The sequence below is a fragment of the Paraburkholderia sp. BL25I1N1 genome, assembly GCF_003002025.1.
In the GTDB taxonomy this organism is placed as follows: Bacteria; Pseudomonadota; Gammaproteobacteria; order Burkholderiales; family Burkholderiaceae; genus Paraburkholderia.
Window position 1 is genome coordinate 1 of sequence record NZ_PVZB01000007.1, and the last position, 114455, is coordinate 114455.

General features: G+C 61.0%; 102 protein-coding genes, 1 tRNA gene and 1 pseudogene (1 of these 104 running past the window's edge). 41 read left to right on the forward strand and 63 right to left on the reverse strand.

Annotation, left to right across the window (positions count from 1 at the left end):
• Window positions 1-238 precede the first annotated feature (238 nt).
• The 10 genes from B0G73_RS12000 to B0G73_RS12045 form a co-directional block, all read right to left on the reverse strand.
• Window positions 239-589, reverse strand: coding sequence for a DUF3085 domain-containing protein (locus tag B0G73_RS12000; protein ID WP_106280942.1), 351 nt, complete (start codon window positions 587-589; stop codon window positions 239-241).
• A gap of 45 nt (window positions 590-634) precedes the next feature.
• Entirely contained in the window at window positions 635-2932 is a 2298-nt protein-coding gene (locus B0G73_RS12005; protein ID WP_106280943.1) for an SNF2-related protein, read from the reverse strand.
• Between the two features lie 118 nt (window positions 2933-3050).
• Complete coding sequence (locus tag B0G73_RS12010) at window positions 3051-3662, reverse strand: hypothetical protein (protein WP_106280945.1); 612 nt, start codon at window positions 3660-3662, stop codon at window positions 3051-3053.
• A gap of 290 nt (window positions 3663-3952) precedes the next feature.
• Entirely contained in the window at window positions 3953-4405 is a 453-nt protein-coding gene (locus B0G73_RS12015; protein WP_106280946.1) for a hypothetical protein, read from the reverse strand.
• Between the two features lie 75 nt (window positions 4406-4480).
• A complete protein-coding gene (locus B0G73_RS12020) occupies window positions 4481-5587 on the reverse strand; it encodes a DUF6094 domain-containing protein (RefSeq protein WP_106280948.1) in 1107 nt (368 codons plus the stop codon).
• Window positions 5588-5653: 66 nt separating this feature from the next.
• The gene (locus B0G73_RS12025; protein ID WP_106280950.1) at window positions 5654-6214 is read right to left on the reverse strand and encodes a DUF3275 family protein; all 561 of its coding nucleotides are present in this window, start codon (window positions 6212-6214) and stop codon (window positions 5654-5656) included.
• 282 nt (window positions 6215-6496) lie between these two features.
• A complete protein-coding gene (locus B0G73_RS12030) occupies window positions 6497-7084 on the reverse strand; it encodes a hypothetical protein (protein ID WP_106280951.1) in 588 nt (195 codons plus the stop codon).
• Window positions 7085-7174: 90 nt separating this feature from the next.
• The gene (locus B0G73_RS12035) at window positions 7175-7594 is read right to left on the reverse strand and encodes an antirestriction protein (RefSeq protein WP_106280953.1); all 420 of its coding nucleotides are present in this window, start codon (window positions 7592-7594) and stop codon (window positions 7175-7177) included.
• A gap of 505 nt (window positions 7595-8099) precedes the next feature.
• Entirely contained in the window at window positions 8100-8786 is a 687-nt protein-coding gene (locus tag B0G73_RS12040) for a DUF3577 domain-containing protein (RefSeq protein ID WP_106280954.1), read from the reverse strand.
• A gap of 408 nt (window positions 8787-9194) precedes the next feature.
• Window positions 9195-9419 carry a helix-turn-helix domain-containing protein gene (locus tag B0G73_RS12045; RefSeq protein ID WP_106281397.1) on the reverse strand — a complete coding sequence of 75 codons (225 nt, stop codon included), beginning with the start codon at window positions 9417-9419 and terminating at the stop codon, window positions 9195-9197.
• A gap of 192 nt (window positions 9420-9611) precedes the next feature.
• On the opposite strand from B0G73_RS12045, the gene B0G73_RS12050 reads away from it, so the two are divergent.
• On the forward strand, window positions 9612-10031 hold the full coding sequence (locus tag B0G73_RS12050; RefSeq protein ID WP_018423051.1) for an ACT domain-containing protein: 420 nt from the start codon (window positions 9612-9614) through the stop codon (window positions 10029-10031).
• Between the two features lie 54 nt (window positions 10032-10085).
• Here the strand turns inward: B0G73_RS12050 and B0G73_RS12055 are convergent, their stop codons facing one another.
• From B0G73_RS12055 to B0G73_RS12090, 8 genes are all read right to left on the reverse strand, one after another.
• Window positions 10086-10916 (reverse strand): nucleotidyl transferase AbiEii/AbiGii toxin family protein, encoded by an 831-nt coding sequence (locus B0G73_RS12055; protein WP_106280956.1) that lies wholly within the window; start codon window positions 10914-10916, stop codon window positions 10086-10088.
• Window positions 10917-10947: 31 nt separating this feature from the next.
• The gene (locus B0G73_RS12060) at window positions 10948-11973 is read right to left on the reverse strand and encodes a type IV toxin-antitoxin system AbiEi family antitoxin (RefSeq protein ID WP_106280958.1); all 1026 of its coding nucleotides are present in this window, start codon (window positions 11971-11973) and stop codon (window positions 10948-10950) included.
• A 384-nt stretch (window positions 11974-12357) separates the two neighbouring features.
• Window positions 12358-12645 carry a PAAR domain-containing protein gene (locus tag B0G73_RS12065; RefSeq protein ID WP_106280960.1) on the reverse strand — a complete coding sequence of 96 codons (288 nt, stop codon included), beginning with the start codon at window positions 12643-12645 and terminating at the stop codon, window positions 12358-12360.
• 13 nt (window positions 12646-12658) lie between these two features.
• Window positions 12659-13534, reverse strand: coding sequence for a T6SS immunity protein Tli4 family protein (locus B0G73_RS12070; RefSeq protein WP_106280962.1), 876 nt, complete (start codon window positions 13532-13534; stop codon window positions 12659-12661).
• 379 nt (window positions 13535-13913) lie between these two features.
• Window positions 13914-14780 (reverse strand): hypothetical protein, encoded by an 867-nt coding sequence (locus B0G73_RS12075; RefSeq protein WP_181196534.1) that lies wholly within the window; start codon window positions 14778-14780, stop codon window positions 13914-13916.
• The gene (locus B0G73_RS12080; protein WP_106280967.1) at window positions 14693-15187 is read right to left on the reverse strand and encodes a hypothetical protein; all 495 of its coding nucleotides are present in this window, start codon (window positions 15185-15187) and stop codon (window positions 14693-14695) included. Before B0G73_RS12080 ends, B0G73_RS12075 begins: the two co-directional genes overlap by 88 nt.
• 5 nt (window positions 15188-15192) lie before the next feature.
• Window positions 15193-17913 carry a hypothetical protein gene (locus B0G73_RS12085; protein ID WP_106280969.1) on the reverse strand — a complete coding sequence of 907 codons (2721 nt, stop codon included), beginning with the start codon at window positions 17911-17913 and terminating at the stop codon, window positions 15193-15195.
• Between the two features lie 53 nt (window positions 17914-17966).
• On the reverse strand, window positions 17967-20489 hold the full coding sequence (locus tag B0G73_RS12090; RefSeq protein ID WP_106280971.1) for a type VI secretion system Vgr family protein: 2523 nt from the start codon (window positions 20487-20489) through the stop codon (window positions 17967-17969).
• A 237-nt stretch (window positions 20490-20726) separates the two neighbouring features.
• Here B0G73_RS12090 and B0G73_RS12095 point away from each other — a divergent pair, with 237 nt between their 5' ends.
• Both B0G73_RS12095 and B0G73_RS40460 read left to right on the forward strand, forming a co-directional pair.
• On the forward strand, window positions 20727-21176 hold the full coding sequence (locus B0G73_RS12095; protein WP_106280973.1) for a hypothetical protein: 450 nt from the start codon (window positions 20727-20729) through the stop codon (window positions 21174-21176).
• A gap of 147 nt (window positions 21177-21323) precedes the next feature.
• Window positions 21324-21584 carry a hypothetical protein gene (locus B0G73_RS40460; RefSeq protein WP_181196535.1) on the forward strand — a complete coding sequence of 87 codons (261 nt, stop codon included), beginning with the start codon at window positions 21324-21326 and terminating at the stop codon, window positions 21582-21584.
• 209 nt (window positions 21585-21793) lie between these two features.
• On the opposite strand, the gene B0G73_RS12105 is transcribed toward B0G73_RS40460, so the two are convergent.
• The 4 genes from B0G73_RS12105 to B0G73_RS12120 are packed head-to-tail and all read right to left on the reverse strand — an operon-like array spanning window position 21794 to window position 25369.
• Window positions 21794-22267 (reverse strand): TrbG/VirB9 family P-type conjugative transfer protein, encoded by a 474-nt coding sequence (locus tag B0G73_RS12105; protein ID WP_106281399.1) that lies wholly within the window; start codon window positions 22265-22267, stop codon window positions 21794-21796.
• The gene (locus tag B0G73_RS12110; RefSeq protein ID WP_106280975.1) at window positions 22264-23598 is read right to left on the reverse strand and encodes a TrbI/VirB10 family protein; all 1335 of its coding nucleotides are present in this window, start codon (window positions 23596-23598) and stop codon (window positions 22264-22266) included. The genes B0G73_RS12105 and B0G73_RS12110 overlap by 4 nt, the downstream gene beginning before the upstream one ends.
• A 2-nt stretch (window positions 23599-23600) precedes the next feature.
• Window positions 23601-24626 (reverse strand): TrbG/VirB9 family P-type conjugative transfer protein, encoded by a 1026-nt coding sequence (locus tag B0G73_RS12115; RefSeq protein ID WP_106280977.1) that lies wholly within the window; start codon window positions 24624-24626, stop codon window positions 23601-23603.
• A complete protein-coding gene (locus B0G73_RS12120) occupies window positions 24623-25369 on the reverse strand; it encodes a VirB8/TrbF family protein (protein ID WP_106280979.1) in 747 nt (248 codons plus the stop codon). The genes B0G73_RS12115 and B0G73_RS12120 overlap by 4 nt, the downstream gene beginning before the upstream one ends.
• Window positions 25370-25444: 75 nt before the next feature.
• On the opposite strand from B0G73_RS12120, the gene B0G73_RS12125 reads away from it, so the two are divergent.
• Complete coding sequence (locus B0G73_RS12125; RefSeq protein WP_106280981.1) at window positions 25445-25717, forward strand: hypothetical protein; 273 nt, start codon at window positions 25445-25447, stop codon at window positions 25715-25717.
• A gap of 2 nt (window positions 25718-25719) precedes the next feature.
• On the opposite strand, the gene B0G73_RS12130 is transcribed toward B0G73_RS12125, so the two are convergent.
• From B0G73_RS12130 to B0G73_RS12165, 8 genes are read right to left on the reverse strand one after another with little or no spacing between them, the layout of a single operon-like run.
• Window positions 25720-26748, reverse strand: coding sequence for a type IV secretion system protein (locus B0G73_RS12130; RefSeq protein WP_106280983.1), 1029 nt, complete (start codon window positions 26746-26748; stop codon window positions 25720-25722).
• A 29-nt stretch (window positions 26749-26777) separates the two neighbouring features.
• Complete coding sequence (locus B0G73_RS12135; protein ID WP_106280985.1) at window positions 26778-27062, reverse strand: hypothetical protein; 285 nt, start codon at window positions 27060-27062, stop codon at window positions 26778-26780.
• A gap of 11 nt (window positions 27063-27073) precedes the next feature.
• Entirely contained in the window at window positions 27074-27877 is an 804-nt protein-coding gene (locus tag B0G73_RS12140; protein ID WP_258193285.1) for a conjugal transfer protein TrbJ, read from the reverse strand.
• Window positions 27870-30548: a VirB4 family type IV secretion system protein gene (locus tag B0G73_RS12145; RefSeq protein ID WP_106280987.1), complete on the reverse strand. Its 2679-nt coding sequence runs from the start codon at window positions 30546-30548 to the stop codon at window positions 27870-27872. Before B0G73_RS12145 ends, B0G73_RS12140 begins: the two co-directional genes overlap by 8 nt.
• A complete protein-coding gene (locus B0G73_RS12150; protein ID WP_258193286.1) occupies window positions 30542-30934 on the reverse strand; it encodes a VirB3 family type IV secretion system protein in 393 nt (130 codons plus the stop codon). Before B0G73_RS12150 ends, B0G73_RS12145 begins: the two co-directional genes overlap by 7 nt.
• Window positions 30935-30945: 11 nt before the next feature.
• Window positions 30946-31368 (reverse strand): hypothetical protein, encoded by a 423-nt coding sequence (locus tag B0G73_RS12155; RefSeq protein WP_106280992.1) that lies wholly within the window; start codon window positions 31366-31368, stop codon window positions 30946-30948.
• Window positions 31361-32410, reverse strand: a complete 1050-nt coding sequence (locus B0G73_RS12160) for a CpaF family protein (protein ID WP_106281403.1) — start codon at window positions 32408-32410, stop codon at window positions 31361-31363. Before B0G73_RS12160 ends, B0G73_RS12155 begins: the two co-directional genes overlap by 8 nt.
• Entirely contained in the window at window positions 32407-32937 is a 531-nt protein-coding gene (locus B0G73_RS12165) for a lytic transglycosylase domain-containing protein (protein ID WP_106280993.1), read from the reverse strand. Before B0G73_RS12165 ends, B0G73_RS12160 begins: the two co-directional genes overlap by 4 nt.
• A 649-nt stretch (window positions 32938-33586) precedes the next feature.
• Between B0G73_RS12165 and mobH the strand changes: the two genes are divergently transcribed.
• From mobH to B0G73_RS12185, 4 genes and pseudogenes are all read left to right on the forward strand, one after another.
• A complete protein-coding gene (gene mobH / locus B0G73_RS12170; protein ID WP_106280995.1) occupies window positions 33587-35743 on the forward strand; it encodes a MobH family relaxase in 2157 nt (718 codons plus the stop codon).
• 22 nt (window positions 35744-35765) lie between these two features.
• Window positions 35766-37913, forward strand: coding sequence for a type IV conjugative transfer system coupling protein TraD (gene traD / locus B0G73_RS12175; RefSeq protein ID WP_106280997.1), 2148 nt, complete (start codon window positions 35766-35768; stop codon window positions 37911-37913).
• Between the two features lie 16 nt (window positions 37914-37929).
• Window positions 37930-38628, forward strand: coding sequence for a DUF4400 domain-containing protein (locus B0G73_RS12180; RefSeq protein WP_106280999.1), 699 nt, complete (start codon window positions 37930-37932; stop codon window positions 38626-38628).
• A gap of 54 nt (window positions 38629-38682) precedes the next feature.
• Window positions 38683-39128 (forward strand): annotated as a pseudogene (locus B0G73_RS12185) (SET domain-containing protein).
• 17 nt (window positions 39129-39145) lie between these two features.
• On the opposite strand, the gene B0G73_RS12190 reads toward B0G73_RS12185, so the two are convergent.
• Window positions 39146-39358, reverse strand: coding sequence for an AlpA family transcriptional regulator (locus tag B0G73_RS12190; protein ID WP_106281001.1), 213 nt, complete (start codon window positions 39356-39358; stop codon window positions 39146-39148).
• A gap of 915 nt (window positions 39359-40273) precedes the next feature.
• On the opposite strand from B0G73_RS12190, the gene B0G73_RS12195 reads away from it, so the two are divergent.
• A complete protein-coding gene (locus B0G73_RS12195; protein WP_106281002.1) occupies window positions 40274-41227 on the forward strand; it encodes a LysR family transcriptional regulator in 954 nt (317 codons plus the stop codon).
• Here B0G73_RS12195 and B0G73_RS12200 read toward each other — a convergent pair.
• From B0G73_RS12200 to B0G73_RS12230, 7 genes are all read right to left on the reverse strand, one after another.
• On the reverse strand, window positions 41224-42168 hold the full coding sequence (locus B0G73_RS12200) for a cupin domain-containing protein (RefSeq protein ID WP_106281004.1): 945 nt from the start codon (window positions 42166-42168) through the stop codon (window positions 41224-41226). The two genes, B0G73_RS12195 and B0G73_RS12200, sit on opposite strands and share 4 nt — an antisense overlap.
• Window positions 42169-42827: 659 nt before the next feature.
• A complete protein-coding gene (locus tag B0G73_RS12205) occupies window positions 42828-44315 on the reverse strand; it encodes an ATPase domain-containing protein (protein ID WP_106281006.1) in 1488 nt (495 codons plus the stop codon).
• 312 nt (window positions 44316-44627) lie between these two features.
• The gene (locus B0G73_RS12210; protein WP_106281008.1) at window positions 44628-44954 is read right to left on the reverse strand and encodes an H-NS histone family protein; all 327 of its coding nucleotides are present in this window, start codon (window positions 44952-44954) and stop codon (window positions 44628-44630) included.
• 176 nt (window positions 44955-45130) lie between these two features.
• A complete protein-coding gene (locus tag B0G73_RS12215) occupies window positions 45131-45706 on the reverse strand; it encodes a hypothetical protein (protein ID WP_106281010.1) in 576 nt (191 codons plus the stop codon).
• A 116-nt stretch (window positions 45707-45822) separates the two neighbouring features.
• The gene (locus tag B0G73_RS12220; RefSeq protein WP_106281012.1) at window positions 45823-46053 is read right to left on the reverse strand and encodes a hypothetical protein; all 231 of its coding nucleotides are present in this window, start codon (window positions 46051-46053) and stop codon (window positions 45823-45825) included.
• A 200-nt stretch (window positions 46054-46253) separates the two neighbouring features.
• Window positions 46254-46457, reverse strand: coding sequence for a cold-shock protein (locus B0G73_RS12225; protein WP_025527573.1), 204 nt, complete (start codon window positions 46455-46457; stop codon window positions 46254-46256).
• A 451-nt stretch (window positions 46458-46908) separates the two neighbouring features.
• The gene (locus B0G73_RS12230; protein WP_106281405.1) at window positions 46909-48066 is read right to left on the reverse strand and encodes a sensor histidine kinase; all 1158 of its coding nucleotides are present in this window, start codon (window positions 48064-48066) and stop codon (window positions 46909-46911) included.
• Window positions 48067-48636: 570 nt separating this feature from the next.
• On the opposite strand from B0G73_RS12230, the gene B0G73_RS12240 reads away from it, so the two are divergent.
• A complete protein-coding gene (locus B0G73_RS12240; protein ID WP_106281407.1) occupies window positions 48637-50220 on the forward strand; it encodes an EAL domain-containing protein in 1584 nt (527 codons plus the stop codon).
• A gap of 428 nt (window positions 50221-50648) precedes the next feature.
• On the opposite strand, the gene B0G73_RS12245 is transcribed toward B0G73_RS12240, so the two are convergent.
• Together B0G73_RS12245 and B0G73_RS12250 are read right to left on the reverse strand one after the other, a co-directional pair.
• A complete protein-coding gene (locus tag B0G73_RS12245; RefSeq protein WP_106281015.1) occupies window positions 50649-51524 on the reverse strand; it encodes a lipid A biosynthesis lauroyl acyltransferase in 876 nt (291 codons plus the stop codon).
• 831 nt (window positions 51525-52355) lie between these two features.
• Entirely contained in the window at window positions 52356-52628 is a 273-nt protein-coding gene (locus tag B0G73_RS12250) for a hypothetical protein (protein ID WP_106281017.1), read from the reverse strand.
• Window positions 52629-53010: 382 nt separating this feature from the next.
• Between B0G73_RS12250 and B0G73_RS12255 the strand changes: the two genes are divergently transcribed.
• Window positions 53011-53232, forward strand: a complete 222-nt coding sequence (locus B0G73_RS12255; protein WP_106281018.1) for a hypothetical protein — start codon at window positions 53011-53013, stop codon at window positions 53230-53232.
• A gap of 367 nt (window positions 53233-53599) precedes the next feature.
• On the opposite strand, the gene B0G73_RS12260 is transcribed toward B0G73_RS12255, so the two are convergent.
• The 5 genes from B0G73_RS12260 to B0G73_RS12280 all read right to left on the reverse strand — a co-directional run bounded on the left by B0G73_RS12260 (window position 53600) and on the right by B0G73_RS12280 (window position 58260).
• On the reverse strand, window positions 53600-53977 hold the full coding sequence (locus B0G73_RS12260) for a response regulator transcription factor (RefSeq protein ID WP_106281020.1): 378 nt from the start codon (window positions 53975-53977) through the stop codon (window positions 53600-53602).
• A gap of 97 nt (window positions 53978-54074) precedes the next feature.
• Window positions 54075-54698 carry a response regulator transcription factor gene (locus tag B0G73_RS12265; protein ID WP_106281021.1) on the reverse strand — a complete coding sequence of 208 codons (624 nt, stop codon included), beginning with the start codon at window positions 54696-54698 and terminating at the stop codon, window positions 54075-54077.
• Window positions 54695-56671: an ATP-binding protein gene (locus tag B0G73_RS12270; RefSeq protein WP_181196536.1), complete on the reverse strand. Its 1977-nt coding sequence runs from the start codon at window positions 56669-56671 to the stop codon at window positions 54695-54697. Before B0G73_RS12270 ends, B0G73_RS12265 begins: the two co-directional genes overlap by 4 nt.
• Before the next feature lie 218 nt (window positions 56672-56889).
• Window positions 56890-57657, reverse strand: coding sequence for a hypothetical protein (locus B0G73_RS12275; protein WP_106281025.1), 768 nt, complete (start codon window positions 57655-57657; stop codon window positions 56890-56892).
• A 90-nt stretch (window positions 57658-57747) separates the two neighbouring features.
• The gene (locus B0G73_RS12280; RefSeq protein ID WP_106281026.1) at window positions 57748-58260 is read right to left on the reverse strand and encodes a hypothetical protein; all 513 of its coding nucleotides are present in this window, start codon (window positions 58258-58260) and stop codon (window positions 57748-57750) included.
• A 322-nt stretch (window positions 58261-58582) separates the two neighbouring features.
• On the opposite strand from B0G73_RS12280, the gene B0G73_RS12285 reads away from it, so the two are divergent.
• From B0G73_RS12285 to B0G73_RS12310, 6 genes are all read left to right on the forward strand, one after another.
• A complete protein-coding gene (locus tag B0G73_RS12285; protein WP_106281028.1) occupies window positions 58583-60268 on the forward strand; it encodes an arylsulfatase in 1686 nt (561 codons plus the stop codon).
• Window positions 60269-60359: 91 nt separating this feature from the next.
• Complete coding sequence (locus B0G73_RS12290; RefSeq protein WP_106281030.1) at window positions 60360-61463, forward strand: HAD family phosphatase; 1104 nt, start codon at window positions 60360-60362, stop codon at window positions 61461-61463.
• Window positions 61429-62838, forward strand: coding sequence for an anaerobic sulfatase maturase (locus tag B0G73_RS12295; protein WP_258193288.1), 1410 nt, complete (start codon window positions 61429-61431; stop codon window positions 62836-62838). The genes B0G73_RS12290 and B0G73_RS12295 overlap by 35 nt, the downstream gene beginning before the upstream one ends.
• 645 nt (window positions 62839-63483) lie before the next feature.
• Complete coding sequence (locus tag B0G73_RS12300; protein WP_106281034.1) at window positions 63484-64443, forward strand: GlxA family transcriptional regulator; 960 nt, start codon at window positions 63484-63486, stop codon at window positions 64441-64443.
• A 123-nt stretch (window positions 64444-64566) separates the two neighbouring features.
• Window positions 64567-65211 carry a response regulator transcription factor gene (locus tag B0G73_RS12305; protein WP_106281036.1) on the forward strand — a complete coding sequence of 215 codons (645 nt, stop codon included), beginning with the start codon at window positions 64567-64569 and terminating at the stop codon, window positions 65209-65211.
• A 25-nt stretch (window positions 65212-65236) separates the two neighbouring features.
• Window positions 65237-66583 carry an MFS transporter gene (locus tag B0G73_RS12310; RefSeq protein ID WP_106281037.1) on the forward strand — a complete coding sequence of 449 codons (1347 nt, stop codon included), beginning with the start codon at window positions 65237-65239 and terminating at the stop codon, window positions 66581-66583.
• On the opposite strand, the gene B0G73_RS12315 is transcribed toward B0G73_RS12310, so the two are convergent.
• Window positions 66572-67831, reverse strand: a complete 1260-nt coding sequence (locus tag B0G73_RS12315) for a sensor histidine kinase (protein WP_106281039.1) — start codon at window positions 67829-67831, stop codon at window positions 66572-66574. The genes B0G73_RS12310 and B0G73_RS12315 overlap by 12 nt on opposite strands.
• Window positions 67832-68160: 329 nt before the next feature.
• Between B0G73_RS12315 and B0G73_RS12320 the strand changes: the two genes are divergently transcribed.
• The 8 genes from B0G73_RS12320 to B0G73_RS12355 all read left to right on the forward strand — a co-directional run bounded on the left by B0G73_RS12320 (window position 68161) and on the right by B0G73_RS12355 (window position 74955).
• Window positions 68161-69135 carry a LysR family transcriptional regulator gene (locus B0G73_RS12320; protein ID WP_106281041.1) on the forward strand — a complete coding sequence of 325 codons (975 nt, stop codon included), beginning with the start codon at window positions 68161-68163 and terminating at the stop codon, window positions 69133-69135.
• Window positions 69136-69198: 63 nt separating this feature from the next.
• Complete coding sequence (locus B0G73_RS12325; protein ID WP_106281043.1) at window positions 69199-69645, forward strand: DUF3331 domain-containing protein; 447 nt, start codon at window positions 69199-69201, stop codon at window positions 69643-69645.
• Between the two features lie 179 nt (window positions 69646-69824).
• Window positions 69825-70193 carry a response regulator transcription factor gene (locus B0G73_RS12330; RefSeq protein ID WP_106281045.1) on the forward strand — a complete coding sequence of 123 codons (369 nt, stop codon included), beginning with the start codon at window positions 69825-69827 and terminating at the stop codon, window positions 70191-70193.
• An 86-nt stretch (window positions 70194-70279) separates the two neighbouring features.
• Entirely contained in the window at window positions 70280-71218 is a 939-nt protein-coding gene (locus B0G73_RS12335) for an alpha/beta fold hydrolase (protein WP_258193289.1), read from the forward strand.
• Between the two features lie 29 nt (window positions 71219-71247).
• Window positions 71248-72294, forward strand: a complete 1047-nt coding sequence (locus B0G73_RS12340; protein WP_106281049.1) for an alcohol dehydrogenase — start codon at window positions 71248-71250, stop codon at window positions 72292-72294.
• Entirely contained in the window at window positions 72291-73010 is a 720-nt protein-coding gene (locus B0G73_RS12345; RefSeq protein ID WP_106281051.1) for a hypothetical protein, read from the forward strand. Before B0G73_RS12340 ends, B0G73_RS12345 begins: the two co-directional genes overlap by 4 nt.
• A 46-nt stretch (window positions 73011-73056) precedes the next feature.
• Complete coding sequence (locus tag B0G73_RS12350) at window positions 73057-73911, forward strand: alpha/beta fold hydrolase (protein WP_106281053.1); 855 nt, start codon at window positions 73057-73059, stop codon at window positions 73909-73911.
• Window positions 73912-73947: 36 nt separating this feature from the next.
• Window positions 73948-74955, forward strand: coding sequence for a zinc-binding alcohol dehydrogenase family protein (locus tag B0G73_RS12355; RefSeq protein ID WP_106281055.1), 1008 nt, complete (start codon window positions 73948-73950; stop codon window positions 74953-74955).
• 122 nt (window positions 74956-75077) lie between these two features.
• Here B0G73_RS12355 and B0G73_RS12360 read toward each other — a convergent pair whose 3' ends face one another.
• The 3 genes from B0G73_RS12360 to B0G73_RS12370 form a co-directional block, all read right to left on the reverse strand.
• Complete coding sequence (locus tag B0G73_RS12360) at window positions 75078-76772, reverse strand: FAD-dependent oxidoreductase (RefSeq protein WP_106281057.1); 1695 nt, start codon at window positions 76770-76772, stop codon at window positions 75078-75080.
• A gap of 4 nt (window positions 76773-76776) precedes the next feature.
• Window positions 76777-78141, reverse strand: coding sequence for an FAD-dependent oxidoreductase (locus B0G73_RS12365; RefSeq protein ID WP_106281059.1), 1365 nt, complete (start codon window positions 78139-78141; stop codon window positions 76777-76779).
• A gap of 90 nt (window positions 78142-78231) precedes the next feature.
• Window positions 78232-79671: a catalase gene (locus B0G73_RS12370; protein ID WP_106281061.1), complete on the reverse strand. Its 1440-nt coding sequence runs from the start codon at window positions 79669-79671 to the stop codon at window positions 78232-78234.
• 334 nt (window positions 79672-80005) lie between these two features.
• Between B0G73_RS12370 and B0G73_RS12375 the strand changes: the two genes are divergently transcribed.
• The 6 genes from B0G73_RS12375 to B0G73_RS12400 all read left to right on the forward strand — a co-directional run bounded on the left by B0G73_RS12375 (window position 80006) and on the right by B0G73_RS12400 (window position 84242).
• Window positions 80006-80374 carry a BON domain-containing protein gene (locus tag B0G73_RS12375; RefSeq protein WP_106281063.1) on the forward strand — a complete coding sequence of 123 codons (369 nt, stop codon included), beginning with the start codon at window positions 80006-80008 and terminating at the stop codon, window positions 80372-80374.
• A 118-nt stretch (window positions 80375-80492) separates the two neighbouring features.
• Window positions 80493-81512 carry an alpha/beta hydrolase gene (locus tag B0G73_RS12380; RefSeq protein WP_106281065.1) on the forward strand — a complete coding sequence of 340 codons (1020 nt, stop codon included), beginning with the start codon at window positions 80493-80495 and terminating at the stop codon, window positions 81510-81512.
• Window positions 81513-81588: 76 nt separating this feature from the next.
• On the forward strand, window positions 81589-82128 hold the full coding sequence (locus tag B0G73_RS12385; protein WP_106281067.1) for a carboxymuconolactone decarboxylase family protein: 540 nt from the start codon (window positions 81589-81591) through the stop codon (window positions 82126-82128).
• A 394-nt stretch (window positions 82129-82522) separates the two neighbouring features.
• Window positions 82523-83242: a hypothetical protein gene (locus B0G73_RS12390; RefSeq protein ID WP_106281069.1), complete on the forward strand. Its 720-nt coding sequence runs from the start codon at window positions 82523-82525 to the stop codon at window positions 83240-83242.
• 342 nt (window positions 83243-83584) lie between these two features.
• The gene (locus tag B0G73_RS12395; protein ID WP_106281071.1) at window positions 83585-83821 is read left to right on the forward strand and encodes a hypothetical protein; all 237 of its coding nucleotides are present in this window, start codon (window positions 83585-83587) and stop codon (window positions 83819-83821) included.
• 163 nt (window positions 83822-83984) lie between these two features.
• Entirely contained in the window at window positions 83985-84242 is a 258-nt protein-coding gene (locus B0G73_RS12400; RefSeq protein ID WP_106281073.1) for a hypothetical protein, read from the forward strand.
• Between the two features lie 231 nt (window positions 84243-84473).
• Here the strand turns inward: B0G73_RS12400 and B0G73_RS12405 are convergent, their stop codons facing one another.
• From B0G73_RS12405 to B0G73_RS12420, 4 genes are all read right to left on the reverse strand, one after another.
• Window positions 84474-85238, reverse strand: a complete 765-nt coding sequence (locus B0G73_RS12405; protein ID WP_106281075.1) for a hypothetical protein — start codon at window positions 85236-85238, stop codon at window positions 84474-84476.
• A gap of 3 nt (window positions 85239-85241) precedes the next feature.
• The gene (locus B0G73_RS12410; RefSeq protein ID WP_106281077.1) at window positions 85242-86105 is read right to left on the reverse strand and encodes a nucleotidyltransferase; all 864 of its coding nucleotides are present in this window, start codon (window positions 86103-86105) and stop codon (window positions 85242-85244) included.
• A 168-nt stretch (window positions 86106-86273) separates the two neighbouring features.
• A complete protein-coding gene (locus B0G73_RS41195; protein WP_258193290.1) occupies window positions 86274-86426 on the reverse strand; it encodes a hypothetical protein in 153 nt (50 codons plus the stop codon).
• A 323-nt stretch (window positions 86427-86749) separates the two neighbouring features.
• Window positions 86750-88021, reverse strand: coding sequence for a nucleotidyltransferase (locus B0G73_RS12420; RefSeq protein WP_181196537.1), 1272 nt, complete (start codon window positions 88019-88021; stop codon window positions 86750-86752).
• 290 nt (window positions 88022-88311) lie between these two features.
• Between B0G73_RS12420 and B0G73_RS12425 the strand changes: the two genes are divergently transcribed.
• The 3 genes from B0G73_RS12425 to B0G73_RS12435 all read left to right on the forward strand — a co-directional run bounded on the left by B0G73_RS12425 (window position 88312) and on the right by B0G73_RS12435 (window position 92428).
• The gene (locus tag B0G73_RS12425; RefSeq protein ID WP_106281081.1) at window positions 88312-89922 is read left to right on the forward strand and encodes a hypothetical protein; all 1611 of its coding nucleotides are present in this window, start codon (window positions 88312-88314) and stop codon (window positions 89920-89922) included.
• A 405-nt stretch (window positions 89923-90327) separates the two neighbouring features.
• Window positions 90328-90404, forward strand: a tRNA-Asp gene (locus B0G73_RS12430).
• A gap of 86 nt (window positions 90405-90490) precedes the next feature.
• Window positions 90491-92428, forward strand: a complete 1938-nt coding sequence (locus B0G73_RS12435; RefSeq protein ID WP_106281083.1) for a SurA N-terminal domain-containing protein — start codon at window positions 90491-90493, stop codon at window positions 92426-92428.
• 95 nt (window positions 92429-92523) lie between these two features.
• Here B0G73_RS12435 and B0G73_RS12440 read toward each other — a convergent pair whose 3' ends face one another.
• Entirely contained in the window at window positions 92524-92865 is a 342-nt protein-coding gene (locus B0G73_RS12440) for a hypothetical protein (protein WP_106281085.1), read from the reverse strand.
• 117 nt (window positions 92866-92982) lie between these two features.
• Complete coding sequence (locus B0G73_RS12445; RefSeq protein WP_258193291.1) at window positions 92983-93660, reverse strand: arylesterase; 678 nt, start codon at window positions 93658-93660, stop codon at window positions 92983-92985.
• A gap of 28 nt (window positions 93661-93688) precedes the next feature.
• On the opposite strand from B0G73_RS12445, the gene B0G73_RS12450 reads away from it, so the two are divergent.
• Window positions 93689-94375: an ABC transporter ATP-binding protein gene (locus B0G73_RS12450; protein WP_106281089.1), complete on the forward strand. Its 687-nt coding sequence runs from the start codon at window positions 93689-93691 to the stop codon at window positions 94373-94375.
• Between the two features lie 125 nt (window positions 94376-94500).
• Here B0G73_RS12450 and pgi read toward each other — a convergent pair whose 3' ends face one another.
• The 3 genes from pgi to B0G73_RS12465 form a co-directional block, all read right to left on the reverse strand.
• The gene (gene pgi, locus B0G73_RS12455; protein WP_106281091.1) at window positions 94501-96123 is read right to left on the reverse strand and encodes a glucose-6-phosphate isomerase; all 1623 of its coding nucleotides are present in this window, start codon (window positions 96121-96123) and stop codon (window positions 94501-94503) included.
• A gap of 234 nt (window positions 96124-96357) precedes the next feature.
• On the reverse strand, window positions 96358-97947 hold the full coding sequence (locus tag B0G73_RS12460) for an NAD(P)H-hydrate dehydratase (RefSeq protein WP_106281093.1): 1590 nt from the start codon (window positions 97945-97947) through the stop codon (window positions 96358-96360).
• Between the two features lie 117 nt (window positions 97948-98064).
• Entirely contained in the window at window positions 98065-99363 is a 1299-nt protein-coding gene (locus tag B0G73_RS12465) for an FAD-dependent oxidoreductase (RefSeq protein WP_106281095.1), read from the reverse strand.
• A gap of 393 nt (window positions 99364-99756) precedes the next feature.
• Here B0G73_RS12465 and purL point away from each other — a divergent pair, with 393 nt between their 5' ends.
• The 3 genes from purL (at window position 99757) to B0G73_RS12480 (ending at window position 105742) form a co-directional block, all read left to right on the forward strand.
• Window positions 99757-103842, forward strand: a complete 4086-nt coding sequence (gene purL, locus B0G73_RS12470) for a phosphoribosylformylglycinamidine synthase (protein ID WP_106281097.1) — start codon at window positions 99757-99759, stop codon at window positions 103840-103842.
• Between the two features lie 333 nt (window positions 103843-104175).
• Window positions 104176-104460 carry a helix-turn-helix domain-containing protein gene (locus B0G73_RS12475; RefSeq protein WP_106281099.1) on the forward strand — a complete coding sequence of 95 codons (285 nt, stop codon included), beginning with the start codon at window positions 104176-104178 and terminating at the stop codon, window positions 104458-104460.
• Window positions 104450-105742 carry a HipA domain-containing protein gene (locus B0G73_RS12480; protein WP_106281101.1) on the forward strand — a complete coding sequence of 431 codons (1293 nt, stop codon included), beginning with the start codon at window positions 104450-104452 and terminating at the stop codon, window positions 105740-105742. The genes B0G73_RS12475 and B0G73_RS12480 overlap by 11 nt, the downstream gene beginning before the upstream one ends.
• 99 nt (window positions 105743-105841) lie before the next feature.
• Here B0G73_RS12480 and B0G73_RS12485 read toward each other — a convergent pair whose 3' ends face one another.
• The 5 genes from B0G73_RS12485 to B0G73_RS12505 all read right to left on the reverse strand — a co-directional run bounded on the left by B0G73_RS12485 (window position 105842) and on the right by B0G73_RS12505 (window position 109730).
• The gene (locus B0G73_RS12485) at window positions 105842-106621 is read right to left on the reverse strand and encodes a peptidylprolyl isomerase (protein ID WP_106281103.1); all 780 of its coding nucleotides are present in this window, start codon (window positions 106619-106621) and stop codon (window positions 105842-105844) included.
• Window positions 106622-106632: 11 nt separating this feature from the next.
• A complete protein-coding gene (locus B0G73_RS12490; protein ID WP_106281105.1) occupies window positions 106633-106953 on the reverse strand; it encodes a BolA family transcriptional regulator in 321 nt (106 codons plus the stop codon).
• Between the two features lies 1 nt (window position 106954).
• Window positions 106955-107485 carry a septation protein A gene (locus B0G73_RS12495; protein ID WP_012432930.1) on the reverse strand — a complete coding sequence of 177 codons (531 nt, stop codon included), beginning with the start codon at window positions 107483-107485 and terminating at the stop codon, window positions 106955-106957.
• Window positions 107486-107652: 167 nt separating this feature from the next.
• A complete protein-coding gene (gene msrB, locus B0G73_RS12500; RefSeq protein WP_012432931.1) occupies window positions 107653-108075 on the reverse strand; it encodes a peptide-methionine (R)-S-oxide reductase MsrB in 423 nt (140 codons plus the stop codon).
• Window positions 108076-108173: 98 nt separating this feature from the next.
• Entirely contained in the window at window positions 108174-109730 is a 1557-nt protein-coding gene (locus B0G73_RS12505) for a YdiU family protein (protein ID WP_106281106.1), read from the reverse strand.
• A gap of 191 nt (window positions 109731-109921) precedes the next feature.
• On the opposite strand from B0G73_RS12505, the gene B0G73_RS12510 reads away from it, so the two are divergent.
• The 3 genes from B0G73_RS12510 to B0G73_RS12520 all read left to right on the forward strand — a co-directional run.
• On the forward strand, window positions 109922-111607 hold the full coding sequence (locus B0G73_RS12510) for a 3-(methylthio)propionyl-CoA ligase (RefSeq protein WP_106281108.1): 1686 nt from the start codon (window positions 109922-109924) through the stop codon (window positions 111605-111607).
• A gap of 160 nt (window positions 111608-111767) precedes the next feature.
• Complete coding sequence (locus B0G73_RS12515) at window positions 111768-113852, forward strand: 3-hydroxyacyl-CoA dehydrogenase NAD-binding domain-containing protein (RefSeq protein WP_106281110.1); 2085 nt, start codon at window positions 111768-111770, stop codon at window positions 113850-113852.
• An 87-nt stretch (window positions 113853-113939) separates the two neighbouring features.
• Window positions 113940-114455, forward strand: the 5' end (the start) of a protein-coding gene (locus B0G73_RS12520) for an acetyl-CoA C-acyltransferase (RefSeq protein WP_106281112.1). Its footprint extends 663 nt past the window's final position; the window shows 516 of its 1179 coding nt (coding positions 1-516); the start codon lies at window positions 113940-113942; the stop codon falls past the right edge of the window.

Sequence of the window (114455 nt, forward strand, 5' to 3'; positions counted from 1 at the left end):
CGATTTCTTTCCCATCAACATTCTCCAAAGTGTATTTACTCTCGGCGGGCAGCGGCGAAGAGAAAGCGCAAAGTTGCGAATCGGATGCCTAAGAGAAGCCGCCCTATATGTCGCGCTGGGTCGACGGGCCCCACTGAGTAGACCAGCGGCATCCACGGAAATTCGGATGAACCGAAAAAAAGCGCCGGTCCCGAAAGGGATCAGGCGCTTTGAATGGGAGCGAAAAGGAGGCAGACCTTTAGGACCGAGGGGCGACAGCGTTGATGTAGAGGTAACCGGTATCGGCTTCGATCTGGAGATCGAAGCCTTCGTCGATTACGCGGTCAAAGACCGCATCGTTGTGGTCAAGATGCTCGACGAAATCATCGCCGCCGAATTCTGCCCGGGCGCGCTCCCACCAGTCGTCGAATGGCACCGTATCGGGATTGCATTCCACGGCCCACGCGATGATGCTGCGTCGGCCGTTTTCCAATTCGCCTCTCTCCGAGAGCATGTAGACGCCGTGATCCTTGACCAGCACGATTCGACATTGCTGTGTGCGGGCTTCGCGGATGACGGGGCGCAGATCCGCTGCAACGAAGTGGATCATGATGAATTCCTCGATGAGGGGATGGGTTAGGAGATGAGGTTCCGGCTATTCCTGACTCACCAGTTGCCGCGCGAGCGCAACTTCGATGCTCTCTCCGCCCTGATTGAGGATGTCGAGACCGGACTCGGGCATGTCGCCGGAGGTGGACTGCGAGACGGCAATCTTCTGTCCCATCAGCTTCAGACACCGCATCTGCGTTGTGGCCTCGTAAGCGAGAAATCGCACGGTGACGTCATGCGTCTGACCGATACGCCAGCTCCGGCGTGCAGCCTGTTGAAGCGTGTAGGTATTAAAGCCGGACTGAAGAAATGCAATCGTCGGGAATTCAAGAAGATCGAGGCCGGTTTTGACCAGTTCGGGGTTCGTGATGATGACTTCGGCGCCACGCTCCAGCTGGTCGGCGACCCAGTCCTCACGCTTTTCCGCAGGCACACTCGCACGAAGCACGGATGCCCTGACACCGACCGCATCGAGAAGATTCTTCAGTCGCACCGACGTGTCGCGCGTGCCGGTATAGGTCGTATAGAGCAGCGTGCGCCGGCGGTTCAGCAGTTCGCCGCGCACGAGTCGCAGCAGCGCTTCTTCCTTGGGACCGGGTTGATCGTCGCGCAGCAATGCAGGCACGCTGGCCAGGATCCGCTTCGTGCGAGGGTGACGCACGATTTCAGGACGGAAACAACATTCCGGCCACGCGAGCAGCGCATTGAGCACCACGCCAAGCAGACTCTTGTCGCCGCAGCGTAATGCGGCGCGCAATTCTGATGTCAGTGTCGATTCGAGCGTGCGATAGGCGGCCGCCATTTCCTCAGTCAACGCGACCGGCAGCAGGGATTCGTCATAGGGCGGCAGGACGTTCTGACCGATCTGCGAGAGCTTCAGGAAGGCCGTATATGGCACGACATACCGCATGATGCCCTTGGGACCGAAACCCGGACCCTTCACCGTCGAGACGCTTTTTCGGTCGCCTTTCGCAGTGCGGTGCGAGCCTTCGTCGACCTGCTTGTGGATGTCGATGAGCACGCCATGCTCGCGCATGAACGCCATCGTTGCGGCCGCCATCGAGCCGTTGCTGTTGTAGTTAAACCCGTCGTCGATCAGCATGGTCGGGTTCAGACGATAGAGCAGGTGATAGAGGTCGTCGGCGTAGCCGCCCATCAACGTCCCCGTGAGCAGCAACGTTTTCGACGCCTTCCGGGCGAGTACGCCCATTGCCTGGCCCTGGGCGGAGTTTTCGTTCTTGTATTCGTGGCCTTCGTCGGCGATCAGCAGACCGAAGTAGCCCTGTGGCAGATACCGTTTAACGAATTCTGAGGCTTGATAACCGCCCTGTCCGAATGAGATTTCGGTATGGGCGAGCGCGCGCTCCATGCGCTTCGCTTGCCGGTCCGAGAACACGAGTTCGCCGCTGTCGTCCATCAGGTTGATGAACTCGAACACGTTGTCCTGCAGCATGTCCGCGAGCATCGATTCGCCGAAGCGGGAGAGCAGGCGTTCGGCGGTTTTCTCGCCGACGGTCGGCATCTGTAGCAGCGCTCCCTTCACGAGCTCGCGCATCGACCGCGTGCCTTGGCCTTTCGGCGCCAGGGTCCACAGGCGTTCGCCGCAACCGCACGCGCGACGCTTCTCGTTGAGCGCCGGCCGAGCCTGGGCAGGTGTCAGCGGATTGCCGTCTTCGTCGCACACGAACTCACCGCAGGCAGGGCAGCAGGCAAACACGCGGGTGATTGCGTCAGTCTCCATATCGAGTGTTGCGACACGGCGCGCGAAGGCAGGCTTCCAGTCGAATCCCATCCGCATGCGCACGCGGCCGAGAATGAAAAACTCGGGTACCGTTGGCCTCGAACGCATGATACGGAGCTGCAGGAGCTTGCGCAGTGTGTCCGGGCCATTGAGGATCCAGACGCGTGCACCCGGCACCGTCGTTCTGATTTCGCGGCGCCACTTGTAGACGAGATGGGGCGGCGCGATGACGAGCGTGCGCGGATAGCCGCAATGGTGGAGAAGGACGGCAACGCCGATGCCCATCAGCGTCTTACCGGTACCCATTTCGGCATTGATGACACCGCCCGGTGCGTGTTGCGTCAACAGTGTCGTGATCGCGTGAATGACTTCCCGTTGCGCCGGGAACGGTTGTCGCGACAGTTCGTCGAGCAGTGCGTCCCATCGTGAGGGGCGTTGCCCATTGTAGATCGACGGATTTTGCTGGCGGACGGCATCGAGCAGTCCGGCGCCAAAGTTCGAGATGAAGTCCGGCAGGGCGATCACGTCGCCGGCGTTGTCGTCGGCTGTGATGTCGTCATGTTCGGCATCGCCGTCGACGACGGCGGATTGCAGATCTTCCATGATGCGTCTCCAGAAGATGCGGGCCAAGTGCCCCCGGGACGGGGCGCAGGTCCCGCAGATTAGGAAAATAAAGAGAGGGCCGCCAGCGCATCCAGGGGCGGCAAGACCGGCGGAGGGGTTAGTCGATTGCAAGCGCGCCGCTGCGGACCAGGCTGGAAATCGCCTCGGTGAACGAGTCAGGAAGTGCGATCCGGAAAGCGTGGATGCGTCCGACGGGCGAATAAGGTGTCTGGTCGAGCCTGCTGACCAGCTGGCCACTGAGTTCGGCGAGAACTAGCGAGCGCCAGTGCGGCAGCAGCGGTATCGGACTGAGCTGTTCAATCAGCGACCACACGCGTGCTTCCAGCGACGCCTCGTCGTGCGCCTGCGTCTCACGGTCAACCAGCAGCCATGCCGAGCCGGTGGCTTTTGACGGTGTCAGCAGCGACTCGTCGTAGATCCACGTATGCACGAGGTTGCCGAAGAGGTTGTCCTTCGGCAGACGACCGCTGTATTTGTCCAGCCGCCGCGGATCGCCGATAGGTACGGCGGCGATCGTCTGGCTGCTGCCGGGATTGATGAGCGTGATCTGACGGATGCCGCCCTCCTGGACGCCCAGATGTAGTGAGGCGTAAAGCTGCTGAACGGCACCGTCGCGACCGAAAACGGACACGAAGGCGAGCTCGCCATCGGGTGCACGCACGCAGGCATCGATGAAGATGTCCTGCAGTTCCTTGATGGGATATAGCATGGGGTGCTCCAGCGTGAATGCCCGGCGCACCCACCGGGCGCTGACCCGGGTGGGTTAAGGAAAATTCCGGGGCGTCCGCAAGGGAGCCGCCGCCGCGCAGACGAAGGCGCCGGAAAGAAGCGGCTGGGGTACATCTGAAGGTGTCGCGTCACGGGCGACAACGGGTCTGCTACCGGCAGACCAGCGGGAAAACGTGCAGCGCGAAGCGCTTTCCTTGAGCGTCCCGGTGAACGGTCAGGGAAAGCGCCCTGGAGACAGGGCGCACAGAGGTATAGAAGGAACGGCCGCGGTCAGCAGCCAGTCAGCGTTCCGAGCAAGGCGCGAAGTTCGCGGACCTGTCCGGCCGTGAGGGTCATCGACACCAGGGCTTCGGGGTGCCAGGTCTCGATCGCTGCTGCCTGAGGCAATCGTTCGTCGACGAGTCGTGCGAACGCGAGGAGTTGGTGTGCGGCTGCGTGCAGTCGCACCGCACGGACCGAGACGTCGGCGGGCGGCCATGCCGTGACGCCCGTCGCATCGAAACTGAGGACCTGTCCGTCGAGTTCCTCATAGTCGTCGTAGAGCAGCGGCATGTTCGGCGCGTCATCCCACAACGTACCGGCGTCGAATGCCGCACGCGCGATGACGCACGCCGCCTCGGCGCTGGCGGCCCGGATGCCGACGACGACCCGGTGCGTGTGGTCGAGGCTATAGCCGACCAGGTAAGGAGGCAGTGGCTGGTTCGTGGGGCTTGTATCAGTCATGATTCGGGTGTCCTTGCAGGGCGGAGCCTGCCCCCTGCGGGGTAAGGCCCCGTAGGGTTGAAGACGTGACCCGCGCTAGCGGATCGTGACAACGCGGCCGAGATTCGGGCCGGGCGTGAAGTCAATGCCCGCGATCGTGGGAACGAACCGGTCGCGCATCAGGATCGTCGTCCGGATATCGCCTTTGTCCGTTTCCTCGATCTGGACTTCCTGCTCTTTCTGCTTGATGGTGTCGCCGCGGATGAGCAGACGTGTGCCATCAACGCCGGTAACCACACCGGTAATCTGGCCGGCCGCAAGCGCGAGGGCGAGGTGCCAGTCGGACAGGTCGCGCAGGGGACGGCGAGGCGTGACCGCCTTTGCTGCGAACATCGCAGCGAACTGCGGCCAGAGCGTGGCGTGCTGCAGGCGTTGCAGTTCGTGCTCGAGCTGCGGCGCATCGATCCGTGTGGACATGAAGACCTGTTCACCGGCGGCCGATGGAATGCAGTACGGATGTGCCGTCCAGGTCTCAGGCTGTTCAGGTGGCAGTTCGCCGTCGCTGAGGCGGGTGAGACGTGCGGCGAGTGCAGTGTCGACACCATCCGCCCGACGCTTGACGCCTAAGAGAACGAGCTGTTTGAACGTCTGGTCGGGGGCGAGAAACACTTCGACGCGTGTGAAATTACGGGCGATCATCGTGGCGAACTCGCGGTCCATCACGTAGTACGGCACGATCAGCACGAGCACGCCGCCGAACGCGAGCCAGGGAACCGCCTTCAGATAGAAGAGCTTCTCCAGACGGCCCGGCTGACGCTCGCCAGTCTGGGCCTTGTCCGATACGACGTCGCCATACGGCGGGTTGAGGAACAGGAGTCCCATGCTGCGGGCGGTGATGAACATGTCCTGGATGTCGGTGTGTGTCACGGTCTCCAAGACATCCTTCGCGTGCCATGCACGCTCGCGGTCATACTCGACGCCAAATGCGCGGATCGCGTTAGGTGTTGCGGACTGCCTTCCCAATGCGTCCTTTAGCTCGTGCAGCGCGGCGCCTTCGCCGCAACATGGATCGAGCAACCGTACGGGGCGGTCTGGATCGGCCAGCGAGAGCGCCGGGATGATCCGTCCGAGCGTGACGGCATCGGTCGGGAAGTAGCCGTTTTTCACGAAATTCCGGGCGAGGCGGGGAAAGATCAAAGCCATGTCGATCTCCAGCGAATCGCGGCGTGCCGTTCGCCGGAAGGCCCGGCACGCCGCAAGTGGAAGGAATCAGGCTTTCAGCCACGTCTGGCTGGAGGCCTGGAAGGCGTAACCGAATGCGCGAAGCTGGTCGCGTTGCTGACGGAACACGCCGCGGTCAACGGTTGGATCGAGCTTCACTGGCTGGCCGGCGACAATCGCATCGGCCAGGTCGGTTCCGAACAGGTCGGGCAGATACGGCTCGTCAGAATCGCCTTCGGTTGGCGCGGGGGATGGCCCCTGGTCAGCATGGGCGGGGGCTGCTGCACTGGGTATGCGTTCCTCGTCGGCCGGATCCGGCTCGGTCGAGGACGGTGCCTGACCGGTCTCGCTGAACGGCTCATCGTTGTCGAGCTGCACATCGGCGAGCCTCGCGCGGATCTCGACGGTGACCTTGCCGTACCACACGTAGCTGTGCGGATAGATCCTGTCGATCAGGAAGGTACCGGTATAGGCGCCGGGCTCGAACTGCTCGAGCACCTTGTCCTTGACCTTGAATTCGCCGACAGACGTGGTCAGTTCGCCGACCTGGAACGGGCCGTTGCTGCCCTTGATGGTGCGCACGTCGAGCGTGCCGGAAAGAGAGATCATGATGCCTCCACGTGGTGAGGCGGAACCATCCCTCGCGGGCATGTAGTCCCGCCGGTTTGGAAAGTCGTATGCAAAATTGATTCCGTCTGGCTGTACGCCGGGCAGGCAGGGGCGCAGACAGGAAGGCGCCGGAAAAACTGCAGCTATCGCCTCACGTGGCGAGGTACGGTTCCGCAGGTGGCGCGGTGCATCTATCCCGAAGCGGGTGCGATGCCCCGCGGGGAATGCGCCGTTGATCCGGCGCAGGCGAAGGAATGACGTGATGCGGCATCAGGGCTCCGGTCACACGCGCCGTTGTGAGCGAAGGTCGCGACCGATGACGGTACGCACCGAGCTGATAATGAAGACTGTCCAGTCGGCGAAATACCGTCCGTCGAAAACGATCGCGCCTGCGTTCAGCATGAGCTGGATCGGCATCGTGATCCTGCCGGTAGGCGTCTGCCCGTCGCGTCCGGCCACGTGCTCCATGTCGGGGAAGAACCGATAACCCTCGAACGGATCGAGGAATTCGAGCTTGAGGTCGCGGGCCTCGACGGTGTGGCAATAACGCAGCCGGCCGATCAGCGGTCCATCAAACCCTGTAACGAGCGGGGACCCAAGCGGATCGTCGCGTCCATTGAAGAGCCCGAGATAGAGGCCGTCGGGAAGATCGACGCTCTGCACCGTATAGCGCGGCAATGTGCGTCCGTCGCGGCACTGAAAAACCTGCTGCGACGGATCGCCGTCATCATCGGGCTGATCGGCGGCATGAAGCTGTGATGCTGGTCTGTGCTGGAAGCAGTACGCGCGTGCCAGTGACCCGTGGCGCGTACTCGTATTGAAGCCGCTGATAGCGGGGCGGGAAGGGGGGATGGAAGTGCAGATTGACATCGTTGTCTCCGGGAATGTTGCGGAGACGCGCCCTGCGGGCTGCGTTCCGCAAGACGGGAAAGGTAGGCTGGGCGTCAGTCCATCAGCCCATCAATCGAGTGCCGCGAAGATCTCGCGCGCCTCAGGGTGAGATGGGACGAAGGCGAGCAGCCTGTGATAGAGCTCCGTGAAATGCGCGTCTTCTGTCGACCACGCCATGGCGTTCAGGGCGAAGAGGCTGGCAACAATACCGGCGGCGTCACTGCTCATTTCGCCATCGTATCCGTTGCCGTCGCAGGTAATGGGCAGCGGGCCATCCAGACGAGGCGTCATGTAGAACGCGCCGTTGGACAGCTCGACGTAGTCCCAGAATCCGCCGTGGTAGGTCGGGCACAACGACGACATCGCGGTGTAAACAGCGAATTCGGCGCGGATCATATGCTTGCCGAAGTATCGCGGCAGGATTTCCATACGACGGTCCTCGGGCACGATGGTGGCCACGATGCCGTGCGTTTCAGTGGTCTGGTTCATGACATCCTCCGGAAAAGGAGCGGAGGATGGCTGCCCGGGCGGGGAGCGCATTCCCCGCGAGGGTTGAACAAACGAACTACCTGAGAGCGGGGAAGCGAGCTATTCCGGACCCGGCATCATGGCGACGCGGGTACAGCCGTGCAGACAATGGCACCGGAAGAGGGCTGTGAAGGTGTCGCCTGACGCGGCGACAGACGGACCTGCAACTGGCAGGTCGGCAGTGAACACGTCATGCGTCATTGGCCCTCATTGGCACTGGTGGGCAGTGAGGGTCAATGACGCATGACGCCTGGCAGATAACCCCTGCCAGGCGTGTGTCTGGGCCGGAACGATCGGTCCGGCGCAAACGGCACGGCGTAGTGGGGCCACCGTGGACCCGGTCGACGATCTGCGGGACGTTACCGGCTTTCCGGAGCGGGCTCGAGGAGTGCCGCTCTGGAAAACCGGTAGTCCGGTTATGCGCGAGAGGAAGCCCCCGCACGAGGCGGGGACCGAGGGGCGCCGGTCATTCGGCGCTGGCGGACGGACGACGGGCGCTCCCGTTCGCATGACGGCGCAGCGGCGGATAGCGGTTGCTGCGCGCGTTGGTGCGTTCGGCCGTGCGGTCGGTCGCTGCCGCATCGTTGCTTGAGGCTCCGATGTCGCGGCTGTTTGTCGGTCCCTCAGCAGAAGGCGTATCGCGGTGATCGCGATCGTCCGTCGACGGTTCATGCCCGTTGACGGTGTCCGAGGAAGTGTCGGCGCCTGCTTCAGCGTCGTCGTCTTCGCGGTCGCTTTCGTCACGGTAGACTTCCTGGCCGTCGACCTTGATCCAGAAAAGCTTGAGCAGACGCCCCTTGAGGACAGCGCCGGTCTCGCCCGCGCGGTTGCCGGTACGCTCGAAGGTACGGATGTAATGGTCACCAGCGCGGAAGGAGACGAGGACTTTTACGTCCGGATCGTTGGCGTCGTTCATCACGGCGCGCACAGTTTCCTTCGCTTTCTCGCCCGAGACGATCAGGTCCAGCGGAAGATACACGACACCATTCTCGACGTTCGGATCGCCGTGAAACGCGGAGATGGCGCAGGCAAGGAAGGGCCTGGCCTTGCTGCGGCCATTGCCTCTGGCCGTAACATCGCGGACACGGGACAGATACCCGAGGCCACGCAGATGAAGGTCGAAATACTTGCGGGGTTCAACAGACTGATTCATGACGATTCTCCAGAACGAAAAAAGGGGAATCGCCACGGCCCGTGTCGGGGAATGACAATTCCCCAGACGGGCAAGAAAGGAAAGCTTCCGGTCAAAAGACCTGCGGTGGTCCAGACACTGGGACGAAGCGAACCGCGAAAGGTGTCGCACGAGCGACGGTACTGCAAAAGATGCTGGACGCGCTCCAGCGGGCAACTTCAATCGCGAATCATAGTCGGCGTTACCGAAAAATCAAGGCGGTTTGCCCGATCATTTCTGTTCGCTATTCAAATGAATTTGACGGGATTGAACTTGATCTCCCGATGCGTCACGATCTCTCACAAGCGAAGATCTGGCAGGTCGACGGATGTGCCGACGCTCTGATTGCAGAAAGTGGGTGGGATTGCATAGCAGGCCAATCACGCAATGTCACGTGAGCTCATCAAAATCCAGCATGGAAGCGGGAGAAATGCCGAGTGTGTCGGCAAGCACGCAGATGTTATAGAGGGCGATATTGCGCTGGCCCCGTTCGATCCCGCCAACATACGACCGGGCGAGGCCACTTTCGAGCGCAAGGCGCTCCTGTGACCAGCCGCGCGCCTTGCGAAGCTCGACCAGGCGTTTCCCAAACAGGGTAAGGGGGTCGTACTGCATCGACATCTCGATCGGAAAGATATCGAAGCGTACGTATTTGACCTGTTTGAGGCCACGCTCTATCATGACACGCACTATGAGTGACAATTTTGCATGTCGGTCGCAGTGGTTTTGATATTCGACGTGGGTACGGCTCGCGATGCAGCGGCCGGTGAACCTGCCCGATTGACCCTCTTCTCAACAGGGAGCGCAGTGAGCCAACCCGTCTCGGATCTCGCACAGCTGCTGGCGTCCATGCAGCCAGAGCTGAATGAAGGCGCCTATGTTTTTTCGTCCGTGCTGGCAGACAGGGACGTGTCGCAGCTCGCTCCCCTGGCGACGTTTCGTGAGCGCGAGGGGCTGACCGTCATCATCGATGAACCGACGGCGCTGCGCGAAGGGTTACCGGTGCTTTTCCGGGCGGCCTGGATCACGCTGAACGTCCATTCCGACCTGGAGGCTGTGGGACTCACGGCTGCAGTGGCTGACGCGCTGACCAGGGCCTGCATCAGTTGCAACGTCGTTGCTGCCGCATTTCACGATCACATTTTTGTGCCCGTGGAGCGCGCGAGGGATGCGCTTGCTCAGTTGACGGACCTCCAGGCGCGGGCAGGGCAAGGCGTGCCGGGTTAGCCGGCACCGGTCGGGAATGTTTCCTGCCCGGGTCGGTCAAGTCCCGCTTCCTCGCTAAACTGCCGCGACAAATTCCTGGCGGAACGCGTCAAAGAGCTGACTGATCCGTTCAGCCGTATCGCCGCCGGGAATCCGTGCGCGGCTTGCCATCATGTGCGTCAGTATCAGGGGCGACGGATCGTCCGGCGCAATGACCGCGAGGATCTGATCGCGCACTTGCGGCGTGACGATACCCGCCATGTCGCGGCCGAGGAGGGCCGCGCCGCCGATATCGGGATCGTGCTCGTGCCGTTCGATCAGGTCGAAGGCGTCGTCGGCATACAGCCTCTCGAGATTTCCTGCCTCGCCGTACCATGCCAGCAGGAAAAGCAGATCGGTTGCGTCCTTGCGATCGATCGCGTGACGATCTTTCCAGGCGATGATCTTGAGCATGGCCTGCGCCGGAAGGGAAGCGACGGGCACCACGAGATCGGCGTCCATGCGTACCGGCACAGTGGCCTGCAGCGCCTGTTCGAAGCCGGCGACGTTCATGCGGATAACCTGATCGGGCGGCCAGGCGATTTCGCCGCCATCGTCTGCGATGCCCCCGAACGGTACGATATCGAGCCAGGTTCTGGCGCCAGTCTCAGGCGCCTGGTAGTGCAGCCGGTGGGCTGCGTTACCTCGCTGCTCGAAGTGGCCGGACGTGAGCAGCGCCGTTCTCAGTGTGTCATGGCCGGCCCAGCTTTCGATGGAAATGCCGATGTCAACGTCTGCAGTGGCCCGTGTCGGTTCGATATCGTGGACGTGGGTCAGCACGACGTCGCGTGCGCTCGCCCCACCGACAAACCACTGGATGCTCTTTTCGGAAGCGGCGGCAGCTACTTCACGCAAAAGGGCTACCATTTCGGCTGGAAAAGGGCGATGGGGGCGAGGCTCAAGCGGGGAGATATTGTTCACGCACTAACCGGGCCGTTTCGAGATTGCGCGAGTCGCCACTCGCCACGAGATCAGCGTAGACGAGCAGGGGCGGCGCGATGTTTTGCGGAAGCCCAGCCGTAGGCTGGAGCTGGATCGGGGACCTCAGGAATTCGATGTTGCCGTCGCGATCAGGCCGCAGGCGAGCCTTCGCGATCCACTCCCTCGGGACCTCGCTGGCACAGTATACGGTGAATGTGGCTGGTTTCAGGTATTGCGTAAGGATGGCTGCTGCCGGCTCTCCACCAAACTGGCACCGGTCGGGAAGCTCGGGAACGGTTCTCCACCAGTCGGGGACGTCGGTGCGGAAGCGGCCGAGCTGGAGTGATCCACGCAACAATGTCGGGTACAACGTGGTCCATTCATCGATGAGCCGGCCTGCGTCGGCGAACTGCATGCCGTGTCCGCCGGGCTGTTCGATGAGGTCGCGCCGGTCCAGCATGCCATGAATGGCATTCTGGACCGTGCCATGGCTGACGCCGGCAACCTGTGCGATATCGCGATAGGTTTTTTCCAGCAGTGAAGGGACGGCGAGCAGGGCGAGCGCAACGCGCAGTGCCGACCTGGTCCAGGTGCGGCCGCGTGCCTGGGAGCTGCTGTCCGGGCGTGGGCGTCCAGACACGAGAATGACGCTATCGCCCAGAAGAAGACTGGCGTTGCCGGCCAGGTCGAGTGCATCAACCTGCATGTCGCGGCACGCACTGATCATATTAGGGGATAGATACGATGTCACGAGCAGGAGCCGGTCACCGTCGCCCGGCGCGGCCTGCGCGCGGACAGCGGCCAGCGTGCCATAGCGGTCGATCGTCCGCTTGACATGCGCGAGGCGTTTGTAGCGGCGGGTGCCGACATGGAACTCCAGAACTGCATCCGCGCCGGATCGGGGTGGCGCCTTGCGCAGGTGGACAGGAACGCCGGTCGCATCGCCGAACGCGGTGGCGGCAGCTTCCACTATGGAAGGCAGATCGTGATCAATCGGATGCATGGCAGGTATAAGGGCTGTCCAATTATTGTTATTGTACACGTAACGTGGATAGCGTTAGATTTTGGATAAACCATATGTTTCGTCCAATATTCGCTCTTGTCCACGCTGCGTGTACGAGCACATTTCTTGGACGGCAAGAATTCGGCCTTACTGGCTCATGTGATCGTGATTGGTCTACGATTGGGTACCGATGTTCCGATGTGCCCTTCAGGATTGCGCGCATATACGAGCGTCCGGCATACCTGCGCGACGCGAGTTCAGCCAATCTGCAAGGAGGGCAGCGCTCTCCATTCTGCTGCGCCAGGTCTTACAATATTAGCGCAATGGCTCATGCGACAAATGACGTTGCGAATGGACTGATTTACAAATGTGGAATCCTCAACGCTATGCTTCGGTAGACATCATGTTTTGTGATGCAACCAGCCTTGGCGGCGGATGGCACCCGCAAATACACAGATCATCACTGAGCGCGGCATGCCGTCCATCAGGTGCGGTCATCACCGGACGGGAGCTGTCGCAATGGATTTTTCCGATCGTGTTGCAGGCCGGACACGTCACGCTGTCACCTTCGTGCGCAACGTCCTTTCCGTTCAATTGAATCGTGGCCGGCGTTGCGTGGACGGTGCCGTTAGCTGTCGTTTTGTCACCGTTCAAAATGAGATGCCGTTTCATGATCTTTATTCGCTTACCGACGCTTCACAGATTTCAGTACATCATCCCAGAGTGCCATCAACGTCGGTCGTGCGCTTTCAGGTACCGCTGAGCGCGTATCCATGGAAATCTTCATCCTCGGCTCGGTCGCGTGATCGTTGCCAGTTAGCGCACTCCATTCCAGCGATACATCTCTTGACTGCTTGACCGCGTAGCCATATTCATCGCCGTCCCGTCCGGCAACGATCTTGTCGCCACGTCGCAAGATTTCTGTGTCACTGGACACCAGGTTAGCAAGCGGGACTGGCAGGTTGCTCATACGGGCAAGAAGATTGCCGCCAGTATTCTTGGCCTCAGTATTGGTGCTCATCATAAGCGACTTATCGGGACCCGATAAGTCGACCGTAATCGATGCCGTCTCGCCGCCCGCGTAACCACCCGGAATAAAACCTCGCTCGATGCAAAACCCTTGCTCAGCTGGGACAGCAAATGGATCGCGAAGCCGGATCTCCTGGATGAGCTGTGAGATCGCCACTTTCGCGCCTTGAACAGAATCGTTTGTTACCTCGATACTGAAAAGGAAACCCGTGTCCTGCTTCAGAGTCGTTCCACGCACAGTGTAAAGATCATTCCCGCTTTGCCAGACCTGAGCCGGGTCAGCCGCATTGTCACCTTGTGAGACAACCTGCTTGGGCTGGAAGTCGGTTGCTTCGGCGTCGCTTGCAATCTTATGCGCCGCTTCGTCATGAAGCTGCTGATGATTCACAGGGTAGAACACATCTATGTTGATACCCTTAAAGCTTTGTACCAGACGCACATTCGTTGCCGAATGGGGGATATCTATTGCGTACCGTCCGACACACACCGTCTTGAGCGGCGCAGCGTTGGCGGTGGTAGAGGACGAACTCATGGCGGAATCCTGACGGTTACCGCAACCCAGCAAAGGAATTAGAAATGATGCTGTCAGTATTGTGACAACGAGGCCCGTACGATTCATGCATTTCCCCATTCGACCTTCTGGGTCCAAGATATTCAACACGGCCGAGACAACGATGCGGCGACTTGCAACACTACACGGATCGAGTCGGATACAAACGAGGTGTGAAGTCCGCGGGACTATCGATCAACCCTCCAGTCATTGACTGCTCGGGTTGAGCCAGCCTGCTTCCGACGCGGGCTATGCAAGCGGAAAACGAGTCGGCAGACTACCCAATTACACGGTCGCAAAACAAGGATCAAAATTTGTTGGGGTGAATTGCCCCACTCCACGCGTGTTTATCGATTTGCCATCAAGGCAATCCATACTCCGCAGCCTGCTTTCCATCCTTGAACGCACTAACCGCTTGCGCACTCAACCGGATTGGCGCAAAACACGCTGCTTCCACATAGGCCGTATCGAAGTAAAACTGCAGACTCCCGTCTGTCCGTAAGGCCAACGTAAGCGCCTTCGACATCAGATACTCGTCATTAAACGTCGACGCATCAAGGCAATCGGGTTTCCCAGCATTGATCCGCTTGAGCTCATCCATGACGGGAACAACCGATTCCTTGGTCAGAAACAGGCTACCGCTATCGCGATGTCCTACTGCATACACCTCGTTCAGATCGAATCGCTTGCCATATTTGATGCGATATGAAATGCCATACCGGTACGCGTTAGGATGCGCGCCGTCGCACTGCGAACTCCCGGTCACTTCGAATCCAACGATGCTCGGCGTCTCAACCGTCTTCTTTATATCGGCATGATATTGCGCCGTTGCGCCCATGCCACTCGCGTTGTCTGCACATTCCTTCGCGTCCTTAAGAATGCCGGCGCGCAACGATCGTAACGAAGCGTCCAGCGGCGCAGTGTGCTGCTTCAGCGACGGTATCGCCGATACTGACGCATTCATACCGTCGGCCTGGGCAAAAGGAGCGAGCGAAGCGAGCACAACAGTCAGAGACGTGGCTATAAGGTTTCGACAATTCACGAGATGTCCGGATCTCTGGCTGGGGATCAAAAACGAATGGACATCTTCGTCGAGCGGCACCCTATGAATTGCCGCAATTGCGCCTTTGAACATCACATTCAGTGCAAATCGACCTTCGTCACGGGCGCCTCGTTGACTCCGTCGAAAATCTTGTTCGAAAAGCTCTTGTATCTTGAAGCTTGACATTCTTTGTCGAAAATTATCTTCCCATTTTTCGATACATAGAGCTCACCCGGCGAGACCGAGGACACGACATACGTGTACGGTTCCTTCGAGAACTTCAAATGCAGGCCACGAATACTTCCTTCGGAGACGTCGGTGATCTTGACCGTATTGGCAGGGGGGACTTTCTCGCGCGGAAATGCGAAGGCATCGTCTTTGACACCGTATCGGTATTGCACATAGCCCCGATTGGGGGCGGTGTTAGCCTTTGCGCAGACGGAAACGGTCTTCCCGTTCTCCAGCGGACAACTGAAATAGACCTCCTCGCCTTCGTTGCAAAGCGTCTGTTCGTCCTGCGACGACTGAGTCTGCGCATTCGCCACGTCATATTTAACGAGGGACAACAAAACAATCGTGAAAAATCCTGCCATACGTATCACTTCAATCCCTCCCAATTATGAATCGAGGCGAAATTATTCCGCCGGTCAACGATGTCGTTCATGTTCTCCTGGCTGATCGGGTGACCTGGATGATGCGCGAAAAGCCCAGGATTGATCGCTCGGGTGATGTTGTCAACGTCGTCCTCGGTCGCCCCGTGATCGGCCGTTTCGTACATCCTGTTGTTGATCCAATATGCAGCAGCAGATCTCACTGCATACTTGACCTCGCCGACAAGCGCATAATCGGCCAGGAAATCCAGATTCGCCTCGCTGGGCCAGCCACCTGAGTTGTGCTGGTGCCATTCGGAAAATTTCTGGTACTGCGTACGGCCTGTAATCTGGATCAAGCCTCTCCCACGGTATTTCCATCCATCCCCGCTCGCAATGTCTCCGTTGCCATTTCTATTCGCATACGCACGATTGGCGATGGCCTGTTCATTGGCAGGATGCTGGGAAGTACGCCCATACAATTCGGATTCGTCGGTATGTTGCTGGAAATACGAGAATTTTTGCCGCAACCGGTCAGGCGGATAGTTCAGGCTTTCGCCATCATGAACAGCCAAAGACGGGCCCGCCTCGCGTCGGATTTGCGCGAAGAAGTGTTCCCGTCTGAGTGGTTTGTCGAGCTTGAACAAATTGATATTGGCGTTCAATTCCGCGATGGCTGCTTGCAATGGCGCAACGTTTGCACTCGGGAAGATGTGCTGCATCATTGCCAGCGTGAACTGAAAACCGTAGCGGTAAAAATTGGCTACCAGCCCAACCGGATGCATATGGTAGACATTCGCGCTCGCTGGCGTTACGCCGGCCGTCCCCGACCAGAACCTGAGTTCTTCAATCCGCTTTTTCTCCGCTTGCCACACAGGCAACCCCGCATGCATATGCGAATCGAGTGCATCCCACTTGCTCATCTCACCGCCCCATTCGCTTTCATATCGCACGATCAGATGATCGATGCGATCCGCCAGCCACGGTTTGCCGAGCGCCAATTGTAGTTCGCGCGCAGTGATCCTCCCGTCCTTTTGCTCCTGGCTATCGATGGAGTCTTCCAGCTTCTTGATGGTTTCATCGGAGCGCGCGCTGTCGAACGAATCTTCGAAACGCGCGATCTCGTCGGGCGTGCCGTTATCGGCGATGTACAACGCGCGCTCGAACATGACCGAAACCGATGCGTCAAGATTCGCGACGTCGAAACCAGGCCAGTCCCAAGGGGTTTTGAGTTCAACTAGCGGATGTCCGTGATCGCACACCCAGCCATCGATCTGTCCGTCATTCTCGTCGGCAATGCTGACCGCGTACCACGTCTTGTTTTCTGCTTCAGCGCACTGTGGGGCCGAGCCGGTGGCGACCACGCGAGGCCATGCTGCGGCCTGGCCGCCTGTCGATTGCACGCGCAGGGGGAACTGACTCCACGCCTGACGATCGCCGCTGCCCTGCAAATCCGCGAGCGCAATCCAGAGCGGTGCCTGACCGCTGAGCGGATGCCCAGCAGCATCGAGTTTCACGACTTTGCACCATGGACCGCTGCCGGGCGAGCCCAACGCCGCTTTGATGTTAGTGCCAGCGGGAATCGACGTATCGGCAGAAGCTGGTTGCACCAACTTTGCGCCTTTCGAAATCAGCAGCAACGTACGCGATTTCGCATCGAGTTGTTGTGCTCGGGTTCGGCTACGCGAGATGAACGCATTCAGATCGTCTCCCGTGAACACCTCCACATGGAGCAGGGGACGTTCGCCGAGTTTGGGAGGCATCGTGTGGTGCGCGCGCGCCTCCACAAGTCGCTGATATTCACCGATCCAGGCAACAGTCTCCCCCGCCGCGATTCTGTGGGGCTTGGGCAAGATATAAATCTGGTCGACCGCCGATGGCTTGCTTTCCTTATCCATCTCGCCGACATAAACCCAACCCACGACTGCGCTCGCATTGAGCGTTTCCCCTTGCTTGTAAGGCTGCGCCGCGCCGGCGACGAAGTTGGAAATCTTGCCCCATGCGCCGTGCTTTTGCCCGATCTTGATTTTCGTGTCTTGCGGCAGCCATCCGATCACAGCGGCGTGCCCCGAATGCGAAGCGCGCACGCGCAAACCCGCAGTCGTGCTGTCGGGCTGGCCCGTCGCCTTCAATTGCGGGTCATGGGCGTTCGTCCCCACGACATACGTTTCCGTAGCGCCGTAGTAGGCAGGCAGCGTTTTTGCCGGGCCATTCGGTTGCGCGCCTGGGCCGTAGCCTTCCAGCGGCAGCGTGTGCATGTAGAGGCTGAAGAACGTCAGCACATCCTGGGCGGGCGGCGTAGTGTTCTGCGCAGCAGGGGGTGTCGTTGCCGGTGGGTTCTGCGGCTGGGCGTTGCCATTCGTCGGCTGTGGGAGGGGCGCAGGGAGAACGAGCCGATGGCGCACCAGCGTGAATCCCTTCGAGTAGCCCGCCTTGATCGCGTCCGGGTAAGCGACTTCCTGGAGCTTTTCATCCAGACGGAACGCGACGACCTCGCCGTCCGCGATGCATCTCACGCCGCCATCCTGCTGGAACTTGCCTGCGGTCTGTGCACCGAAATGAATGCCGCCGTGCCAGAGACCATTGGCACCGAGCGGATAAAAGCCGTCCTCGGCCACCGCGAGCGCCTGGAGATAATCCTCTGGCGCGAAGGTGATGTTCGTGGTCTTCAGAGGAAAGGGATATACCCAACTCTCGACCTTTGACGGCTGTTCCTGTTGTTGCGCCACGCGCTATCCTTTGTTCAAGTTGCTGTTGCAGACTGTTTCGAACGCCGACGCCGTTACCCGGAAAAATCCACCGCGCGGCGCGGCACGCTGTCGGTCCACGACGGAAACTTTTCATCGATCCGGGTCGGGCCGTTGAAGCTGTGCTGCGCACCCTTAACGTCGATTTTGCCCGGAGCGTGAATCTCGATGTTGCCGTCCTTGATGCGGATATAGGCGCCCCCAGAGATCAACAGAATTTCACCCTTGGCGATAGCCTGAATCTGCTCGGTCGCTGAAACGAGCTTGACGCTCTTCTGCGCGGTGAGCTCGATGTTGTCGTTGTGCGCCTGGATCTCCACCTTTCCTTTCGCTGCAAAGAGTTTCATTCCGGCGTTCTGGACGAACAGGCTCAGTTTCTGCGTGACGCTCGCGATCAGCGATTTGCCAGTTGCGATGTGTGTGCTCTGTCCGCTCACGAGGTTGGTCTGTGCATCGCTGGCGATGTGCACGGACTGCTGCGTGGACATGGCGATACCGGAGGGGCTACCGAACAGCATGACGGGTTCCTTGAAAGCATTTGCGTTCCCGGTTCCGCCGCCAGCTGTATTTCCGCCCGACGACGAACCCGACACGCTGTTCTGGGTCGCGTCCGTGTATGACTTCAGCGAGTCATAGCCATCCTTGAGGCTTTCTGCCTGATGCGTCGTGCTGGCGTTCGACATCGCTTCCAGCACGCTTTCCGAATTCACTAACTGCGAGGTCGCTTGCCGTGCATCCAGCGGCTGGCTGGTCGCCGGATAGGTGGTGACATACAAGCCCTGGCCCGCTCGCACTGCACCGTAGGCGTCAGACTTCAGATCGAAGCCGCTGCCCAGGTATGATCCCCGCGTGTTGCCGCTCTGGTCAATCAGGTAACCCAGATGCAATTGCGAATTGCTGCTCGTGGAATATAGATGAACGCGGTTCTGCCCCGTCGAGTCATCCATCACCATCTGGTTGTAGCCGCTACCCTGATATTCCTTGGACTTGTAGCCAGAGAGCAACCCGTTGGAATGCCAGTGCGGTTGTGTCGCGCCGTTATAGACGCGGCCGGTGACTAGCGGCCTGTCGCAATCGCCGTCAACCCAGTTAATCAGGACCTCTTCGCCGACTCTTGGAACATGCACACCGCCATATCCGCCCCCGGTATCGGACATGGCAACCCGCACCCAGCATGATGCTTTTTCATCGCTTTCATTGAGTCGGTCCCAATGAAAGCGGACCTTGATGCGATTGAGTTGATCGGTATAGACCTCTTCGTTAGCCGGACCGACGACAATTGCCGACTGCAGATGCATTGATGGCTTGTGATGGGCAAGCGGACTACGATACGGCACGATCTTGCGTTGCGCCTCAATTTCGACGAGGAAGAAGCCTTCACTGCCGTCGGCGTGCGTGACCGACAGTGGATTGGCCGGTGCTGCTTGATTTGCGCGGATCGTAGCCAGCTCGTTTTTCAGGCTGTGCGGGAAATCGGCGGCCTGACTGGAAACCGGCAGGTTGTTTTCAATGAACCATGCCGCCTCGATAATGGCGAACTGCCGGTTCTGCCCGCTATCCGTGGCGTGGTCGGGGTGATCATCCAGTTCGAACCAGCGACCGGCGTCCATCCGCCGAACACTGCCGGAACCGTAAAAGCGCTTCGCCCGCGATTCCCATTCTTCCAGGCGGATTTTTGAGAGGGCATCACCCCGGTCCTGGCTGCCGTAGGTGTAGGCACCCGTGTATTCGTATACTTCGGCTTGCTGGGGTAGATTTCCCTGTGTGGGAAGCGTCGGGATGTTGGTGCCTTTCGGATTGGCGGACGAAGCCGGTGCCTTGTAATCGAAGGTGCGGGTCGTGAGCGTCGTGCTTTGAAGTGTTCTTGTGCCCGACCACTGCACCAGGGCATCAGTTTCGCTATCCGTGCCGGCGCGATAGAACTCGACGGTCTGGGGCGAAAGCGGCTGGAATGTATCCAGGCTGTCTGTGACGACAAGGGTATGCGACTTGCCGTCGCCGGCTTGATCGAAGTGGCCGAGCAGCCCCTCGCTTTCCATCAGCCGGTGGACGAAACTCCAGTCGTCCTCGTACTGCATGCAGAATGAGCGAGGCGGGAGGGGCTTGCTCAACGCAAAGCGAAATGCCCCCTGGGCCTGCGGGTGCATGTTGAATACATCAGTCAGGATTTCGTCGGCCGGTCTGTCCTGCCAGATGCGTGCATCCTTACGAAAGCGCAGGAAGTGCATCCACGATGCAAAGCCGATCTGATAGCTCGTGAGACCGCTATCCGACCCAAGACGGCGGGCGGTATGCACGTAACCGTGGTGAGGCAGATAGGACTTGTCGGTCTGCTGGATCCACAGCGTGATGGGCTGGGCAATCAGGGTTTTGAGTTCGATCGTACCCGAGGTGGAAACAACATCCGCTGTGAAATCGTAATGGCGGCCAATCCGTGAATGACCGACAACCCGCTGCGGAAGTAGAATATTATTATCCAGCGAACTATCCAGTTTCAGCAGGCGGTCACTCTGGACGAGTCCGCCAGTTATTGCCCCGATTATGTCCTGCGCTCCCATACCGCCTCTTCTTGTTAGCCGATTGAGCCGACGCGCCCTGCGCGATTCTACAAAAGTTCAGATCAATCGGCCAGCTAGCCAATATCAGCAAATGTAAAGCGGCATTCATTTGCACAATGCCGATATGCGTTCGGCATATTGGTAAATTTTGTCATACGGGCTTTCTGATAATTTTCCGGATATCCAGACAGATTACGATTGCGGTTTTAAAACGGTAACAACCAGAAAGCACAATTCATGTCACAGAATCGCAAGAGGCGGCCCGCAGGGAATCAGTCGGGTAGAAAACCGCTCGGCAAGACCATGCTATTGCCGCACACGGCTGCCTTTGTGCGCGAACAGTCGCTGCACTGGCACCTCGCGCTCGCAGCGTTTCGGGTTGGAAAAGGCAACGGCGATCTGCTGGCAGAACTGGTCAAGGCGCTTTATCTCGCCTGGTATCTTCAGGAGGCTGGGTTCGGTGCAGCGGAGCGTGAGCTTTATCTTGATGCAGAACGCATTCTGGATGCTACGGCGAGAAAGGCGAGCAAAAACATCTGGCTCATCGAAGCAGCCGACTGCTTACCAATTACCGGAATTCTCGACTTGCACGAACAGCTGCTGCTGTCTGCCCCGGTGTATGCAGTCGGCGAAGCCCAGCAGCGTATGCTGCGTTTCGGAAAGAGCGACAAGCGGTCACCGTGGTGACCTTTCAGCTTTTCCTGAGATGCGCGTCATTGAGCGCCGAGTGCCTTGGAGGCACCAGCCGGTCAAACGCATCCGTGATGCTTTAAAAAGCTTTAAAATACCGAAGTCCCGCGTGGTTCTGATCGGTGCCGCGCGATCAGGGACTGGTTGGCTCACGCAAGCGCCGACAGCGCGCTGTCTTTGTCCGCCGAGGGCTTTCGAAGGGCGGCTCGCCCCGAAAATGCGCTTGAGAAGCTCCTTTATCGACGCGACGTCCATGTTCAGAGCCACCTCGATCACAATTGCTTCTACCTCCGTGAAGAGATCGCAGTGCCACTGGAATACGACGTGTCGACCAACAATGCCGCACTGAACAAGGAGCTGGTGTTAGGCGGCGCTGGCATTGGTGCGTTACCGCTGACGCGATGATCGGCGAGGAGCTGGACGATGGCCGGCTGGTCCGGCTGCTGCCCGGTTTCTAGCTCACGAACGGGCAGGTCGAACTGAAGCTCGCGTATCGCGACCGGAGCCTTATGACGGGCGAAGGTCCGGGCGTCGCCGACTATGCGACATCATACTTCGAAGCCCGTGCACTGCCCAAAGGTAGACGTCATTGCCTAGCTGCGCGTAGGCGTGGCCTACCGGTTATTGGACGGAGGTTCTGTGTCGTGGGTTGCGGCTCGGTCTGTATGCGAAGACCTTATGGCAGATGTCTCTGTTTTCGGGCGGGCTGTACCGTAGTGTGCAGCCCCTGGAGGCCCATCCGGTATGGCGCGTGTAGCGCGCGCAATCTGGCCCGCGGCGCGGAAAACCAGTGCAGGTTTCATCTGGTCGACGACGACATAGGGCGGGTCGGGACGCCAGCGCAGGAGCGCAAGGCCACCCGGTGTGTCGGCGAAAATGGCCGGCACATGTCTGGGATCGTCGAACTGCAGGTAGATTTTCTGCCCATCATCGAACACCTGATAAGGCCTGATATCGGTGGCACCGCCCAGATGCCAGTCGAAGTCATAGACGGGCCCTGTCAGCGGCGGCTCGGCGCAGGCCGACTGCAACATGCAACTGGCAACGAGCAGTGGGGCAGAGAGCAGGACGGAGGTGGAATGTTTCATCGATTGCAACTCCCGTCAGTGACGTTGGGTGGCAGCATCATGTCCCGCTGTGTGATGAACGTGATGCGTTGACCGGGCTCCAGCTTCAGGGTCGGCTGGATGTTCATGTTGCGCTGGAGAATGGTCTGGGTCGTTTGCGACAGGGACTGTGCTGCCGCTTCCGACAGATCGGTCGACGCGCCTCCGTTGATGTTGATCGTGGTGCCGCTCTGTTGACTCTGGTTGTGGCCGAGCCAGGCAGCGACACCGGCGATCAGGAAGGTCGACCCAAAAATTTTGAAGAAGTGGTTGTTGACCTCGGCGGTGGCGCCCGCTTCGCCGTCAGGGTCGTTGCCCGTGAGCCCGTCGAGACGCATGGTCGCGTGCCGGAAGATCATCCGGGTGGCAGCCATGAGCATCAGATCCTGTCCGATCGCGACGTCGTTGTTTGTCCGACCGAGAATCCGCGTGCCCTTCGGGATCAGCTTGCAGCTGCCATCGATACTGTCGTAGATGTCGCGATCGACCATCGCACGGAAGCTGCCTGGCATATCGCTTTTCGCGCCCTGCAGGATCACCGTGGGAATCGGTGTGCCGCCCATCACCATATACGGCGAATCGATGGGGACTGGGACCAGCGGCTTCGCATCGTCAGTCGCGTCGCCCTGTTGTCTGACCCAGTCGGCGTTGCGCCGGTCGGTGGCGCTCGATACATTAGCGGACGAGAGACCTGACGCGGTCGTCTCCGAGGAACCACCCGGTGATGGGCTGCCTGGCGCTGCCTGCAAGCCGGAAAGTTGCGCCAGGCTGCCCGCGATTCGATCGGGCGACAGCCCATTCCCCGCGGACGGGTTGCCGTCGCCTCCGCCCGTGTCCTCGTAAGCGACGAGCGACTGGCTCTGCATGGCTTCGATCTGCCGTTGCAGTGCGAGTCGACCGGCGTCGCGATCGGGGATGCCTGGGCCAGACGTCCGGTAGTTTCGGGGCAGCGGGCCGGAATCGTCTCCGGGCACGCCCTTGGGGATGCCGTCGAGCGGTGTGCCGCCGAGCGGTGCGCTGGCTGCCGACGCGGCATCGCCCGCGCGTGCCAGTGCCAGGTTCCGCTGGTCTTCTAGTCGCTTGCGGATCGCATCCGGTGAGGCCTTCGGTTGCCGCGCGTCCGCCTCAATCTGCTCGCGCTCGCGCCGCTCGGCCGCGGTCTCGTGCGGATGGGACAGCGCGTGCACCAGGACGATCGCGAGCAGTGCGGAGCACAGCGCGATGAGCAGCGTTTTCGCGAGATTCCGGCGGATGCGTGTGAGCCTGGCTGGCTCAGGCGTAAGCGGGGCGCCGCTTTTTTCCGGGGCAGCCATGTTCACGGTTTCCCGTAGATGTTCTTCATGCGGGCCGAATCACAGCCGAACAGTCCGCAGCCTTTGCCCCGACCGTTAAAAACCCGTACTTCCTCTTTGCCGCGTTTGAGCAGCAGGCCGTATGGGGCGATCTGCTGCACTTCGAACAGGTCGTTGCCGAGCGGCACGAAGCTGGCGATCTCAGCATGGCCCTTGTCGTCCATCAGCAGGATCGCGGGCAGTTCGGCGTGGTGGGGAAACTGCAGATACGTGAGCCTTCCATCGTCAAAAACGGTCACTGGCGTGAACGGTGCATCTCCCTCCAGGCGATAGTCGAAGTTCGTCTGGTCGAGTGCGATGCGCGGGCCGCCTGAGCGCCCATCGCCAGGTGACCCCGCCTGCGCGCTACCGTTCGCCTGTTCGCCCGTGCTTTGCGCAGGAGCGTTGCCCGGGTACTCGATGCCGAAGGGCGACACCTGTCCCGCTGTCATTTGCGCATCGGTATCGAGGTAGTGCCACGAGACGCGGTGATAGACCGTCCCATTGTCCGATGAGCGCAGGTCCAGTTCGTAGCGCCGGCGCGACGTGATGATCGTCGCGGCATTGTCGAGCCCGGGCAGGCGTGCCTCGATGAACACGTCGCGCCTGGTGAGCGCCGTATGCTCGAGCCAGCGCTTGCCCGTATCGGACAGGTAGACGCCGGTGACTTCCTCGTCGGGGCCGAACACCAAGTGCGTTTCCTCGTTGGTGCGCACAAGTACGGGATAGAGGTAGTCCGGGTCATAGTCGTAGACGACGAGCGACGAATCGTCGGGCGCCGGATATGGACCGTTGATGTGCGCACGGGACGCGGGCACGTGTCCGGCGCGGGGCCGCGGCGTCGGCGTGCGTACGGCATCCTCCGGGGGCTGCGTCGGGACAGTCGTTACCATACTTGCGGGCAGTGGCGCAGACGGCGCAGGCGATGGTGCTGCGCCCTGGGCCTGGGCCGTCGCGGCGCACATCGCAAGGAGCACCGTGACACACGCAGTCGGAAGAAGAAGCTTCATTGCGTGGCTCCGGGATTGACACCCAGATAGGGTGTAAGGCTGAAGTGGGTGATACGAAGCCCGATCGGGTTGTCCTTTTCCTCGCCGGGCTTCAGCGTCTCGGGTGCGAGCAGGAAGCTGACCGTGAGCAGCATCTGTTTCGGGCGGGACGGTTTGCCGTTTACGCTCTCAATCAACGTGACGATCAGGTAGGCGACCTGTCTATCGGGTGAGAACGAGGTGGAGTTCTCAATGAATTCGCGGGTGAGGCCGGGCGTCTGCACGACGCGCTGCGCGACCGGATCGGTCACGGTAACGTACGTTTCCAGCTCTTGCGTGGCGGCGCCCGACGTCCAGCCGAATGCGGCCGGGATCTGGCGCGTGAGCGTGTCCTGACTGTCCGCTTCGATCGTAAAGACGCGCGAGGCCCATTTCACGAGGAAATAGCGCTTGTTCGCCGCGGTGACCGAATAGGTTTCGGCGTACCGGTCCGAGACCCATACGGCGCCACTCTTCTCGTCGTGTTCGACAAAATACGGACGCGGGCCGCTGTGCGCGCTCTGCACGATCAGTGCAACGCATTCACCGGCAGCGATCAGCGCGAACGCGGCGGCCACCTTGATTGCGAGCCGCTTTTCCCAGAGGGGGCGCTGGAAGGCTGCAAACCAGGCTGTTACCGCTTCGGTAGTATGCGGTGGCGACGGAAGGTCGGCGGCGGGCGTCTGGGTGCCGGAAGGCGAGCGGAAGGGCAAGTGTTTGCGCATGGCTCAACCCTTCCGGCAGCAGCATGCGCTCGGTGCTACACTGAGACCCAATTCACCTGCTGCAAGGGTGCAGCTATGGCAAAGCTCAAGATCATCCTGCTGTATTTCGTGCTGCCGGTCCTGCTGTTCGGGGCGTTCGTCCTGTACCAGGTTGGCGCGCAGCATTTCGGCGTGGCGATGTTGCTCGCAGGGGCGGTCGTGTTCATCGTCTGGTCGTGGGTCAAGAGCACACCCAAGGATATGGACGAATCCTTGCGTGATGCGGCGGCCCGCAGACGGCAAGCAGACTCTGACTGGAACTCGTACTACTCGATTCGTCAGATCGAGAAACGTCGTCATCGCCATTGACCTCATTGCAGGAACCTTGGGGTTATCCGCTTTCCAATAGCTCCTTTCCCGAAGCCGCCAAGATTGCCGGCGCCACCGCCTGAAACCAGGCCTTTTGCGATGTCCGGCACCTGCCACATCATGAAAGCCCCGACGCCGCATACGAGTGCGAGCGCCAGCATCGCGAGGTAGCTTGTCGCGTAGTACGCGTCGCTATTCGTGCCGTTCTGCGTGGCGCTCTGTTGCACGAGACTCTGGATGCCCGGCAACACGCCGCTATAGACGATCGCCATCATCAGCCACGCGACGACCTTGAAGAGCCCTGCGGAAATCGTGAACCGCAGCCAGCCATCGAAGAGGAATTCGCCGGCGGGCAGGACGTACCAAGGGATGAGCACGGGCCCGAGGCAGAAGGCGATGTCGAGCAGAAACGAGCCGAACTGCACAACCACCAGGAAGATCAGCGTCATCAGCGTGATTGCGATAACCGCGAGCGCCTTCGCCAGAAACGCGAGCAGGATCAGCGGCAGGTTCCTGACCAGCGTCCAGATGGAACTCAACCCCGCCGAATTCGCCCCGGCATCGCTCGCGGTCCCGCATTCCTGATGCTCCGAGTTCGGGATCACCACACCATCGGGCGTCACGTCCGGCACCTGCTCGCAGACCTGGGCCGCTTCAGTCCGCACGCCCTGCATGATGGTCGACGCGGCGTTGACCAGCGCTCGCAGCAGGTCGCCGGGGTTGCCTTCGCCACCGGACACGCGCGAGGCCATGGTCTGCATGTTGTCGACGAAGTAGTCATGCACCGTGCCGGACCATGCCGTGAGCATCACGAGGATGACGGCGCATTTGATCAGGTGGCGGAACATGTTCGCGAAGAAGCCGGGGAAGTCCCCTTCGAGCAGCCACAGGAACACGTGCCATGTCGCCATGACGAGGCCAAGCGCGGCGAGCAGGTCAATGCCGTCGGACAGGAAGAGCGTCTGCAGGCTCGTGCCCTTCGCCTGCATCGCGGCGAAGAGGGCGTTGAGCACGGAGATGACGTCGTTCATAACCTCGTCCAGTTGAAAATGGGATGCCGCTACCGCAGACCGCCCGCAAGGCGCAACAGCCCGAGCAGCAGGGCGAGCGGCAGTGCGATCCAGGCCCCCGCAAAAACCTGCGGATTTTCAGCGCGCACCACCAGCAGCCCGACGAGGAGCGACAGCCGGACGCTACGGGTGATGCGCCTGTCGAACGTCCAGGCCGGATCCCGCTGATCGAACGGAATAACGCTGCGGAGCCGATATTCACGGATGGCGTGCAGCACCACACGCAGCTCGGCGCGTGTCGTACACAGGTGGCGGATCAGCCAGCGCAACAGCACGACCGCATCTCCTACTGGTCCTGCAACAGGTCGAAGTCGGGCGCGCCCTGTGTCGTCTGCTGCTCCTGCTGGTTGACCTGGCTGAGCGCCGCGGCGCGCGCGGCGGCGAGCCTGGCCGCGTTACCCTGAGCCTGCGATTGTGCGATGTGGTCCTGCATCTGCTGCGCGACCTGCCGCTGCATGAGCGCATGCAGATCGACCATCTCGCCAGCGAGCACGTTCGACTGCTGGTTCAGCATCTGCAGGCCCTGTACGGCGCCCGTGACGTTCGGAATCTGCGACTGGATCTGCTGCAGGTTCTGCGCGCGGTCGGCGAGCGTGTCGAGGTTCTGCATGTCCTGCGTCAGTTGCTGCTGGTAGATACCGCCGCGCGTGGACGCCAGCGACGTGTAAGCCGACAACCACTGGGCAGGCGACATGCCCGTCGTATTCATCTCGGTGAGGCTGCGGCCGAAGAGGCTGTTCGTGGCGCTCGCCGCCTGCTCAAGTTGCGTGATGGCCGTGGAGAGTGACTGGAAGTTCGTGATCTGCGTGCGGTACGGGGCGAGGGTCTGGTCGATCAGCGACGCTGGAACCTGCTTCAGGTTCTGGGCCATCGTGACGTACTGCTGCAGGCGGGTGATCTGTGCCTGAACGTTCTGCTCCACCATCTGCGCCTGCTGGGCGACCGACGAAGCGAGCTCGGCGTGGTTCAACAACTGCGTGATTTCTGTCGCGCCGCCCGTCATCCCGCCGCCGGCGCAAACAGTGCCCGTGTGAAAGACCAGGGCGAGGGCAGCGGCCATGCCGGCTCGACGAAGTACGGGCTCACGCATGATGGGCCTCCGGTCCGGCCAATGCCGTCGTGTCCATGCTGGACTGTGCCATGGCCTCCTCGATGTAGTGTGCCTTCCAGTCCGGATGACCGGAATGCAGGTGCCGGTCGAACATCAGCTGCGCGCTCAACTCCGACCGGAGGATGGCGATTGATGCCGGATCGAGCGGCACCGAAATTCGGCGCGATGCACCGCCCTGTTCGGTAATGAAGTAGTCCCGCTTCGCGATGAGCTGCTGGATCGTGCGGATCTGTCCGTCGGAAAGACCGAAATCGCGCTGATAGGCGGTTTTCGCAGACGGCGTGAAATTCTCGACCGGCACGAATACGCGTACGAGCACGTTGTCGCGGATCTGCGGCCAGATTTTCGAAGTCGAGACCTGCTCGGGTGACTGCGCATCCATCCAGACGCAGCCGAGCTTCTTGCGCATCGTGACGATCCAGTTGCCGATCTGCGCGGCGAACGCGTCATCGTCGAGCAGGTTCCAGATCTCGGGCAGCATTACGAGCGTCGGGCCGATCACGCCCCTGGCGCGTCGCTGTTCCATCGAATCCTGGATGCGGTACGTCACATACGACAGGAACGGCCGCGCGATCACAGGGTTCGCGAGAATCCGGTCGGTCGCCATCGACACCCATCGCGTGTCGTCGAAACTGTCGTTAAGGTTGTCGAAGTAATGCGCGTGTACGGCGGAGCCCACCCACAGGGCCAGCTCGTCGGCAAGCGGCCCCGCAGGTAGCGACGCGTGGACGGTGCGCAGCCGCCACAGGCGCCGGTCGCTCCGGCTGCGCGTCGCGGCGAGCGCCTTCTCCAGTTCGCGGCGGTCGCCCGCGGTCGCGCGATAGGTGCCGCGCTGGTGCGCCAGCATCACGATCCATTCGGCCAGGAACTCGATGTGGCGCGGGTCCGCGAGCAACACGAGCGGGTTCATTTGCGCCTGCTCGTCAAACGAAGCGCCGGCTGCGCCATGATCGAACTGCAGGTAGCGGCCGCCCTGAAGGATCGTCGGGATGCGCATCGATAGGTCCTTGTCGAATCCGTACAGCCAGGCGTTCGGGTACTTGCGAAAGAGCGTCGCGCACAGCAGCATGAAGATCGTCTTGCCGAATCCGGTGCGGCCACAGACCAGCATGTGGCCGACATCGGCGAGGAAGGCGGTGAACCAGTAGGGCGTGCCGAACTCGGTCGGAAACGCGGCGAGCGCCGGGCAGCGCGTGCCGGTTTCCTTCGTCAGGTGCGCGTTGATCGGGTGCCCTTCGGAGACACCGCGCAGCGGCAGCAGGCGGGCAAGCGCTGCGGTATCGATGAACGACCAGCGCGCGCATTCGCGCCACATGCCGGGGATGCTCGTCGCGAAGGCCGAGAACGCGTGAAGCGTTTCGCGCACGGGCGCGAAGTGCGCGGCTCGCAGCGCTTCCTCGACGGCGCGGTGGGTCATGACCACCTGCGCCCACGCGGCTTCGACGGCCGTGCCCTCATTGAACGGTGCCGTCTCGAAAACGGGCGAGAAGGAAAGCGCGGACAGGTTGTAGTACCCGTACATCTCCTCGGCCATCTCGACCTTGCCTACGCGCCGGTTCGCGTCGTCTGCAGCGGCGGAGCGAGACTGGTTCTGTCGCGCGCCGGACGTGTCGCCACCGCGTAGCGTAGCGGCGAGCAGTGAGCGCGTATCGAGCCGGCGGCCCTCATGATAGCGGCGCACGCTGTCGATGAAACGCATCGCGGCGGTGGGCGTGGTGAGACGGAAGCAGTGGCTGACCGTGAGTTCCCCCGGCACCTTCAGCAGGCCGTCCAGGCTTGTGGGCAACACCGTGTCTGGCCAGAAGTCGCGGCGGGTAGGAATTCCCGCCGCGATAGCGAAGCGCTGGCGGCCATGCGAATAGAAGTGCAGGTAGTCGTGACCTGGCCGGACCTCCGTATCGCACATCGCGAGGTCGAGTGCGGGGATGTCCGGTATGGGCACGGCCGATACATGATCGCTCGGCGGGGAGCAGCACGCGTGCATAAACGCACCAAGTGCAGGACCACTCAGGCGTCGGCAGGCCAGGCGCGGGTTGCTCGCGACGAAGCCGAACAGGATGTTCTCAAAGGTCTCGACGACGGCGGCCAGCTCTGACGCCGTATAGGCGAACAGGTACTGGTCGGAGAACGTGCCGCGCACGGCCTGCATCAGCGACTCTGCGATAGACAGCCCGTCATGTGTCATGCCGTGCGTGATCTTGCCGGCGAACCGGTCGATGCCGATGTCCGGGGCCAGCGTGAACGTCACGAAATGACGGTTCGTGTAATTGGCGTCGCGCTCGAACGTCTCGCGCCGGGCATCGTCGACCCGTTGCGCCACCGGGTCTGGCATCGGTACGGTGAGATAGCGCGCGCTGCGGCGGCGCTGAATCGTCCACCACATCGTGACGGGCCGGCGGGCGATGTCACGCAGTGACGTGATCAGGTTCTCCATCAGTTCGAGGAGATGGCCGGTGGACAACGCGTCGGCATCCGGTCCGGAGAACTCATAGCTCGCCATCACCGACGAGTCCTTGTTGACGATGAGCGTGTCGCTAAAGCGAAAGAGCCACGGCACCATCTCGGCGGTGGAGCGGCGATCGCCATCGGTGCGCTGCGCGACCTGTGCGAGCGACTCGGCGTCAAACGGCGAGCGGGTGGGCTTTAGCACGGCATCCCCCGGGCGAAGCCTTTCGGGCGGGCATTGATCTTCTGGCGCAGCAGCTGACGCGGCTCGTAGTAGTCGCCCTGCCGGCTGTATTTCACATAGCAGCGGATCTGGTCGGGATCGCGCCGCACGGCGAGCCACAATACGGGATGCGTGACCAGCACCGCGAGCAGTACCCAGCCGTTGCGCAGGCCTGCGGCGAACGTGATGCCGATGGCACCCTGCGCGATGCACCATTTGCGGTCGATGCCGAATAGCAGGAACTGTTCGAGCATGGTTTTTCGAACGCGCGCGGCGAGTGGGTCAAGTGGGTCAAGTGGATCCAGCGGATCGACAGAGCCGACGGAGCCGACGGATGCGTCACGTGCGTCGGGGTGATGCGTATCCATGCCGGACCTCTTCAAATGGTGCCCGTGCAGGCAGCGCCGTGGTTGAACACCTGCGCCCACAGCAGCGGCATGTTCAGGATTGCGAGCGTGCCGAGCACGCCGCGTAGCACATGCGTCTTGATGTTGCTGCGACCATCGTCGAGCAGCCACAGCACGATCGAGCCGACGAGCGCCGAGAGCGACACGACCTCGAGCAGCTCGTTATCGAGCACGTCCTGGTAGACGGTGCACAGCCCGCCGTTCCAGATGCCCGCGTGCGCGATGGTCGGAACTAATACGAGCCAGAAGGCCGCGAAGAACAGGCGCAGTGCACTGTGATGACGGGTCACAACGGTTCGCCACACGTCGCGCAGATCCGCACAACGGTTGCGAAGCGCGGTGATGAAGAGACGCGCGGCGCGGAGCCACCGGCCCCGTTGACGTGAATCATGCATGGGCCAGCTCCTCGTGGGAGGCGAAGCGGGAAAAGAGGCACCGGGTCTGATAGCGGCCGTCCCCGGCACAGAGCACCTCGCGGATTTCGACCGGGCCGCGCATCGCGCCCTGGCGTTCTGCATGCACGAAGAACCGGAATGTGGAGGCGATCTTCTGGCGTAGGTCGTCAATCGACAGGAGCCGCCCTTCGTCGCTCATGCGGATGAGCGACTCCAGCCGCGCGGGGGCGGTGTCGGATGAGTCGGCATGGAACGAGACGATCGAGCCGGGGTGCCCGGTGTTGAGTGCTTCGATCAGGTCGAAGGCTTCGGCGCCACGGACCTCGCCGACGATGATGCGGTCAGGGCGCACGCGCAGCGAAAAGCGCACAAGGTCGCGTATGGTGATGCCAAGATTGGTCTCGAACGCGACGTGATTGGGCGCGTGCACCTGCAGTTCGGCCGTGTCCTCGATCGTGATAACGCGGTCTTCCTGTGGCATCGCATCGATCATCGCGTTGAGCATCGTGGTCTTGCCGGATGAGGTGCCACCGGAGAACGCGACGTTGATCCGCTCGCGCATAACCCATTCAAAGAACTCGCGCAGCGCGGCGCCGCCCGATGCGAGACGGCCCAGTAGCGCGGCATTCCGGCGGCGCGCGGCGGGCGACTTCGTACCTGGCAGCACGTCGAATGCCCCGCTGTGCTCGTAGTCGGCGAGTCCGATGCGGCGGCGCGTGTGCTTGCGGATCGACATCATGTCGCCATGGACGGCCACAGGATGCCGGGCGGCGGCAATGCGCAGACCCGGCAATCGGGCATCCAGCAGCGGCGTCTGCTCCTTGGCATTCACGTTCGCGAGAATCGTGATGGCGCGATCCAGCGCATCCGGATCCAGGTCGCAGCCGGGGACGTAGGATACTTTCCCGTTGCGCTCAACGAAGATCGCATCGGCGCGGTTGATCATGATCTCCTGCACGTCCGGATCGGCGAGCATCGGTTGAAGCGGGCCGAGGTAGTCGTTCAGTACTTCGAGCGCGTATTCGTACGTGAGCCGGCTCATCGTCCAGCTCCCCATGTCGCGTCCCACCTGATCGGCCGGAACAGCTTCGCGATCAGCCCCGGGTCCTGCACCGCGAGCGGAGTGGCCGGCGCGGACGGCAGGGGCGGGGCCGTGTTGAGTGCGCGATAGACGCGGCGCGCGTAAGCAATGCGCTTCACGTGTGTGCCGGCGTTATAGGCGCCCACGGCATCCCACGTGAGGCCGAGATGGCGGAGGTTCTGCGACAGGACCCACGCGCCGACGTAGGCGTTGGTGCAGCGGTCATGGAGGGCCACACGCGAGATCCCGAAGCGCGAGAGCGTAGCGAGCCACCGGCTGTTGATCTGCATGAGGCCGATGTCGGTCGTGCCGTCTGCGTTCAGGTGGACGACATTCGCGCGCTGCCCGGATTCGATGGTGGCAATCGCGCGCACGAGCCGTGCGTTCACGTGATGAAACCGCGCGGCGTCGTCGATGCAGTCGGCCCGGGCCGTCGCGGCCGGGCCACAGAGCGCAGCACTAGCAAGAACGATCCCTGCACGCTTCACCTTGACCTCGTCTGTTCGTGGCCATGATCCGGTGACCACGACCTGGCCGCGCCAGCCATCAGGGAAAAAGGACCTGCCAGGCGCGGGGAGCACTCCGGCAGGCCAACAGCGCGCGTCGGCCCAGGGGGAGGACCGACGGGTTCACTGTAGGTAGCGAAGACGCGCGACTGGGCCGGATGCCTGCCCGTATTCGCAGTTGGGCGAGCAGGTTTTTCGGGGGCCGCATATCGGGCCGTTTCGCGTGGGGTCACCCGTCCGGCGCAATCCAAAGGCGTCCGCAGAAGGCTGCAATGGCAAGGGAATCAAAGGACGGCTCAAAGGGAAGGGCCCAATCCAAAGGCCGCGGGTGAAGCTGGGATGAGTCGCATCACCCGCTCAAAGGCGCAAACGGCGAAGGGCAAAAAAGGGGGAGCTGCAGCAACGGACAAAACGCCACGGCCTTTGCCGCAGAAGGCTGGGAAAGGACAGGCGGCGACGCGTAATCGGGGCCATCTGTCCAGCAGCATGACTGCGCGGCGCGGCACGTTCTCGTGCAGCCATTTGCGGCAGGCGGTCCGGGCAAGTGCGTACGGTTGAACCATGCGACGCGTTGAGTCGCGCGCCTCATGACGAGGTCAGTCCCATTCTCCCGTTCTGCTGGAAACCCCACATGGCTTTTGCCAATGCCCTTAACTGGTTGAAGTTGCCACGATCGTCGATGGAGCAGGCGGCGCGGGCGGTGCCACCGGCTGCGCCGCCCGCGCCGCCTGCCAGGCACAGCGTGCCGCCTTCGCCAAAGTATCTGCCGGTACTGGGATACCGTGAGCTGATTCAGCGAACCGGTGTGGAGGGGACAGTCCGGCGTATCGCCAGCAGTCTCGGCCTGTCGCCTGAGAGCGAGCAGCGTGACCTCGACCCATTGCTGCAGCGGCTCGCGGAATTTGTGCAGCTCCTGCCCGCGTCCGAGTCGCATCATCACGCGCAACCGGGCGGCCTGCTGATCCATCTGCTCGAGGCGGCGCGCTATGCGCTGCATTTCCATGAAGGGTACCGGCTGCCGCTCGGGGCGAGTCCCGAAGACCAGATGCAGCATGGAGCGCGGTGCAGTTATGCGGTTCTGGTCGCGGCGCTGCTGCACGACATCGGCAAGCCGCTCTCGGACCTGAAAGTCGAACTGGCCACCGGACATGACGTCCGTCCCTGGGTGCCGATGGCAGGCAGCATGAACGAGCAGGGTGGCGCGTGGTATTGCGTGGATTTCCCAGCGCCCGGAGAGCGCGACTACGGTGCCCATTCCCGTCTCGCCATCGTGCTGCTGCAGCGCCTCGTGCCACCGGCGTCGTTGAGCTGGCTGGCCCAGTATCCGCCCGTGCTGCAGGAACTGGCTGCATACCTGTCCGGAGAGGCCAGCTCGAAAGACAGCGCGCTCGCGAAGATCGTGGGTGACGCGGATCGCCGCTCGGTCGCGGAAAACTTGCTGGCCGGTCCCCGTACGCGTTTTGCCTCGGCGCGCGCGGTGCCGCTGATCGAGCGGCTGATGGAGGGGCTGCGACGGCTTCTGGCCGAGGGCGGTATGCCGCTCAACCGTGCGGGAGCCACCGGCTATTGCGACGGCGAATCGCTCTGGTGCGTGGCGAAAACGCTGGCCGAGGCCGTCCGGGCTTACCTCGCTTCGCATGAGCAGCAACAGAGCGGCGCGGCAGGGATTCCGGCGGACAATAACCGGCTCTTCGACACCTGGCAGGAATACGGTGCGCTTGTGCCTACGCCGGAAGGCGGTGCCATCTGGACGATCGCAGTCGCGATAGGCGCATGGAAGCAAACCTTCACGGTTCTGCGTTTTCCGCTTGATCGGCTCTACGCCGAATCTGCTCACTATCCGCGCGCGCTGCCTGCGGGCTCGGTTCAGACCATCGAAGTGGGCGCCGAGCGGACCCCGGCGGCTGAATGTGTCGACCGCGCTGATGACGGTGTATTGGACGCGCGCACAGAGCGTCACCGGGAAGGGCCGTCCCCGGTCGGGGACCCGGTGACGACGGCGGTAGATCAAAGCGTCGACGCGCCAGACGCCGCGGCGTCAACAGCGCGCGAAGAACCGGATCGACGGGATCGACATAAAGCGGACGATGACTCGCCTGCGTCGCAGGGGCGGGCCGCTTCTGATGCCGGTGCTTCGTCCATGAACGACGGCGAGCCGGCGTATCTGCCGGACGCAGAGAGCGCTGCCGTGCTCAATGACGAAGCGGTCGTGGCGCACGGCAAGGGCAACGACGATGCATCCATACCGGATCAGGTGAGTGCGCCGGTTCGCCCGCGCGAGAAGGGGCGGGTTCCGTCGCGATCCATTGCCGCTCGGGCGGGTGCCCGGCAGCTGCGGCCGAATGCGGAACGATTCATGGCCTGGGTGCAGGAGGGAGTTGCTACGGGCGGGTTGCCGTACAACGAATCGATGGCCCGTGTGCATTTTGTGCCGGAAGGCATGCTGCTTGTGACGCCGGCGATCTTCCGGGATTTCGCGCAGGCGCATCCCGACGCGATCGAGCAGACGCCCACCGAAGATGGACGGACCCCGGAGCCGTGGAAGCAGGTCCAGCGCGATTTCCAGAAATCCGGCTATCCGGTGACAGCCGATGCCGGCGGCGCAGGCCGGTCCTATCTGCTCCACTACACCATCAAGGGAGCCGGCGGTCGGCAGCTATCTGTGATGCTCGTTGCCGAGCCGGAGCGGTTCTTCAATCCCGTGCCACCGCCGAACGCGATGATCCAGTCGAAGCAGAAGACGGTCGCAACGGAAGAGGCGGATTTGCCTCAGTCGTCTGAGGTGTAATCGGGGCATCGGGACAACAGCGATGGCGTATCCGGTCGAGAATTTCTTTCGCAGGCCCGTCGAATTGCTGTCCTCCGTGGCTGCGCTCGCAGCGACCGGCATCCTTTGGTCACACGCGGCGCTCTTCCTTATCACGCCCGCCACGGGTGGCGTCACGACCCTTGCGCTCCTGTCACTGGCCTGCGTTCGCGGGCGACAGGCATGGCGGCTGATCCGTTTCCAGCGCAATCTCCGACGCCTACCGCAGTATGTGATCCCTGCCGGCGTTATCCCGTGCTCCAGCAAGGAGGTATTTCTCGGACGGGGTTTTCGATGGAGTGCCGTTCACACGCAGCGGTTGTATCAGGCACGTCTTCCCGAAAACCGGCGGCTACTCGCCCGCAATCAGCTATACGACGAAGCGCGAGATCACGAGCGGCGCCATCCGAACAGCCGGCTCGCGCGCACTACACGCCGGGAGGCATGGTGGAATCCCGTCGCCCCGTTGCCCCCGGTCGGCGGCGATCCTGCACTACATGGCGTCGAACCGGAAGAGAGCGATGTCTGGTTCGATCTCGGAGAGCGTGTCGGGCACATGGCGGTGCTTGGCACGACGCGCGTGGGCAAGACCCGGCTCTGTGAGGTACTGGTTGCTCAGGACATCCGTCGTGGCGACATCGTGATCGTGTTCGATCCGAAGGGCGACGTCGATCTGCTGCTGCGCATGTACGCCGAGGCAAAGCGCTGCGGGCGGGAAGCGGAATTTACGTTCTTCCACTTGGGCTATCCCGACAGGTCGGCCCGCTACAGTCCAATTGGCACCTATTCGCGGATTACCGAGGTGGCGACGCGCATTGCCGGCAACCTGCCGAAGGAGGGCCAGTCCGCTGCATTTCGCGACTTTGTCTGGCGCTTCGTGAACGTGATGGCGCGGGCGATGAGTGCGCTCGGTATCCGTCCAACCTACGAGATGATCTATCAGAACGCGGTGAACATCGATGGGCTCGCGTTACGGTACTTCCGCTTCTGGCTCGATCGCAACCATCCGGGTTGGGAGGAGGGGCTGGAGCCGCTGGATAAGGAAGAGGCGAAGCAGGCGATGCGGCTGCAACGCAACCAGGAAGTCTTGCAGGTCGCGAACCTGATCCGGCAGCAGGGCTGGACCGATCCGATCGCCAATGGGCTGCTGTCGGTGATCAGCAACGAGCGCTCGTATTTCGACAAGCTGGTATCGTCGCTCTATCCGCTCCTGGAAAAGCTCACCACAGGCCGGACATCGGAACTCCTATCGCCCGATTACGGCGACCCTCATGATCCGCGTCCTGTGTTCGACTGGAACCGAGTGATGGACCGCGGCGGCATTGTGTATGTCGGCCTCGATGCTTTGTCGGACTTCGAGGTGGCTGGTGTGGTCGGCAACGCAATGTTCGCCGATCTGACGTCGACCGCGGGCCGCATCTACAAATATGGGCACGGTTATGGGCAGAGCACTGGCGGCGGTCGACGCCGCGTCTCAATCCATGCCGACGAGTTCAACGAACTGGTCGGCGACGAATTCGTGCCGATGGTCAACAAGGCGGGGGGCGCGGGTTACCAGGTCACCGCCTACACGCAGACGAGCGCCGACCTTGAGGCAAAGATTGGTTCACGCGCGAAGGCCGAGCAGATCTTCGGGAATTTCAACACGCTCGTGATGCTGCGCGTGAAGTACGTGACGACCGCGAAGATCCTGACCGACCAGCTTCCGATGATCGATGTGAAATCGCTCACGCTCGCCTCATCGGCGACGGACGCAGTACGGCGCGGCGAGGGCGTGCATTTCACGGCCCAGACACACGACCAGATTTCGGTGCGACAGGTGCCGATGCTGCAGGCGTCCGACCTGACGCAGTTGCCCAAGGGCCAAGCGTTTGCGCTCATTGAGGGCGGCCAACTCGTGAAGGTCCGGCTGCCGCTGCTCGACGCGCACGACCCAATCATGCTGCCTGGGCTGGACGATGTGGTGGCGGACATGCGGTCCCGCTATGCGTCCTACGTTCAGGCCGTGTCGCCATTTGATGACGCCGGCGGCGTGTCACCCGACGGCATCGGTGGCGCGGTGGGCAGCTTCATGCCGGTAGAGATGGGTGCCAACGACGCGGTATCGGTGTCCGAACCGTGGGCTGTTGAAGGCAAGGGCGCCGGATTCTGACGATATAGGAGCGATCATGGCCGCCAAGACGCGCGATGGCAATGCGGACGGAGTGAAGTCATTTTTCTGGGTCGTCGATCTGGCGATCCACGCGGCACTCTGGCTGCTACTCGCGAGCATTCTCGCGGTGCTGGCCGATCTCGCAGCGGCGCACTCATTGTGGCGCGATGATCCGCTGAGCGGGATGCAGGAGCTCTTGCGTTACTACCTGAACGAAACAACCGATCCCGGACTGGCTGAGCGGGCGGCAGACTCCGCGTACTGGTGCTGGTTCGGCTGGACTGGCATTGATGCGTCAGCGCGGGCATCGGAGGCAGGCGTCCTGACATCACAAGCTCTGGGTTCATTCCTGCGGCCGGCATTTTCCGGCGCGACGCGCGAGGCGCTCGTTGTGGCGATGTACGGCGTTAAGCTCTTCGGGGTTCGCATCGCAATGCTCATGATGACGGTCCCGCAGTTCGTGCTCGCGATTGCGGTTGCCCTCGCCGACGGTCTGGTTGCGCGGCACGTGAGACGCTCGCAGGGCGGACATGAGTCGGCGACGCGTTATCACCACGCGAAGCACTTGTTGACGTTCGGCGTCGTCCCGTTGACTGCAATCGTTTGGCTTCTGGCGCCGATACGTCTACCGATCCTCCTTCTGTTCTGGCCGGTCTCGATGATGATCGTGGTCGGAATATGGAACATGGCCAAGTACTTCAAGAAATACGCATAGGTCACAATTTGCCCTCCGATACTTCGGCCACTCAGAAAGGAGGGCAGGCAGGTCATGCAGCGACGTGTGGTGGTTAGGCGCTCGTCCGTGCACGGGCGGGGGGTATTCGCATTGCGAAGGCTGGAAGTGGGCGAGAGGGTATTCGAATACAAAGGCGAGCGGATCGGCTGGAGAACGGCTCTCAGGCAGTACGAGAAGCGCGGCACCTTTGGCCATACGTTTTTCTTTGGGTTGTCCGACGGGCGCGTCATCGACGGCGGGCTCCTGGGAAACAGCGCGCGCTGGCTGAATCACTCATGCAACGCCAACTGCGAAGCAATCGAGCTTGAGTACCGCGTTTTCATCCACGCCTCGAGCGCAATTGCGCCTGGCAAAGAGCTTTTCCTCGACTACAGACTCGAGGTGGACGAACGCCGGACGAAGGGACGAGACTGTGCTACGCCTGCCGGTGTGGCTCGGCAGGCTGCCGGGGAACGATGCTGGCTGCTGGATCGTCATGATGCCACCGCGCCGCAAATCAGCGGCTCTGCGACAGGGCCCGCGTCGATCGCTCCCTGGCGGCCGAACGATTTGCGAGCCAGGCCTCCAGCTCGGACTCGCGCCACCCGGTTGCGCGTTCTCCAATGCGGATGGGGCGCGGGAATTCGCCGCGGCCGATCATCGCGTAGATGGTGGCACGGCAAAGCCCAATTTTCTTCACCACTTCCTTCATGCGCATTACCTGATCCATTTTTGCTCGACTCCGTGTTGCTTTGGTCACGTTCGATTATCCGCAGTGTCCGGCTCATCGCAATGGACACACGAAAGCGACAGCGTGATGGTTCGGGCGAAATGATGAGTTCGCCCGTCGCGTCGGCCGTCGAGAGAGATACACCCGGGTTACAGTTTGTTACCGCTTTGTCTGTCAGCGAATACGATCGTGTTCGTACCGGAAGGGCCTCGAACAGATCAGGCTCGAGGGCTGCATGACATAAAGGGTTTTTGACGACTCAGGTTCGCTCAACACAGGCCGGGCATGCATGGCCGGCGCTTCATGGCGACTTACTTCGGACATTCGTCGCGGTACGGATTGCGGTCGTGTCGGCCATGGTTCGAGATCGTGCGCACGGCATAGCCCTTATGCTGCAGGCACTGCGCGTCGCGCGCACCGCCGCGTGAAGATCTCCGAAAGCGATAGCGGGCCGCGGCACGGATGCACATCGTGTTCGAACTTGGTGTCAGGACTCGTCGACTTCGGCACGGGCGAGACAGCGACCGGACACTCGCCATTATCCCGGGTGGCATTTGGCGCCAAATGTAACCAAACGTAACTGTTACGAACAGGCGCCGAGTTAAGCGTTGAGCGCCGCCGCGTTCAGAAGGCAGGCTTCCGGTGTCGGCCAACACGCGACACTCGCGGACCTGTAACCAACGGCCGAACGTTCCCGTGAAGCGGACTTTCGCATTTCATCGCTATGGCTTTGACTCTGCGATCGGCTCCTCTTCACGTTAGCAGCTCGGTGCCAGTAGACTACCCGTCTAAGCAAAATCCGGATTGTCCGGTTCGCGCATATGCACCGAAGTCCCGCGGACAGAGCGTTTCGCGGTTTCTGGTCTTCACTTCGTGAAGCTCCTTGCAGAACGCTCGATTCGCGTCAGGAATGTCATGGATTATTTTGCCGCGGTACGGGCGTTCGTTTGCGCAGCGGAACTACAGAGCTTCAGCAAGACGGCCCATGAGATGGCAGTCAAGACCTCGACCATCTCGCGTTACGTGAGTGAGCTGGAAAAGGATCTGGGCATTGCCCTGTTTAACCGGTCGACGCGGGGGCTCGTCCTGACGGAGGGCGGCAGGCTATTTCGTGAGCACGCCATCGTCGCCCTGCAGGCACTCGATGACGCGCGCGAGGTTACGTCGTCACTGAATCGCACCCCGCAAGGCGTGCTGCGCGTCACGATGCCGTCGGCATTCGGACGCCGGCATATCGTGCCGCATCTGCCGGCGTTCATGACGCGCTATCCTTCCGTCGACCTCGATATCGTGTCGACCGATGAAACGCTCAACATGATCGAAGCAGGCATCGACGTGGCGATCCGTATCGGCGTGCTACCCGATTCGTCGTTGATGGCCAAACGCATTGCGCCGCACCGTCGCGTTGTCTGCGGCAGCCCGGCGTATTTCGAGCGGAGCGGGATGCCTCGTTTGCCTGAAGATCTGGCCGCACACGATGCGCTTCGCTTGTCCCTGCTGCCCGACGACAAATGGTTTTTCATCCGCGTCGCCGATGCACAGGTGTCGCCGGAGCAGGTGCTGGTGGAATTGCAAGGGCGCTTGCGCGCGGACGACTCCGAAGCCGTGCTGGAACTCGCTGTAGCCGGCTGCGGCCTTGCTCTCCTGCCGACCTGGCTCGCGTCTACGGCTCTGCGCGAAGGGCGCCTTCAGCACGCGCTGCCTGAATGGGAGGCGCGCACGGGGCGAGCCGAACCAGCGGTCTGGGCGGTCTACCCACCGAAGAAAATCGTATCGTCGAAGGTGCGAGCGTTTGTGGATTTCTATGCCGAGGCGATTGGCGAGCCGCCGTACTGGGACGACGGACTCGCGACGGAGCTTCGGCCTTAATGGGCGAAGCGGATGTCGAGCGTGCGCAGCCAAGTCTGCAGGCCAGCATCCTGAATCGGGATCACATAGGCGTTTTCGTTCGTTTCGTTGAAGTGCGCATGCCAGTATCCCGGCGGCGTAACAAACGTCATCCCGGTTTCCCAGTCCACGCGGGTCGGATTCGCGATGTTGCCGTTCTCATCCAGTTCGGTACCGACCAGCGTATAGACGCCTGGGTTGCCCCCGGCGATGAAGTCTAGTGCAATCGACTGGTGGCGGTGCGGCTTCTGCATAGAATTGGGCGGCACAATGCCGAACATGGCCCACAACACATGCGTGACGGTTCGCGTCTGCGGGAAATTGGCGTTGCCCATCAGCACGCTGATGCGGTTGCGGCGGCCCGCATTGGCTTCTTCCGAGACCTTGCGCAATTCCGCCTTCGCCTGGGCGGCCGGATAGAGCGTCGGCGCAAATCGCGCGCGGACGCCCGTCGTGCCGAGATAGGTGAGCAGCGGCGCGTCGTTGACGTAATAGAGCGTGGCCGTCGCGTCGGCGGACAGCACTGCAGCATCGCCGCCCGGCAGCGTGAAGAAATCGCCCTGCGCGAACGGGAAGCTCGTTTCGGCCTGCGTCACGCTGCCGGTCCCGCTAATGACATAGCAGACCTGCGAGGTCGCGTTCGGGGCAAGCGTCAATGCATCGCCTGCGTTGATGCGCAGAAAATTGGCGCTCAAGCCGGGGCCGGTCGCGGGGCTGGGGCAACCCAACTCCGCGGAGAGGTCGAGCGGCACGACTCGAGTGGCGCCTTCTGCGTACAGCGAAGGCGGGAAACTGCGGAAAGGCACGCGCGAGATGAGCTTCGCACCGATCGGATTGGCGGACGACGTGTACTCGAAGTATTGCGCGTCCAGGGTCGCGGCAGCGGGTTCGGCGAGAAGCGCCGGGGACGTCTTGGTCAACATGATCTGCTCCTTCAGGTTAGGGGAGCTTCGTGCGGGTTCCCCCATGAAGTTGGGGTTGGCGTCCGAAAGCTGATCTGACTATAGGCGCGGGTCATTAGCCTCAGAAGTGCCGGGAATCGAAATCACCTTTGCGCAAAGGGGTACACCGTGCGTCCGCTTCGGGGGCACCGCTGGTTGTTCGGGGTGGGGCCGGTGTGGCAGTTCGTCGTCGACCCGGTCCGTATGGGAAGCGAGGTCAACAAAGGCGTGTTGACGGGCCGCAATCACAGTAACAGTGGACGTTTGTCGTCCGACATCAATCGTCCGCTCGGGTCCGACCACGGTCCGATGGCGACGGGCGGGAGCCGACCTGATGCGGTCCTCCAGGCAGTTCCGGCGAATGTCACCACCACGCGCTCAAAAGCAGCCATAGCGAGCGGGCGGTCTCGCGAGATCAGATGCTATGTGAATCAGTTGCTTCGGCTGGGATGAATCACTCCGGCCGAAATTGGGTAGGACACCTTCCCATGCCTGAACGACGACAGCGGCCGTCGTTGATCCGCTGCCTCCGGCAAGTCCACCGGTTGTGGTCGGTCGAGCGGTTGCGCATCGAGGCAATCGTCAGAGCCGGTCGTCCGCGACGCGGCTCTAACAAAAGTCATCCGCCTATGCTGACTGGGCTACGCGACGGATGAATCGTCAATCAGGTTGTCCGGCGACCCGGAGTAGGTAGGCACGCCCGAGAAGATTCCGTGCAGATCGCGCAGGGGCCGCCCGATTTCGACGCCGTGCCCGGACAGCCGGAATTCGTGAATCGCGGTGTCGTGCGCACCCGTCCTGCGCTTGATGACAGTCACCGCGCGCCGCAGCTGGCCCGCCGCTTCAAAGAACCTCAGCAGCAATACGGTGTCGCTCAGAAAGCTCAGGTCAACGGGGTTCTCAACGTCACCGAGGACGCCTTGCTGCGCGAGAAGGAGGAGGGTAACGACGCCACGGCGGTTCAGGTAAGTCAGCAGTTCGTGCAGCTGGGCAATAAGCGAGCGCTCCTCGGGCATCGTGCTCAGGTAAGAGTTGATGCTGTCAATCACCACCACGCGGGCGTTTTTGTCCTCCACCTCCCGTCGCACCGCCCAGACGAATTCGCCCGGCGAGATGCGTGATGGATTCATGCGTTGCCAGGCAAGCTGGCCGCTCGCAAGCGCCGGTTGCGGATCGAGTCCAAGACTCTGCCCGCGGCGCACGAAGATTTCGTAGGCCTCGTCAAAGGAGAAATAGGCCGCATGCTCGCCATTTCTTGCGCCAGCCAGTGCGTACGACAGCGCGAGCGAGGACTTTCCGGCTCCCGACGGCCCTATCAGCATCGTTGTTGTGCCCCGGTCCAGACCGCTCCCAAGAATCTCATCAAGGCCCGGTGAGCCACTGCGCAGCGGTGCACCACGCACGTCACTGGTATGGTCGTTTGCGATCAGGCTCGGAAATACCAGCACTTCGCCGGTCACAAGCGCATAATCGTGCCAGCCGCTCATGAGATTGGTACCGCGCATTTTGGCGATGCGAAGTCTACGCCTTCCGGCCCCGTAGTCGCGTTCGGAACTGCTCAGCGAGATAACGCCGTGCACCAGGCTCTGTAGCTCGCCGTCGTCGTTAAAACGCAAATCATCGAGCAGGATGGTTGTGATGCAGCGGCCTTGCAGGAAACGCTTCAGCGACGACAACTGGCGGCGGTAGATGAACGGGTCGTGCGCGAGAAGCCGCAACTCCGACACGCTGTCGATGACGATGCGATCGGGATGCGTCGCTTCGATGCGGGCGATAATGCGTTGCACGGTTTTGTCGAGCTCGATCTCCGCCGGAAGCAGCACGGTCTGTTGCTGCGCCGCCTGCGCTTCATCCGGAACAAGTTCAAAGAAGTCGATCCCACCGACGTCCCAGCCATGCGTGCGCGCTGCGCTCACGAGTTCATCGGTGCTTTCAGAAAAGGTCACGTACAGGCAGCTCTCCTGATTGCGCACACCGTCAATCAGGAAGCGTAGGGCAATGGTCGTCTTGCCGGTTCCCGGCGCCCCTTCGATCAGGTGAAGGCGGTATTTTGGTAGCCCCCCGCGCAGGACAAAGTCCAGTTCGGGAATGCCTGTGAGAACAAGCGGAAGCGGGACGACTTCGACCATGTGGGACTCCTTCCAGATTGATTGCGCCGCCGAAGCGACAGTGTGTAGACCGCTTTGGCAAGGTCCCGATCAGGGAACGGCGCCGCCCGCCGATCGCGGGCGGATGAACCTATGTAACGGCTACGTACCGACTACGTAACGGTTTCCAGTCACGCTGATCCCCGTCGCTGTCTCGGCGCCTGACGTTGATGATATTGTAGATTCATGGCAGTGCTGGCGTGATGATTCTGAACGGCGCCCGTACCGGATCATTCGACGGCAACTGTTCGATCAGCGGCTATCCAGGCCAAACCAGAAGGCGCAGGCTACTGCCTAGCGCTGGCTCGACCGCGCGAGGGGGCTGCCGGCGAAGGGGTCGTTTTTCCAGTCCGCATCGGTCTGCGTTGCCGGTTGTGCGAGCGCCCCCCACGGAAGTTCAAAGTGCCCGATGGATTGTCCTGCGCTCATGGCCTGTTTGAGCCATTGAGGCACCTCACCTTCACCGCTCCAGGTTTCACCCCCCGCGCTACGGTAGCGCCCCCTATCCGAGCCCGCACGCTCAGTCGCCAGGAAGGCCGCGAGGTCATCCGGGCTGATGCCAAAGTCATTCATGCGGTGCCGCAGATACGCAATCATGCTGTCACGTTTCCGTTCGTCCATAAGGCCTTCCTGTGAAGTATTTTGCCAGCGCTTCTCTCACCTATTAGAGGCGGCGAGGTGCAGTGTGAAAGGGGCGGCATAAATGTCGCCAGACAGAAGCCATCCGCGCAGGCCGTGACAAGACCCCGTCATGACGCCCACGCTGGTTTCGATCGCAACTGCTCCCCAATCGCGCTTTACAGGCCCTGAACAGCGGTCGCATAGGACTTCGCAGCTTCCTTCAGTTGCACGGCCGCGTCCTGGACGCGCGTCGGCAGCTCGCTTAGCGCGAGCAGGGTGTCCACACCATCCAGCCGCCTGCGAAGCTCGGTCACGAGATCCATGACGCTCGCGTCACCGACCCGCCGGCGATTGCTTTGTCTGGAGTTCACTGCGGAGCAGTCGACGAGGCGATCAATCTTGCGGAAGTATGCCTGCGCAGCTACGCGATGCCTGGCATACAGCGAGGTAACATTTGACTTTGAAAGACAGTCTTTAACGACATCGGCATTCATGTCGAAATGAAGCTGCAGCGCGTCGGCGGCATCTGCCCGGTGAAAACATGCCAACTGATCAAACAGCGTCTCGCCGTCCCCGTCAATCAGATCGATCCAGACCTCACCGTCTTCGAGGATCTGGCCGGCGCGATGAATCGCGCGCTCATCCTCATTTGCGGCAGCGAGCATCCGGTGTCCGTCGACATCATCAACCGGCATCTCGAACACTTCCACCAGTTCCCCGCTCACTGCGACCTGCATGACCAATAAAGCCATCTCTGCTCCTCGTGCTGCGAATTACGAGAAAACCGTGGAGCGCAACGCATGGCCGCGCATGTGCTTCAGGCCATGTCCAGCATGCTGACACTCCGCTCCGAGGTGAATCAGCCGGCCTAACCGCGGCTGTCGACCCGGCCGCGCGCCCATGCGGTGGCGTGTCCCACCGCCTGTGTTTCGCTATCGAAATAGTCGAGCGCATCAAACTGGTAGGAGGCCGGCTCAACACTGCGGGCGTCACCTCTTGTGAGCAGCAGATTCGCAGCAAACCAGCCATCAGGTAGGCGATGAGCGGACGGCGAGACTGAGTAACCGTTGTACTGGTGAATATCTTTATTATTTTGCATAAGCGATAACCGACCGCACGACATCGTGTCGTACAGGCGAAATAAATCCAGAAAATGGGCGAGACGGATCGTGTCGGAAGGACAAATGATGCGCAGGCGGAAACCCGGCGATCAGATCGGGAGCGCATGGTTCCGCGAGGATGCTAGTCAGGCTGACAGGCAAAGGGCCGGTAGACCGGCCCTTGAAATACGTTAATACGTTACTGCGGCGAGATATTCGCGGCCTGCATACCCTTCGGGCCGCGCTTTGTCTCGTAGCTCACCTTCTGGTTTTCTGCGAGCGTCTTGAAGCCGTCGCCGCGAACTTCCGAGAAGTGAGCGAAGAGATCGTCGCCGCCCGCGTCAGGAGTAATGAAGCCAAAGCCTTTGCTATCGTTGAACCACTTGACAGTACCGGTATCCATCAAAATTCCCTGAAATAAAAATAACAGCTCCGGTGCGGAGCGACAAAAACTTCAAGGAAGAAGAGAGGACAGCGAGTACCGCGCAGACAGGGCGGAAAATGGTGATCAGCAATCGAGCTTCTTGAATATTTCGAGGTTCACAATATAGCGCAGGAGAGGGGCTGTCAATGCTTTTCTAATGCCCTGCTCTCTTCAAACGACCCGTCGCCGCGAATAATGTCAGGCCGCTGCAGTCTCCTGAGCGGAAGCGTGTCGCAACGCGGATATCAGTCGGGTGGGGTCCTACGTCGGCAGTGGGACGGATTGCCGACGGTGGCGGCATCGAGCGGCCGGGCGGCAGCTTCCTGCATCAGCGAACTCACGCTCCCGACCCCAAGGCGTCATTGGGCTTCGACATGTGAACGACTGGTTTCCACGATGCATCTGTCTGGGACGACCGACGCTGAAGCCGTCACTCTGCTCCCTTGCGACGGGGTGTCAAGAGGGATTCGTCGGCACGCGGAAGCGATACTGAAAACAAGGTCTCCGTCTCATCGGACCGCGCTTCAATCGTACCGTGATGGGCTTTGGCGATTTCGCTCGCGATATACAGACCCAATCCCAGGCTACCCGCCTCCTCGGTTGCAGCTTGTCGGCTGGTCTCGCGGGTGAGGGGGTCGAACATGCATGCCAGCATTGCGCCGTTGATGGCAGGCCCGCAATTGCTGACTTCGATACGGACATGTGTTATGCCGCCGATCACCGTTACGCTTACGGGAGTGCTCTGCGCCCCATACTTGATGGCATTAGTTACCAGATTTCCAAGCAATTGCTGCAGACGCTGCCCGTCCCAGAGCCCCTGCGAATCACCATTCACGTGCAAGTCAATTTGCCGGTCAGGGTGAATTGCACGCAACCCGTCCAATTCGTCGGCAAGCACCTCCGCCAGATCGATATTTGTGGGCTTCACATTGATGCCCAAGCCCAGTTTGGTACGGTTGAAATCAGTCAGATCATCAAGCAACGCCTGCATCCGGGCTCCGCTTCGAATCAGACGAGCGGCGGCCCCGGATATCCGTTCCCCAGCATTGAGTGCGGCCAGATACGACGCAGTTGCCTGGATCGCCTGTAGCGGGTTGCGCAAGTCGTGGCCCAGCATGCCAAGCAGGAGGTTGCGGTTCTGATCCATCTGCGTACTGAAGAAGGTGACCGATTCAGCGAATGCCTGATCGATCGCTTCATTGAAGCGAATGACGTCGTCCAGATCAGGCGCTTCGGGCTCACAATCGTCCAGCCACAAGCGAAGCACGCTTGCTCGCAGCGCGCGATATTCGGCGGCGAGCTGCTTGATATTGAAACCAGCACGTGCCCTCAGCAACGCATGCGTTTGCGCAGCCGTTTCGGTCGCATCGGTTAGTCCGGGATCTCGCCCCAACGACTTTTCGCGTTGGGCTTCTTTGGTTTGTGAAGTCCGTAAGTCCTTTGCCACGGCGTGTAGGATCTGCTCCGCGTGGTCACGCAACCCCGACGCCCCCATGTTTTCCGCCGCCGGCAGGAGGGTAGCGGCGAACGCCTGCCATTGTGCAAGAATCGGCTCCATGTTTTGCAAGATGAAGTCAGCAAGTCGCATCAGGCATCTCCCCAGCGTAAAACGGTGGTTTAAGGTCCAGTCGGCGTACATATATTATGCGCAAATTAGGGACGACCTTTTGCCGGAAGAAGTCGCCATTCGGGTCGAACGCCATTGCGACCGATCCGGCAACGGCGCGGGCGGATGAGACGATGGCGGGCGCGTTAAACTTGTACGCCGATGTGACGATAGCACGGCAGAGGCTGCGATTTGTGGGAGGGATTAGTCGGAACGGCCATTCACGTGATGCAGCCGAGCGTTTCACATTGGCCGGTCAGCGTCCCACGACCGAGCGCGACGTCCAACTAGGCCACGCGCGCGATGCAAAAGGCATAAGCCGGCCCGACGCGGACTCAGGCGACTAATCGATAAACGCCTGCTGCCCGTCGAAGATCGGCCGTTCGCATTCGCCCTGGAGCGGATAGAAGGCGCATAAATCAGACGCATTGAAAAAATAGCTCCAGATACTATCCTTCATGCTGACATCGTAATTCCACGCGTTCGCCCCTGAGCATGCCGCACCTGGCGCGCGAAGCCTCCCTTACGGTCATTCACGATGAGACTTGCGAGATGATCAAGCGGCTGTCGCTTATTTCTGCTTCCATCGCACTGGGCTGGATAGTTACAGTTGCCCCCGTACTGACCAGCATCTATATCGCCGACGAGGATGCAGAACGTCGCGAGCAGGAAGATCTGCAGCAGTTCGCCGCGAAAGCTGTGATGCGTGTCGAGCTTGTCACCTACCAGGCATTCGCCGCTATTGCCGACATGGAGGCGCTCCCCGGCGGTCTCTGCTCTCCCGCCCAGGTTGCACAGTTCGCCCGCGTGGTTTTCAATTACCGGTACGTGCAGGACGCTGGTGCTTACGGTGGCGGACAATATCAGTGCTCACCGCTTTCAGGCGACGTTCGGGCGCAGCATCTGACGATGCCCCCGCCCGATTGGCAGAGCAAGGACGGCTATCTGCTCTGGTACAGGCAGAAGAATCCCCTCAGCGACGAGCGCCAGGATATTCAGATTGGCCGCCATGGAAATTACGTCTCGATCGACCCACAGTCCTACGTCGATATTATCGACCCCGCCGGGAGACCGGTCGCAGCGATCAATGTGGAGACAGACACAATCCTTGCGTCGTCACCTGGTGCGGACGCCGACGACATGCTCAATGCATGGAAGGTGTCTGGGCACATGAACAATGAACAGTGGCACTACGCTGTCGCCCGTTCGTCAAGCCGGCCCCTCGGGGTGGTAGTCAAGTCTCCGCGCAGTAGCCTCGTGGGTCACTGGCCTGGTTTGCTCGTGATGTGGCTTTCGATTGGTGTCGTTGTCGGAGGTGGGCTTGGTTGGCTTGCGTTCAGGCGAATCTCTCGGCAACTCTCCTTCCCGGCGACGCTCGAATGGGCTATAGCACGCAAGAAACTCGATGTGGTTTTCCAGCCGATCGTCCGCCTCATGAGCGGCGAATGCGTTGGCGTAGAAGCGCTCGTCAGGTGGAACCTGAACGGACGCCACATCTCGCCGGAAATCTTTGTCGCGGTCGCGGAGCAAAACGGCCTTATTCGGCAGTTGACGGACCTCGTACTGGACAAGACGCTTGACGAGCTATCGAAGTTCTTGCGCTCGCGTCCTTCGTTCTACGTCTCAATCAACGTGAGCAGCGAGGATTTGCGGACGCGCCGTTTCCTGAACGTCCTTACGGCCCGGTTGCAGGAGACGGGCATTCGACCTGCTCAGGTCAGAATCGAAGCAACAGAGCGAAGCTTCATGGATGCCGAAGCAACGCGGCAAACAATAGCTGCATTCAGGGACGCTGGCCACCCTGTCTATATCGATGATTTTGGAACCGGGTATTCCAGCCTGTCGTATCTGCAAACCTTTACGATCGATGTCCTGAAAATCGACAAGTCATTTATCGACACCATTGCACAGGACGCAGCATCCAGCGTCGTCGCGCCTCATATCATCGAGATGGCACACGAACTGGGGGTGGAAATCGTGGCGGAAGGCGTCGAGCGCGATGCCCAGATCGAATATCTGGTGCAGAGAGGCGTCCAGTATGGACAGGGCTGGTTGTTTGCGAAGGCCATGCGGGTCAATGAACTTATCGTCTGGCTTAACGAAAGCAGATCGACGCTTCAGCCGCTCCATCAATAATCCTGGTGCGCAATGCAATGCCACGCGTGCCCAATGCGCCTACGAACCGCAACTGCCCGACGACACCACTTCCGGGGGATGCTGAAAACCGATTGTCTCTTGTACCTTGAAGAGCAGACGTCTCCGAGTCTGATCCGTGGGTCCGGAAATGGCCGATAGCGCCAGTTCGATGAACGTTCTATAGAGCGCGCTGAAAACTTCAACGACCGCATACTGGCGGTTGCCGTGAATGCGTACTCTCGGCCAAGTGCCGACGTTCGGTCTAGCACACAGGCGGCCATTCAAGCGGCCGCTCTGCCCAGGCAACGGACCTTCGTGCGCGGACCATGCCCGACGCGTCGTCGGACGGCACAGCCGTTCGCATCGGTTTTGTTTGCGGGTTTCGAAAGCTTGCCGACAACGTAAAAACGAGGGGGCCCATTGCACCGTCAATATACTGCAGGCATGCCCGTTGGACGATGTTTGAAGCGTCGATGCACCCAGTAGTACTGGGCTGGGAATTTGAGTACCTGGGTCTCGAGAAACGCATTCATGCAACGTGCATCATTCGTGTCGCTGTTCGATGGGAAATCGCTGAGCGGCGCAAAGACGGTCATCCGATACCCTTTGAAATCCGGCAGTACTTCCGTGACGAACGGCACAACGCGCGCGCCCCCCATTCTTGCAAGTCGCGAGACAGAAGTCAGAGTGCACGCAGGGACGCTGAAAAAAGGCACAAAAACAGAATTTTCGATGCCATGGTCCATGTCCGCAGCAAGCATGACCGGCTTGCCCTGCCGAAGGAGTTTCACGATCTTTTTGGCGCTTGTCGAGCGTTCGACCATCTCGGCGCCGAATCGGCCGCGCTGCCGTTTGGCGAGGTCGCAAAGACGCGTGTTCGACATGTGTGTGTACAAGGAAGCGGCAGGCATTTTCAGCGAGTAAAGGATGCACCCGATTTCGATGCCCACGAAATGAAACCCCAAAAAGATGGTAGGCGGAGCATTCCTGTCTTCGAGATCAATCGCGCTTTCAATCTGGACGAGATTTCTTATCCTTTGCGCGCTACCGAACCATTGAACGCCTCGTTCGAGATAGCTGCGGATGACATGCCGGAAGTGGTCCCTCGCAAGCTCATCGTGCTCACGTACCGACTTTTCCGGAAAGCAGAGGCGCAGGTTGACAAGGACTATATGTTTGCGGCGGCTGGGAAGCGTATACAGCGCCGCGCCGAGCGCGCTGCCGAGCCTCGCGACCAATGGGTATGGAAGTATTGAGAGCGCGCGAAGTAAAGCTACGACGAGAAAATGACCGAGTTGATCCAAGGCCCGCTCCTGTGTGGCGGTCGGCTGTGCCACGGGGAAACTTCTGTCAATGCACACTCTGCGACGAGGTCAGGCATGTTCATGCCGTACTCGGCGAAACTTGAGTTCGCTTTCGAAATGAACAACGATCGTTACTGCCGATGACGCGGTAGCGGCACTCGATAGTGCGGACCATTCAGCCCGATTTCAATTTCTGTCATTGTTTAATAACTTGCGCCAAACAATTCTGCCCCGTTTGTCGCAATTGGATCAAGTTATCGAACAACGCGACGAACGTCAATGCACGGGAGCAGTGAGACTCGTCAAAATCTGAGCAAGCACCGGTTATCGGCCCCGCGTCGCGGATAGCCGTTCGCCCCTCAAAGCCGCCCGTAGCCTGGGGGCAACGCCGACGGCCGGAAATGGGTCGGCTTGCGATAGTCCCGGCCCGCGCAACGATGACCGGGCGTGTCGTTTCATCTGTTGGTCGGACTCGGCCAAACTAGGGACGTTGATCCACGCTCTCACGACGTCGTTCGAAAGTCGCGTCCGCACGCGGATGCAGTCGTTCAAATGATGCTCCGTCGAATGGCAAAAGCGGGTCGGGCGCTGCGGGCCGCTGGTCGGCACATTTCGCCGAGACTTGCAGGCAAGCCGTGCAATCCCGTACGACGACATACCGACAGGCGGCTGCCCGATCGCGATCAACGGCGGGCCAAACGGCCTGATCTATCTATGTCGGTGACCGCACTTGCCTGGCAGGGAGCGTAACCTCCTCCGTGGGCTCAAATAGCTTGGTAGCGTGGTTGTTGCTGCGGAAGGAACCATTGAGGTGCCGGGAACGTCGTCGTTCTATTGGCCCACACCCTGATGTGCTGCCGCTATGGCAGCATCACGCTCTTTTTTGGCTGCTGCCTTTTTCTCATCGAAAACTTTTTGTGCAGCGGCTACGTGCTTGTTATAGACACGATTGGCGGCTCCCACCTGTTGGTGCATCCTCACGATCTCGTCGGGATGCTCTGCAGCCGCCGGCACACTGGTTGCGGAATTGCCTTGAGCCCAAACGGACGGGTTTGAAAGCACTGCAACGAAAATGGCCGAAGTGGCAACCACAAGAAATTTCATGATGAACTCCTGGGGATATTGCGGATATGTCGCCGTCCAGACGTCGACGGAGTTTTCACCCTACTCGGCCAGGCGGGTGAGACAAATCGGACCAAAGTCCAATAGCGGCCCCGGAACTCCGTATTCCCACCGCGCTGGAGCCTAGCCCCATTGAAATCATATGCGCAGCGAGCGGCCGACAACGCTCACGTCAAAGGCGAGTGCGCAGCCCCTCTCGCGGCACGGTCCTTGCACGACTGTGCAAACGCTTTGTTTCGGAAAATTGAGGCGGAACTGTCAGCCGGCGGACCGGCAGCGGGCTCACCTGCCATTAGCGACAGTTCAGAAGCCACCGACGTGGAATATCGGTGGCGGTGAAAGATAACGCAAAGGAGAAAAATCGGTGCCGACAAGAACGATTAGCAAGGGCAAACACACCTACCGTATTGAACCGATCCGACTGGCTGAAGGCTCCTACACTTTTGAGATTGTCCATATTGACCATACTGGAGACGCAATCAAAGAAGTGCGGCACGAACCGGGAATCACTTACGCGACAGAAGATGCCGCCATGGACAAAGGACTTCATGTGGCGGCAGAAATGGCTGAAGAGCAGGACGATTGAACTCCGTAAGTTGTCGAGCCTGGCGGCGGGACACCCGCCCTCCGCCCCACGGATGGAATTCAGGAATGCTTCCTCTCGCCCTTGAAGTGACCGTGCCGTGCCGCTCGTTGAATACGGTGTTCGGCTCGCCCGTACGCGTGGTCGCTCCACATCGGGTAACGGACGACCAGCGAGCGAGCTGCTAGGGCCGACTGGGGTCGATCTGGTGCGTCCGCCGTCGGCCGCGTTCGGCCAATTTGAGACGATCGCCCGGCAGCCCCGAATGTCCGCTAGCAAGTTTGCTACGGCCCGACGCGATACCAGATTCGAACGTCACGCCGCGCAGGTTTCTCAATGCTGGTCAGCCGGCATATTCGGAGTGCGATCGTCACGGAGGCCGGCCGCCTGGTGCTACCCGCGAAATCGCGTCGAGAAGATCTTTGGCTACAAACGGCTTGATCAGCAGTTCCAGGCCGCCAGCGCACGCGACGGCGCTACGCGTTTCCGGATTGTCATGCGACGTGATGAACACGGCTGGCGGACGACGATAACCGAGCTGCTCGTAGAGTCGGGGCCCTGAAATACCGGGCAGTTGAACGTCCAGCACAAGGCAGTACGGTGCGCGCATGCAGTTCGCGCCGGAGTACGCTTCAGCGCTGCCGAACAACAGGATGTCGAAGCCCGACACGTGCAACAGGCGCTGCAATGCCCGACCCATGCCGGCGTCGTCTTCGACGATCACGATCAACTCTCTGGTATGGTTCATTGCCCGCCAAGGTCTGGTGCCTCAAGTTTCGCGTGAGCCAAGGTCCGGCGCTATCAGGGCATGGGGCAATCCGGTTGCCCTTTGGGGCAAGCCGGGTTCAATTCGAGGCGTGTGCGCGAACAATTGGCTCAGCCAGTATCACGAGGTCGGCGAACGAATTGGCGTGCAGCTTGCGCATGAGCTCGGCCCGGCACGATTTGATGGTTCGTTCGCTCACAGCCAGTTCCGCGGCGATCTGCTTGTTAAGGCGACCAGCGACAATACCGCGCAGCACCACGTGTTCGCGCGCGTTCAGATCGTGGGCGTCGGCCGGTCTGCCTGGCTCAGCCGGAGAAGGAACAACGACTGCGGTTGCGAGCGCATTGTCTATCGCGGCGAACAGAGTCTGCGCCTCGATCGGCTTGACGAGGAAGTCGCATGCACCTGCCTTGATCGCCATCACTGTTCTGGGAATATCCCGGTGCGCGCTGATGAAGACGATTGGCATCTGCCTGCCCAGCCGTTGCAGTGCGTGCTGCAATTCGAGTCCGCCCGGGCCGGGCAGCTCCAGGTCCAGCAGCAGGCAGCCTCGCGACGGGTCAAGGTCTGCGACGAGGAATTCCCCGGCGCTCGAGTAGCCCTTCACCGTGTACCCCGCTTGAGTCAGTAGTCGCGTCAAGGCGGTGCGCATGGCGGGATCATCGTCAACGACATGGATGACGGCTCCGGCATGGTGGATCACGATTGTCCTCCTTGTGTCATCGGCCGAGCCTTCAAGGCGGCCTTTTCGGTGGATGTGTTGAACTCGGTCAGAACTGACGAGATCGTGCGTCCGTCGACCGCGGGAAGCCACACGGTGAAAACACTGCCGCCGCCGTCTCGAGGCGAGCCCCAGACCCGTCCACCGTGCGTTGAGACGATCGTGCGCACAATCGAAAGTCCAAGTCCCATGCCCTGCGATTTGGTCGTGTACAGCGAGTCAAAGAGCCGTTCCGTGGCATCTGCCGGAATGCCATGCCCGCAGTCGGCGACAATCAGCTCGTAGCCTTTTCCCGCCACCCGGGTCGAGATGGCGACAATGCGTTCCGCGAGGGGCGTGGCCTCCATCGCGTCCATTGCGTTGATGACGAGATTGACAAGCACCTGCTGAAGTTGCACGCGGTCACCTAGCACGCAGGCGTCTTGCGCCGCGAGATTCGACTCGACGGCGATGCGTCTGCGTCTTGCTTCCAGACCGAGCAAGGCCAGCCCTTCGTCGAACGTCGAATTGAGGTCGAGTGGGACAAGGTCGAGCGTGTGCTTTTGCAGAAAGGCCCGGAGTCGCTGCACCACCTGGTTTGCGCGCAGCGCGTCCCGCCGTATATCCGCAAGGATAGAGTGAAGTTCGTCCTCCTCGGGCCCGTTTTGGAGCATCATGCCGGCCGCGTCCGCATTGCTGAGAATCGCGCCTAGCGGCTGGCCGATTTCATGTGCAACAGATGCGCCCAGTTCACCCGCTGAAGCGAGCCGTGCCGCGCGAGCCAGTTCGTCCGATCGCAGTGTCGCTTCATCCTCGGCGATCCGGCGGCGCTTGCGCTGCCACAGCAGAGCCGCAATGGTCAGTGCCTGCAGCAAAACAACTGCAACGGCGCCGAGCACGATTACCCGATACTCCCGCCAGAGCGAAGGGGGCGCGTTGATCAACTCGCAACCATCGGGCAGTCCGGTTGCGTGTAGCCCGAATCTGTCGATCATCCCGAGGTCCGCCATGCAGTGAGACACGCTGGCCGATGAGACGGCACCTTGGCGGGGTGCCTTGCCGAGCAGAATCGATGCCGCGAGCGCACCGGTGTTACGGCCATTGGCATCGAAGCTGACCACCGAACCCGCCGTCAACCCGTGACCCATATAGGTGGGATACCAGCCATATATGGGCGCGCCAGAGACCTTTGCCATCGGCTCGACAACCTCGTAGGGGAAAAAGGTGCGACCGGTGCGATCGCGATACATCGTCGTATAGAGGACGGCCGTATCACGGTCGAGCGCGGCAAGGCGCTGCTGCAGTTCGGGCACGGTCAGACCGCTCCACACATCGACAGACCACTGCCGCGACCTGCGAGCACGCGCCGTATCGGCAGCGCGCTGCGCAAACCGGAGGTCCAGTTTCGCCGTGCCAGACACGATGACGAGACGCCGCGCGCCCGGTTGCAGGGTCTCCGCTAACCCGAGAGTCCCATCCACGTCGAAATAGGTCGGCACGTAGGCGAAAGCCGCAGGAATATCTTTTTGCCGGCTGTCCGCGACACTGGAGATGACGACGGGTGCGCCCGGCCAGATCTCGTCGCGATAGCGCTTGGTAAAGTCGAGTGCGAAGTCTGCCAGCCCGATGACGACGTCGACCTTTTTATGCTCGTATTTCCGCTTCAGGAGCGCGAGAAAGCTTGGCATCAATTCGGCGTTGTCGAATCGCAAGTCGTCGAGTGAGTCAGTGTAAAACTCCACACCGGCCGGAGCGGCAGCAGCAATTGAATGGCGTATCGCGCGAATCTGCTCCTGGGCCGCTGGCTGCGTGAGGTCCGCACCTGGCAGAATGACCACCCGCCACGTGTGTTCCGCATTGGCGCACGTGCAAAAGCCGAGCATGACTAAAAAGACGCAACGCATAATGCGAGCCTGCGGGAAGACTCGCCGCCCGCGGGCTGCCGCAACGATCGTCGGGGCGCTTTCCTCTTTCATGACTCTGACAGGACTGGACGTCGTGGCAACTATGCCAGAGCCTTTCGCCATCCGACTAGCTTTTGTCAGTTAATTGTCTGCTAAAGACTACTGTTTTCCCCTAATATGCAGAGCAGATCGTCTATTCGCAGACCGCATAATCGCCATGCGCTGTTGACATCGCAGTGCAGCATTCGCTGCGATAGCCTATATAGTCGCGGATGAAATGGCCAACGGCATCACGGCTTGTGCAAAGACTGCGCGGTGCTAATCAGGTTTTGCGGGATCACACGGATGATGCCGTTGCGAGGGCTATCAATGTCTGCAATCAGCATGAACGAAAGCGACACGGTCAGCGGCATGATTAGCAGGAAGCGGCTTTTGCCGCTCGAATTCTTCACTCCGTAACCCACCAGGACATTGGCGAACACGCCAATCAGCAGCATCATGATCCAGGCGGCTAAGGGAATACGGTTGAGCCATGCCGCCTGTGTGTAACCTTGTGTGTTGATCACGTCGTTCATGCCCGCCACCGCGAGGGCAACCACCGGAGTGGGCTGGGTAACAGCGCCGCTTCTGGCCGAAGTCCACAACCGGCCTTGCAGATCCGCGGTGGCAGCATCGATCTGCGCGACGCGCAGTGCGTCCCGAGTCTGGTAGTACTCGGTTCGCAGGTCGAGATACCGGGCGAGGTCCGCGCGGATTGCGGCGGCTGTACTTTCCGGCAAAAGATCCGCTCGGATAAATTCCGTCCCGATGGCGTTGGCTTCTTCCTCTTCGTAATTCTTTCGCTGGTCGTAGCGACCTACCGCCATGGACAAACTGAAACCAATGACCAGCGCAAGCAGCGTCAGCGTGGCGGACTGAACAATCCTGAAGTCGTCGCGCGAGTCTTCGTCGAGCGTAAATCTCTTTCGCAGGACGGAGTTCCCGAACCAGGCGGCCAGCGCCATCAATGCGAAGGAAGCGACCAGCAGAATGAGGGGATGTCTGAAGAGTTGCTGCATGCATTGCTCCCGGTGAATTCGCGCGCCGGGCACGTCGCAGCCACGATGCGAGATGGCGGCAAGTCATCAGGCCCATTCACTCGCGACCAGCTATTCATGAGGCGCAGGGAGGGGGCCAAAGAAAATGGTCTTGAGCCTGTGGCGGCCGATCACCCGCGCCAGTTCCGCGATTGCGCAGTACATGAGAATCAGCGTCACAAGCAGGATCTGGATTGCCCAGAAACGCGCCCAGCTTATGTCTGCCATCAGCGCATGATTGGCGACGATCAGATTCGGGGCTTCTTTCCAGTACTCATATAGCCGTTCCAGATAGTGGACGATGAGCGCGACGATCGCATACATCAGAGTCTTCCATGACACATTCCAGATGAGCGGCTTATCGGGAAAACGGTTGATAAAAGGCAGCATATCGGCGACCAGAACCGATTTTCCCAGTATGAGCGAGGCGATCAGCACGGATGTTGTAGTAGGGATCGACAAGCCGGTGCCTTTTACCATCAGGCTACGGATCAGCGACACGACATGAAGAATAAAAAAGAAGAACACAGTGGGCGGCATCGCCTTCATGATTTCGTGCTTGATCTTGCCCGGCAGCGTGCTCACGATCCAATCCTCTCTTTTGACAGGCGGCTACTCATGCGAAACCCGCTTGCGACGGACGAGCGTCGTCATAACAAGTGAATGTCCGTTACCGTCCCAGCCGGGGAAGTCGATGACGTATTGCCCGGCATCTGCACACACCAATGTAGTGGTCATCTACGTGAAAGAAAAGGTACGAATCTGGTATTGCCCGAAGGGGCAATTGGCTTGCCCTAACTACCTATAGCGCTGCACTGCCTTCCAGGCAAAAAATGAATAGTGGCGAACATGCCGTCGCGCAGAAGGAATGTCGAAACCTGTCAATTGAAACTCAGGGATATGTGAGATGAAACCTGAAACATACTTCGTGGCGCCTGCCAGGCCGATCAAACGCGCGCCTTTCGCTTTGGTGGCCGCCGCGTTGTTGAGCGTTGCGATAAGCGGCCAGGCACAAACGGATTCGCAGCAGCCCACGCGGCCTAACATTGTGCTGATTGTGGGCGACGACGTGGGCTGGGGCGATCTCGGAGCGTACGGCGGCGGTGAGGGGCGAGGTATCCCGACTCCCAACCTCGACAGACTGGCTGACGAGGGCATGACATTTTTTGACTTCTATGGCCAGCCGAGTTGCACGCCTGGCCGGGCGGCCCTTCAGACCGGCCGCAATCCGAATCGCAGCGGCATGACAACCGTGGCATTCCAGGGACAAGGCGGCGGCCTGCCTCATGCGGAATGGACGCTCGCTTCCGTGCTGAAACTTGCGCACTACAGCACGTATTTCACGGGTAAATGGCACCTCGGCGAAGCGGACTACGCCCTTCCGAATGCACAGGGCTACGACGATATGAAGTACGTTGGCCTGTATCACCTGAATGCGTACACGTATTCAGATCCGAAATGGTTTCCTGAGATGGATCAGCAGACCCGCGACCTGTTCATCAAGGTGACAACAGGCATGCTCTCCGGCAAGGCGGGTGAAAAGCCTCACGAAGACTTCAAGCTGAACGGCCAGTATCAAAATGAGCCAGACAAACGAATTGTCGGAATTCCGTTTGTCGATCGATACATCGAGAAAGCCGCACTCGACGATATCGACGATGCCGCCCAACGTGGACAGCCTTTCTTCATCAACGTGAACTTCATGAAGGTCCACCAGCCGAACATGCCCGATCCCGACTACATCGGCAAGTCTTTGTCGAAGTCCAAATACGCCGACTCGCTGGTTGAACTGGACGCGCGTGTCGGTCACATCATGGACAAGCTTCGCGAGAAAGGACTCGACAAAAATACGCTCGTATTCTTCACGACGGACAACGGCGCCTGGCAGGACGTTTATCCAGATGCGGGCTACACCCCCTTCCGCGGCACCAAGGGGACCGACCGCGAAGGTGGGGCACGTGTTCCTGCCATCGCGTGGTGGCCCGGAAAGATCAAACCGCACACGAGAAACTTCGACATCCTGGGTGGTCTCGACTGCATGGCGACCTTTGCAGCATTGGCGGGCGTAGATTTGCCCAAAAATGATCGTGAAGGCAAACCGATCGTCTTCGACAGCTTCGACATGTCGCCCGTGCTGTTCGGTACGGGCAAAAGCAAGCGCAATGCGTGGTTCTACTTTACCGAGAACGAGCTGACGCCGGGCGCCGTGCGGGTCGGACAGTTCAAGGCGGTGTTCAACCTGCGCGGCGATGGAGGCAAAGATACGGGCGGTCTGGCGGTGGACACCAATCTCGGCTGGAAGGGACCGGAGAGCTACGTCGCCACCGTTCCGCAAGTATTCGATCTGTATCAGGACCCTCAGGAGCGTTACGACATCTTCATGAACAACTATACGGAGCACACCTGGACACTTCCTACCTTCAATGCCGCGGTCAAGGGTCTGATGCAGACCTACATCAAGTATCCGCCGCGCAAGCTGCAAAGCGAAGGGTATTCCGGGCCGATCACTCTCACACAGTACGAACGGTTCAAATACATTCGGGACGAGCTCAAAGAGAATGGCTTCAACATCCCGCTGCCAACTGGAAACTGATCAGCTGAACGTGCTGGACAATCGGAGCGCCCTCCGATTGTCCAGGGGTGGCAATGCGCGAGCTGATACCTTCAGCTGGCTGAGGATAACAATGCGTATCATCGAACATCGCACGTGGTCACGGCATGCGTCGCGTCATCTGACGGGACTGATCTTATGCGCATGCGCGGCGATGAGCGCGTGTGTCAGCCACGAAGCGCCGTCAGCGGATTCTGCGATGGCGCATGCACAGCAGCCGGCGCTCTCAGGAGAGCTATCGACGAAAGCATTGCCATCGTGGCAGGACGGCGCTGCACGGGATGCTATTCTGAAGTTCATCGGCGACGTTACTCGGAAGGGATCAACGACCTACGTGGCACCCGAAGCACGCATCGCGGTCTTCGATAACGACGGCACGCTCTGGAGCGAGCAGCCTATGCCTTTCCAGTTGTCGTTCATGATAGAGCAGGTGAAGGCCGCCGCGCCACGACACCCCGAGTGGCAGAGCAATCCAGCATTCAAGGCACTTGTCGCGCACGACACGGCCGCGCTCGCGCAGAACCGGAAAGCACTCCTGCAGATTATCGGTGTGGCCAATAGCGGCATGACGACCGACGAATACGACCAGTCCATCCGTATATGGCTGGCCAGTGCGAAACACCCGACGCTGAACCGCTCCTATCCCGAACTCGTCTATGGGCCGCAACTCGAACTGCTCGATCTGCTGCGTTCGAACGGCTTCAGGATCTGGATCGTTTCCGGCGGTACGGCCGAATTCATGCGCGTGTGGGTGACCGAAGCGTACGGCGTGCCGCCTGAACAGGTGGTAGGCACCGAAGAGAAGTTGAAGTACGAAGTCCGTGATGGCAAACCCGTGCTGATACGTCAACCAGGCTTTGATTTTGTCGACGACGGACCGCGCAAACCTGTCGGCATTTTTCGCGCGATTGGCAAGCGTCCGATCCTCGCGGTTGGCAATTCCGATGGCGATCGCGAAATGCTCGAATACGCAGCCGGCGGGCCCGGCGAAACGCTTGCCCTGCTGGTGCATCATGACGACCCCGAGCGCGAGTTCGCTTACGACCGCCAATCTTCAATTGCACGGCTCGACAAGGCGTGGGACCAAGCCGTTGCACGCGGCTGGGTGGTTGTCAGCATGAAGCGGGACTGGAAGACGGTGTATGCCCCGCTTCAAGGACAGCGATCGCCGCAATGACCGACCTTACCGATTCGCGCTGTATTTACCACTGACTGCCTGCGGCCACGATACGCACGCACTGCCCAAAGTTGATCTCAGGAGCCAACCCATGCAGGACATCCATGACGTGAACGCTGGACAGCCGGTGATCTTCTACCCGGCGCGATCGTCTGAAGCAGAGCCGGCCCCGCCTGAGCAGAAAGGACGCTTTCATGCGATGGCCAAGCCCATTGGCTCGACCTGCAATATCGATTGCACGTATTGCTACTACCTGCACAAGGAGCACCTGCTGGGCCAGCATCGTGGTCGTCGAATGGAACCGTCCATGCTGGAGCGCTATATCCGACAGTACATCGAAGCGCAGAACGGCGACGAAATCATATTTTCGTGGCAGGGTGGTGAGCCGACGATGCTCGGCATTGCGTTCTTCCACGACATCGTGGAGATTCAGAAGCGGCATACCCCCGCGAACCGCCGGATCTCGAATGATCTTCAGACCAACGCGACCTTGCTCAACGACGAATGGTGCGAGTTCCTCAAGGAGAATGACTTCCTGGTCGGCGTCAGTATCGACGGGCCGCGTGAATTGCACGATGCTTTCCGATTGGACCGGAAGGGGCAGCCGACTTTCGATAATGTGATGCGTGGGATCGGTCTGCTAAAAAAGCATGGGATAAAATTCAATACGCTCACCGTCGTCAACCGTGTTAATGCGAAGCGGCCCGTGGATGTCTACCGGTTTTTGCGTAACGAAATCGACTCGACCTACATCCAGTTTATTCCCTGCGTGGAACCGAAGAATTTCCATAACGTCGCACCACAGCATTGGCCAGCAGAGTCGATGCCGATACTGGGAAGCGCAGCGGCAAAGCCGGGGCAGCCAGACTCTGTGGTGACCGAGTGGTCAGTCGATCCGGACGATTGGGGCTATTTCCTTTCGCGAGCCTTCGACGAGTGGTACAGAAAGGATGTGGGCCGTGTTCTTGTGAACCTGTTCGAGACGGCCGTCGTACAGACCTTGGGCAGGCCCGCGCAAACCTGCGTGACCGCCCAGTTTTGCGGTAAGGCACTGGCGATCGAGCACGATGGTGAGGTCTACTCGTGCGACCATTATGTCTACCCTGCCTACTCGCTGGGAAACATCCGCGAGAGGCATCTGGGTGAGATGGCCTTTTCAACGGACCAGCAGAACTTCGGCTATGCAAAACGAAATGCTCTCCCTGCGTTTTGTCGACAGTGCAAGCATCTGAATCTGTGCTGGGGCGAGTGTCCGAAGAATCGCTTTGTGCGGAGCCCGGACGGTCAACCTGGCTTGAACTATCTCTGTTCAGGGATTCGCCGGTTCTTTGACCATGCGGGCCCGGCCCTCAGGCAGTTGGCGAAATCCGCGTGATTGTCGCAGGCCTGCACTTGAGCAGCAAGGGCAAGCCCTTGATCAAGCAGAGCCCTTATCCCAAAGGGTGTCGACGAGAGATGACGGTTCGCGCAAGTCCGCACTGACGCGATCGATAAGGTCTCAACATAGGAATATGCGGCGTCGCGCGACCCTGAATCATCGTGATGGGACGTGCGATTTCAGTGTACGAACACTGCGGGACTGTTACACGTACTGTGACCGATACGCCGACGGAAGCCTAGTCGTGCGCGTTCTGCAAGGGGAATCGATTGCGAATATGCAGTTGCCGTGGCTGAGTCGAATGTCGGCTACCGGTGATCGTGCGGACGTCTGGTCGATTTTGTCGAGAGTCTCTTTAGGGTCGCTTGCTGCTGATCGCGGTCTCGCAAGGTTCGGTCCGAGCATGCTGTTTGAGTCAGACAGCGATCGGCCAAAATGTGACGCTCACACATGCAGGTAGAATTGTCGACAATCGGCTGAACGCACCCAAAGGCCTTTTCAATTTGGCGAGGTGGATCGATGACGGCTTTCCTGTAGCATCACAGTCTACCCGGCACCCATGCTGCGGCCAAGGCGGTGTGTTTCCATTATTTTTTTCAGCGTCGTCGACTCACTCGTCGGCGCTTTTCGCATGAGGCTTGTATGCGTCGCGTCGGACTAGTCGTCGTACCACAGTTTCAGGTGGTGAGTCTGCTTGCATTGTCTGTGTTTGAAATCGCTAACATTAGAGCGGGACGAGCTTTATATGAAGTGAACGTGATCTCCGAAGACGGAGGGCCAGTCGAAGCGTCGTTCGGCATGCAGGCCTCGACTAAACCAGCTCAGGCGCTTGACTATCACACTGTATTTGTAGGCGCCTCTCTTGCGACGCTGCCGCTTAGCGACCGCATGCGCGAGCTACTGCTGCATTTTTCGAACCGGACGGAGCGAATGGCGTCTATCTGCCTCGGCGCGTTCCTGCTAGCGGAAGCGGGCCTGCTCGACGGCCGACGCGCGACCACGCACTGGGCTTTTATCGACCGATTGAGAGACCGTTACCCGGCGGTCTCGGTCGTGAAAGATTCTGTTTTCGTGCGTGATGGCGCGCGCTGGAGTTCGGCTGGCATGAGTACGGCCGTCGATATGGCGCTTGCGATGCTGGAGGAAGATTTCGGCGCCGATGCCGCACTGCAGGTAGCGAAAGACATGGTCCTCGAACGATGGCGACGTTCTGGATCGCAGCCGCAATCGTCCGTGCTGCTCGAGCATCCGGCGCGCACGAACCGGATCCATGACGTGATCACGCACGTACGCGCGAACCTCAGCGCAGACTTGGCCGTCGAGAAACTGGCGGACATGGCCAAGATGAGCAAGCGTCAGTTCACGCGGCGCTTCAAGGACGAGACTGGGTTGTCTCCTGCCAAAGCGGTCGAGCGGATCCGGGTCGAAGCGGCCAGGGACCTGGTGACGAGTTCGTCCTGGACTATCGACACGATCGCTCGGGAGACCGGCTTTGCAGATCCTGAACGCATGCGGCGATCGTTTGTCCGCATGTACGGGGAGCCTCCGCAGGCGTTGCGGCGTCAGGTCCGGCCCGAGTCGGATGTCACGGGCACCGACTGAAGCGCGTGGCAGGGTTTCCTTGCAGTCTCCACACAACATGGCACAAAAGGAGGGAACTACGTCCCGCCACCAGCTTTCTTAGTCAATACAATCCCCAGTTGACGAAGATTGTGGTGCCCGAAAATGCTAGACGCGGAAGAAAACGCCGATGCTACACCCGTCGTATACGTAGTCGACGACGATCCAGCGATGCGCGCGTCGCTCGACACGCTTTTGCGATCCGTTGGGTTGCGCGTGGTGGCATTTTCCAGCACCGCCGAGTTCCGGGCGGCTGAGTGGGAAGATGTCGCGAGCTGTCTGCTGCTTGACGTTCGCCTGCGCGGCGAGAGCGGCCTGGTATTCCAGCAGCAGACCGAGAGCCGTCCACCCATCCCAATCGTATTCATGACAGGATTTGCCGACGTGCAAGTGTGCCGTGCGGCTATGAAGGGCGGCGCGGTCGATTTTCTGGTCAAACCTTTCGCGGACCAGGAACTGATCGACGCCGTCAACTCGGCTTTATCCTCCGACGACAAGCGCCGAACTCGAAGCAACGTGCGCGACCAGCTGCAACAATCCTTCGCCCTTCTGACGCGCCGCGAGCGCGAGGTGCTCTCGTATGTAATAAGCGGCGCACTGAACAAGCAGATTGCTTCCTACCTCGGGCTTAGCGTGATTACCATCAAACTGCATCGCGCTTCGGTGATGCGCAAGATGAAGGCTTCTTCGCTTGCCGATCTGGTTCGGAAATCCGAAGCGATCGGCGTGCAAATGCCGGTTACGCGTTAGACACCGTTACATAAAAGAACCGAGTATGGATATTCACCCGCAAAGCGTGCATGTGCAATTCGGCAAACTAGGAGAGGCGTCGTCTGCAGTCGCTGGCTCCAGTCTCGGCAGAATACAGACATGGGCTCTCGTGGCCGCGAACACATTCGAGTTCTTTGACTTCTTCATGTACACCACGCTCGCCGCTTATATCGGGCGCGCGTTTTTCCCTCCTGGGGCATCAATAAATAGCGCCTTACTACCCTTCGTCATTTTTGCGGTGGGCTATCTGTCGCGACCGGTGGGCGGCGTTGTCATCGGGCGCTATGCCGATACGCGCGGGCGCAAACCTGCAATGTTGCTGACTGGAACGCTCATCACGCTCGGCGCGATCGGAATAGCCGTCACGCCGACGTACGAAACGATCGGCGTATCGGCCGCATTTCTGATCCTCGCGTTCCGTATGCTTCAAGGTCTGGCAATTGGCGGAGAGATGGGGTCGTCGAGCGCGCTATTGATCGAGCGCAGTCCGGCGGGAAAAACTGGCCTGTACGGTGGCTATCAGATGGCAGGACAAGGCATCGCGATGATGGCCGCTGGCATCTGCGGGCTAGCCCTATCCATTGCGCTACCGGCGTCGCTGCTTCTCGACTGGGGCTGGCGCCTGCCGTTTGCGCTAGGCGCGGTCCTTGTCCCGATTCAACTGTTCTTGCGCAAATCGATCCGAGAGCCCGCCGCAATTGTCAAACGCACCGCTGCCAGCAAGATAGGCGCACGCGATTGCGGTATGCCGCTGGTCCTTTCCTCGCTGTTGATCCTGGGCGGAACGGTACCGACTTACATCGTGATCTACGTCACGAGCTTCGGCCTGAGTGGACGGGCACCCTCTGCTACTGCGTCGTTTGTCACGACTGGCGTCACGGGCGCTATCACGGTGGCGGCGTCGATGGCGGGAGGCGCGCTTGCAGACTTCGTTGGCTTGAATGCCGTGATCATCGTATCGCGCGCTGCAACCGCGCTCGTCGTTTATCCCGCTTTCGCCGTCGCCGTCTCGCATCATTCGGAGATCGTGTCGATGCTCATGATTGCGTTGATTGCGGGCCTGTCCGCGCTCGGCGGAGGCCCGACAATCGCGCTGATCCTACAAAAGTTCAGACCGGACCACCGCGCAACCGGCCTTTCGCTCGCGTATGCGACAGGTGTCGGACTTTTTGGCGGTACGGCGCCGCTCGTCGCATCCACTCTGACCCGCTGGAGCGGCAACGCGCTCGCGAGTGCATGGTACGTGATGGCTGCAGCGACCTGCGCCGTGATTGCACAACTTCTGCTGACGAAGTGGCGAAGCTATCCGTTGCAGCCGTCGCAGGAGCCGGAGCGCGTGTCAACCGGTTAGCTGCGAAGAGTCGGAACGGGTCGGCAATGTAAAGCCGAAGCAGGTGCCCAGGCCAGGCTCACTATGTGCCCAGATGTGCCCGCCATGCGCCTCGACTATGGAGCGCGCGACAGGCAGGCCCATGCCCATGCCGTCGGCCTTGGTCGTGAAGAAGGGCTGGAAAAGTGCATCGATCCGGGTCGGGTCGATGCCCGGGCCGGTATCGCGCACCTCAAAAACGATTTCATTCGCGCCCGGCTTGACGGTTACCGCGAGTGTACGTCCGCTGGATGGGCCCGAATCGATTGCGTGAATTCCGTTCAATAACAGGTTTGCAAGCACCTGCTGGATTTGGAGCGGGTCGGCGAACACGTGGACCTCGGGATCGGCATCACTGACGACACGTATCTCTTTTGCGTTTGCCTCGGGTGCTATCAGGAACAGCGCGGCATTCACCGATTCCACCGCCGGGAATCGTACCGATTGCACGGGCACCTTTCCGACAAAGCCGCGAATCTTACGACAGATCTCGCTTGCGTCACGCGCCCAGCGCGCGGCATCTCGGATTGCAGCGACGGCTTCCCCGACGTCTGGCGGGTCGCGTGTAAGCCAGCGCAACGAAGCATCGGCGGAAGCACGGGTGGCCGACAATGGCTGACTGATCTCATGAAGGATCGACGCCGATACTTCACCGAATAGCGATACGCGGGAGGCTCGCGCCATTTCTGCGCGCATAGCCTCGAGCCTATCGCTATTTTCCTTTTGCTCGGTGACGTCGAACGCGTAGAAGTGAAGCCGCCGATAGCCTTCCTCGTCTTCTGGCAGTGAGCAGCGCCAGACAATCGGCACGGCGCGCCCCGCGAATGTGATCAGCGTGCGTTCGCCCTGACATGCAGTCTTATTTTCGAACATGGCACGAAACACCGCGCTGTTGCTGATCCGGTCGGCCGGCAACAGAACCTTGACACGTTCGAAGAACTGGTCCCTCGATTGCGCTTCGAAGAGACTGACCACCGCATCGTTGGCGTCGACGAACGAGTGCAGCGCACGCAGTTGCGACACGGCTTCGGGATGTTCGTCGAAATAGCTGTCGATACTCGTGATGCCCGATGCCTGCAGATTCTTGATGGCCCGATAGATGCGCGACCAGTCCTCGATCAGGATGGGAATAGGCGCTGACAGAAACAGATTGTCTTCTGCGGGCCGAACAGGTTCGGGGTGATCGGAACGGGTGACATCGTGTGCCGGTAGTGGGCGCGTTGTGTTCATAAGAAACCTGGTGCCTGGCGCAGTGCTAGTGGTGAAAACATGTAGGTCCAACTGACGGGCCGCAGTATCTGTCCGTCATTCGATATAGCGACAACTATACCCGAGGGCAGGTGTCCTGCCCGGTCGCTAATCGCTGCGAACGCGGGCGGTACATCGGCCGGTTGCGTGTTGTTCGGCTGACGCAACATACGGTGAGGTAAGCCGCGGGCGCTGTTCCAAGCTAAACCTTGGTATAGCAAGCGGTCGACTACGGGCTGATAGAGCGAGAGGCATGGTTGCACTAGACTTTAATCCAACAGTGAATCAGTCGAGCAACCGTGGAGATCAGCATGGACCGAGTTCTACACGCGATGTCAGTATTTACGCATGTCGTCCGTCGGGGCAGCTTCACCGCCGCGGCGGACTCGCTCGGCATTACGGCGGCGTCTGCCAGCACGCTCGTCCGGCAACTCGAAGAACGGCTCGATGTGATGTTATTGCAGCGCTCGACGAGGTCCATGTCGCTGACCGCCGAAGGATCGCAGTACTACAAGCACTGCGTGGCCATTCTGAGCGAGATGCGTGAGATGGAAGAGCATTTGAGCGGCGCCAGCCGCCTTGTGCGCGGCCGCTTGTCCGTTGAAGTCGATCAGGAAGCAGGCTCAGTGCTGCTGCCGACACTCGCGGAATTCAGATCCCTGCACACGCAGCTCGACCTGCGCATTGAAGTGGGGGGCGAAGGCGAGCGGCTAATCGACCAGGGAATCGATTGCGCGATCGTAATCGGCCACCTTCGTGATTCGTCGCTGCAGTGCAAACGAGTGGGATCTTACCAGGCGGTCACCGTGGCGAGTCCCGCTTACCTCAGGAAGAACGGTGTACCACGTCAGGTCGCGAACCTGCATGACCACGAATTCGTGCACTACGCGCCAAGACGCTCCGGCTGCGCTCGACATCCACGCTTCAATGGCGAAGCAGGAACTCAAACGCTCAGACTCGCTGCGCGTACGGTTGTCGGCGACGTGCAGACGGTCGTCAACTACGCGACGCGCGGACTTGGGCTTGCGCAAGTCGGCTTGCCGCTGGTCAGCCGGCTGATCGCTGCGGGCGAGCTGGTCGAACTGCTGGCATATGCCCGGCCAGCGGTGCTGCCGATCGTAGCTATCTATCCGCAGCGGCGGCATGTGCCGATGTCTTTGCGCGCATTCATTGAATGGGCCACGAGCCGGTTCGAAACAGATTTGCCCACGCGTTCGCAGCAGGCTTCCGTTGACGCGAACGAATGGAATCCTTCGCGCGAGATCGGGCATGCGGCGGCTGCCTGACTCGCGCAGAGCAATCCGGGTCGGCGCGACTCGTTGCTTCTCTCGACGCTATACGAGGTGCGAATGACGCAAGCAACACATGGTGGGGAAGACGTGATCGAAAGCACCCTAATGCGCCTGCTCGATCCATCGCGGACGACGGGGATACGCCAGACCACGATGGAACGGCTTCGCGCCAGCGACGCACGCACAGGCATGACGCTGGCGGGCGCGGCGCGGGACGACACGGGCCGTTTCGCCGTGCGGGTCCAGGTCGTCGAGGTCTTGTCCAGCTCGACGGTCAGCTTGCGTTGGAGCGACCCGCTTTCCGGGCATATGGGGGAGCAGCTGTGGCACTGCGTGACCGCGCGCAGGCGATCCTTTTGCGCATTGACAGGCGCACCGGTCAAACGGGGCGATCGCGTCTACCAGCCGCGAGTGCGCGGAAGGAACGTGCCCTGTAACTCGGATCAGATGATCCACGCAGTGGCTATTCGCGCGTTACCTGGCGCCTCGTCCGCTGGCGAGTGACCCGCATCCGGGCGCTGTGGGATGACGCAATCAAGGCCCCCGGAGAGCGACTGCCTCGACGGGGCGACGCAACCATACCCGAGGATGGTTGTGGTTAAAAGGGCTCTACAGATAGTCTGCTGGGCACAAGTGCGCTTTAAGACTCGGACCCGCGAGCTTGGCGTCACAAGAGAGAATTCGTGGCCTATAAGACTGTTTGCATTATTGACGACGAGCTGTCGGTCAGGCGGTCGCTGGAATCGCTCGTCCGTTCGATGGGAGGCGAGGCGCGCGTGTACAGATCCGCCGAGGCGTTTCTGGCAAATGGCCGCAAAGCGCCGTTCGATTGCGTCGTGTGCGATATCCAGATGAGCGCCATGACCGGCATTGAACTGCTTGCACGGTTACGCGCCGACGCTTGCGAAGCGCCTTTTATCTTCGTGACCGGATATGTCACTGCGCGCAGCCGGCAGGAAGCCTGTAACCACGGTGCGTTGTGCGTGCTTGAGAAGCCGCTGGATCCCGAAGAGCTCGCGCAATGGATCGACAAAGCGCTCACCGGCAGGTGACCTGCCTGGCGTAGCGGTAGTTCGAAACAGGCAGGATACCGAGTGGTTTAGACACTGCGGCGTGCAGAGCAGGTGATGTTCTTCGATTGACCAACATCGGCAAATGTCGATATCGCAGTTCGTTCAGAAGGGACGCAAAATCTATGGCTAATGTATCGCCGGGCAGTAGAGCGCAGACTCAGTTCATCGAAGTGGAGGGCCGGCGTCTTGCCTATCGCAGGTTCGGTAGCGGAATGCCGATCGTGCTTTGCGTGCGCTTTCGCGGAACGATGGACTCATGGGATCCGCTGTTTCTCGACAGTCTCGTCGCTCGGGGTTTTGAAGTTACGATTTTCGATTACAGCGGCCTCGGACAGTCCACTGGCGAGCGTACCTACAGCCCGGCATCGCTCGCGAAGGACGCAATCGATCTTATTGTCGCGCTGAGGCTCGGCAAAGTAGTAATCGGTGGATGGTCGGTCGGTGGCATGGCCGCCCAGATCGTCATGGCCAAGGCGCCTGAACTGGTCAGCCACGCGGTGCTCATCGCCACCACGCCGCCGGGGCCGCTCATCAAGCCGGGTGAGGCGATCTTCTACGCGATGGCCAGGCGCGAGAACGACTTCGAGGATTTCGTCGCACTGTTCTTCGAACCGGCATCCCCCACTAGCCGTGCAGCGGCCGCACGATCGGCGCAACGGCTTGCCGAACGCACGAGCGATGTCAGCCCCGCAGTGCCGTTCGAGTGGGCAGCACAACAACTCGGCGACGCCCCGAAGAACCCCGTGTTCCCCGCAGATGCAGTTCTGCAGGCCCTGAAATCCACTTCGATTCCCGTGCTTCATCTCGGCGCGGATCATGACATCGTATTTCCGGTTGAGAACTGGTACGCACTGAACGGCCAGCTTCCGACCTTGCATCTCGTGACGTTGCCGCGCACCGGGCACGGGCCTCAGCTCGAGTATCCCGAGGCATCGGCCAGTCATATCGCCTCATTTGTTCGAGCGCGCAGGCCAATGCCTGATCGCGTGTTTCTATCTCCGTGAGTTTTTAATTTTCAAGTGAAGAACAAGAGATGAGCCTCCAAACGACTTATCGAGCCGCAGTAGTCAAGGCGTCCGGCCAGTTGCAACTCGTCGAGCGGCCAATTCCGCAACCGGTTCGCGGACAAGTGCGAATCCGCGTCGAAGCCTGCGGCGTGTGCCACTCCGACAGTGCAACCGTCGAGCGTGAAGTCCCTGAAGGTGCTCAATCTCGCGTGCCAGGTCATGAAGTGGTGGGCCGCATCGAGGCACTGGGCGAAGGCGTCGAGGGCTGGAGCATAGGTCAACGGGTCGGCGTGGGATTTCTCGCCGGCGAAGATCGCAGTTGCCCGTCGTGCCGGCAGGGCGACATCGTCAACTGTCAGAACCCGGTCATTACCGGCATCACGACCGACGGCGGATACGCGGAAATCATGCTGGCCGAGGCGCGCGGCCTGGTCCGCGTGCCCGACGATCTGATCGCGGCCGAAGCTGCGCCGCTGCTGTGCGCCGGGCTGACTACCTTCAATGCGCTTCGCAATGCCGGTGCGAGGGCCGGTGACGTAGTGGCGATCCAGGGCCTCGGCGGCCTCGGACATCTCGCCGTGCAATTTGCCCGCAAGATGGGCTTTTACACGGTCGCGATTGCGCGTGGCGCGGACAAGGCGGAACTGGCATTGCAACTCGGCGCGCATCGCTACATCGACGCCAAGGTCGAGGACGTCGCGGCGGCGCTGCAGGGGCTAGGCGGCGCGAAGGTGGTGCTCGGTACGGCGCCCAGCGGTACCGGCATGGCGGACACCGTTCGCGGTCTGGCGCCGCGAGGCAAGCTGGTGGTAGTCGCTGTGCCGGGCGAGCCGATCGCTGTAAATGCCGTCGACCTCGTATTCGGCGGACGCACCGTGGTGGGCGCATTGACCGGCACGGTGACTGATAACGAGCAAACGCTGGCATTTGCCCAACTGCAAAACATTCGTCCGCTGATCGAAACTTTCCCGCTCGAGCAGGCGCAGGAAGCCTACGACCGCATGATGCGCGCCGACGTGCGCTTTCGTGCGGTGTTACTCATGAATGTCGATAACACAGGAGTTAAAGCATGAACGCGGTTGCTCAATCCATCATCGAGGCCCATGGCGGCCTCACGCAGTGGCGCAAGTTCAGTACGGTCCGCGCCGATCTCGTGCAGGGCGGGGCATTGTGGGCTCTGAAGGGCCACGCAGGCACCCTGGATCGCACGACGGTGACGGTCGCAACCGACCGCCAATGGGCGTCGCACGCTCCCTTTGGGGCGCTCGCGGCACGCAGCGACTTCACCGGCAGCCGTGTCGCTCTTCTGGACCAGGGCGGCGAAGTCCTGGCCGCTCACGACGATCCGCGCGCCTCATTCGAGGGCCATACGCTCGAAACACCGTGGGACGCTCTGCAACTCGCGTTCTTCGCGGGCTGCGCGATGTGGACCTACCTTAACACGCCGTTTGTGCTCGCCTGGGACGGCGTGGAATGCGAGGAGCAGGGCGTATGGAACGAGCAGGGCGAGGAGTGGCGCAAGATTGCCATTCACTACCCGGCTGGCCTCGAAGTGTTCAGCAAGGCGCAGGCAATCTACGTGGGCTCGGACAAGCTGGTCCGCCGTCTCGACTACGACGTCGAGATTGCGGGCAATACGCCGGGCGCGCACTACGTCAGTGACTATACGACTGTCTCCGGAATCCAACTTCCGACGAAGCGTCGCATCTATCCGAGAACGCCCGACGGAAAGTCATTGCCCGAGCCGCTGGTCGTCTCCATCGACTTGCATGACATCGCCCTGAGCTGACATCGAACAACACGAGGCGTTGCTTGCGCCTTCGGAGAAGAGAACCATGACTGCAATGACTTCATCGAACGCCGAGACGCGTTATGCCGACGTGTCTGGTCTGCGTTACGCTTATCGCCGCTTTGGCAATCGTAACGGCGGCCTGCCGGTTATCTGCCTGCAGCACTTCACGGGTACCCTGGACAATTGGGATCCCGCCATCGTCGACGCCCTCGCGGAAGACCGCGAAGTCATTCTCTTTGAGAATGCGGGCGTCGGTCGGTCGAGTGGCCATGTGCCAACCACGATTGCGCAAATGGCGGAACATGCGATGCGCTTTGTCGATGCGTTGTCGCTCGCACGAATCCACATCCTGGGTTTCTCGCTGGGCGGCTTCCTCGCGCAGGACATTGCAATCGCGAGACCCGCACTCGTCGAGCGCCTGATCATCTCCGGCAGCGCCCCGGAAGGCGGTGAGGGCGCTGGAATGGACCGCCCCGAACTCCTCGCGATCTATACCGACGGCGACATGCCGCCGAACGAGAAGCTCAAGCGGCTCTTTTTCCCCGCAACGACGGACGGGCAGGCCGCAGCCGAGGCATTCGTCGGTCGTCTGGAAACCCGCAGCGCGGAGCGCGACGTTCCGGCAGGCGCGGAGGTCGCCACGGCGCAGTTGCAGGCCATGATCGCGTGGGCAAACTGGAACGGAGACGTAAGAGAAAAGCTGGGCGGGATCGCGCATCCGGTTCTCGTCACGAACGGTGATAACGACATCATGATCCCGACCGCAAATAGTTTCGCGCTGGCGGAAGGCCTCCCGAACGCGACGTTGATCGTCTATCCGAATTCGGGGCATGGCGCGCTGTTTCAGTACGCGCAGAGCTATGTTGCTCACGTCCGGGAATTCCTACGCGGAGCCTGACTGTCCGCAGCCCTTAACGAACTCGAGAAAGCACTTATGAAAGCAATTGTGTACGCTCAGGCGGGTCTACCCATCGAGGATCCGCAGGCCCTCTACGAGGCAGACTTGCCAAAGCCGCAACCCGGTCCGCGCGATCTGCTCGTAAAAATCCAGGCAATCTCCGTCAATCCGGTGGACAGCAAAGTCCGCGTGAGCATGAAACCTGCCGCTCCGCGAGTGCTCGGGTGGGATGCGGTCGGCACAGTGGAAGCCGTTGGCGCGGACGTTGAACTGTTCAAGGCAGGCGACGAAGTCTGGTACGCGGGCGACATCACACGAGCAGGCAGCTATGCAGAGTATGGCCTCGTCGACGAACGTATCGCTGGGCACCGGCCTATGTCCGTTTCCGCGGCCGAAGCCGCGGCGCTACCGCTCACCAGTATCACGGCGTGGGAACTGCTATTCGACCGCCTGAAGGTGACGGAGGGTAGCGGCAATGGCCAGAGTCTTCTAGTGATCGGTGCAGGGGGCGGCGTCGGCTCGATCCTCGTGCAATTGGCTCGCAAGTTGACGGAGCTGACGGTGATCGGCACAGCCTCGCGGCCCGCGACCCAGGCGTGGGTGCGCGAATTGGGTGCCCATCACGTTATCGATCACGGCAAGCCGCTCCAACCGCAATTGGCCGAGGCCGGCATCCAGCAGGTCGATCATGTTGTCAGTCTGACCCATACCGACAGTTACTACTCGCAAATCGTCGAACTGCTCAAGCCCGAGGGACAACTGGCACTGATCGACGATCCGGCGACGCTGGACGCCATGCCGCTCAAGCGCAAATCCATTTCGTTGCACTGGGAGTTCATGTTCACCCGTTCGATGTTCCAAACGGGCGACATGATCAGACAGAACGCGTTGCTGAGTCGCGTCGCGTCGTTGATCGACCAGCGCGTCATAAAGACCACGCTGGGGCAGCATATCGGGTCAATCGGCGCGGATAACTTGCGGAAGGCGCACGCGTTGATCGAAAGCAACCGAGCCTTGGGCAAGATCGTTCTCGAAGGCTTCTGAAGAACGGTCAGCTGTGCATGGGTGGATGAACGCCCCAGAAAGAAGCGTGCGCTGCTCGAAGGCAGCGCACGCTTTCGCATTGGCGTTGGAGCAGAGAAAGGATGCGGCGCGTCCCGTGTGGGCTAAGCCTGCGTGCTTGTCTGATCCAGATGCGTATGGATCTGCGAAACAACGGCGGCGCCATCGCCGACGGCCGCGGCGACCCGCTTGGTCGAGCCGAAGCGAACGTCGCCGGCGCAGAAAACGCCCGGTATGCTCGTCTCGTGTTCGCTCGCTTGCGCCGCGGCCGCCCGCCCGGTAAGGACGAACCCGCTGCGTTCCACCAGAACACCGCATCCGGACAGCCACGCGGTGTTGGGCGATGCGCCGATAAACAGGAACACGTGTTCGGTTGGAGACACCGTGCATTGCCCACCACGCACGATTTCCACCGACTCCAGATTCTCCGCGCCATGCAGCGCCGTGATCTGCGTGTTGTACTGAACGTCGATGTTCTCCAGAGACGCGATGCGCTCGACAAGGTACTGAGACATGCTGGACTTCAGGTCCCGTCCGCGAACGAGCATGCCGACGCGCCGCGCGTGCGAGGCGAGGTAAACAGCCGCCTGGCCCGCTGAATTGCCGGCTCCGATCAGAAGGACGTCTTTGCCTGCGCAAGCCTTGGCTTCGACCGGCGACACCCAGTAGTAGGCGCCCTTGCCTTCGAATCGCTCCAGGCCCTGAACATCCGGCTTCCTGTAGGCCGCGCCGGATGCTATGACGACGGTGCGCGCGCTGATCTCAACGCCGCTTCGAAGCCGCAGCCGTAGCGGTGATGCCGCGCAGTCGAGCGATTCTACTTCCGCGGGAATGGCCACCCGTGCGCCGAACTTCTGGGCCTGCACGAAAGCACGAGCGGTCAATGCATGTCCGGAAATACCGGTCGGGAAGCCAAAGAAGTTTTCGATGCGGGCACTCGCACCAGCCTGACCGCCCGGCGCGCGATGATCGAAGACGGCAACGCGCAGTCCTTCGGAAGCAGCGTAGACCGCCGTCGCGAGTCCTGCGGGACCGGCGCCTACCACAGCCACGTCGAACACCTCGCCCGCGACGAACTCAGGTAGCCAGCCGAGTGCGGTGGCGAGCTCCGACTCGCTCGGCGCGCGCAAAATCGTGCCGTCGGGGCTGAGGACGAGCGGGTATTCCGAATCGTCAGCGACCCATTTTCCGACGTACTGCGCCATGTCGCCGTCGGAGGCCGTGTTCACGACCGTGTGAGGAACGTTGTTGCGCGCGAGGAAACTCTGCAAGGAGTTGAGTTTCGCGTTGTTGGCCTTGGTCACCAGAATGAGGCCGCTGCCGCCTTCGATCAGTCCCACGCGACGCAGGATGAGCGCGCGCAAGATGCGCTCGCCTAGCTCAGCTTCCGCGATCAAAAGCGCCCGCAGGCGTTCCGGCGGGACGTGAAGCGCACGCACGTCGCCCACTGCGTCGCCGTCGACCAGACAACGGCCACTCGAAATCTGCCCGACCTCCGACACGAAGTGGCCCGGGCCTTGTTCATTGATTACGAGTTGTCGGTCGAACGCATCGCGACGGGTCACCTTGATCCTGCCGGACAACACCACGTACATCCCAAATCCCGGATCGGCGACCTTGAAGATACGCGTGCCATCGCGCCAATGGCAAACGTCGCCGAATCGAGCGATCCGGGCGATTTCCGCATCGCTCAACACCGGATATTTCTGTTGTCGGCGCGATGCGTGTGGGTCCGATTCGGAATTCGGCTGCAACGATGAGCCGCCGTTCGTGTCGTCCGTGTCTGGGGAGTGGTTCATGAGATCACTTCAAGGTCGCAAACAGAAGATTGAGTCCCTCGGACATCAGCGGGTGCGCAATGATTGCATCGCGCACGGCCGTATACGGCAAGCCGCCGAGCATGGCCATCTGGACGGCTGTGGTTACTTCTCCCGCGCCTGAGCCGAGCATGGTGAAGCCGATGATCGCGCTGGATTCGGGGCTCACCAGTGCCTTCATGAAGCCGCGCGTCGCGCGGTTGGTACGGACACGCGGCACGGCCGCTAGTGGCAGTTTGGCGACTCGATAAGGCACGTTGCTCGCCTTGGCTTGAGACTCGTTCATGCCAATGCGACCTAGCTCCGGGTCGATGAACAATGCGTAAGGTATGGTGCGTGCCCTGACGCTTCGCGCCCGTCCTTCAATGCCGGCTTTGAGAACGCGATAGTCGTCGAAAGACGCGTGGGTGAACATCGGCGTGCCGGCGACTTCGCCAATGGCCCACGTTCGTTCCGCCGTCGTGGCGAGCGTGTCGTCAACCTTGATGAAACCACGAGCATCGCATTCCACCCCCGCGAGGTGCAGGTCCAACGTGCTGGTAGCCGGCGTCCTGCCGGTGGCGACGAGCACATGAGTGCCCTGCACCACACTTTCGTCACTGAGCCTGATTCGCGTGCCGTCGCCGTTGCGACCCTGAGCTTCGACAGGCCGTACATTGAGCTTTACGTCGATTCCGTCGTGCTGGAACGACTGCAGAATTTCCGCGCTGACGTCTTCGTCTTCGCGCATTAGTAGCCGCGGCCCGTCGTTGACTACCGTGACGTCGCTGCCGAGTCGTCTGAACGCCTGGGCCATCTCCAGCCCGATATAGCCGCCGCCGAGCACGACCAGATGCGAAGGCAGTTCCGTCAGTCGCAGTGCCTCGACATGGGTGAGAGGCTGAAGCTCAGGAAGGCCCGGAACGTCGGGAATCGTGGCGAACGTCCCCGTGTTGATATAGACATGATCGCCTTCGAACATCTGTTCGCTGCCATCGGCAGTCTGAACGAGAATCTTGCGCGGACCGACGAATCGCCCGGTACCAGTCACGAGATGTAGTCCGGAATCCTGAAACGCGCGGCGATTCAGTTCGACCATTCCATCTACGACGGTTTTGACTGTAGCGCTGACTTGAGCCATGTCAGTTCTGGATCCGGACTCTTCGTCGACGAGACTCCGTGCGTGGTAATTACGCGCGACCTGGATGAGCGTTTTGCTGGGGATGCACGCCACGTTTATGCATGAACCGCCGATCATGCCGCGCTCGATCACAGCAACGCATTTTCCCGCTCGCGCCAGATCCATGGCGAGCGACTTGCCGCCCTTGCCGCCGCCGAGAAACAGATAGTCGTAATGCAAGGCTTCGTTCATAAGTGACTCCAGATTCCTGATGAAGGAGATCGCGATACGATGCTCGGCGCGATTTGCGCGCGATGATCACCGCATAGATGGCTTTGTCTGCTATTGGGGCCCTGCAATGGAGTCGCGAACCCCGCCGGCGTAGGCGGGGTCGATTTGTTCGAAATGCGCGAGAGTCCGCTCGACAATCTCCTGCGGAACGCCTTGAATCGCGCGAGCAATATTGCCGAACAGGCGCGAGCGTTCTTCGTCATCGAAAAGGCGGAAAAGCTGAGCCGGCTGGCTGTAGTAATCCGTGTCTTCCCGATGGTCGTAGCGATCAACGGCGCCTGCTTCAAGGGGCGGCTCTGCGACGCTCCGGTCTTGCGCGAAGTCGCCGAAACGGTTCGGCTCGTAGTTCACGTTGCCGTCAAGATTGCCATCCACACGCATGAGTCCGTCGCGATGGAACGAGTGCTGCACCGCGGACCGCGAGGCGTTCACCGGAATCTGATGGTGATTGACGCCAAGCCGATAGCGCTGTGTGTCGCCATACGAGAAAAGTCTGCCTTGAAGGAGGCGGTCTGGTGAGAAGCCAATGCCCGGCACGACATTGGCCGGTGTGAATGCCGCCTGCTCGACATCGGCAAAGTAGTTTTGCGCATTGCGATTCAATTCGATCATGCCGACATCGATCAACGGGTAGTCGGCGTGCGGCCAGACCTTCGTGATGTCAAACGGGTTATACCGGTACGCGACTGCTTCGCCTTCAGGCATGACCTGGATCTGCAATTTCCACCGCGGGAAGTTCTCCGCTTCGATATTGGTCACGAGATCGCGCTGCGCGCTCTCGCGGTCTCGGGCAACTACTTGCGCGGCTTCCTCGTCCGTGTAGTTCGCGATTCCCTGCATCGACCTGAAGTGGAACTTCACGTAGAAGCGTTCGCTTGCCGCGTTGATGAATGAGAAAGTGTGGGAGCCGAAGCCGTGCATCTGTCGGTAATTCTGAGGAATACCGCGATCACTCATCAGGATCGTTACCTGATGCAGCGACTCGGGATGGCGCGACCAGAAATCCCAGGCTGCGACGTTGTTGCGCAGATTTGTGTAGGGGTCACGTTTCTGAGTGTGGATGAAGTCCGGGAACTTCAACGGATCGCGAATGAAGAACACGGGCGTATTGTTGCCGACGATGTCCCAGTTGCCCTCTTCAGTGTAAAACCTGATCGCGAAGCCTCGCACGTCGCGCTCGGCATCGGCTGCACCGCGCTCGCCTGCGACTGTCGAAAAGCGCATGAACACTGGCGTCGCCTTGCCAGTTTCGGCGAATAGCTTCGCTTTCGTGAAGGGAGAAATGTCGTGCGTCACCGTGAGGGTACCAAACGCACCTGATCCTTTTGCATGGACGCGCCGCTCAGGGATAACCTCGCGATCGAAATGCGCCAGCTTCTCAAGCAGCCATACGTCTTGCAACACGACGGGTCCGCGGCTGCCGGCTGTCATTGAGTTCTGGTTGTCTGCCACTGGCGCGCCGCTGGCACTTGTTAAATGTTGTTCGGACATTCTGCGCTACTCCTTGTTGCTCTGTTGATTGCTCTTAACCGTCGATCCAGACTGTCGAATCTCGCCTCGGGGAATGTACACAAACGCCATGTCCCGGGAAACTGTGCCGCAGTCCGTATGACCATGATCATGGGGATCGCGATCCCTATACCTGAGTATGAGTTGTTGAGCGCGATGCGAGTCGCTTGGGCGTTCCCGCGTGTCCTGAAAACTGTTTCAGCAGAAAGCCCATGTAAGTTGGCGCGCCGGGCCTCTATGATTGGCCGCGAAAAGTGATGCTTCGTAAAAGAAGTGCACGACTTTTCACGCAACGACAACCACCATGGAGTCTGGAATGAAGAAGATCATTGCAACTGTTTTGTGCATCACCTATGCCGCGTTCGCCGTCGCGGCCCAGGCCGCTGTTTCTACTTATTCGCCGCCGGTCGAAGATCATGCGGCAAAAGCGGGCTTCACCAGTCCGGAGCGTAAAGCTGAACGCGCCGCAAATCGCGCGCTCTCGAAAAAGGTTCGCGCAGCGCTGACGAGTACCCGAGGACTCGACGTATCGAACGTAACGGTGCTCGCGCGCAAGGGCGCCGTCACGCTTGCCGGTACCGTTCCGGACGACCAGCAAATTGCGCTTGCAGAAAACGCTGCGCAGGGTGTGCAAGGCGTCGCGTCCGTGAAGAACAATCTGACACCGGGTTACGCCGGCCACTAATTAGTACCTGGATGGCGGCTAGTTCGGCTGTTCTGCTCGCATGGCCGCTTAAAACGCCGTGCTCACAATTGCACTTGTACCGCCATCTCATTTTCTAAGAACTAGGAAAGACAGAACAATGATCACGCTACGCAATAAGGCGTTAATGGCAATGGCGAGTGCGGCACTCGTTACGTCGGTCGAGGCCGCACCAGTTCTGGAGCCGACCACCCAAGGCTTTATCGACGCGCTTGCGAAACAGTCTGGGCCGCCGATCTATGATCTGAAGCCGGAAGATGCACGCAATGTACTGGTGGGAGCGCAGTCCCAGCCGGTCGCAAAGCTTTCTGCCAGTATTGAGAACCGTACCTTGCCTGTAGGGCCAACCGGGTCGGTGAAGGTTCGAATCGTCAAGCCCGAACATGCCGCAGGACCGTTACCCGTGGTCATGTACTTTCATGGCGGCGGCTGGGTATTGGGTGATACCAGCACGCACGACCGCTTGATTCGAGAGATTGCCAATGGGGCCCACGCGGCGGTTGTGTTCGTTGATTACGATCGCTCGCCAGAAGCGCAATACCCGGTGCCTATCGAGCAGGCTTACGCAGCGACAGAATATGTCGCCAGACATGGACGCGAACTAGGCGTCGATTCGTCCAGGATGGCGGTGGCGGGTGACAGCGTGGGCGGAAATATGACCGCGGCTGTCACGCTGCTCGCGAAGGAGCGCCGTGGCCCGCAACTGCGCTATCAAGTGTTGTTCTATCCGGTGACCGATGCGAACTTCGACGACGCTTCGTACAAGGAATTCGCGGAAGGCCCGTGGCTAACGCGCGCAGCCATGCAATGGTTCTGGAACGCCTATGCACCTAACGCAAGCGATCGCGAAAAGATCACTGCGTCGCCGTTGCGCGCGACCCAGGAAGACCTGAAAGAACTGCCCCCGGCGCTCGTTATAACCGATGAAAACGACGTGCTACGCGACGAAGGCGAAGCATATGCCCGCAACTTGATGCAGGCGGGTGTGAAGGTCACTGCGACCCGCTATCTCGGAACCATTCACGACTTCGTCATGCTCAACGCGCTGGCGGATACGCCCGCGGCGCGGGCCGCTATCGCCCAGGCGAACGACGCCCTCCGGCACGCGCTAAGTAAATAACCGCAGCTATCGTGAACCGAAAGACCGGTCAATCGACGTGACCGGTCGTACAGAACCCCCTCTCATGGAGTGAAAAATGGCGACACGCTTGAACACGATCAATCCGGCTGACGCGTCCGGCAAAGCAGAGGAACTATTCGGTCAGATCGGCAAGGTAATGGGAAAGGTTCCGAACGCGTACGCAACGATCGGCACGAATAGTCCTGAAGCACTGGCCGCCATGCTGGGCGTGGATGCGGTAATCGCGTCCAGTACGCTCGACAAGGCAGACCGGGAAGCCATTCGCCTCATAGTGAGCGAAACGGCTGGATGCGACTACTGCATCGCGGCGCACACGATGCTCGGCAAGAAAGTCGGGCTTTCGCAAGAGGCAATGAAGCAGATCAGAGCGGGGGTCGCAACGGGTGACGCGAAGCGCGACGCGCTCGTCACGTTCGTGCGCACGCTCGCTACGACGCGGGGTACCGTACCTGTTCAGGCGCTGGATGCGTTATTGTCGGCGGGCTATACGGAGCGGCAGGTCATCGAGACCATGCTGGTGGTGGCCTCGATCACTTTCACGAACGTCGTCAATCGTGTCAACGATACCACGCTAGATTTCCCTCCATTTGAATAAATCTGACCGTTCGCTCAAGCGAGGATGCCGTGCGCCGGGTCGCGCCGTGAGGATGGCCAGCATGCGAGGTGGTGACGGTTTCAAACGACCCCGTTTTCAAGCGGACGCGGGTTTTGCCGCATAGAAATCGACGTCGAATGCGGTCCTCCATCGTCTTTGTCGTCGGAAAACGGCACGCGTTCGGCCCGCTTCCGAGCTTCATCCATTGCGATCTGGTGCGCCGGACACAGTCCGCAACTCCAATGCCGCCGAATTCGGTGATCTAAATCGCCGCCTTTTTCGGCGGGCGAGATTGGGCTGGCGCTTAAGAAGCCAGGCGAAGCAACCCCTCTCTTCGAGGAATCCCGGCATCGAGTCGCGGCCGAGGGAATTACCCATTAACTAGGATAAGAAAATGAATGATCTTGTTGAGTTGGCTGTGCGGGCTGCCGGTGGCCTAGAACGTTTCAGAAGCTATCGAAGCGTTTCGGCGACGCTGCATCACACGGGCGCGATATGGGACCTGAAACAACGCGGTGGGGTGTTGACCAACTCTCATGTGACGGTGCAGTTACACGAGAAGCGCGTGTCGCATTCGCCATTTGCGCCGACCACGGACCACTCGATCTACACACCGTCGCGGGTCGAAGTGCGGCGGCAGGACGAGAGCCTCGTCGAAGCGTTGGACGATCCACGCGCTTCGTTTGACGGCTACGAAATGCAGACGCCCTGGTCGAATCCGCAACTCGCTTACTTCGCCGGTTACACGATGTGGACGTATCTCAACTCGCCGTTCCTGCTCTGCGATACCGGCGTGACGGCTCGTGAGATCGAACCGTGGCTCGTCGATGGACTCCCATGGCGGCGTCTTCTCGTCGAATTCGCGCCATCGATCGCGACGCACAGCGCAGTTCAGACGTTCTACTTCGACGCGGACGGACTGTTGCGGCGGCACGATTATGAAGTGGACATTCAGGGGCGCAACGCTGCTGCCCGTTACCTCAGCGATTACATCGAAGTGCAAGGCATTCGTATGCCAACCCGCTTCCGCATTTATCCGCGCAACGCCGACAACCTGGCGCTGACCGAGCCTTTGATCGTGGGTGTGGATCTGTCCAACATCCGCTTCAAATGACGGACGAGCCACGAATCTTCCGGCTTATCACGCTGCGGTCCGCGTTGCGCCCCGTCAAGCTCGAACTGGACGAACGGTCTACCCGCGACGGGCTCGCGGCAGTATCGCAAGGCCGCCGGCGGCAAGTGGAAGCTTGTGCATCCATTGAGGGCCCCGCTGCGGTCGCCCGTGCGGCGCACGAACGCTGGCCCGGACTGGTAGCCGCATGTAGTGGCGGGGCATCGCTGAACGAAAAATGGGCGGGGAGTTTGTCAACAAAGCGGCCGCCCCCTTCACTCTGACCTACGCAGACGATCTCGTGATCCTGTGCAAGCGAGGCAAACCTTTGGTCCAGGAGATCGCGTGATCGACGCAGCCGGTCGACTTGCGGTGTTCCAGCGTCGGGCGACTTGGGCACATAGCGGCGAGACCGACTGCCCGAACAGTATCGTGGCTTGGCAAAGCGGCGGCAAGCGGGTGACCAACGAGGGCCTTCGGATCGCCACGGTCGAAGAGCGAATCCTTCACGGCGAGTTTGGCACGGATGAGGTCCCCGCCTACCCGCGTTCCGAAGAAGCATCGCGGCAGACTTCCCGGTAAAGTCTCCGAGGGTTGCCCTTACATGAACGATTACAGCAAGGAAAATGCTCAAAATTATGAGCGTTCGACTTGATCGACTGCACGCAGAGCTGCGAGTGATTTTGCAACAGGGCATAGATGCATTGCCGGTTGCCGATCCGCGCGCCGCCGAGTTGGAAACGTGATGGATCTCTACAGTATCGATGTCTCGGCGCTCGGCGACACCGTCTGGGCGACGGGTGACGACGGCACATGCGTAGGTCGATTCAGCAAGCGATTCGGAATTGACGTACATCGGACCGTGACCGAGCAGATGGCCGGCGCGGATCAATGTTTGCATTGCGCGCACGAGGCAGCGGGTGCGGTTGAATGGCAGGAGTTTCGCGAGGCGATTCGGCGGCACCACGGCATCGAAGTTCCGGCCGACGTAATCCGGCTTTGAGCAAGGAAAGCACGGAGAGGTAGTGGCCATGACAAGGATTCGCATTCGAGGCGGCAAACCACCTGCAGGATAGCAAAGCGGCGTAATCGTGATTGATTGCCTCAGCCATTGAGGGATTGCCTCGGTGCCATGTCCGCCAGCGACTTACGGAGATTTGAGCCTCTAACCGTGGAAAATCGGATTGCTCAAAAAGCTACTATATTTACGTCCTTCGGCTAGAGCATGTAATTTCTAAATTTTTAGTACTGCTTTTATAGCATCCCACTCGGCGGATAGCATCGGATTCAGCTCCTCGAAAACCGGCGACGACAGGGTGATCGCGGCGTTGGCCTTGGCCGTCTCGTACATTGACAATGCGTCAAGCGTCATGATGTTAAATTCATTGAGCGGCGGCTTTGACTGGAAGATTTTATACACGTCGTCAAAGGTTTTCTCGAACCGCATCCGGAGCCACTCCAGACGAACCCACTTCGCCAGAACCTGCTCACTGAAAACAGCCTGTGATGCAGCCACTACAACACCGAGATCAGTTCGTCTATATAGCAGACAGGTCAACCACAAGACAGCATACACGGAAATTTTGATTCGCTCCCACTTCGTCATCCGTAGGGCAACCGTCTTGCTAAATAGGCTGTTTTCCAGTAATTGTGCCGCCATTTTTTTTATAGGATCGGTGAGATCATTGTTATAGTAACCCTCCGTCCTCTGGTGTATCAGGTCAATGCCGCATGCGTTGCTGTAGAAATCCTGTCGCCGCTTGTCCTCTGCACGAGGTGTCAGATACAAGCGCGAGGCTAGGCCGATCACGAACAAGGCAAGGACCGAGACAGTGAACGCAATGAGGATGACGCTATAGGTAGCCGGAAACTTCAAAGCGTCCACAAAAAGGGTTGCGAAGGACAGAACTGCACCGGCATAGAATAGCCAGTCTGAGGCCTTGTCGGCCATTTCAACGGCATCGTAGTAGCGTTTGCGGATCGGGTCAGAGCGAGACATCGGTTATCCGTAGTTAGGAAACTCGCTGCCGAAGATCTGCCTCCAGATTTCGATAGCGCTTTTGTGGTCGTTAGTATCGCCGTATGTCTTGCTCCAGGCGGATCGACTTTTTTCGATGGCGGTATCGAAGCGCTTGAGTACTTCCTGCCTGTCGTACCACAACAGGTAGTCGTCCGTGAAACCGGTGTCGTACCAAAGTGGGCCCTCGAGCAACTTTCGCGCTTTGTCAAAGAACTGGAACACGTGCCACGCGGTGTCGTCCAGATTCCCGCTGAACACCTTGATCGCTAGCACCTCGATGTGATAGCTCAGCAGGTAGTCGCTGTGAATGCGATTCCAATGCTTGATCATTTTGATGATCCGCCGGAAATTGTAGCCGCACTCCGAAGACTTCGACTCTATCGTCGCAGCCAGAGCCTTGGGCTTGGATGTAATCCAAGTGTCCGTGTTGGAGTCGGGGACGTTATAGTGCGACACCGTTCCGTCGTCGTTCACAACTCGACTCACGGGGACGATATCGACGGTTGGCCATGTCGCGTAATAAAGCGTTACTGCCTGCCCGTTTCGACGGACGCCTGTTCGCCACTCCGCTAGTGTTTCTCGAACACGGTGCAGCACCTCGGTTGGAGTTTTGTTTTTGATATGCTTGCCATAGTGCAGGACAACCATCACATCCAGATCGGCGTGCTGCTTCAAGGCGGTGAATTTCGGAATCGAGCCCGTGCTGAAAGCCTCGATGATTTCGAAGGTCTTGCTGAGCGTGGCGACGATGTCGTCGCGACGCGCGTTTGCGATTCCGCGATGGTCGCCGCTCAGGTTAATGTTGTCGTAGAACCGGTCAAACGAAACTTCAACGGTGTAGGGCATACGCGTCTCGCCGAGCTCCGGAGCTGAAATGTGTATTGCGGGGCTGGCGCAGTCCTGTTAACTGGCGCGCGCCTCTTTAATGAAGTCCGGTTGGCTGGCAGCTGTTCCTTGTGGATGGGTCACGCCAGAAATTCGTGTGGTGCCCCTGGTCAAGGAATGTTGTCCCGGCTACGCGCGATCGATACTGGCGGGCATATTGCGGCAGCGCCCGCGCGGCGTCGGATGGTAGCCGCCACCAGCCCATTCGCCAGTTACCAACCACTCTTCAAAATATCCGAGCCATTCGACAGTCCAGGCAAGGTGCGTATCAGCCAGTTTCATTTGGGGTATCCATTCACGACGCTTTGGTAAGAACAGGCAAAGCTGAGTACCTCGTCCCTTGTGCCTGTATGTGTGTGGCGGGCGACGACCGGCCGATAAGGCCGACAGGTCAGGTCGCAACACAAAGACGTCCGGCGCGACTAAGCCGGGCCGGATGCTGAGCAGGCAGTCGTAGAATCGGGAAAACTCACCTGGCGACACGGAGAACCGGTATTGCAACTCGCGACCAGAGTGGTTTCGTATGGTGGCGCCGGGCAGATCGAGCCGCCCGAGCTCCAGTCGCCTCTGGGAAAGTGTCGGCACGCTCGCATGCGGACTTTGCATCAGTCACCATAGAAACTGTGCGCGCGAGCGGGGAGGATACGCGAACTCGCGGCCGCCGTGACAATGGAGACCCGCCCGGCGCTCCGATTGGAATCACGGACCTTCGACAACGCGGCCTGTAGCGCATTCGCGGATCGGGTTCCGAAAGCGGTGTCGATGATGCTGACCAGCACGTCATTGCCGAGGTTCTGTTCCACTGCTTTCAGCAGTTTCTCAAGATCCTTGGTAAGCACGGTTATCCATCCATCGAACGCCTCGTGACGCCCAGTACGATTCATTGAGCTTGCCAGATTCTCCTTGGGTGCGGATGGGTTCGGCAGGTTCCACTCCTCAGCGCCGTTCGTCAATCTGGTCCGGGGGAATAGGCCGGGCATTGTCTTGACCATGTGGAGAAGCAGATCCAGCGGACTGTCGTGCTCAAGCGGGGCAAGTTGGGTGTACGCCATCGCGGCCAGTGTTGTGACGAACACGGACGTCGGCGCAAGTCCCTTCAAGTCTTCGCTTGCGGAAAAACGACTGTTTCTGTGTAACTTGAGCAATTGCACGAATCGGCAGAGTAGCCGGCTAAAAACCTCATCCGCTTCTGCCAGTGGTACTACCTCTGCACGTTCCGCGGAGTCCATCGCTTTCGCCATGACCAGTTGCCCACGAAACGCGGGCGGTATTGCTGCTGCCTGATTGAAGTGTTTCGCGTAACCCAGCGGGTTGGTCGAGTCATACCGCATCAGTTCCCGGTCCGGTATCAGCGCATGCGTTTGCCCGTACGGCGCCGAGAGAAGCGGATCATCAATCACTGGCGTGATGTCGGCACACATCCCGTCGGTGTACCCGAGCGTAACGCACCGCTCCCAACGGCGAATCGACAAGCTATGAGAATCCGCGTAGTCCTTCAGGGCTCGATAGAAATCGTTGAGGAGCAGGGCAGGGCCACTGCTGGACATATACCGACGGCGCGCGTCGGCGCTCAATAGCGCAATTAGATCGACGTCGAAGCCGTCGTGAGTCGATCTCGACGGTCTGACCATCGTGCCGAGTTGCCGCGAACCATGCGGATGTATCTTGAGCAGCAGCCCTTCGAACTCGTCCCGGTTCGCGAGAAACTGCGCGGTGCTCTCGTAGGAGGAGGCCAGCCGGTCAAGCTGCGTTGCCGTCGGTTCGTGATCTCTGGCGATCGCATCGACCAGAAAGAAAAAACGTCGCGTGAGGTCGGATGTCGCTGGGCGACTCACCCTGAGTTGTACGGGCTCGGAAAACAACGTCTGGCTGGTCATTATTTAGATCCTTCTTAAAAGAGACCGGCCCTCGCCATCAACACTACATATAGTGCCAAGCCGATACAGTGACCCAGAGTCTAGTAGAATTTCGCCTCCTGTGCCCGAATGTAGACGATCATTGGAGATTTTTTTTGTAACAACAAAACACGCAATCGTTTGCGCATGCTAAGTCATCTGTGAAAAAACACAGGTCGACGGGTTGGATGGTGCCGAGCCACGGCGGGAACGGCCACGTGCGTCCGCGCACGCACATTGGTTGGCGTAACAGACTTACCTATCGATAAAAAATGAATAACCAGAAACCATTCACAACACGGCTTCTCGATCTCGCGCTGGAAAACAAAATATGGGCTCTTTCGGTCGCGGTTCCGTTGCTGGGCGCGATACCGCTCTACATCTATGCGATGAGCGCAGGTGAGTTACCGGATTTTTCGCTGGGAGAGTTGACGGGTACGCTCATCGCATCTTTTCTGACCGAACTGTTCCTTGGGATGGCCATGGTGGGCTATTTGCTTTTCACCGGATTCGCGACAAGAAAAGCTGTGGCGGCCTTTTATCCGGGAGCAAATGGCACTGCCGCAGATGACCATGGTTATCTCATTCGCGGCAACTTCATTCTCGGCGTGACGATCTTCAGCCTGTTGGCCTGGTTCGGCTTGTTGACGAAATCGTTCGATGCATGGTTGTCTCCGCAGAATCCTGAACTCTCACGCGGTGCCTATGTGCTGTCGCTCGGTTCGGCTGCATTGTTGCTGCTCGTTGACTGGCGCAGAGGAAGACGTCCGCTCAAATACGCGCTCCTGGCGCTTCTTGCGGCTTCGATCACGTTTCTTGCGGTGCTGGTTACGGCGTATCTGAACGGCTACGTTGTCGTGCCGCAAGGTAACCCAGTACCACCGCCGTCTTCATCCGTATCGCTGGTCGCAATTGGCACATGGTCGGCCAATGCATGTGCATGGCTGCTGCAGGATCGACTCATCGGGACGGCATTCGTGGCCGCTATTTCGGTCGCGGTCGCGATACCCGTTGCGGCCCGAATCACCCGCGGCCGCCGGGATGCAAACCGGTCGGGCCGCCCCCCTCAACCGTTCTTCGGGAGCGAGGCGACGAGGCTGATGGCGGCGAAGGTCTGGGCTACGTTGGTGTTCTGCTTCTGCGCGTCGGTGACCTTTCTTTTTCTTAGTGTGGTGGTGAGCGCCAGCCCCCTTCATACACAGACAGTTATCGCGATCGTCGGGGGCAGTTATCTAATATTGCTGAACTGCGGTGCATTTGCTGCACGTGACTGGAGGCAGCGGGCATGGATCGGCGTCGCGACGTTCGGCCTAGTGTTCATCATCTTGCCACTTCAGGGCGACAATGCAACGCTGCTTCCGAAGATGGTCGTCAACGTTCTTGGATTTGGGAACCGGCACGCCACAAATGTTGCTTTGGATGGCACCGAGTGTTCGGCGCTCGCCCCCTATGGCGTCGATTGCAGTGCAACAAAGGACACCAGTATCGGCATCACCAACGTCAACATCTTGGATCGGCTCGGGTCTACCGTACTGATAGAGCTACAGTTGAGGCAGTCCACAGACTCGGAAATAACGTCAGAAATCGAACGACCTGCTATGCCGGCTGCGGTTGTGCGTGGCTCATCTTCGCGGCGTGTGACGCTTAGGACACTGACAATGCCGATCGGGCTAGCGAAGGAAGGGCAAAATAGCCTCGTCGCATCGTGGTACCCATGCGATTCGCTCCTTCTGGAAAAGCTGCGTGCTGTTGATTCTGCGAAGGCGAATGCGCTCGCGTGCGTGAAGCTCAGCGTACCAAAGGAGCGTATGATCGGCCACACGATCAATGGGCCCGCCACGTACGTGGGTGACTTTTCACAATATGTTCGCTTGTCGCCATGAACGCGATGAGAGCGGGCGCGACTGGAAATATTGACAGGATTGTCAGGGGCGAGGCAGGCCGTCTCACGACTGATTGGTCTCTCCCGACAGTCGTGAATCGGCTCCCAATTGCTTCAACTTCTCGCACCTTGTGCCCGTTTCGGTTCTCCTGAATGCGTGCATTTCGGAGAAGCCCGCTTTCAACCGCAGTAGAGCAACGTGTTGCCGTGAGGCTGGCTGCATAGGTGCACTTTCCCGTTGCCAACTTACGACATTTCAGGCAAAATCTTACGTCGTTGTATTTTTCGTTGTATCTGCGCAATCGAACTGGGCAATAGCCTTGTCCATCAAGGCAGGCTAGGGTTTGTTGGAACCCCTCAGCACCCACCAGTTTCAGATTCGGTTAAGTGTTCCAGCGCAACATAAGGAGTGGTAGTTCAGTCGGTTAGAATACCGGCCTGTCACGCCGGGGGTCGCGGGTTCGAGTCCCGTCCACTCCGCCAGTATCCTCGAAAGGCGAACTCCGGTTCGCCTTTTTTATTGCCCGCTGTTGTAAGATCGGGCGTTCTGTTTTTGGCACTCCTCACGCATGCTCGATTTTTTCCGTAATCACAAACGCCTGATGATGTTCATGCTCATCCTCGTCATTGTGCCGGGGTTGGGTTTTGTGGGTATTCAGGGCTTTCGCGGCTTCTTTGACGAAAGTGCAAACGTCGCGAGCGTCAACGGTCACAAGATCACGCGCGCTGAATACGACAACGCGATGCGTCAGCAACTCGATCGCGCCCGTCAAATGCTCGGCGCGCAGTTCGATATGAAGTCGTTCGACACGCCGGAACGCCGCGCGCAGATGCTCGATGGTCTGATCGAGCAACGCGTGCTGGCCGATGAAACACAGCGCCTGCATCTCACCGCGTCCGACGACGCCGTGCGCCGCGTGTTGATGAACGATCCGGTGATCTCGTCGCTGAAGAATCCTGACGGCACGATCGACGTCGACCGCTACAAGCAGTTGCTCGCCATGCAAGGCATGACGCCCGACCAGTACGACGAGCGCGTGCGCTACAGCATCGCCACGCAGCAGTTGCCGGCCAGCATTCAAGGCAGCGCGTTCACGTCGAAAACGCTCGCACAGCATCTGACCGAACTCGCGGAGCAACAGCGCGAGGTGCAGGGCATTGCGTTCCATCCGCGCGACTACGCCGCGAAGGTGCAGCCTACCGACGCGCAACTGCAAGCGTATTACGACGCGCATCGCAATGAATTCGCCACGCCGGCCACGGCCACGATCCAGTATCTCGTCTTGTCGCCGGCAACGCTCGCCGCTTCCGCGCAGCCTACCGACGCCGATCTGAAGAAGTACTACGACGACAACATCGCGCATTACCGCACTGACGGCCAGGTGCGGGCGAGCCACATTCTGATCGCAGCGCCGAAAGACGCGAGCGCGGCCGACAAGGCCAAGGCCAAACAGAAGGCCGAAGAGTTGCTCGCGCAGATCAAGGCGCATCCGGACCAGTTCGCGCAGATCGCACAGCAGAATTCGCAAGACCCGGGTTCGGCGTCGAAGGGCGGCGATCTGGGCTACTTCGGCCGCGGCATGATCGCGGGCGGCCAGGCGTTTGATGATGCCGTGTTCGCGCTGAAGAAAGACGAAGTCAGCGGCATCGTGCAGACCGACTTCGGCTATCACATCGTCAAGGTGACGGACGTGAAACCGGCGGTCACGAAGCCGTTCGACGAAGTGAAAGATCAGATCTCGAAAGACCTGAAGACGCAGTTGGCCAGCAAGGCATTCACCGACGATTCGGAAGGTTTCACGTCGATCGTCTATGAAAAAGCGAAGAGCCTGCAACCGGCCGCCGACAAGTACAAGCTGCAAGTGCAGACCGCCACGGTCACGCCGCAGCCGGATCCGAAGCTCGCGCCTGACAGCCCGTTGAACAATGCGAAGTTCCTCGCCGCGGTGTTCGCCAGTGACGCCACGACGGCACGCAACAACACGCAGGCCATCGACGTCGGCGGCAACACGTTGATCGCGGCGCGCGTGACCGACTATAAGGCCGCGGCAGTGCCGGCGCTCGACGCCGTCAAGGACGCGGTGCGTCAGAAAGTGATCGCGGTTCAGTCGGATGAAGCGGCTCACAAGGACGGTGTGGCCAAACTGGCCGAGTTCGAAAAGTCGAAGGCAACGACGGGCTTCTCGTCGCCGTTGAAGGTGTCGCGCAACGACGCGCAAGGCGTGCCGCCGGCCGCATTGAGTGCAATCTACAAGGCGGACGCGCAAAAATTGCCGGCTTACGTCGGGGTGGATCTCGGCGACGACGGCTATGCGATCTATCGCGTGAACGCGGTGGTAGCGGGGCACACGGTCGATCCGCAACGTCTGGCTGCAGCGCAGCAACAGATCGCACAGGTCGATGCGCAGTCCGAAGCAGAGGCCTATGTCGAAGCAGTGCGCGCGCGTTCGAAGGTGAAGTTCTACGGCTCGCTCGACAGCAGCAATGCCCAGGCGAGCGGCGAGTAAGACCGCCCAAACGCAAAAAAGCCCCGCAAATGCGGGGCTTTTTCATTTGACGAGTGCAAAATCGTCAAACGGCTTGCCGCGACACGCTGCGAGCGTTACAGGCAGCCGCTGATCGCGCTCGTGGCGTCGCTGCCGCCAGCGCCACCGGCGCGGAAGCCGACCCACGTACCCTTGCCGGAGTACGACGGACGTACGACAGCAGCGGCGCCGTTGGGCGGCTGCTGACCCGGAACATACACATCCATGGCTTGATCGTTAGCCAATGTGTCTTGCGAGACGACCTGTTGCTGCGAGCTGTCGGCCCACTTCTGCGCGATGCAGGTAGCGACGGCCTTCGGCGGTTGCTGGCTTTCGCCTACGGACTGAACGCCAGCGGGCGGTTGAGCGGCGCAGGCAGAAATTGCCACGGTCAAAGCGATTAACGGTAAATATTTCACGTTATCTCCTCAAAAGTCGCTCAAAATCGAGCCGGTTACGCGGGATTACGAAAGTGTCAGAGAGAACTTACCGATCCGCGTTCCCACAGTTCTGGAAACAAGTTGTTAGCAGATTTTTCAGTGCGGCGAACTTGTGCGAAGGAGTGGCTTGACTGCGGGCCACACGTTGTTAAGTAGCACTGGCTGTGCCTGCTGGGTCGGGTGAATCTGATCGGCCTGGAACATATCCGGTTTGTCGGCGATGCCGGCGAGCAGAAACGGCACGAGCGTCACACGCAACTGTTTGGACAGTTCGCCGTACAAGCCGTGGAACTTTTGCGTGTAGTCCGGGCCGTAATTAGGCGGCACGTACATGCCCACCAGTACGACCTTCGCGTGACCTTGCTGAGCCTGCTCGATGATCGTGCGCAGGTTGTCTTCGGTGGTGGAGAGCGGCACGCCGCGCAAGGCGTCGTTGGCGCCGAGTTCGACGATCACGATGCTCGGCTTCAGGCGCTGCATGAGCGCCGGCAAGCGGGCTCGTCCGCCGCTCGTGGTGTCGCCGCTAATGCTCGCATTGGCGACGCTATAATCGATTCGCTCGTCGGCGAGGCGCTGGCGCATCAACGCAACCCATCCCGTGTCGCGGGGCAGGCCGTATTCGGCGGAGATGCTGTCGCCGAGCACGACGATCACCGGCTTGGCCGGTTCGGGCGCGTTGGCGGCCCGCGCCGTGAAGCTCACGGAAAGAAACAGGGTGGCGGCCACGGCGGCGCAGCCGCATGCCGTTGTCAACGCCGTGGCGCGAGACGTCATGGCACGCACTTTCAACCTACGCTTCACCATGCTAAACAAAACTGATCCAGTCATTGAAGTGCGGGGTTTGTGCAAGAAGGTTAACGATGCAACAGGCGAACTGACGATTCTCGACGACATCGATCTTGCTATCGATGCCGGCAGCAGTGTGGCGATCGTCGGTGCATCCGGGTCGGGCAAGTCTACGCTGCTCGGCTTGCTCGCAGGATTGGACAGCGCGAGTTCGGGCTCGGTTCGGTTGCTCGGCCGCGAACTCGGCGAACTGAATGAAGACGAGCGTGCCGCATTGCGCAGCGGCTCCGTCGGCTTCGTATTCCAGTCGTTTCAACTGATGCCGCATTTGACCGCGCTCGAGAACGTTACGTTGCCGCTGGAGTTGCTAGGCGGCATCGGCACGCGCGAGGCCGCAACGCGTGCGCGCGGCTTGCTTGAGCAGGTGGGTCTTGGCAAGCGCACCAGTCACTATCCGAAGCTGCTGTCGGGCGGCGAGCAACAGCGCGTCGCGCTCGCACGCGCGTTCGTCACACACCCGGCGATCCTGTTCGCGGACGAACCGACCGGCAGTCTCGACGCCGCCACGGGTCACGCGGTGATCGATCTGATGTTCGAGATGAACCGCGCGAACGGCGCGACGTTGATTCTCGTCACGCATGACATCGAACTGGCGCGCCGCTGCGATACGACAGTGACGATCGAGGCGGGACGTCTCGCCTGAGCGAGCGTCGAGCGTCGCTGCAAAAGCAAAACGGGCCGCAAGGGCCCGCTTTTTCATGGTGGCTTCCGGTATCGGGCGACCACGCCATTCAAGTCAAGCGGCGCGAACCACCGCGCCGCTCACCATCACTTCTTCAACGCCGCCCGCGCCCGCGCGATCAATGCCGACGTCGAAGAATCATGCTTCTTCACATCAGCACCCGGCGCCGTCAGGTCGGCTTCCACCACCTTGCCGAGAATCTTGCCCAACTCCACGCCCCACTGATCGAAGGAGTTGATGTTCCATACCGTCCCCTGCACCAGCACCTTGTGCTCGTACAACGCGATCAATGCGCCGAGCGAACGTGCGGTGAGCGCCTCGACGAGCAGCGTGGTGGTCGGACGGTTGCCCGGAAACACCAGGTGCGGCGCCAGTTCCGGCTTGTCCGCGCCGGCCACTTTCTTCGCTTCTTCGAGCGTGCGGCCGACCATCAGCGCTTCGCTTTGCGCAAAGCAATTGGCGAGCAGCTTCGGATGGTGGCTGACGAGCGGATGCTCCGGCGTCAACACGGCGATAAAGTCGATCGGCACGATCGTCGGGCCCTGGTGCAGCATCTGGAAGAACGCGTGCTGACCGTTCGTGCCCGGCTCGCCCCACGTCACCGCGGCGGTCGGGTAGTCGACCGTTGCGCCGTCCAGACGCGCCGACTTGCCGTTGCTCTCCATTTCGAGCTGTTGCAGATACGAAGGTAGGAAATGCAGCGCCTGCGAATACGGCGCGACCAGGTAGCTTTGCGAGCCGAAGAAGTTGCGATACCAGCTGCCGATCATGCCGAGCAGCACCGGCAGATTCTTCTCGAGCGGCGCGTCGCGGAAATGCTGGTCCATCTCGTTGGCGCCGGCGAGCAGTTCGTCGAACTGCTGCGGTCCAATCGCGATCATGATCGACAGACCGACGGCCGACCACAGCGAATAGCGTCCGCCGACCCAGTCCCACATCTCGAAGACGTTCTCTTTCGCGATGCCGAACTTGACCACTTCCGCGGGATTCGCGGACACGCCGACGAAGTGCTTCGCCAGTGCGCTTTCCGGGCAGCCTTTCTCGATGAACCAGTCGCGCAGCGAGCGCGCATTGGTCATGGTTTCGAGCGTGGTGAAAGTCTTGGAGACGATGATCGCGAGCGTCTCTTCGGGATCGATCTGCTGCATGACGTTGTACAGATCGGCGCCGTCCACATTGGACACGAAATGCGTGGTGATCTCCGGCGTGGCCAGATGATGCAGCGCATGCACGACCATTTTCGGCCCGAGATCCGAGCCGCCGATGCCGATGTTCACGACATAGCGGATCCGCTTGCCGGTATAGCCTTTCCACTCGCCGCTGCGCACCTGGTCCGCGAACGCGGCCATTTTGGCGCGCTCGGCCTGCACTTGCGCGTAGAACGGCGCTTTGGGGTCGGTGGCGCGCAATGCCGTGTGCAGCACGGCGCGGCCTTCCGTCGGGTTGACGATGTCGCCCGCGAACATGGCGTCGCGGCGCTTCTCGACACCGGCTTCGCGCGCGACTTGCACGAGCAGTTTCAGGGTTTCGTCGGTGATGCGGTTCTTCGAGAAATCGGCCGCGAGACCGCCGCCCGCGAACGCTAAGCGCTCGGCACGGGTAGGGGCGGGATCGTTCTCGGGGGCGAACCAGTCGCGCATGTGCGCATCGCGAATCTTGTCGTAATGCGCTTGCAGCGAGGACCAGGAGGGGAGCGAGTTCTGGGTCATAGCGTCCGTCTAACCAAGTGGCACGAAGAAAGGCGCGCGCGTGAAGCGCTGCCGAGGATGATGCAACGATGCTGTTAGAGCGATGCCGCGCGGCCGGGTCCGCCGAGGGTGGCGATAATAATTCGCCGTCACCCATCGTGGCTCCGACGCGCGGCGCAGTCAGTCAGTATAACGGCGTTGCGTGACGGACGGCAGCGGTTTGGGCGGTCCATCCATAGGTTGGGACGGACAGCTTCAGCACTCCGCTGCCGGATAAAACAGGCGGTTGAGCAAGGTCCGCACCATCGGCGCCAGTTCGCCCGCGGTCAGGCCGGCGGGACCGTGGCCTTGTGCGCTCAGCGTGTCGGCGGCGAGGCCGTGCAGATAGACGCCCGCGAGTGCGGCTTCGTAGCGCGGCAGATGCTGTGCGAGCAGCGCGCCGATGATGCCGCCGAGCACGTCGCCGGTGCCGCCCGTCGCGAGCGCGGCGTTGCCGGTCGGATTGATCGCGAGGCGCCCGTCCGCTGCGGCGATGACGGTGCCCGTGCCCTTGAGCACCACCACGGCCGCGTAGCGCGCGGCGAGCGAGCGCGCCGCGGCGAGGCGGTCGCGCTGCACGCCCGGCGCGTCGGTGCCGAGCAGGCGCGCGGCTTCGAGCGGGTGCGGCGTGAGGATGCACGGATCGCCTTGCACGCCGCGCGCGGTGACATCGGCGGCAAGCGCAGGGTCCTTCGAGATCAGGTTCAGCGCGTCCGCGTCGAACAGCTTGGGGACGTCGAGTTGCAGCACGTCGTGCATCACGCGCGTGGCGCATTCGCGATGACCCATGCCGCAGCCGACGGCGAGCGCGTCCATCTGGTCGAGCGGCAGATCGTCGACGGCATGCAGCATGAGTTCGGGGTGCGGCGGATCGTAGGGCGGGGCGCCTTCGCCTAGCAGCGCGACGTGCACCTTGCCCGCGCCGGTGTACAGCGCCGCGCGCGAGGCGAGGATCGGCGCGCCGCACATGCCGGTGTCGCCGCCGACCACGGCGAGGCTGCCGAAGCTGCCCTTGTTGGTCGCGAAATCGCGCGGCGGCAGAAAGGCGGCGAAGAGTTCGGGGGCATTCAGTTGCACGGCCGTGCGGCCGCTCGTGTCGACGCCGATCGGCGCGACCGTGACGGCGCCGGCGAGATCGCGCCCTTGGGCGGTGAAGAGCCCCGGTTTGGCGCCGATGAAGGTGATCGTGTGGGTGGCATGGACGGCGGCGCCGGCGCCATTGCCCACAACGGTGCCGGTGTCGCTGTCGAGGCCGCTCGGCACGTCGAGCGCCAGCACGCCGCCTTTGCGCGGCCGTGCTTTCGCGCGTTGCGAAAGCTGCCGGGCGACGGCCGCGAACACGCCTTCGAGCGGACGCGTCAGGCCGATGCCGAACATGCCGTCCACCAGCCACCGGTAGCCGTCCAGCGAGGCGGGCGGCGCGCTGGTGATCGCGACGCCGGCCGCGCGGGCCGTGTCGAGCGCCCAGCGCGCGTCGTCCGGTTTCACTTCGACCGGCATGCACAGCTCGACGGCGATGCCGGCCTGGTGCAGTTCCGTCGCGAGAACGAGCGCGTCGCCGCCGTTGTTGCCCGGCCCGGCGATGAGCCACACCTTCTGCCTGGATTTCTCGATCGACGTATCGCGGGTGATCTGCTCGCGCAGGAAGCTCGCGGCGGATTTCCCGGCGCGCGACATCAGCGTGTGTTTCGGCAAAGCGGCCGCCGCCTGGGATTCGGCGATCCGCAGGTCGGTGAGCGTAAGCAAAGGCAGCGCCCGGTTGTGCGGGCTGATGAGTGTCGGCGGCGTGTGGTCGGCTTCTGTCATGGCGAGGCTTGGCGGTTCGCCCGGCGGCAGGCGAAAAAGCTGGGGGAATCGCTATGGTAGTGCCGATGAGTGCCCGGCGGTCACCTCTTGCGGCCCGCTCGTGCGCGGGCCGGCGAATTACCTGAACCGATCCGCGCGCAGCGCGGCCAGTGTGTCCGTGGGGACGTCCGGCGTGCCGCCCGAAATCAGGTCGGCCACCAGCTTACCCGATCCGCAGGCGAGCCCCCAACCGGCCGGGCCGTGGCCCACATTGACGAAAAGACGCGGATGCAGCGCGTTGCCGATCACCGGCAAGCCGTCCGGCGACAGCAGTTTGACGCCTTCCCACGGCAAGGCCACCGAGATTCGCGCGGCGCCCGGAATCCAGTCGTGCGTCGCCTGGCCGAGCAGGGCGAGGGCTTCCTTGGTCACCGCTTCGCCCAACGGCTTGTCGATCTGGCCGGCGCTTTGCAAGACCGCGCCGCCCGCAATCCGCAGGCGATGGTTCATGCGGCTAATCGCGATCCGCTTCACCGCATCCACGATGGCGACGTGCGGTGCGCATTCCTCATGCGCGATCGGTGCGACCAGCGTGTGCAGACGCAGCGGATGCAGCGGCAAGCGCAGGCCGAGACGCTCGAGCAGCGGCAGGCTACCGTGACCGGCGGCCACGACCACCGCGTCGGCGTGGATCACATCGACTTCGCGTGAACGGGAGGTCGCGCCCGGCTGCGGCGCCAGTTCCACCGAGGCGCGCTGGCCGTCCAGACGGATCGACGAGACTTCGCAGCCCAGCATGAATTGCACTCCGCCCTGCGTATCCAGCGTCTGCTTGATGAGCTTGGTGAAGAGCGGCGCATTGGCTGTGCGCTCCTGGTCGAACAGCACGCCGCCCGCGAATTCCGGCTCGGTGCGCACGGAGTGCTCGAACGCGGCGCATTGTTCGGGTGTCAGCTCGTGGTGCGGCACTTCGAAAAGCTGGAGCAGGCCGCGCGCGGGCCGCAGCTGGTCCCATTCCTGTTCGGAGCGCACCAGATAGAGCAGGCCGCTGGTCTGTTCGAACTCGAGGCCGAAGCGCGCCTCCATGTCCGCCATGGTGTCGCGCGACAGCTCGATCAGCGGTCGCAGCAATCCGTATTGATGGCCGAATGCGTTGGGTTCCTGCAGCTCGACGAGCTGCTTGACGAACTGGCGCGCCGAGCCGGTGAAGCCGGCCTTGTTGATGACGCCGTTTTTGGCGTTCTGGCGGCTGGCCATGAAGGTCGGGCCGAACCAGACGTCGAGTGGAGTCGGCAGGACGGTGCCGCCGTGTCCATAGGTTGCGCCCTGCGCAACCGTGGCGTGGCGCTCGACGACGCATACCCGATGGCCGGCCGCGCGCAGTTGATAAGCGGTGGCGACGCCCGCAATTCCGCCGCCGATGACGATGACATCCATGTTCTGATTCGATTTGCCGACGGGACGCCGAAGCGGCGCTTGCCCGTTGAGCGTGACATGCGGCGCGCCGTGCCGCCTGCGTGGCCGCTCGCGCCGATCTGGTGAAAGGGCGAATGATAGCAGTCAAACCGCTGGCGCGGCCACGCGGGCGCAACGCCGGCGCGCCGGCGCGATTGGCGTAACGAGCGCACCGGAAGTCGCACGGAACCCACGCGGAGCTTGCGCCAAGCCCTCGCGAAACTATCTCGAAACCTGCCCGAAGCCGCACCGCCAGGCCCGCTGGAAGCCTCTTCCCGGGGTATAATCCCGGACTTCCTTTGCGCCTCACGTCGCCTTCACGCGCGACTCATCGGCATCACTCATCGGCATCATTAGCGACGCAACGTCAAGTCCATGGCCCACTTCTCGTGTTTCCCCGGCGCTTCGGCCCTTTCCGATTTCCGTCAAACCCGCCTGCTCGACACGCTCACGCGCATCGATCCGAACATCACCGGCGTGCGCGGGCAATATCTGCACTTTGTCAACGCGCAGACGCCGCTCTCCGCTGAAGACAACGCGAAGATCGAAGCGCTGATGCACTACGGCGATCCGCTCGAAGAAACCAGCGAGCGCGGCACGGCCGAGACTTTTCTCGTAGTGCCGCGTTTCGGCACGGTGTCGCCGTGGGCCAGCAAGGCAACGGATATCGCGCATCTGTGCGGCCTCACGCAGGTGCGCCGCATCGAGCGCGGCGTCGAGTACACGGTCACGCTGAAAAGCGGCCTGCTGGGCGGCAAGAAAGCACTCTCCGACGAAGCCCGCGCCGCTGTCGCGGCGGCCTTGCACGACCGGATGACCGAGAGCGTGGCGCCGTCGCGTGACCACGCGCTGCATCTGTTCGACGAACTGCCGGCCAAGCCGCTGCAAACCGTCGACGTATTGAGCAACGGCCGCGGCGCGCTGGAAACGGCGAACACGGAACTGGGCCTCGCGCTCGCCGACGACGAAATCGACTACCTCGTCGACGCCTTCACGAAGCTCGGCCGCAACCCGACTGACGTCGAACTGATGATGTTCGCGCAGGCCAACAGCGAACACTGCCGCCACAAGATTTTCAACGCGGACTGGACCATCGACGGCGAAAAGCAGGATATCTCGCTGTTCAACATGATCCGCAACACCGAAAAGCTGAATCCGCAGGGCACGATCGTCGCGTATTCGGATAACTCGGCGATCATGGCGGGCGGCATGGCCGAGCGCTGGTTCCCGCGCACCCCGGCCGACCTGGGCGCGAGCGAACTGCCTGAGCACTACCGCCGCAGCAATGAACTCACGCACACCTTGATGAAGGTGGAAACGCACAATCACCCGACCGCGATCTCGCCGTTCCCGGGCGCCGCGACCGGCGCCGGCGGTGAAATCCGCGACGAAGGCGCCACCGGCCGTGGCGCGCGTCCCAAAGCCGGTCTGGCGGGCTTCACGGTGTCGAATCTGGAATTGCCGGACGGCGTCGAGACGTGGGAAAACGCGCGCGACGCCGCGCAGCCGCTCGCACACCGCAATCCGGACGACAAACACGAAGCGTACGGCCGCCCCGACCGCATCGCCTCGCCGCTGCAGATCATGATCGACGGCCCGCTCGGCGGCGCCGCGTTCAATAACGAATTCGGACGGCCGAATCTGGGCGGCTATTTCCGCGCTTACGAGCAGAACGTCGCGGGGCTGGTGCGCGGCTATCACAAGCCGATCATGATCGCCGGCGGCATCGGCAATATCTCGGACCAGCACACGCATAAGCACGATCTGCCGGAAGGCTCGCTGCTGATCCAGATCGGCGGTCCGGGCATGCGCATCGGCATGGGCGGCGGCGCCGCTAGCTCAATGGCGACCGGCACCAACACGGCTGAACTCGACTTCGACTCGGTGCAGCGCGGCAACCCGGAAATCGAGCGCCGTGCGCAGGAAGTCATCAACGCGTGCTGGCAGCTCGGCGAAAAGAACCCGATCCTGAGCATTCACGACGTGGGTGCGGGCGGTCTTTCGAACGCTTTCCCGGAAGTCGTCGACGGCGCCGGCAAGGGCGCGCTTTTCGATCTGCGCAAGATCCAGCTGGAAGAAAGCGGCTTGTCGCCGCGTGAAATCTGGTCGAACGAAGCGCAAGAACGGTACGTGCTGGCCATTGCGCCGGCCGATCTGCCGGCCTTCGCCGCCATGTGCGAGCGCGAGCGTTGCCCGTTCGCCGTGATCGGCACGGCCACCGCCGAGCGTCAGCTCAAGCTGATCGACTCCGAACTGAACGACGACAACGCGCACCAGCCGGTCGACATGCCGATGGAAGTTCTGCTCGGCAAGGCGCCACGCATGCATCGCGACGTCAAACGCGTCGAGCGCAAGCTCGAACCGGTGGATGTGACCGGCATCGCGCTGTCGGATGTGGCGCTCAGCGTGCTGCGTCATCCCACGGTGGCGAGCAAGTCGTTCCTGATCACGATCGGCGACCGCTCGGTGGGCGGTACGACCGCGCGCGACCAGATGGTCGGCCCGTGGCAAGTGCCGGTGGCCGACGTCGCAATCACCACGATGGACTACGCGGGTTTCACCGGCGAAGCCATGACGATGGCCGAGCGCACGCCTTTGGCTGTCATCAATGCGCCGGCGTCGGGCCGCATGGCGGTCGGCGAGGCCGTGACCAACATCGCGGCGGCGCCGATCGCGTCGCTCGACAAGCTCAAGCTGTCGGCGAACTGGATGGCCGCGTGCGGCGCGCCGGGCGAAGACGCCGCGCTCTACGACACGGTCAAGGCGATCGGCATGGAGTTGTGCCCGGCGCTCGGCATCAGCATTCCGGTCGGCAAGGATTCGTTGTCCATGCGCACCAAGTGGGAAGACCGCGGCGTCGCGAAGGAAGTGGTCGCGCCGGTCTCGCTGATCATTTCGGCGTTCGCGCCGGTTCAGGACGTGCGCCGCCACCTCACGCCGCAGCTGCGCCGCGCCGGCGAGGTGGGCGAGTCCGTGCTGATCGCGATCGACCTCGGCCGCGGCAAGCATCGTCTCGGCGGCAGTATTCTCGCGCAGGTCACGCAGCAGGTCGGCAACACGGTGCCGGACGTGGACGATCCGGAAGACCTCAAGCGTTTCTTCGCCGCGATCCAGGCGCTGAATCAGGACGGCAAGCTGCTCGCCTATCACGACCGCTCGGACGGCGGCCTGTGGGCGACGGTGTGCGAAATGGCATTCGCGGGCCACGTGGGCGTGTCGCTGAATGTCGACATGCTGGTGCTCGATCCGAACCACGAATCGGACTACGGCGACGCCAAAGACTGGGCGAAGCAGACCAGCGGCCGTCGTGAAGACCGTACGATCCGCGCGCTTTTCAGCGAAGAGCTTGGCGCCGTCGTCCAGGTGCGCGCATCCGAGCGCGACGCGGTGCTCGCAGCGTTGCGCGAACACGGGCTGTCGGCGTGCTCGCATGTGATCGGCAAGATCAACGAGCGCGACACGATCGAAATCTATCGCGACGCCAAGAAGATTTACGAAGCGCCGCGCACCGAATTGCATCGCACATGGAGCGAAGTGAGCTGGCGTATCGCACGTTTGCGCGACAACCCCGCGTGCGCCGACGCCGAATACGACGCGCTCTCCGACGCGGCCGATCCGGGCATTTCCCCGATCCTGACGTTCGATCCGGCAGAAGACGTCGCCGCGCCGTTCATCGGCAGGAGCGCGCGTCCGCGCGTGGCGATCCTGCGCGAGCAGGGCGTCAACTCGCACCTCGAAACGGCCTATGCTTTCGACCGCGCCGGCTTCGACGCGCACGACGTGCACATGAGCGATCTGCTGGCCGGCCGCGCCAATCTGGCGGACTTCGCCGGCGCGGTGGCGTGCGGCGGCTTCTCGTACGGCGACACGCTGGGCGCCGGTGAAGGCTGGGCGAAGGCGATCCGCTTCAACGCGCAACTGGCCGACATGTTCGCCGCGTTCTTCGGCCGCGAAGACACGTTCGCGCTCGGCATCTGCAACGGCTGCCAGATGATGAGCAGCCTCGCTTCGATGATTCCGGGCGCCGAAGCCTGGCCGAAGTTCACCCGCAACAAGTCGGAGAAATTCGAAGCGCGCTTCTCGCTGGTCGAGGTGCAGGCTTCGCCGTCGCTCTTCTTCAACGGCATGGAAGGCTCGCGCATTCCGGTCGCGATCGCCCACGGCGAGGGCTACGCGGACTTCTCGCAGCAGGGCGATGCGCCGAAGGTCGCGGTGGCGATGCGCTATGTCGATCACCGTGGTCAGGCGACCGAACAGTATCCGTTCAACCCGAACGGATCGCCCAACGGCATCACGTCGGTGACGACGCCGGACGGCCGCTTCACGGTGCTGATGCCGCACACCGAGCGCGTGCATCGCGCGGTGCAGATGAGCTGGCACCCGGAAGGCTGGGGCGAAGGCGCCACGGACGCCAGCCCGTGGCTGCGCGTGTTCCAGAACGCGCGCCGCTGGTTGGGATGATGACGTGAGATGGCTGCCGCGTAGTGCTACGCGGCAGCTTGCTCGCGCCGCGGCCGCGCGCTTGTGCGAGGTGGAAGGACGGCGGACTGCGAAGCGCGTCCGTCCGCCTGCGCGGCGGCTCCCAGACTGACAATATTTAGTTCGTATCCGCTCGGGTACGGCCACGCTCATATTCCCGGATTTGTCCATCTTTCGTACCCGATCGGGTACGGAGCGTCCCTATTGCGGCCTCGGCGTACCGACTCGTATCCGCTCGGGTACGAAACCGGCTCCGTACGGCAGTCTCGTGGCATAATGTTCCCGAGCGGGTACGAACGTACACGAGGGCGAGTGATGGAGTCCAAGGTTTTCATCGGCAACATGACGGAGTTAGGCGATCTCGTGCGGGCGTCCAGGCTCGCGCAGGGGTTGACGCGCGACGACGTCGCCGCCGCGAGCGGCCTGTCTCCCAAGTTCATCACGCACATCGAGGCAGGTAAGCCCACGGCGCAGATCGGCAAGGTGCTGCATCTTCTCAGCGAACTGGGCATCACCCTGCGCGCCGAGGTTTCCGTGGACATTCCCGCAGACGTCTCCAACAAGGCGTCCCATCGCCGCCGGAGTTCCCATGGCGGCTAGAACGCTGGTCGCGTATGCGAATGGCCGGCGCGTGGGCGTCGTGAGCGATGACAGCGGTGTGTGGTCATTTGCCTACGACCAGGGCTGGCTGGGCCGTGAGGACGCGTTTGCGCTTTCACCTGCTTTCCCACTGATAGCCGAGCCTTTCGTCGACGGGTCGAGCCAGCGGCCGGTGCAATGGTTCTTCGACAACTTGCTGCCCGAAGAGGAAATGCGCAGTGCGCTCGCTCGTGAGGCCAAGGTCGATGCGAGCGACGCGTGGGGCCTGCTCGCCTATTACGGCCGGGAATCGGCCGGCGCCTTGACGCTGCTCGCAGAGCGCGAACAGGAGGCACCTGGCGGACTGCAGCCGTTGTCGCAAGCGAATCTGGAGGCACGCATTCAGGCGATGCCACAGCACGCGCTCACCGCCACGGCGCCCAAACGCATGTCCGCGGCGGGCGCCCAACAGAAGCTGCTGCTGACCTTGCGAGGCAACGCGCCGCACTACGAACTGCTGGAGCCCGTGGGCAGCGAGCCGTCCATGCATCTGCTCAAGCCCGACATGCGCAGCACGGGTTACCCGCATTCGGCGATCAACGAGTTTTTTTGCATGCAGCTGGCGCGCGCGATGGGCGTGCGTGTTCCGCCTACGCACTTTTTACGTGTGCCTTCGGCCTGTTACCTGATCGATCGTTTCGACCGTGACACGAGCAGTGAGCCGGCTCGGCGGCTGCATACCGTCGACGCCATGCAGTTGTTGAACTACGACCGCAGTTTCAAGTATCAGAACGCGACTGCGCACGTGCTCAGGGATGCCATCGAGAAAACCAGCACGCGCGCAGTGGCGCGTCTCGATGTATTCCGCTGGGCGATCTTCAATGTGCTTATCGGCAATGCCGACTCGCACCTGAAAAATCTCTCGTTCTTCGTCACCGCTCGCGGTTACAGGCTGGCTCCGTTCTACGACCTGGTGAGCACGGTTGTCTACCACACGCCGACCTATCAGCCGCAGCAGCGGGACCGCTGGCCGCACTGCGACCTGACCATGCCTGTTGGTGACGCCACGCAATTCGCGCAGATCAACCGAAAGAACATGCTCGCCTTCGGCGAAGCGCTTCGTCTTTCGCCGAAGGGTTCGGAAAGATTGCTGGATGAGATGCTGGCCATGCTCGATGCCCGGGTGGCGCAGACCCGGCGCAGCGTCGACGAAATCGCGCAGCCGAATGCCGGCGAAGTCCGGCTGCTGGACTCGATTGTCGCGATGCCGATTGCGGAGATGAGCCGCGCCTTGCGCAAGTGACCGCGGGCGCTTGCGTCCGACCGGCCACAGTTAATCCCAATGAAAAAGGCGCTGTTCAGTCATTGACTGAACAGCGCCTTGAGCACAATTGAACTCAGCTTACTGAATCTTCGCGTTCTTACGCAAACCTTCCTCGAACGCCTGCAGCTTTTCCTGCTGGATCTGCTGCACGATCTGCGGGCGCACTTGCTCCAGCGGCGGCGGCGTGATGTTGCGCACGTCGTCGACACGGATGATGTGCCAGCCGAATTGCGTATGCACCGGCGTGTCGGTCATCTGGCCTTTCTGCAGATGCGTGGCCGCGTCCGCGAATTCAGGCACGTAGGCCTTCGGGTCCGACCAGTCCAGATCGCCGCCGTTCTTGCCCGATCCCGGATCCTTCGAGAATTGCTTGGCCAGATCCTCGAAGCTTGCGCCGGCCTTGATCTTCGCGATCAGGTCCTTGGCCTGCTGCTCGTTGTCCACGAGGATGTGGTGCAGGTGATATTCCTTGCCGCCCGCGTCCTTGATCAGCGCGTTGTAACGCGCGGTGACTTCGGCGTCGCTCGGCGTGTTGTTCTTCACGAAGTCTTCGATCAGCGCGCGCAGCACCACGGTTTGCTGTGCCACGGCGATTTGCGCCTTGATGTCCGGACGATTCGGCAGACCGCGGCGCAGCGCTTCCTGCATGAGGATCTCGCGGTTCACCAGTTCTTCGCGCACGGCCGTTTGCAGTTGCGGCGTATTTTGCTGGCCTTGATGAACCAGCTGGTCGATCAGCGCATCGGCGCGCGCTTTCGGAATCGGCGTGCCGTTCACGACGGCGATGTTCTGTGCGAATGCAGGTGCGGCTGCACATGCAGCCAGCAATACCCAGAGGCGGGTTTTCTTCAAGGTCATCGAAAATTTTCCTAGCGGGGCAACAAAGCGAATTCTTCGGGCGTATACGCCGTGATGGCAAGGGCATGGATGCCGCGCTGCATGGCACCGGCCAGCGCATCATACACCATGCGATGCCGCGCCACGCGGGCCTTGCCGGCGAATGCGGCAGCCACGATCGTGACACTGAAATGACCGCCGGCGGAGGCGCCGGCGTGACCGGCGTGCTGCGCGCTGTCGTCGGTGATCTGGAGTGAAGCGACCGGCGCCAGTGCGGCGGCGAGGCGCGCCTCGATCAGTGCGGCGCGCTCGGCGGTGGTGGCGTGCATGAATACATCGGCGTCGCTCGTCATGTCATTCTTCCTTCATATACTTCGACAACCACAAACTCTGTCCGACGATGAACACCACCAGGCATCCGGTGGCGCCGAACAGCTTGAAATTGACCCACTGGTCGGTCGTGTAGTTGTACGCGACGAACAGGTTCACCAGCCCGAGCAGCACGAAAAAGATCGCCCAGACGACACTCAGCTTGCCCCAGATCGCGTGCGGCAGCGTGATCTGCTTGCCCATCATCGCTTCGATCAGGTTCTTGTTGAAGGCCAGTTGCGAGACGATCAGCGCCACTGAAAACGCCCAGTACAGCACGGTCGGCTTCCATTTGATGAAGGTGTCGTTGTGCAGCACGAGCGTCGCGCCGCCGAACACGGTAACGACGCCGAGGCTCACCCACAGCATCGGATCGACCTTGCGGTGGCGGAAGGCCACCCACGCGATCTGCACCAGCGTGGCGACGATCGCCACTGCCGTCGCCGTGAAAATGCCCCAGATCTTGAAGGCGACGAAGAACAGGATGATCGGGAACAGATCGAACAGGAATTTCATTATCTGGTCGGGAGGTCGGAAATTGAGCGGAGCGTGAGCCGGAGACTATAAGGGCGCAGTGCGAAGCGTCGGGGCGACCGCTTCGCAAGCTGGATGAAGGGTGTCGCGGCCGGCGCGCACCTGATGGCGCGGACGCCGGCCGGCAACGCGCCGGACTCCGCGCTGCGTTACTTGGGCTCGAATTGTAACGCAGCTGAATTGATGCAGTACCGCAGGCCGGTCGGCGCGGGTCCGTCTTCGAATACGTGGCCCAGATGCGCGCCGCAGTTCTTGCATTCCACCTCGATGCGCAGCATGCCGTGCGAGCGGTCGGTTTTCTCCTTGATCACTTCGCCGTCGATTGGCTTGAAGTAGCTCGGCCAGCCGCAACCGGCATCGAACTTGGTGTCCGATTCGAACAGCGGCGTGCCGCAACAGACGCAGTCATAGATGCCGCGGTCCCAGTGGTCGTGGTAGCGGCCGGTGAAGGGGCGCTCGGTGGCGGCGTGGCGCGTCACCTGATATTCGATGTCGGAAAGCTGCTTGCGCCACTCGGCGTCGTCTTTCTGCACGGCGGGGGCGTCGGTCTTGAGTTCGTCGGGTTTGTTCATGGTCGGTTCCTGTCTCGGGCTTGTTTTGAGGGGCAGCTAGATGGTGAGCAGATTCGGCTCAATACATCACTACGCACAAACAGAAGTCGTTTAACGCGTCACGACGAGCAGCTCACTTCCAGCGAGCTCGCCCAGTCCGGCGGCAGTCCCGCATACGCTTCGTGCTCGGGCTGTTCGTCGAACGGACGGCGCAGTACGGCCGCCAGTCGTTCCACTTCGGAAAAATCCTTCTCTTTCGCGCGGCGGATCGCCGTTTCCGCCAGATGGTTGCGAAGTACGAATTTGGGGTTCACACGGTTCATTGCAATGGCGCGCGCGGCGTCGTCGCGTGTTTCTTCGGACAGCCGGGCGCGATAGTCGTTCGCCCAGGCGTCGAACGCGGCGCGGTCGAGAAAAAGATCGCGCACCGCTGTGTCGCCGCTCGCGTCGTGCTTCGACACGCGCGCCAGATTGCGGAAGGTCAGCGTGAAATCCGCACGATTGGCGTGCATCACTTCGAACAGGCGATTCACCAGCGTATCGTCGCCGGGGCGTTCGGTTTCGAGGCCGAGCTTGGCGCGCATGCGCCGCTCCAGCGCTGGGGCAAAGCGATCCTTGAAGCCGCCGAGCACGCGTTGCGCGTCTTCGATCGCCTTGTCGGCGCGCACGCTTTCCTCGTGCTGTTCGCCCAGCAGCGGCAGCAGCCCCTGCGCGAGGCAGAAGAGGTTCCAGTAGGCGATCTGCGGCTGCATCTTGTACGCGTATCGGCCTTGCGAATCGGAATGATTGCAGATGTAGCCGGCGTCGAAGCCGTCCATGAAACCGAATGGACCGTAGTCGATCGTGAGACCGAGGATCGACATGTTGTCGGTGTTCATCACGCCGTGGCAGAAGCCGACCGCTTGCCAGTCGACCATCAGATCAGCGGTCGAGATGACCGCTTCATCGAGCAGCGCGAGATACGGATCGTCCGCTTCGCGGCAATGCGGATAGAAACGCTCGATCACATGATCGGCGAGCGCGCGCAGCGCGTCGGTTCGATCGTTCGAATAGAAGTGCTCGAAGTGGCCGAAGCGCACGAAGCTCGGCGCCACGCGCGTGACCACGGCGGCCGTTTCGACTGTCTCGCGCCGCACCGGCTGATCGGAGCCGATCACGCACAGCGCGCGCGTGGTCGGAATGCCGAGGTGATGCATCGCCTCCGAACACAGATACTCGCGGATCGACGAGCGCAATACCGCACGGCCATCGCCCATGCGCGAATAGGGCGTGCGCCCCGCGCCTTTGAGCTGCAATTCGAAGCGCTGGCCGTTATGTTCGACTTCGCCGAGGCCGAGCGCGCGGCCGTCGCCGAGCTGGCCGGCCCACACGCCGAACTGGTGCCCGGAATAGACCGAGGCGTAGGGCAGCGCTTCGGCTGGCCACTCGCGCGTGAGGTTGCCGGAGAACAGTTCGGCAAAGCCCGGATCATTCTCGACGCCCGGCTCCAAACCGAGCAGCGCGGCGGTTTCGGTGGAGAACCCGACGAGGTACGGCGCATTGAGCGGCGCGGCCGGTAAGCGCGTCAAAAACACGCTGCCGAGCCGCGCGAACGCGCTCTCGTGCAACGTGGTGAGCGCATCTGAAAGGGCCGACAAAGGCCCGGATAACCCTGCAATGCTTGGGGAAAACGACATGTTGAGCGCCTCTGGATTAACCGATATTGTAAGTCCGCGCCCGCGGAGCTGCTGGCCGGCCGTACGGCTGTCCCGTACCGATCCTGTCCAGATCGATCGCCGGCCTTGCGCTTTTCGCCGAAGGCGCGACAAGGCGCGCCCCCCGAGCTGCAAAACCAATTGAAACGATCGAGCCGAGGAGACCACTCTTTATGACGACGCCGCTGCTTGGCCAGATGATGGACGTGCCGCTCACCGTGCCTTCGTTGCTCACACACGCCGCGCGGCATTTCGGCAGCACCGAAATCGTGTCGCGGCGGATCGAAGGCGACCTGCATCGCTATACCTATCGGGATTGCGAGAAGCGCGCGAAGCAGCTTGCGCAAGCGTTGATCGCGCTCGGCGTCGAACCCGGCGAACGGGTCGCGACGCTTGCGTGGAACGGCTACCGCCATCTGGAAGCGTATTACGGCACGACCGGCTTCGGTGCCGTGTGCCATACGATCAATCCGCGCCTCTTTCCCGATCAGATCGCCTACATTGTCAATCACGCCGACGACGCCTACGTGCTGTTCGACACCACCTTCGCGCCGCTCGTCGATGTCCTCGCGCCGCAATGCCCGAAGGTGCGCGGCTGGATCGCGCTCGCCGACGAAGCGCATCTGCCCGCCATGCAGACACCCGCGCTCAGCTACGAAACGCTTGTCACTGCTCAGGACGGCAATTACGAGTGGCCGCCGCTCGACGAGCGGCAAGCCTCGTACCTGTGCTACACATCCGGCACGACCGGCAATCCGAAGGGCGCGCTGTATTCGCATCGTTCGACGGTGCTGCATGCGTTCGGCGCGTCATTGCCGGACGCCATGAGCCTCTCCGCGCGCGACTGCGTGCTGCCCGTCGTGCCGATGTTTCATGTGAACGCATGGGGCATTCCGCACGCCGCGCCGCTGACCGGCGCGAAGCTCGTTTTCCCCGGCAAGGACCTGGACGGCAAGTCGCTGTACGAACTGATGGAGAGCGAACGCGTCACGTATTCGGCCGGCGTGCCCACTGTGTGGCTCGGCCTGCTCAACTATTTGCGCGAGGCGAAGGTGCGGTTTTCGTCGCTCAATCGCACGGTGATCGGCGGTTCGGCCTGTCCGCCGGCCATGCTGCGCACCTTCGAGGACGACTACGGCGTGCAGGTGATCCATGCGTGGGGCATGACCGAAATGTCGCCGCTCGGCACGCTGTCGAAACTGACGTGGGAACAAAGTCAGCGTCCACTCGAAGAACAGCGCACATTGCTTGAGAAGCAGGGACACGTGCTCTATGGCGTCGATATGAAAATCGTCGGCGACGATGGCCGCGAACTACCTTGGGACGGCGTGGCGTTCGGCGATCTGCACGTGCGCGGACCGTGGGTGATCGACCGCTATTTCCGCAAGGACGACTCGCCGCTCGTGGATGGCTGGTTTCCCACCGGCGACGTCGCCACCATCGACCGCGACAGTTTTCTGCATATCACCGACCGCTCGAAAGACGTAATCAAGTCCGGCGGCGAATGGATCAGTTCGATCGACATCGAGAACGTGGCGATCGCGCATCCCGCCGTGGCCGAAGCGGCGTGCATTGCGTGCGCGCATCCGAAATGGACTGAGCGGCCGCTGCTGGTAGTCGTCAAGCGTCCCGGCTTCGAGGTGACACGTGAAGAGTTGCTGGCGTTCTACGACGGCAAGGTCGCCAAATGGTGGATTCCCGACGACGTCGCGTTTGTCGACGAACTGCCGCACACGGCGACCGGCAAGCTGCAGAAGCTCAAGCTGCGCGACATTTTCCGCAATCACGTGCTGCCCTCGGCGCTCGAAGACGAAAAGGACTGTCCGTTGACGCCGCTTGCCAGGGGAAACCCCGCCTAAAAATAAAAAAACGCGAATTGAACGAGCGTGCTTTTTTGTGTATTCTGCCTGCTGACCCCGGAAAAAACAGACAATCGGTCGGATCGTTGGTCCGACTCGATGAACCGGATGGGCGGCATCTGTTGCCGCCCTCACGCATGGATCGCATGGAGGCAGGCAGATGGCAGTGGACTACACAACTCATGACGGCGTGGCCGTCATCACGCTGAACAATCCTCCCGTGAATGGCCTCGGCCTGTCGACGCGAGCGGGTATCGTCGAGGGCATCGAGCGCGCGCAGAACGATCCGGCCATCAAGGCCATCGTGCTGACGGGCGCGGGCAAGGCCTTCTCGGGCGGCGCCGACATCACCGAATTCAATACGCCGAAAGCGACCCAGGAGCCGACGCTCGCCACGGTCAGCAAGACCGTGGAAGGCAGCGCGAAGCCGGTGGTGGCGGCAATTCACAGCGTCGCGATGGGCGGCGGTCTGGAGTTGGCGCTCGGCGCGCATTACCGCATCGCCGCGCCTGGCGCGCAGATCGCGCTGCCGGAAGTGAAACTCGGCATTCTGCCGGGGGCGGGCGGCACGCAGCGTCTGCCGCGCGCCATTGGTCTCGAAGCGGCGCTCAATATGATCGTCTCCGGTGCGCCCGTCATGTCGGAGAAACTCGCCGATTCCGGTTTGTTCGATGAACTCGCGCAGGGCGATCTTGCCGAAGCGGCGCTCGCGTTCGCCCGCAAGGTCGGCGCGAAGGAAGGCCCGCATCCCAAGGTGCGCGACCGCAAGATCGAGCATCCGAACGCTGCCGGTTTCATCCAGTTCGCGCGCAATACCGTCGCCACGATGGCGAAGAATTTCCCCGCGCCGCTGAAATGCATCGATGCCGTGGAAGCCGGCGTGCAGAAGGGTTTCGACAAGGGCCTCGCGTTCGAACGCGAATGCTTCATGGCGCTCGTGCAGACGCCGGAAAGCCATGCGCTGCGTCACGCGTTCTTCGGCGAACGCGCGGCGAGCAAGATTCCCGACGTGCCGTCGGACACGCCGGTGCGCGACATCGGCCAGGTGGCCGTAATCGGCGCGGGCACGATGGGCGGCGGCATCGCGATGAACTTCATCAATGCGGGCATTCCGGTCACGCTGCTGGAAACGAAACAGGAAGCGCTCGACCGCGGCCTCGCCACGATTCGCAAGAACTACGAAGCGACCGTCAAGAAGGGCAAGCTCAAGCCTGAAGCGCTCGAACAGCGCATGGCGCTGATCACGCCCACGCTTTCCTACGACGGCCTCAAGAACGCCGATCTGATCGTCGAGGCGGTGTTCGAAGAACTCGGCGTGAAAGAACAGGTGTTCAAGCGTCTGGACGAAGTGGCAAAGCAAGGCGCGATTCTCGCCTCGAATACGTCGACGCTCGACGTCGACAAGATTGCCGCTTTCACGAAGCGTCCGCAGGACGTGGTCGGCATGCACTTCTTCAGCCCGGCCAATGTCATGAAGCTGCTCGAAGTGGTGCGCGGCAAGGAGACGGCCAAAGACGTGCTCGCCACCGTCATGAAGCTCGCCAAGAAGATCAAAAAGACCGCCGTGGTCTCGGGCGTGTGCGACGGTTTCATCGGCAACCGGATGATCGAGCAGTACATCCGCCAGGCGCTCTTCATGCTCGAAGAAGGCGCGCTGCCCGCACAGGTCGACAAAGCAATCGAGAAGTTCGGCTTCGCGATGGGTCCGTTCCGCATGAGCGATCTGGCCGGCAATGATATCGGCTGGGCGATCCGTAAGCGCCGCTACCAGGAACAACCTGACCTGCATTACTCGAAGATCGCCGATCGTCTCTGCGAGACGGGGCGCTTTGGCCAGAAGACGGGCGGCGGCTGGTACGACTACAAGGCGGGCGACCGCAGCGCGTATCCGTCGAAAGTGGTCGACGACATGATCGTCGCGTTCTCGAAGGAAGCCAACGTGGAGCGTCGCAAGATCAGCGACGAGGAAATCGTCGAACGCCTCGTATTCGCGCTCGTGAACGAAGGCGCGAAGATTCTCGAAGAAGGCATTGCGTCGAAGGCGTCGGACATCGACATGGTCTATCTGACCGGCTACGGCTTCCCGCTCTATCGCGGCGGCCCCATGCTGTACGCGGACACGGTCGGCCTCTACAACGTCGAGCGCGCGATTCGCCGCTATGCGGCGCGGCCGAACGGCGATGCGTGGCAACTGGCGCCGAGCATCGCGGAACTGGCGGCCAAGGGCCGCGGGTTCAACGGCTGAGCTACAGCGCGACTGAATTGACTGAGGTGGCGCTGTGCGGCGAATCGCTCGCGCGCCATCATCGATATCTGGAAGTAGGAGACATGCATGACTGACGCCGTAATCGTATCGACCGCCCGTACGGGTCTCGCCAAATCATGGCGCGGTGGTTTCAACATGACGCACGGCGCGACGCTCGGCGGCCACGTCACGCAGGCCGCCGTCGAGCGCGCGAAGCTCGATCCGGCACGGGTCGAAGACGTGATCATGGGCTGCGCCAATCCGGAAGGCGCGACCGGCATGAACATCGCGCGGCAGATCGCGCTGCGCGCCGGTTTGCCGGTCAGCGTGCCGGGCATGACGGTGAACCGTTTCTGTTCGTCGGGATTGCAAACTATCGCGCTGGCTGCGCAACGCGTGATCGCCGGTGAAGGCGACGTGTTCGTGGCCGGCGGCGTGGAATCCATCTCGTGCGTGCAGAACGAGATGAACCAGCACATGCTGACCGAAGGCTGGCTCAGCCAGAACAAGCCGGAAATCTACTGGTCGATGCTGCAGACCGCGGAGAACGTCGCGAAACGTTATTCGATCTCGAAGGAGCGCCAGGACGAATACGGCGCGCGT

What these genes read in the sequence shown, in the direction of transcription:
- mobH (WP_106280995.1), top strand. Translation starts at nt 33,587, where the DNA reads ATGGCTTTTGCCAATGCCCTTAACTGGTTGAAGTTGCCACGATCGTCG.
- B0G73_RS12130 (WP_106280983.1), bottom strand. Translation starts at nt 26,748, where the DNA reads ATGAACGACGTCATCTCCGTGCTCAACGCCCTCTTCGCCGCGATGCAG.
- B0G73_RS12215 (WP_106281010.1), bottom strand. Translation starts at nt 45,706, where the DNA reads ATGGCTTTATTGGTCATGCAGGTCGCAGTGAGCGGGGAACTGGTGGAA.
- traD (WP_106280997.1), top strand. Translation starts at nt 35,766, where the DNA reads ATGGCGTATCCGGTCGAGAATTTCTTTCGCAGGCCCGTCGAATTGCTG.
- B0G73_RS12445 (WP_258193291.1), bottom strand. Translation starts at nt 93,660, where the DNA reads ATGACGTCTCGCGCCACGGCGTTGACAACGGCATGCGGCTGCGCCGCC.
- B0G73_RS12320 (WP_106281041.1), top strand. Translation starts at nt 68,161, where the DNA reads ATGGACCGAGTTCTACACGCGATGTCAGTATTTACGCATGTCGTCCGT.
- B0G73_RS12010 (WP_106280945.1), bottom strand. Translation starts at nt 3,662, where the DNA reads ATGCTATATCCCATCAAGGAACTGCAGGACATCTTCATCGATGCCTGC.
- B0G73_RS12115 (WP_106280977.1), bottom strand. Translation starts at nt 24,626, where the DNA reads ATGAAGCTTCTTCTTCCGACTGCGTGTGTCACGGTGCTCCTTGCGATG.
- B0G73_RS12385 (WP_106281067.1), top strand. Translation starts at nt 81,589, where the DNA reads ATGGCGACACGCTTGAACACGATCAATCCGGCTGACGCGTCCGGCAAA.
- B0G73_RS12350 (WP_106281053.1), top strand. Translation starts at nt 73,057, where the DNA reads ATGACTGCAATGACTTCATCGAACGCCGAGACGCGTTATGCCGACGTG.
- B0G73_RS12490 (WP_106281105.1), bottom strand. Translation starts at nt 106,953, where the DNA reads ATGACGAGCGACGCCGATGTATTCATGCACGCCACCACCGCCGAGCGC.
- B0G73_RS12400 (WP_106281073.1), top strand. Translation starts at nt 83,985, where the DNA reads ATGGATCTCTACAGTATCGATGTCTCGGCGCTCGGCGACACCGTCTGG.
- B0G73_RS12155 (WP_106280992.1), bottom strand. Translation starts at nt 31,368, where the DNA reads ATGCATGATTCACGTCAACGGGGCCGGTGGCTCCGCGCCGCGCGTCTC.
- B0G73_RS12160 (WP_106281403.1), bottom strand. Translation starts at nt 32,410, where the DNA reads ATGAGCCGGCTCACGTACGAATACGCGCTCGAAGTACTGAACGACTAC.
- B0G73_RS12180 (WP_106280999.1), top strand. Translation starts at nt 37,930, where the DNA reads ATGGCCGCCAAGACGCGCGATGGCAATGCGGACGGAGTGAAGTCATTT.
- B0G73_RS12410 (WP_106281077.1), bottom strand. Translation starts at nt 86,105, where the DNA reads ATGCCCTACACCGTTGAAGTTTCGTTTGACCGGTTCTACGACAACATT.
- B0G73_RS12285 (WP_106281028.1), top strand. Translation starts at nt 58,583, where the DNA reads ATGAAACCTGAAACATACTTCGTGGCGCCTGCCAGGCCGATCAAACGC.
- B0G73_RS12195 (WP_106281002.1), top strand. Translation starts at nt 40,274, where the DNA reads ATGGATTATTTTGCCGCGGTACGGGCGTTCGTTTGCGCAGCGGAACTA.
- B0G73_RS41195 (WP_258193290.1), bottom strand. Translation starts at nt 86,426, where the DNA reads ATGAAACTGGCTGATACGCACCTTGCCTGGACTGTCGAATGGCTCGGA.
- B0G73_RS12270 (WP_181196536.1), bottom strand. Translation starts at nt 56,671, where the DNA reads ATGAAAGAGGAAAGCGCCCCGACGATCGTTGCGGCAGCCCGCGGGCGG.
- B0G73_RS12120 (WP_106280979.1), bottom strand. Translation starts at nt 25,369, where the DNA reads ATGCGCAAACACTTGCCCTTCCGCTCGCCTTCCGGCACCCAGACGCCC.
- B0G73_RS12340 (WP_106281049.1), top strand. Translation starts at nt 71,248, where the DNA reads ATGAGCCTCCAAACGACTTATCGAGCCGCAGTAGTCAAGGCGTCCGGC.
- B0G73_RS12230 (WP_106281405.1), bottom strand. Translation starts at nt 48,066, where the DNA reads ATGCGACTTGCTGACTTCATCTTGCAAAACATGGAGCCGATTCTTGCA.
- B0G73_RS12000 (WP_106280942.1), bottom strand. Translation starts at nt 589, where the DNA reads ATGATCCACTTCGTTGCAGCGGATCTGCGCCCCGTCATCCGCGAAGCC.
- B0G73_RS12295 (WP_258193288.1), top strand. Translation starts at nt 61,429, where the DNA reads ATGCCCCGCTTCAAGGACAGCGATCGCCGCAATGACCGACCTTACCGA.
- pgi (WP_106281091.1), bottom strand. Translation starts at nt 96,123, where the DNA reads ATGACCCAGAACTCGCTCCCCTCCTGGTCCTCGCTGCAAGCGCATTAC.
- B0G73_RS12315 (WP_106281039.1), bottom strand. Translation starts at nt 67,831, where the DNA reads ATGAACACAACGCGCCCACTACCGGCACACGATGTCACCCGTTCCGAT.
- B0G73_RS12505 (WP_106281106.1), bottom strand. Translation starts at nt 109,730, where the DNA reads ATGTCGTTTTCCCCAAGCATTGCAGGGTTATCCGGGCCTTTGTCGGCC.
- B0G73_RS12360 (WP_106281057.1), bottom strand. Translation starts at nt 76,772, where the DNA reads ATGAACCACTCCCCAGACACGGACGACACGAACGGCGGCTCATCGTTG.
- B0G73_RS12365 (WP_106281059.1), bottom strand. Translation starts at nt 78,141, where the DNA reads ATGAACGAAGCCTTGCATTACGACTATCTGTTTCTCGGCGGCGGCAAG.
- B0G73_RS12220 (WP_106281012.1), bottom strand. Translation starts at nt 46,053, where the DNA reads ATGCAAAATAATAAAGATATTCACCAGTACAACGGTTACTCAGTCTCG.
- B0G73_RS12065 (WP_106280960.1), bottom strand. Translation starts at nt 12,645, where the DNA reads ATGAAACGGCATCTCATTTTGAACGGTGACAAAACGACAGCTAACGGC.
- B0G73_RS12435 (WP_106281083.1), top strand. Translation starts at nt 90,491, where the DNA reads ATGCTCGATTTTTTCCGTAATCACAAACGCCTGATGATGTTCATGCTC.
- B0G73_RS12045 (WP_106281397.1), bottom strand. Translation starts at nt 9,419, where the DNA reads ATGCAGTACGACCCCCTTACCCTGTTTGGGAAACGCCTGGTCGAGCTT.
- B0G73_RS12140 (WP_258193285.1), bottom strand. Translation starts at nt 27,877, where the DNA reads ATGCGTGAGCCCGTACTTCGTCGAGCCGGCATGGCCGCTGCCCTCGCC.
- B0G73_RS12460 (WP_106281093.1), bottom strand. Translation starts at nt 97,947, where the DNA reads ATGACAGAAGCCGACCACACGCCGCCGACACTCATCAGCCCGCACAAC.
- B0G73_RS12055 (WP_106280956.1), bottom strand. Translation starts at nt 10,916, where the DNA reads ATGGTAGCCCTTTTGCGTGAAGTAGCTGCCGCCGCTTCCGAAAAGAGC.
- B0G73_RS12305 (WP_106281036.1), top strand. Translation starts at nt 64,567, where the DNA reads ATGCTAGACGCGGAAGAAAACGCCGATGCTACACCCGTCGTATACGTA.
- B0G73_RS12485 (WP_106281103.1), bottom strand. Translation starts at nt 106,621, where the DNA reads ATGACCTTGAAGAAAACCCGCCTCTGGGTATTGCTGGCTGCATGTGCA.
- B0G73_RS12030 (WP_106280951.1), bottom strand. Translation starts at nt 7,084, where the DNA reads ATGTCAATCTGCACTTCCATCCCCCCTTCCCGCCCCGCTATCAGCGGC.
- purL (WP_106281097.1), top strand. Translation starts at nt 99,757, where the DNA reads ATGGCCCACTTCTCGTGTTTCCCCGGCGCTTCGGCCCTTTCCGATTTC.
- B0G73_RS12355 (WP_106281055.1), top strand. Translation starts at nt 73,948, where the DNA reads ATGAAAGCAATTGTGTACGCTCAGGCGGGTCTACCCATCGAGGATCCG.
- B0G73_RS12225 (WP_025527573.1), bottom strand. Translation starts at nt 46,457, where the DNA reads ATGGATACCGGTACTGTCAAGTGGTTCAACGATAGCAAAGGCTTTGGC.
- B0G73_RS12070 (WP_106280962.1), bottom strand. Translation starts at nt 13,534, where the DNA reads ATGAGTTCGTCCTCTACCACCGCCAACGCTGCGCCGCTCAAGACGGTG.
- B0G73_RS12075 (WP_181196534.1), bottom strand. Translation starts at nt 14,780, where the DNA reads ATGTCAAGCTTCAAGATACAAGAGCTTTTCGAACAAGATTTTCGACGG.
- B0G73_RS12015 (WP_106280946.1), bottom strand. Translation starts at nt 4,405, where the DNA reads ATGACTGATACAAGCCCCACGAACCAGCCACTGCCTCCTTACCTGGTC.
- B0G73_RS12420 (WP_181196537.1), bottom strand. Translation starts at nt 88,021, where the DNA reads ATGACCAGCCAGACGTTGTTTTCCGAGCCCGTACAACTCAGGGTGAGT.
- msrB (WP_012432931.1), bottom strand. Translation starts at nt 108,075, where the DNA reads ATGAACAAACCCGACGAACTCAAGACCGACGCCCCCGCCGTGCAGAAA.
- B0G73_RS12005 (WP_106280943.1), bottom strand. Translation starts at nt 2,932, where the DNA reads ATGGAAGATCTGCAATCCGCCGTCGTCGACGGCGATGCCGAACATGAC.
- B0G73_RS12450 (WP_106281089.1), top strand. Translation starts at nt 93,689, where the DNA reads ATGCTAAACAAAACTGATCCAGTCATTGAAGTGCGGGGTTTGTGCAAG.
- B0G73_RS12260 (WP_106281020.1), bottom strand. Translation starts at nt 53,977, where the DNA reads ATGAACCATACCAGAGAGTTGATCGTGATCGTCGAAGACGACGCCGGC.
- B0G73_RS12090 (WP_106280971.1), bottom strand. Translation starts at nt 20,489, where the DNA reads ATGGGAGCGCAGGACATAATCGGGGCAATAACTGGCGGACTCGTCCAG.
- B0G73_RS12345 (WP_106281051.1), top strand. Translation starts at nt 72,291, where the DNA reads ATGAACGCGGTTGCTCAATCCATCATCGAGGCCCATGGCGGCCTCACG.
- B0G73_RS12080 (WP_106280967.1), bottom strand. Translation starts at nt 15,187, where the DNA reads ATGGCAGGATTTTTCACGATTGTTTTGTTGTCCCTCGTTAAATATGAC.
- B0G73_RS12480 (WP_106281101.1), top strand. Translation starts at nt 104,450, where the DNA reads ATGGCGGCTAGAACGCTGGTCGCGTATGCGAATGGCCGGCGCGTGGGC.
- B0G73_RS12475 (WP_106281099.1), top strand. Translation starts at nt 104,176, where the DNA reads ATGGAGTCCAAGGTTTTCATCGGCAACATGACGGAGTTAGGCGATCTC.
- B0G73_RS12310 (WP_106281037.1), top strand. Translation starts at nt 65,237, where the DNA reads ATGGATATTCACCCGCAAAGCGTGCATGTGCAATTCGGCAAACTAGGA.
- B0G73_RS12095 (WP_106280973.1), top strand. Translation starts at nt 20,727, where the DNA reads ATGTCACAGAATCGCAAGAGGCGGCCCGCAGGGAATCAGTCGGGTAGA.
- B0G73_RS12060 (WP_106280958.1), bottom strand. Translation starts at nt 11,973, where the DNA reads ATGCATCCGATTGATCACGATCTGCCTTCCATAGTGGAAGCTGCCGCC.
- B0G73_RS12325 (WP_106281043.1), top strand. Translation starts at nt 69,199, where the DNA reads ATGACGCAAGCAACACATGGTGGGGAAGACGTGATCGAAAGCACCCTA.
- B0G73_RS12275 (WP_106281025.1), bottom strand. Translation starts at nt 57,657, where the DNA reads ATGCAGCAACTCTTCAGACATCCCCTCATTCTGCTGGTCGCTTCCTTC.
- B0G73_RS12210 (WP_106281008.1), bottom strand. Translation starts at nt 44,954, where the DNA reads ATGGACGAACGGAAACGTGACAGCATGATTGCGTATCTGCGGCACCGC.
- B0G73_RS12405 (WP_106281075.1), bottom strand. Translation starts at nt 85,238, where the DNA reads ATGTCTCGCTCTGACCCGATCCGCAAACGCTACTACGATGCCGTTGAA.
- B0G73_RS12380 (WP_106281065.1), top strand. Translation starts at nt 80,493, where the DNA reads ATGATCACGCTACGCAATAAGGCGTTAATGGCAATGGCGAGTGCGGCA.
- B0G73_RS12110 (WP_106280975.1), bottom strand. Translation starts at nt 23,598, where the DNA reads ATGGCTGCCCCGGAAAAAAGCGGCGCCCCGCTTACGCCTGAGCCAGCC.
- B0G73_RS12020 (WP_106280948.1), bottom strand. Translation starts at nt 5,587, where the DNA reads ATGGCTTTGATCTTTCCCCGCCTCGCCCGGAATTTCGTGAAAAACGGC.
- B0G73_RS12250 (WP_106281017.1), bottom strand. Translation starts at nt 52,628, where the DNA reads ATGAAATTTCTTGTGGTTGCCACTTCGGCCATTTTCGTTGCAGTGCTT.
- B0G73_RS12375 (WP_106281063.1), top strand. Translation starts at nt 80,006, where the DNA reads ATGAAGAAGATCATTGCAACTGTTTTGTGCATCACCTATGCCGCGTTC.
- B0G73_RS12515 (WP_106281110.1), top strand. Translation starts at nt 111,768, where the DNA reads ATGGCAGTGGACTACACAACTCATGACGGCGTGGCCGTCATCACGCTG.
- B0G73_RS12510 (WP_106281108.1), top strand. Translation starts at nt 109,922, where the DNA reads ATGACGACGCCGCTGCTTGGCCAGATGATGGACGTGCCGCTCACCGTG.
- B0G73_RS12025 (WP_106280950.1), bottom strand. Translation starts at nt 6,214, where the DNA reads ATGATCTCTCTTTCCGGCACGCTCGACGTGCGCACCATCAAGGGCAGC.
- B0G73_RS12125 (WP_106280981.1), top strand. Translation starts at nt 25,445, where the DNA reads ATGGCAAAGCTCAAGATCATCCTGCTGTATTTCGTGCTGCCGGTCCTG.
- B0G73_RS12190 (WP_106281001.1), bottom strand. Translation starts at nt 39,358, where the DNA reads ATGGATCAGGTAATGCGCATGAAGGAAGTGGTGAAGAAAATTGGGCTT.
- B0G73_RS12040 (WP_106280954.1), bottom strand. Translation starts at nt 8,786, where the DNA reads ATGAATCAGTCTGTTGAACCCCGCAAGTATTTCGACCTTCATCTGCGT.
- B0G73_RS12200 (WP_106281004.1), bottom strand. Translation starts at nt 42,168, where the DNA reads ATGTTGACCAAGACGTCCCCGGCGCTTCTCGCCGAACCCGCTGCCGCG.
- B0G73_RS12240 (WP_106281407.1), top strand. Translation starts at nt 48,637, where the DNA reads ATGATCAAGCGGCTGTCGCTTATTTCTGCTTCCATCGCACTGGGCTGG.
- B0G73_RS12370 (WP_106281061.1), bottom strand. Translation starts at nt 79,671, where the DNA reads ATGTCCGAACAACATTTAACAAGTGCCAGCGGCGCGCCAGTGGCAGAC.
- B0G73_RS12290 (WP_106281030.1), top strand. Translation starts at nt 60,360, where the DNA reads ATGCGTATCATCGAACATCGCACGTGGTCACGGCATGCGTCGCGTCAT.
- B0G73_RS12390 (WP_106281069.1), top strand. Translation starts at nt 82,523, where the DNA reads ATGAATGATCTTGTTGAGTTGGCTGTGCGGGCTGCCGGTGGCCTAGAA.
- B0G73_RS12425 (WP_106281081.1), top strand. Translation starts at nt 88,312, where the DNA reads ATGAATAACCAGAAACCATTCACAACACGGCTTCTCGATCTCGCGCTG.
- B0G73_RS12495 (WP_012432930.1), bottom strand. Translation starts at nt 107,485, where the DNA reads ATGAAATTCCTGTTCGATCTGTTCCCGATCATCCTGTTCTTCGTCGCC.
- B0G73_RS12300 (WP_106281034.1), top strand. Translation starts at nt 63,484, where the DNA reads ATGCGTCGCGTCGGACTAGTCGTCGTACCACAGTTTCAGGTGGTGAGT.
- B0G73_RS12035 (WP_106280953.1), bottom strand. Translation starts at nt 7,594, where the DNA reads ATGAACCAGACCACTGAAACGCACGGCATCGTGGCCACCATCGTGCCC.
- B0G73_RS12105 (WP_106281399.1), bottom strand. Translation starts at nt 22,267, where the DNA reads ATGAAACATTCCACCTCCGTCCTGCTCTCTGCCCCACTGCTCGTTGCC.
- B0G73_RS12465 (WP_106281095.1), bottom strand. Translation starts at nt 99,363, where the DNA reads ATGGATGTCATCGTCATCGGCGGCGGAATTGCGGGCGTCGCCACCGCT.
- B0G73_RS12205 (WP_106281006.1), bottom strand. Translation starts at nt 44,315, where the DNA reads ATGGTCGAAGTCGTCCCGCTTCCGCTTGTTCTCACAGGCATTCCCGAA.
- B0G73_RS12150 (WP_258193286.1), bottom strand. Translation starts at nt 30,934, where the DNA reads ATGGATACGCATCACCCCGACGCACGTGACGCATCCGTCGGCTCCGTC.